At 71.5% G+C, this 114,192-nt stretch carries 96 protein-coding genes and 7 pseudogenes (1 of these 103 only partly in view); 63 read left to right on the top strand and 40 right to left on the bottom strand.

The genetic code is table 11. The annotated features are described in order from the left end of the window. Both ACIBAG_RS39155 and ACIBAG_RS39150 read left to right on the top strand, forming a co-directional pair. On the top strand, positions 1-1,159 hold the 3' portion of the coding sequence (locus ACIBAG_RS39155; RefSeq protein ID WP_399112081.1) for a carboxylesterase/lipase family protein. Its footprint begins 386 nt before the window's first position; only the last 1,159 of its 1,545 coding nucleotides appear in the window; its start codon lies beyond the left edge, outside the window; the stop codon is at positions 1,157-1,159. Between the two features lie 73 nt (positions 1,160-1,232). Continuing rightward, complete coding sequence (locus ACIBAG_RS39150; RefSeq protein ID WP_399112080.1) at positions 1,233-1,880, top strand: DedA family protein; 648 nt, start codon at positions 1,233-1,235, stop codon at positions 1,878-1,880. Between the two features lie 13 nt (positions 1,881-1,893). On the opposite strand, the gene ACIBAG_RS39145 is transcribed toward ACIBAG_RS39150, so the two are convergent. Beyond that, entirely contained in the window at positions 1,894-2,424 is a 531-nt protein-coding gene (locus tag ACIBAG_RS39145; protein WP_399112078.1) for a gamma carbonic anhydrase family protein, read from the bottom strand. A 110-nt stretch (positions 2,425-2,534) separates the two neighbouring features. Between ACIBAG_RS39145 and ACIBAG_RS39140 the strand changes: the two genes are divergently transcribed. After that, positions 2,535-3,332, top strand: a complete 798-nt coding sequence (locus ACIBAG_RS39140) for an acyltransferase (RefSeq protein WP_399112076.1) — start codon at positions 2,535-2,537, stop codon at positions 3,330-3,332. A 148-nt stretch (positions 3,333-3,480) separates the two neighbouring features. Here ACIBAG_RS39140 and ACIBAG_RS39135 read toward each other — a convergent pair whose 3' ends face one another. Beyond that, positions 3,481-4,338: a DMT family transporter gene (locus ACIBAG_RS39135; protein WP_399112075.1), complete on the bottom strand. Its 858-nt coding sequence runs from the start codon at positions 4,336-4,338 to the stop codon at positions 3,481-3,483. Positions 4,339-4,445: 107 nt separating this feature from the next. Here ACIBAG_RS39135 and ACIBAG_RS39130 point away from each other — a divergent pair, with 107 nt between their 5' ends. Beyond that, entirely contained in the window at positions 4,446-5,018 is a 573-nt protein-coding gene (locus ACIBAG_RS39130) for a helix-turn-helix domain-containing protein (protein WP_399112074.1), read from the top strand. 43 nt (positions 5,019-5,061) lie between these two features. Next, the gene (locus tag ACIBAG_RS39125) at positions 5,062-5,619 is read left to right on the top strand and encodes a YbaK/EbsC family protein (protein WP_399112072.1); all 558 of its coding nucleotides are present in this window, start codon (positions 5,062-5,064) and stop codon (positions 5,617-5,619) included. A gap of 10 nt (positions 5,620-5,629) precedes the next feature. On the opposite strand, the gene ACIBAG_RS39120 is transcribed toward ACIBAG_RS39125, so the two are convergent. Then, a complete protein-coding gene (locus ACIBAG_RS39120) occupies positions 5,630-6,733 on the bottom strand; it encodes a cation diffusion facilitator family transporter (protein ID WP_399112071.1) in 1,104 nt (367 codons plus the stop codon). Between the two features lie 59 nt (positions 6,734-6,792). On the opposite strand from ACIBAG_RS39120, the gene ACIBAG_RS39115 reads away from it, so the two are divergent. Beyond that, complete coding sequence (locus tag ACIBAG_RS39115) at positions 6,793-7,152, top strand: ArsR/SmtB family transcription factor (protein WP_399112069.1); 360 nt, start codon at positions 6,793-6,795, stop codon at positions 7,150-7,152. 25 nt (positions 7,153-7,177) lie between these two features. Here the strand turns inward: ACIBAG_RS39115 and ACIBAG_RS39110 are convergent, their stop codons facing one another. The 5 genes and pseudogenes from ACIBAG_RS39110 to ACIBAG_RS39090 all read right to left on the bottom strand — a co-directional run bounded on the left by ACIBAG_RS39110 (position 7,178) and on the right by ACIBAG_RS39090 (position 13,706). Then, positions 7,178-8,401 carry a 4-hydroxybenzoate 3-monooxygenase gene (locus ACIBAG_RS39110; protein WP_399112067.1) on the bottom strand — a complete coding sequence of 408 codons (1,224 nt, stop codon included), beginning with the start codon at positions 8,399-8,401 and terminating at the stop codon, positions 7,178-7,180. 90 nt (positions 8,402-8,491) lie between these two features. Next, a complete protein-coding gene (locus tag ACIBAG_RS39105) occupies positions 8,492-8,899 on the bottom strand; it encodes a CoA-binding protein (protein WP_399112225.1) in 408 nt (135 codons plus the stop codon). Between the two features lie 195 nt (positions 8,900-9,094). Further along, positions 9,095-9,497: pseudogene (locus ACIBAG_RS39100) on the bottom strand (nuclear transport factor 2 family protein); the annotation flags it as partial. A 196-nt stretch (positions 9,498-9,693) separates the two neighbouring features. Continuing rightward, positions 9,694-9,985 (bottom strand): annotated as a pseudogene (locus tag ACIBAG_RS39095) (MarR family winged helix-turn-helix transcriptional regulator); the annotation flags it as partial. 67 nt (positions 9,986-10,052) lie between these two features. Next, a complete protein-coding gene (locus ACIBAG_RS39090) occupies positions 10,053-13,706 on the bottom strand; it encodes a LamG-like jellyroll fold domain-containing protein (RefSeq protein ID WP_399112065.1) in 3,654 nt (1,217 codons plus the stop codon). A gap of 354 nt (positions 13,707-14,060) precedes the next feature. On the opposite strand from ACIBAG_RS39090, the gene ACIBAG_RS39085 reads away from it, so the two are divergent. The 14 genes and pseudogenes from ACIBAG_RS39085 to ACIBAG_RS39020 all read left to right on the top strand — a co-directional run bounded on the left by ACIBAG_RS39085 (position 14,061) and on the right by ACIBAG_RS39020 (position 32,081). Continuing rightward, positions 14,061-15,083, top strand: coding sequence for a LacI family DNA-binding transcriptional regulator (locus ACIBAG_RS39085; RefSeq protein ID WP_399112063.1), 1,023 nt, complete (start codon positions 14,061-14,063; stop codon positions 15,081-15,083). Positions 15,084-15,237: 154 nt separating this feature from the next. Then, a complete protein-coding gene (locus ACIBAG_RS39080) occupies positions 15,238-16,479 on the top strand; it encodes an extracellular solute-binding protein (RefSeq protein WP_399112061.1) in 1,242 nt (413 codons plus the stop codon). A gap of 21 nt (positions 16,480-16,500) precedes the next feature. After that, on the top strand, positions 16,501-17,472 hold the full coding sequence (locus tag ACIBAG_RS39075; protein ID WP_399112059.1) for a carbohydrate ABC transporter permease: 972 nt from the start codon (positions 16,501-16,503) through the stop codon (positions 17,470-17,472). Further along, positions 17,469-18,293, top strand: a complete 825-nt coding sequence (locus ACIBAG_RS39070) for a carbohydrate ABC transporter permease (RefSeq protein ID WP_399112057.1) — start codon at positions 17,469-17,471, stop codon at positions 18,291-18,293. Before ACIBAG_RS39075 ends, ACIBAG_RS39070 begins: the two co-directional genes overlap by 4 nt. Positions 18,294-18,382: 89 nt before the next feature. Then, positions 18,383-20,128, top strand: a complete 1,746-nt coding sequence (locus tag ACIBAG_RS39065) for an amylo-alpha-1,6-glucosidase (protein WP_399112056.1) — start codon at positions 18,383-18,385, stop codon at positions 20,126-20,128. 72 nt (positions 20,129-20,200) lie between these two features. Beyond that, positions 20,201-22,054 (top strand): RICIN domain-containing protein, encoded by a 1,854-nt coding sequence (locus tag ACIBAG_RS39060; protein ID WP_399112055.1) that lies wholly within the window; start codon positions 20,201-20,203, stop codon positions 22,052-22,054. Positions 22,055-22,244: 190 nt separating this feature from the next. Beyond that, a complete protein-coding gene (locus tag ACIBAG_RS39055; protein ID WP_399112053.1) occupies positions 22,245-24,548 on the top strand; it encodes an FdhF/YdeP family oxidoreductase in 2,304 nt (767 codons plus the stop codon). A 202-nt stretch (positions 24,549-24,750) separates the two neighbouring features. After that, positions 24,751-25,098 (top strand): annotated as a pseudogene (locus ACIBAG_RS39050) (chorismate-binding protein); the annotation flags it as partial. A gap of 230 nt (positions 25,099-25,328) precedes the next feature. Beyond that, the gene (locus ACIBAG_RS39045) at positions 25,329-27,113 is read left to right on the top strand and encodes a BCCT family transporter (RefSeq protein ID WP_399112051.1); all 1,785 of its coding nucleotides are present in this window, start codon (positions 25,329-25,331) and stop codon (positions 27,111-27,113) included. Positions 27,114-27,333: 220 nt separating this feature from the next. Continuing rightward, on the top strand, positions 27,334-28,419 hold the full coding sequence (locus ACIBAG_RS39040) for an S-(hydroxymethyl)mycothiol dehydrogenase (protein ID WP_399112049.1): 1,086 nt from the start codon (positions 27,334-27,336) through the stop codon (positions 28,417-28,419). Continuing rightward, the gene (locus ACIBAG_RS39035) at positions 28,419-29,048 is read left to right on the top strand and encodes an MBL fold metallo-hydrolase (RefSeq protein ID WP_399112047.1); all 630 of its coding nucleotides are present in this window, start codon (positions 28,419-28,421) and stop codon (positions 29,046-29,048) included. The genes ACIBAG_RS39040 and ACIBAG_RS39035 overlap by 1 nt, the downstream gene beginning before the upstream one ends. Positions 29,049-29,263: 215 nt before the next feature. Beyond that, positions 29,264-29,626 carry a bifunctional 3-phenylpropionate/cinnamic acid dioxygenase ferredoxin subunit gene (locus tag ACIBAG_RS39030; RefSeq protein ID WP_399112045.1) on the top strand — a complete coding sequence of 121 codons (363 nt, stop codon included), beginning with the start codon at positions 29,264-29,266 and terminating at the stop codon, positions 29,624-29,626. Continuing rightward, complete coding sequence (locus ACIBAG_RS39025; protein WP_399112043.1) at positions 29,623-30,786, top strand: NAD(P)/FAD-dependent oxidoreductase; 1,164 nt, start codon at positions 29,623-29,625, stop codon at positions 30,784-30,786. Before ACIBAG_RS39030 ends, ACIBAG_RS39025 begins: the two co-directional genes overlap by 4 nt. A gap of 164 nt (positions 30,787-30,950) precedes the next feature. Then, positions 30,951-32,081 (top strand): aromatic ring-hydroxylating dioxygenase subunit alpha, encoded by a 1,131-nt coding sequence (locus ACIBAG_RS39020; protein ID WP_399112042.1) that lies wholly within the window; start codon positions 30,951-30,953, stop codon positions 32,079-32,081. Between the two features lie 15 nt (positions 32,082-32,096). On the opposite strand, the gene ACIBAG_RS39015 is transcribed toward ACIBAG_RS39020, so the two are convergent. Continuing rightward, the gene (locus tag ACIBAG_RS39015; RefSeq protein WP_399112041.1) at positions 32,097-32,843 is read right to left on the bottom strand and encodes an IclR family transcriptional regulator; all 747 of its coding nucleotides are present in this window, start codon (positions 32,841-32,843) and stop codon (positions 32,097-32,099) included. Positions 32,844-33,045: 202 nt separating this feature from the next. Here ACIBAG_RS39015 and betA point away from each other — a divergent pair, with 202 nt between their 5' ends. From betA to ACIBAG_RS39000, 3 genes are read left to right on the top strand one after another with little or no spacing between them, the layout of a single operon-like run. Continuing rightward, positions 33,046-34,716 (top strand): choline dehydrogenase, encoded by a 1,671-nt coding sequence (gene betA / locus ACIBAG_RS39010; protein WP_399112040.1) that lies wholly within the window; start codon positions 33,046-33,048, stop codon positions 34,714-34,716. Positions 34,717-34,720: 4 nt separating this feature from the next. Then, positions 34,721-35,557, top strand: coding sequence for a 5,10-methylenetetrahydrofolate reductase (locus ACIBAG_RS39005; protein WP_399112038.1), 837 nt, complete (start codon positions 34,721-34,723; stop codon positions 35,555-35,557). Positions 35,558-35,569: 12 nt separating this feature from the next. Further along, positions 35,570-36,412 carry an alpha/beta fold hydrolase gene (locus ACIBAG_RS39000; RefSeq protein WP_399112037.1) on the top strand — a complete coding sequence of 281 codons (843 nt, stop codon included), beginning with the start codon at positions 35,570-35,572 and terminating at the stop codon, positions 36,410-36,412. A gap of 74 nt (positions 36,413-36,486) precedes the next feature. Here ACIBAG_RS39000 and purU read toward each other — a convergent pair whose 3' ends face one another. Next, complete coding sequence (gene purU, locus ACIBAG_RS38995; protein WP_399112035.1) at positions 36,487-37,359, bottom strand: formyltetrahydrofolate deformylase; 873 nt, start codon at positions 37,357-37,359, stop codon at positions 36,487-36,489. 218 nt (positions 37,360-37,577) lie between these two features. Between purU and ACIBAG_RS38990 the strand changes: the two genes are divergently transcribed. The 10 genes and pseudogenes from ACIBAG_RS38990 to ACIBAG_RS38945 all read left to right on the top strand — a co-directional run. Next, positions 37,578-39,047 (top strand): aldehyde dehydrogenase family protein, encoded by a 1,470-nt coding sequence (locus ACIBAG_RS38990; RefSeq protein ID WP_399112033.1) that lies wholly within the window; start codon positions 37,578-37,580, stop codon positions 39,045-39,047. A gap of 20 nt (positions 39,048-39,067) precedes the next feature. Further along, positions 39,068-40,153 carry a glycine betaine/L-proline ABC transporter ATP-binding protein gene (locus tag ACIBAG_RS38985; protein WP_399112031.1) on the top strand — a complete coding sequence of 362 codons (1,086 nt, stop codon included), beginning with the start codon at positions 39,068-39,070 and terminating at the stop codon, positions 40,151-40,153. Further along, the gene (locus tag ACIBAG_RS38980; protein WP_399112030.1) at positions 40,153-42,153 is read left to right on the top strand and encodes an ABC transporter permease; all 2,001 of its coding nucleotides are present in this window, start codon (positions 40,153-40,155) and stop codon (positions 42,151-42,153) included. Before ACIBAG_RS38985 ends, ACIBAG_RS38980 begins: the two co-directional genes overlap by 1 nt. Before the next feature lie 13 nt (positions 42,154-42,166). Next, positions 42,167-43,144, top strand: a complete 978-nt coding sequence (locus ACIBAG_RS38975; RefSeq protein WP_399112028.1) for an ABC transporter substrate-binding protein — start codon at positions 42,167-42,169, stop codon at positions 43,142-43,144. Between the two features lie 181 nt (positions 43,145-43,325). Continuing rightward, positions 43,326-45,764, top strand: a complete 2,439-nt coding sequence (locus tag ACIBAG_RS38970) for an FAD-dependent oxidoreductase (protein WP_399112026.1) — start codon at positions 43,326-43,328, stop codon at positions 45,762-45,764. A 13-nt stretch (positions 45,765-45,777) separates the two neighbouring features. Next, entirely contained in the window at positions 45,778-46,638 is an 861-nt protein-coding gene (locus tag ACIBAG_RS38965) for a bifunctional methylenetetrahydrofolate dehydrogenase/methenyltetrahydrofolate cyclohydrolase (RefSeq protein ID WP_399112025.1), read from the top strand. Positions 46,639-46,669: 31 nt separating this feature from the next. Continuing rightward, positions 46,670-47,902 (top strand): sarcosine oxidase subunit beta family protein, encoded by a 1,233-nt coding sequence (locus tag ACIBAG_RS38960; RefSeq protein ID WP_399112023.1) that lies wholly within the window; start codon positions 46,670-46,672, stop codon positions 47,900-47,902. A gap of 11 nt (positions 47,903-47,913) precedes the next feature. Next, positions 47,914-51,183: a sarcosine oxidase subunit alpha family protein gene (locus tag ACIBAG_RS38955; RefSeq protein ID WP_399112022.1), complete on the top strand. Its 3,270-nt coding sequence runs from the start codon at positions 47,914-47,916 to the stop codon at positions 51,181-51,183. After that, positions 51,176-51,778 (top strand): sarcosine oxidase subunit gamma, encoded by a 603-nt coding sequence (locus tag ACIBAG_RS38950; protein ID WP_399112021.1) that lies wholly within the window; start codon positions 51,176-51,178, stop codon positions 51,776-51,778. The genes ACIBAG_RS38955 and ACIBAG_RS38950 overlap by 8 nt, the downstream gene beginning before the upstream one ends. Positions 51,779-52,091: 313 nt before the next feature. Continuing rightward, positions 52,092-52,628 (top strand): annotated as a pseudogene (locus tag ACIBAG_RS38945) (SRPBCC family protein); the annotation flags it as partial. 16 nt (positions 52,629-52,644) lie between these two features. Here ACIBAG_RS38945 and ACIBAG_RS38940 read toward each other — a convergent pair. Continuing rightward, positions 52,645-52,758: pseudogene (locus ACIBAG_RS38940) on the bottom strand (SRPBCC family protein); the annotation flags it as partial. Positions 52,759-53,029: 271 nt separating this feature from the next. Here ACIBAG_RS38940 and ACIBAG_RS38935 point away from each other — a divergent pair. The 14 genes from ACIBAG_RS38935 (at position 53,030) to ACIBAG_RS38870 (ending at position 68,209) form a co-directional block, all read left to right on the top strand. Beyond that, a complete protein-coding gene (locus ACIBAG_RS38935; RefSeq protein ID WP_399112019.1) occupies positions 53,030-54,211 on the top strand; it encodes an NAD(P)/FAD-dependent oxidoreductase in 1,182 nt (393 codons plus the stop codon). After that, complete coding sequence (locus ACIBAG_RS38930; RefSeq protein ID WP_399112017.1) at positions 54,208-54,645, top strand: glycine cleavage system protein H; 438 nt, start codon at positions 54,208-54,210, stop codon at positions 54,643-54,645. The genes ACIBAG_RS38935 and ACIBAG_RS38930 overlap by 4 nt, the downstream gene beginning before the upstream one ends. Then, positions 54,642-55,898 (top strand): serine hydroxymethyltransferase, encoded by a 1,257-nt coding sequence (glyA, locus tag ACIBAG_RS38925; RefSeq protein ID WP_399112015.1) that lies wholly within the window; start codon positions 54,642-54,644, stop codon positions 55,896-55,898. Before ACIBAG_RS38930 ends, glyA begins: the two co-directional genes overlap by 4 nt. A gap of 69 nt (positions 55,899-55,967) precedes the next feature. Continuing rightward, a complete protein-coding gene (locus ACIBAG_RS38920) occupies positions 55,968-57,350 on the top strand; it encodes an L-serine ammonia-lyase (RefSeq protein WP_399112013.1) in 1,383 nt (460 codons plus the stop codon). A gap of 64 nt (positions 57,351-57,414) precedes the next feature. Then, positions 57,415-58,272 (top strand): formate dehydrogenase accessory sulfurtransferase FdhD, encoded by an 858-nt coding sequence (gene fdhD, locus ACIBAG_RS38915; RefSeq protein WP_399112012.1) that lies wholly within the window; start codon positions 57,415-57,417, stop codon positions 58,270-58,272. Beyond that, a complete protein-coding gene (mshA, locus tag ACIBAG_RS38910) occupies positions 58,269-59,654 on the top strand; it encodes a D-inositol-3-phosphate glycosyltransferase (RefSeq protein ID WP_399112011.1) in 1,386 nt (461 codons plus the stop codon). The genes fdhD and mshA overlap by 4 nt, the downstream gene beginning before the upstream one ends. A gap of 225 nt (positions 59,655-59,879) precedes the next feature. Then, positions 59,880-60,599, top strand: coding sequence for a hypothetical protein (locus tag ACIBAG_RS38905; RefSeq protein WP_399112010.1), 720 nt, complete (start codon positions 59,880-59,882; stop codon positions 60,597-60,599). Continuing rightward, a complete protein-coding gene (locus ACIBAG_RS38900; protein WP_399112008.1) occupies positions 60,596-61,138 on the top strand; it encodes a SixA phosphatase family protein in 543 nt (180 codons plus the stop codon). The genes ACIBAG_RS38905 and ACIBAG_RS38900 overlap by 4 nt, the downstream gene beginning before the upstream one ends. 70 nt (positions 61,139-61,208) lie before the next feature. Further along, positions 61,209-61,835: a YigZ family protein gene (locus tag ACIBAG_RS38895; protein ID WP_399112007.1), complete on the top strand. Its 627-nt coding sequence runs from the start codon at positions 61,209-61,211 to the stop codon at positions 61,833-61,835. A 117-nt stretch (positions 61,836-61,952) separates the two neighbouring features. Beyond that, positions 61,953-63,107, top strand: a complete 1,155-nt coding sequence (locus ACIBAG_RS38890; protein WP_399112005.1) for an aromatic acid exporter family protein — start codon at positions 61,953-61,955, stop codon at positions 63,105-63,107. 135 nt (positions 63,108-63,242) lie between these two features. Next, entirely contained in the window at positions 63,243-64,406 is a 1,164-nt protein-coding gene (locus ACIBAG_RS38885) for an exonuclease SbcCD subunit D (protein ID WP_399112003.1), read from the top strand. Then, positions 64,403-67,522 (top strand): AAA family ATPase, encoded by a 3,120-nt coding sequence (locus ACIBAG_RS38880; RefSeq protein WP_399112001.1) that lies wholly within the window; start codon positions 64,403-64,405, stop codon positions 67,520-67,522. Before ACIBAG_RS38885 ends, ACIBAG_RS38880 begins: the two co-directional genes overlap by 4 nt. Before the next feature lie 142 nt (positions 67,523-67,664). Further along, positions 67,665-67,868: a hypothetical protein gene (locus ACIBAG_RS38875; RefSeq protein WP_399111999.1), complete on the top strand. Its 204-nt coding sequence runs from the start codon at positions 67,665-67,667 to the stop codon at positions 67,866-67,868. Positions 67,869-68,080: 212 nt separating this feature from the next. Further along, the gene (locus tag ACIBAG_RS38870) at positions 68,081-68,209 is read left to right on the top strand and encodes a hypothetical protein (protein ID WP_399111998.1); all 129 of its coding nucleotides are present in this window, start codon (positions 68,081-68,083) and stop codon (positions 68,207-68,209) included. A 412-nt stretch (positions 68,210-68,621) separates the two neighbouring features. Here the strand turns inward: ACIBAG_RS38870 and ACIBAG_RS38865 are convergent. After that, positions 68,622-68,795, bottom strand: a pseudogene (locus ACIBAG_RS38865) (transposase family protein); the annotation flags it as partial. Between the two features lie 203 nt (positions 68,796-68,998). Next, a complete protein-coding gene (locus ACIBAG_RS38860) occupies positions 68,999-69,478 on the bottom strand; it encodes an Lrp/AsnC family transcriptional regulator (protein ID WP_399111996.1) in 480 nt (159 codons plus the stop codon). Between the two features lie 94 nt (positions 69,479-69,572). On the opposite strand from ACIBAG_RS38860, the gene ACIBAG_RS38855 reads away from it, so the two are divergent. The 3 genes from ACIBAG_RS38855 to ACIBAG_RS38845 all read left to right on the top strand — a co-directional run bounded on the left by ACIBAG_RS38855 (position 69,573) and on the right by ACIBAG_RS38845 (position 71,563). Then, complete coding sequence (locus ACIBAG_RS38855; protein ID WP_399111994.1) at positions 69,573-70,058, top strand: rhodanese-like domain-containing protein; 486 nt, start codon at positions 69,573-69,575, stop codon at positions 70,056-70,058. 57 nt (positions 70,059-70,115) lie between these two features. Then, on the top strand, positions 70,116-70,631 hold the full coding sequence (locus tag ACIBAG_RS38850; RefSeq protein ID WP_399111992.1) for an immunity 21 family protein: 516 nt from the start codon (positions 70,116-70,118) through the stop codon (positions 70,629-70,631). Between the two features lie 98 nt (positions 70,632-70,729). Next, positions 70,730-71,563, top strand: coding sequence for an SDR family oxidoreductase (locus tag ACIBAG_RS38845; protein ID WP_399111990.1), 834 nt, complete (start codon positions 70,730-70,732; stop codon positions 71,561-71,563). Positions 71,564-71,605: 42 nt separating this feature from the next. Here the strand turns inward: ACIBAG_RS38845 and ACIBAG_RS38840 are convergent, their stop codons facing one another. Next, positions 71,606-73,294, bottom strand: coding sequence for a DUF885 domain-containing protein (locus tag ACIBAG_RS38840; protein WP_399111988.1), 1,689 nt, complete (start codon positions 73,292-73,294; stop codon positions 71,606-71,608). A 64-nt stretch (positions 73,295-73,358) separates the two neighbouring features. Then, positions 73,359-73,865, bottom strand: coding sequence for an Lrp/AsnC family transcriptional regulator (locus ACIBAG_RS38835; protein ID WP_399111986.1), 507 nt, complete (start codon positions 73,863-73,865; stop codon positions 73,359-73,361). A gap of 59 nt (positions 73,866-73,924) precedes the next feature. Between ACIBAG_RS38835 and ACIBAG_RS38830 the strand changes: the two genes are divergently transcribed. Then, entirely contained in the window at positions 73,925-75,145 is a 1,221-nt protein-coding gene (locus tag ACIBAG_RS38830) for a trans-sulfuration enzyme family protein (RefSeq protein WP_399111984.1), read from the top strand. Here the strand turns inward: ACIBAG_RS38830 and ACIBAG_RS38825 are convergent. The 3 genes from ACIBAG_RS38825 to ACIBAG_RS38815 all read right to left on the bottom strand — a co-directional run bounded on the left by ACIBAG_RS38825 (position 75,105) and on the right by ACIBAG_RS38815 (position 79,965). Then, on the bottom strand, positions 75,105-76,535 hold the full coding sequence (locus tag ACIBAG_RS38825; RefSeq protein ID WP_399111982.1) for a GNAT family N-acetyltransferase: 1,431 nt from the start codon (positions 76,533-76,535) through the stop codon (positions 75,105-75,107). The two genes, ACIBAG_RS38830 and ACIBAG_RS38825, sit on opposite strands and share 41 nt — an antisense overlap. 190 nt (positions 76,536-76,725) lie before the next feature. Beyond that, a complete protein-coding gene (locus ACIBAG_RS38820; RefSeq protein ID WP_399111980.1) occupies positions 76,726-78,300 on the bottom strand; it encodes an alkaline phosphatase D family protein in 1,575 nt (524 codons plus the stop codon). A 219-nt stretch (positions 78,301-78,519) separates the two neighbouring features. Beyond that, a complete protein-coding gene (locus ACIBAG_RS38815; RefSeq protein WP_399111978.1) occupies positions 78,520-79,965 on the bottom strand; it encodes a PLP-dependent aminotransferase family protein in 1,446 nt (481 codons plus the stop codon). On the opposite strand from ACIBAG_RS38815, the pseudogene ACIBAG_RS38810 reads away from it, so the two are divergent. Then, positions 79,956-80,801 (top strand): annotated as a pseudogene (locus ACIBAG_RS38810) (DMT family transporter); the annotation flags it as partial. The gene ACIBAG_RS38815 and the pseudogene ACIBAG_RS38810 overlap by 10 nt on opposite strands. Before the next feature lie 93 nt (positions 80,802-80,894). Here ACIBAG_RS38810 and ACIBAG_RS38805 read toward each other — a convergent pair. Continuing rightward, entirely contained in the window at positions 80,895-81,725 is an 831-nt protein-coding gene (locus ACIBAG_RS38805; RefSeq protein ID WP_399111976.1) for an alpha/beta fold hydrolase, read from the bottom strand. 206 nt (positions 81,726-81,931) lie between these two features. Between ACIBAG_RS38805 and ACIBAG_RS38800 the strand changes: the two genes are divergently transcribed. Together ACIBAG_RS38800 and ACIBAG_RS38795 are read left to right on the top strand one after the other, a co-directional pair. Then, positions 81,932-82,816, top strand: a complete 885-nt coding sequence (locus ACIBAG_RS38800) for an RNA polymerase sigma-70 factor (RefSeq protein ID WP_399111975.1) — start codon at positions 81,932-81,934, stop codon at positions 82,814-82,816. 251 nt (positions 82,817-83,067) lie between these two features. Then, entirely contained in the window at positions 83,068-83,829 is a 762-nt protein-coding gene (locus ACIBAG_RS38795) for a GntR family transcriptional regulator (RefSeq protein ID WP_399111974.1), read from the top strand. 139 nt (positions 83,830-83,968) lie between these two features. Here the strand turns inward: ACIBAG_RS38795 and ACIBAG_RS38790 are convergent, their stop codons facing one another. From ACIBAG_RS38790 to ACIBAG_RS38780, 3 genes are all read right to left on the bottom strand, one after another. Continuing rightward, a complete protein-coding gene (locus ACIBAG_RS38790) occupies positions 83,969-85,126 on the bottom strand; it encodes an ROK family transcriptional regulator (protein ID WP_399111973.1) in 1,158 nt (385 codons plus the stop codon). 97 nt (positions 85,127-85,223) lie between these two features. Continuing rightward, positions 85,224-85,886 carry a response regulator gene (locus ACIBAG_RS38785; protein ID WP_399111972.1) on the bottom strand — a complete coding sequence of 221 codons (663 nt, stop codon included), beginning with the start codon at positions 85,884-85,886 and terminating at the stop codon, positions 85,224-85,226. Positions 85,887-85,900: 14 nt separating this feature from the next. Beyond that, positions 85,901-87,067 carry a sensor histidine kinase gene (locus tag ACIBAG_RS38780; RefSeq protein WP_399111970.1) on the bottom strand — a complete coding sequence of 389 codons (1,167 nt, stop codon included), beginning with the start codon at positions 87,065-87,067 and terminating at the stop codon, positions 85,901-85,903. Between the two features lie 108 nt (positions 87,068-87,175). Between ACIBAG_RS38780 and ACIBAG_RS38775 the strand changes: the two genes are divergently transcribed. Then, positions 87,176-88,096: an ABC transporter ATP-binding protein gene (locus tag ACIBAG_RS38775; protein ID WP_399111968.1), complete on the top strand. Its 921-nt coding sequence runs from the start codon at positions 87,176-87,178 to the stop codon at positions 88,094-88,096. 3 nt (positions 88,097-88,099) lie between these two features. Further along, positions 88,100-88,825 carry an ABC transporter permease gene (locus ACIBAG_RS38770; RefSeq protein WP_399111967.1) on the top strand — a complete coding sequence of 242 codons (726 nt, stop codon included), beginning with the start codon at positions 88,100-88,102 and terminating at the stop codon, positions 88,823-88,825. A gap of 18 nt (positions 88,826-88,843) precedes the next feature. On the opposite strand, the gene mug is transcribed toward ACIBAG_RS38770, so the two are convergent. Together mug and purB are read right to left on the bottom strand one after the other, a co-directional pair. Further along, positions 88,844-89,407 (bottom strand): G/U mismatch-specific DNA glycosylase, encoded by a 564-nt coding sequence (gene mug / locus ACIBAG_RS38765; RefSeq protein ID WP_399111966.1) that lies wholly within the window; start codon positions 89,405-89,407, stop codon positions 88,844-88,846. 28 nt (positions 89,408-89,435) lie between these two features. Beyond that, on the bottom strand, positions 89,436-90,878 hold the full coding sequence (purB, locus tag ACIBAG_RS38760; RefSeq protein ID WP_399111964.1) for an adenylosuccinate lyase: 1,443 nt from the start codon (positions 90,876-90,878) through the stop codon (positions 89,436-89,438). Positions 90,879-91,494: 616 nt separating this feature from the next. Between purB and ACIBAG_RS38755 the strand changes: the two genes are divergently transcribed. Beyond that, positions 91,495-92,127, top strand: a complete 633-nt coding sequence (locus ACIBAG_RS38755; protein ID WP_399111963.1) for a hypothetical protein — start codon at positions 91,495-91,497, stop codon at positions 92,125-92,127. A gap of 105 nt (positions 92,128-92,232) precedes the next feature. Here ACIBAG_RS38755 and ACIBAG_RS38750 read toward each other — a convergent pair whose 3' ends face one another. The 7 genes from ACIBAG_RS38750 to ACIBAG_RS38720 form a co-directional block, all read right to left on the bottom strand. Beyond that, positions 92,233-93,015 (bottom strand): SGNH/GDSL hydrolase family protein, encoded by a 783-nt coding sequence (locus ACIBAG_RS38750; RefSeq protein WP_399111962.1) that lies wholly within the window; start codon positions 93,013-93,015, stop codon positions 92,233-92,235. 94 nt (positions 93,016-93,109) lie between these two features. Then, positions 93,110-94,123 carry a hemolysin family protein gene (locus ACIBAG_RS38745; RefSeq protein WP_399111961.1) on the bottom strand — a complete coding sequence of 338 codons (1,014 nt, stop codon included), beginning with the start codon at positions 94,121-94,123 and terminating at the stop codon, positions 93,110-93,112. Continuing rightward, positions 94,120-95,463: a hemolysin family protein gene (locus ACIBAG_RS38740; protein WP_399111960.1), complete on the bottom strand. Its 1,344-nt coding sequence runs from the start codon at positions 95,461-95,463 to the stop codon at positions 94,120-94,122. The genes ACIBAG_RS38745 and ACIBAG_RS38740 overlap by 4 nt, the downstream gene beginning before the upstream one ends. Positions 95,464-95,618: 155 nt before the next feature. Continuing rightward, entirely contained in the window at positions 95,619-96,044 is a 426-nt protein-coding gene (locus tag ACIBAG_RS38735) for a GNAT family N-acetyltransferase (protein WP_399111959.1), read from the bottom strand. Positions 96,045-96,101: 57 nt separating this feature from the next. Further along, positions 96,102-97,007 carry an LLM class F420-dependent oxidoreductase gene (locus tag ACIBAG_RS38730; protein ID WP_399111958.1) on the bottom strand — a complete coding sequence of 302 codons (906 nt, stop codon included), beginning with the start codon at positions 97,005-97,007 and terminating at the stop codon, positions 96,102-96,104. 46 nt (positions 97,008-97,053) lie between these two features. Continuing rightward, entirely contained in the window at positions 97,054-99,621 is a 2,568-nt protein-coding gene (locus ACIBAG_RS38725) for an ABC transporter permease (protein ID WP_399111956.1), read from the bottom strand. Positions 99,622-99,625: 4 nt separating this feature from the next. Further along, positions 99,626-100,486, bottom strand: coding sequence for an ABC transporter ATP-binding protein (locus tag ACIBAG_RS38720; RefSeq protein WP_399111955.1), 861 nt, complete (start codon positions 100,484-100,486; stop codon positions 99,626-99,628). Between the two features lie 194 nt (positions 100,487-100,680). Here ACIBAG_RS38720 and ACIBAG_RS38715 point away from each other — a divergent pair, with 194 nt between their 5' ends. Continuing rightward, complete coding sequence (locus ACIBAG_RS38715) at positions 100,681-100,920, top strand: toxin-antitoxin system HicB family antitoxin (RefSeq protein WP_399111953.1); 240 nt, start codon at positions 100,681-100,683, stop codon at positions 100,918-100,920. A gap of 46 nt (positions 100,921-100,966) precedes the next feature. Further along, positions 100,967-101,305, top strand: a complete 339-nt coding sequence (locus ACIBAG_RS38710; protein ID WP_399112223.1) for a fic family toxin-antitoxin system, toxin component — start codon at positions 100,967-100,969, stop codon at positions 101,303-101,305. A 21-nt stretch (positions 101,306-101,326) separates the two neighbouring features. Here ACIBAG_RS38710 and ACIBAG_RS38705 read toward each other — a convergent pair whose 3' ends face one another. After that, the gene (locus ACIBAG_RS38705) at positions 101,327-102,013 is read right to left on the bottom strand and encodes a class I SAM-dependent methyltransferase (RefSeq protein ID WP_399111952.1); all 687 of its coding nucleotides are present in this window, start codon (positions 102,011-102,013) and stop codon (positions 101,327-101,329) included. Between the two features lie 98 nt (positions 102,014-102,111). Then, on the bottom strand, positions 102,112-102,798 hold the full coding sequence (locus ACIBAG_RS38700; protein WP_399111950.1) for an esterase/lipase family protein: 687 nt from the start codon (positions 102,796-102,798) through the stop codon (positions 102,112-102,114). A gap of 115 nt (positions 102,799-102,913) precedes the next feature. Here ACIBAG_RS38700 and ACIBAG_RS38695 point away from each other — a divergent pair, with 115 nt between their 5' ends. Next, positions 102,914-105,112, top strand: coding sequence for a LuxR C-terminal-related transcriptional regulator (locus tag ACIBAG_RS38695; RefSeq protein WP_399111948.1), 2,199 nt, complete (start codon positions 102,914-102,916; stop codon positions 105,110-105,112). 60 nt (positions 105,113-105,172) lie between these two features. Here ACIBAG_RS38695 and ACIBAG_RS38690 read toward each other — a convergent pair whose 3' ends face one another. Genes ACIBAG_RS38690 through bioB form a run of 4 tightly spaced genes read right to left on the bottom strand, consistent with a single transcriptional unit; the run spans position 105,173 to position 108,978 of the window. Next, entirely contained in the window at positions 105,173-105,682 is a 510-nt protein-coding gene (locus ACIBAG_RS38690) for a hypothetical protein (RefSeq protein ID WP_399111946.1), read from the bottom strand. Between the two features lie 36 nt (positions 105,683-105,718). Next, complete coding sequence (gene bioD, locus ACIBAG_RS38685) at positions 105,719-106,435, bottom strand: dethiobiotin synthase (protein ID WP_399111945.1); 717 nt, start codon at positions 106,433-106,435, stop codon at positions 105,719-105,721. Position 106,436: 1 nt separating this feature from the next. After that, entirely contained in the window at positions 106,437-107,762 is a 1,326-nt protein-coding gene (locus ACIBAG_RS38680; RefSeq protein WP_399111943.1) for an adenosylmethionine--8-amino-7-oxononanoate transaminase, read from the bottom strand. Further along, a complete protein-coding gene (gene bioB / locus ACIBAG_RS38675) occupies positions 107,755-108,978 on the bottom strand; it encodes a biotin synthase BioB (RefSeq protein WP_399111941.1) in 1,224 nt (407 codons plus the stop codon). Before bioB ends, ACIBAG_RS38680 begins: the two co-directional genes overlap by 8 nt. Before the next feature lie 146 nt (positions 108,979-109,124). Here bioB and ACIBAG_RS38670 point away from each other — a divergent pair, with 146 nt between their 5' ends. Then, positions 109,125-110,252 carry an 8-amino-7-oxononanoate synthase gene (locus ACIBAG_RS38670; protein WP_399111940.1) on the top strand — a complete coding sequence of 376 codons (1,128 nt, stop codon included), beginning with the start codon at positions 109,125-109,127 and terminating at the stop codon, positions 110,250-110,252. A gap of 156 nt (positions 110,253-110,408) precedes the next feature. Here the strand turns inward: ACIBAG_RS38670 and ACIBAG_RS38665 are convergent, their stop codons facing one another. Continuing rightward, positions 110,409-110,636, bottom strand: coding sequence for a DUF397 domain-containing protein (locus tag ACIBAG_RS38665; protein ID WP_399111938.1), 228 nt, complete (start codon positions 110,634-110,636; stop codon positions 110,409-110,411). A 9-nt stretch (positions 110,637-110,645) separates the two neighbouring features. Beyond that, positions 110,646-111,524, bottom strand: coding sequence for a helix-turn-helix domain-containing protein (locus tag ACIBAG_RS38660; protein WP_399111936.1), 879 nt, complete (start codon positions 111,522-111,524; stop codon positions 110,646-110,648). A 213-nt stretch (positions 111,525-111,737) separates the two neighbouring features. Between ACIBAG_RS38660 and ACIBAG_RS38655 the strand changes: the two genes are divergently transcribed. Continuing rightward, a complete protein-coding gene (locus tag ACIBAG_RS38655; protein ID WP_399111934.1) occupies positions 111,738-112,187 on the top strand; it encodes an ATP-binding protein in 450 nt (149 codons plus the stop codon). A 163-nt stretch (positions 112,188-112,350) separates the two neighbouring features. Here ACIBAG_RS38655 and ACIBAG_RS38650 read toward each other — a convergent pair whose 3' ends face one another. Further along, complete coding sequence (locus ACIBAG_RS38650; protein ID WP_399111932.1) at positions 112,351-113,268, bottom strand: LysR family transcriptional regulator; 918 nt, start codon at positions 113,266-113,268, stop codon at positions 112,351-112,353. Positions 113,269-113,359: 91 nt separating this feature from the next. On the opposite strand from ACIBAG_RS38650, the gene ACIBAG_RS38645 reads away from it, so the two are divergent. Further along, entirely contained in the window at positions 113,360-113,977 is a 618-nt protein-coding gene (locus tag ACIBAG_RS38645; RefSeq protein WP_399111931.1) for a LysE family translocator, read from the top strand. Positions 113,978-114,192 lie beyond the last annotated feature (215 nt).

The following is a 114,192-nucleotide window of genomic DNA, read 5'->3' as shown; positions in this document are numbered from 1 at the left end:
CGGTCAGGACATCGTCCCCGATACGTTCGCCCGCCGGACCGGCACGGTCGTCGTGACCGTCAACTACCGCCTCGGGGCGATGGGCTTCCTCGCCACGGCCGGCTTGGACGGCGAGGCCCGCGACGGGGTTTCCGGCAACTTCGGCATGCTCGACCAGCAGGCCGCGCTGCGCTGGGTGCGCGCCAACATCGGCCGCTTCGGCGGCGACCCGGGCCGTGTGACCATCGCGGGCGAGTCGGCGGGCGGCCGCTCGGTCTGCACCCAGCTGGCCTCGCCGACGGCGAAGGGGCTGTTCCGGGCCGGGATCATCCAGAGCGGGGCGTACGGCGACTGCGGTGCGCGTACGCACGAGACCGCCGTGGCCCAGGGCGCCGAATTCGCGCGGAAGCTCGGCTGCACCGACCTGGCCTGCCTGCGCGCCAAGCCGGCCGCCGACATCCTGGCCGCGCAGAGCGGCTTCGACTGGGCGCCCGTGACCGGCGGTGCCTTCCTGCCCCGGCAACCGAGGGAGGCGTTCGCTCAGGGAGCCGCGGCCGGCGTACCGGTCATGAACGGTGCGAACCAGGACGAAGGCCGCCTCTTTGCCTTCGGCCGCTTCGACCTGAACGGCACCCCGCTCACCGCCGAGCAGTACCCGACCGTGATGAGGACGGACTACGGCGACGACGCGCTCGCGCGCTACCCCCTGTCGTCGTACCCCTCCCCGACCATCGCGTACGCCACGGCCCAGGGCGACCAGCTGTTCGCCTGCCCGGCCCTGCGCCTCGACGGCACGCTCGCCGGACGCGGCAAGGTCTACGCGTACGAGTTCGCCGACCGCACCTCCCCGCCCTTCGCCTCCCTGCGCGACCTCGGCACGGACTTCGACTTCGGCGCGACCCACGTCAACGAGGTGCAGTACCTCTTCAAGCACTTCGGCCTTCCGTCACCGCTGAACGCCGAGCAGCGGACGCTGGCGCGGCAGATGGTCCAGTACTGGGGCTCCTTCGTCCGGGACGGTGTGCCACGCGCGGCGGGCCAGCCCGCCATGCCCGCCCGCCCCGGCACCGTACTGACGCTCCGCACCCTGTCCTCCGGCGGGAACGAGTTGAGCACCACCGTGCACCGTGAGCACAAATGCAACCTGTGGGACACCGAGACCGTCTCACAGAGCAGGTAGGCTGCCCCGGCGCACGCTCTCAGCCGAGCGTGCGCCGGGAACAACAAGGTCCAGGAACCGAGAGGAAGCGGCGTTGCACGTCCAGGAATGGCTCGAAACGGTGCCCCCGCTCGCCATCTATCTGCTGGTCGGCGTGGTCATCGGCCTGGAGAGCCTGGGCATCCCGCTGCCCGGCGAGATCATCCTGGTCTCCTCGGCGCTGCTCGCCTCACAGCACGGTGAGATCGACCCGTTCGTGCTCGGCGCCTGTGCGACCGCGGGCGCGATCATCGGTGACTCCATCGGCTACGCCATCGGCCGCAAGGGCGGCCGCCCCCTCCTGACCTGGCTGGGCACGAAATTCCCGAAGCACTTCAGCGAGGGCCATATCGCCACCGCCGAGCGCTCCTTCCAGAAGTGGGGCATGTGGGCCGTCTTCTTCGGCCGCTTCGTCGCCCTCCTGCGCATCTTCGCCGGCCCCCTCGCGGGCGTCCTGCGGATGCCGTACTGGAAGTTCCTGATCGCCAACGTCTTCGGCGGCATCCTCTGGGCGGGCGGCACGACCGCGGTCATCTACTACGTCGGTGTGGTCGCCGAGTCCTGGCTGAAGCGCTTCTCGTGGCTGGGTCTGGTGGCGGCGGTCCTGATCGGCCTGACGTCGATGCTGATCATCAAGCGCAAGGCGAAGAAGGCGCAGGTGGCTGCGCAGCCGGAGCCCGAGCCTGTGGGCGCCGGGGACTGAAACGCCGCCTTCCTCAGCCCCCGTGCTCTGCCCGGTGTGCCTTCGCCAACTCCGCATACATGGTCCCGTTGAGCGTGACACCCTGACGCTCTTCCTCGGTGAGCTCCCGCTTCACCTTGGCCGGCACCCCCGCGACAAGCGACCCGGGCGGCACCCGCATCCCCTGCGGCACCAACGCCTGCGCGGCAACCAGGGACCCCGCACCGATGACCGCCCCGTTCAACACGGTCGCCCCCATGCCGATCAAGCAGTCGTCCTCAACGGTCGCCCCATGCACCACGGCGTTGTGACCGACCGACACCCGCTCCCCGATGCTCACCGGGAACCCGGGATCGGCATGCAGCGTGCAGTTGTCCTGGATGTTGCTCTGCGCGCCGACGGAGATCCGCTCGACGTCACCCCGCACCACGGCGCCGTACCAAACGCTCGCCCCCGCCGCCAAGGTCACGTCCCCGATCACCGACGAGGTCGGCGCCACGAAGGCGGTGTCCTCGATCTTCGGTGCCCGGCCCCCGATACCCATGACCAGCGCCCTCTGCGTCATCGCTCTCTCCTCCTCGCCGACCTCGTAGACGCACCGTACGCCACCCGCTGGGGTGAAGATCACACGCCCTCGACCTCATACGGACACCGAAGCCTCAGTACGGTGAGCCCGTGCCGAAGCGTAAGAACACGTTCTCATCCTGGCGGCGCGGCCTCACGCAGCGCGCCGTCCACGCGGCCTGGGCCTGGGCGCAGCGCGCGGGTTCGGTGACCGCCGAGAATCCCGGCCGCCTCCGCTTCGGCTCGATCGGCGAAGCCACCCGCCTCGCCTTCCCGCTCGGCACTGTCTTCGGCGAGCCTTGGATCCACCTCGGCTCCCACTGCATCGTCGGCGAGCAGGTGACGCTGACCGCCGGTCTGATGCCCGACCTCGACCTGGGCCCGGAGCCGATCCTGCGCATAGGGGACGGCGTCGTGCTGGGCCGCGGCAGCCATGTCATCGCCGACACGACGGTCACCATCGGCAGCGACTGCTACTTCGGGCCGTACGTCTACGTCACGTCCACCAACCACTCGTACGACGATCCGCACGAGCCCATCGGCAAGCAGTGGCCCCGCATGGAGCCGGTCTCGATCGGCCCGGGATGCTGGATCGGTACCGGTGCGGTGATCCTGCCGGGCGCGCGGATCGGGCGGAACGTCGTGGTCGCGGCCGGTGCGGTGGTGCGGGGCACGGTGCCCGACCACGCCGTAGTGGCGGGGGCGCCCGCCCGTGTCGTACGGCGCTGGACACCCGGTGAGGGCTGGCAGCCGCCGCTGCGGACCCCGGCGCCGGTCCCGATACCGGACGGGATCACGCCCGAGCAGCTCCAGGCGCTGTCCGAGCTGGACGAGGAGACGGCGGCGAAGCTGGCGGAGCTGGACGAGAAGGCCGCCGCCGAACTCGCCGAACCGGCCGCGGAGGCCTGAGCCGGTCGGTCGGGGTGTGCCCGCGGAGGCCTGAGCCGGTCGGTCGGGGTGTGCCTGCGGAGGCCTGAGCCGGTCGGTCGGGGAGTGCCCGCGGAGGCCTGAGTCCGCCCGGTAGCGGGCCTGAACCCGCCGGTCCCGGAGTGCTGGGTCAGCCGGCCGCCAGCAGCACCGTGCCCATCAGCGCGAGCCCCGCACCCGCCGCCTGCACCGCCAGTAGCCTCTCCCGCAGGAATCCGCGCGCGGCGAGCGCGGTCACTACCGGATAGAGCGAGGCGAGCAAAGCCGCCACGGTGACCGGGCCATGGTGTGCGGCGACCACATATGTGCCGTTCGCCGCGACGTCGGCGAGGCCCACGAAGGCGAACGCGGGCAGCGAGCGCCAAGGGATGCCGCCGTCCGGGAGGGCGGCCGCGCCCCGCCGTACCGACACGTACAACGCGAGGCCGCCGGCCGCCACGTTGACCACGCGCTGGACGAAGAGCGCGAGGAACAGGCCCGTGATGGTGGTCGACGCCTCCGCGATCAGCGCGAACACCGCGCCGAAACCGAAGGCCGCGATCAGCGTGAGCAGGATGGCCTGCCGCTGTACGGGCGCACCCCGCAACTGCGGTCCGCCCGCGAGTGCGACACCGAGCACGGCGACCGCGATCCCCGCGATCTGCACCAGTCCGGGGCGCTCGCCGAGGAACAGGCCCACACCGACCGGGACCGCCACACCCACCGTGCCCAGCGGGGAGACCACGCCCATCGGGCCGAGCGCGAGCGCCTTGTAGAAGCAGAGCAGGGCGACCGGGCCCACCACGCCGGCGGCGACCGCGAACCACAGCCGGGAGTCGGCCTCACGCCAGCCGCCCGTGGCGACCACGATCACGCCGAGCACGGCGGCGGCGATCGCCTGCGAGACGACCACCACCGTGAGCGCGGGGGTGCGCCGGGTCAGCAGTCCGCCGCCGAAGTCGGCCAGCCCCCACAACAGGCTGGTGGCCAGGGCGAAGAGTGCTGTCACGGGTGGCCTCGCAGTACAGTTCGATGCACGATCGGGTGCATCCCACGGTAGTGCATCAGATTGGACCCTGTCATCCAGAATAATGAACTCCGGAACTTGGACGGAATGTGTCGGACCTCGAACTGCTGACCCAGTCCCTGGCGCGCAATGTCAAGCATTGGCGCGCGGTGCGCGGCTTCACGCTGGACGTGCTCGCCGCCCGGGCAGGCGTCAGTCGCGGCATGCTCATCCAGATCGAGCAGGCGCGCACCAACCCCAGCCTCGGCACGGTCATCAAGATCGGGGACGCGCTCGGGGTCAGCATCACCACGCTCCTCGACTACGAGCAGGGACCGAAGGTGCGGGTCGTCCCGGCCGACCAGGTCGTGCGGCTGTGGCACACCGACGCGGGCAGCCACAGCCGGCTCCTCGCCGGCACCGAGGCGCCCGGCCCGCTGGAGATGTGGCACTGGCGGGTGATGCCGGGCGAGAGCAGCACCTCGGACCCGCACCCCGTCGGCACCGTCGAGATCGTCCATGTCACGGCGGGCGAACTGACCCTCACCGTCGACGGCACCGACTACCTCGTCCCGGCCGGCGCGAGCGCCACCTTCGAGGCCGACGCCCCGCACACGTACGGCAATCGGGGCGACGTCCCCGTGGAGTGGATGCTGGCCGTCTCGGTCCCGCCCGCCCGCTGAGATCTCGCCCCGACGGCGTCGGCGGTCCTGTTAGCGTGCGCTCATGGACGCACCCATCGGACACTTCGACAACGCCGCCCCCGCCCCCGCCTGCCTCGACGAGCTCACCCGCCCGGTCGCCGACGCCGTACGCCACTGGCACGGCAGCGTCCCCGCCGACCAGATCGTCTACGTCGAGACCGATCCGCGGTGGGCCGACACCGCCGTGTTCGTCGAGCACTACGGGCGGGAACTGCTGGAGCAGTCCGCGAACTGCGTGGTCGTCGCCGGCAAGCGCGGCGGCGAGACCACGCTTGCCGCGTGCGTCGTACTCTCCACCACCCCAGTCGACGTGAACGGTGTCGTGCGGCGTCAACTGGGCGCCCGAAAGGCGTCGTTCGCCTCCATGGACACGGCGACCGGCGAGACCGGCATGGAGTACGGCGGCATCACGCCGATCGGACTGCCCGACGACTGGCCTGTGCTGGTGGACTCGGCCGTCGTCGACCTGCCGTACGTCCTGGTCGGCAGCGGGCGCCGGCGGGGCAAGCTGCTGGTGCCGGGGAAGGCCTTCGCGGAGCTGCCGGGGGCGGTCGTACTGGAGGGGCTCGGCGTCGCCTGAGCGGGCGGGCTCAGGCCTTGGCGTGGTGGGCCAGGGCCAGATGCGGATCCGCCTCGCCCGGCACCGGTTGCGGATCGGCGTGGACCAGGGCCGCGGTGAGCCGGGGTACGGCGTGCAGCAGGGCGTGTTCGGCATCGACGGCGATGGCGTGCGCCTGACGTACCGTCACCTCGCCGTCCACGACGACCGCCACCTCGGCGCGCAACCGGTGCCCGATCCAGCGCAGCCGCAGCTCGCCCACCTCACGCACGCCCGCGACCTCCCGAAGCGCCCGCTCGGCCCGGTCCACCAGGGCCGGGTCCACGGCGTCCATCACCCGGCGGAACACCTCGCGCGCCGCGTCCCGCAGCACCAGCGTGATCGCGGCCGTGATCGCCAGCCCCACGATCGGGTCCGCGAGTTGCCAGCCCAGTGCGGCACCGCCCGCGCTCAACAGGACGGCCAGTGAGGTGAATCCGTCGGTACGGGCGTGCAACCCGTCCGCGACCAGCGCGGCCGAGCCGATCGCGCGGCCCACCCGGATCCGGTACCGGGCCACCCACTCGTTTCCCGCGAACCCGACGAGTGCCGCCACGGCCACGGCCGGGATGTGCTCCATGGGGCGCGGGTCGAGGAGGCGGTCGACGGCCGTCCACGCCGCGAAGGCCGCGGACGCGGCGATCGTCAGCACGATGACGATGCCCGCGAGATCCTCCGCCCGCCCGTAGCCGTAGGTGAAGCGACGGTTCGCCGCGCGCCGGCCGAGCACGAAGGCGATGCCGAGCGGTACGGCGGTCAGCGCGTCCGCCGTGTTGTGCACGGTGTCCCCGAGCAGCGCCACCGAACCGGAGACGACCACCACGACCGCCTGAACGAGCGCCGTCACGCCGAGCACGGCGAGCGAGACCCACAGGGCGCGCATGCCGCGGGCGGAGGACTCCAGCGCCGAGTCGAGCTTGTCGGCGGTTTCGTGGGAGTGGGGGCGCAGGAGGTGGGTGAGGCGGTGGCGGAGGCCGGCGGCGGAGTGGGGACGGGGGTGGTCGTGCTCGTGGCGGGGCTCGTGTGCGCTCCCGTGCGCATGGGCGTGCCCGTGCTCATGGTGGTGCTCGTGCTCGTGCTCGTGCCGGTCGCTCACGGCGTCCCCTTCCGGTGCGCGGGTGGACGCGAAGCCGCCCACCCCGCCATTATGTGCGTATGAGCGCACGCATGCACCTGTCACCTGCGAACGATGCGCACCCGCGCACCCCGGGCGAGGAGCAGTTCGCGCTCGCCGCCGAACTGCTGGCCCTGCTCGGCGACCGCACCCGCCTCACGCTGCTGCACGCCCTGACGGCGGGGGAGGCCGACGTCACCACGCTCACCGAGGCCTGTGGCGCGGCTCGGCCGGCCGTCAGCCAGCATCTGGCCCGGCTGCGCCTCGCCGGACTGGTGAACACACGCAAGGAGGGCCGCCGGGTGATCTACTCCCTGCGCGACGGCCATCTGCGCCGCCTCGTCGACGAGGCGCTGAACGTGGCGGACCACCGGCTGAGCGACCGGCCGCTGCACGACTGACGGAGCGCCGCCGCAATCCGGGGGCTCAGTAGCCGGTGTTCTTGCCCAGGTACTGCTCGGCGAACGCCATCGCCGCGGTCGGGGAGCCGAAGAGGCGGCGCAGTCGGGCGAGGGTGGTGCCCGCGCGGTAGGGGTCGCCCGAGGACGGGCCGTGGTAGACCTCGGAGAGCCAGTGGGAGAACTCCTGGTAGTCCCACACCCGGCGCAGGCAGGCCGCCGAGTAGCCGTCCAGGCCGGTGTCGTCGCCCTTCGTGAGGTGGGCGATGAGCGCGTCGCCGAGCAGGAACGCGTCGTGCAGGGCGAGGTTCATGCCCTTCGCGGCGATCGGGGCGGTCAGATGGGCGGCGTCGCCGGCCAGGAAGAGGCGGCCGAACACCATGGGCTCGACCACGTAGCTGTGCATGTCGAGGACGCGCTTCTCGATCAGCCGCCCCTCCGTCAGCGCGGGCGCGCCGTTCGCACCGAGCCGCTGCCGCAGCTCCGTCCAGACCCTGTCGTGCGACCAGTTCTCCGGGTCGTCGCCCGGCGGGCACTGGAGGTAGTAGCGCGTCACCTCGGCGCTGCGCTGCATGTGCCCGGCGAACCCGCGTGGATGCATGCCGAACACGACACAGTCGGCGGACGGCGGCGCCTCGGCGAGCAGCGCCAGCCAGCCGACGCCGTAGTCGCCGCGCGAGATGCGGGCACGGCCGGCCGGCACGGCGGTGCGCGACACTCCGCGCGCGCCGTCGCAGCCGGCCACGAAGTCGCAGTGCACGAGCTCGCGCCGACCCGTCTCCGGGTCGGTGTACGCCACCGAGGGGTGGTCGGTGTCGAGGTCGTGCAGTTCCACGTCCTGAACGCCGAAGCGTACGGCCCCGCCCCGCACGTCCGTGTACTCCCGCACCAGGTCCGTCACCAGCAACTGCTGGGGGTACACCCAGTGGTGAAGCCCCGTCAGCTGCCCGTACTCGAACCGGTAGCGCTCCCCGGCGAACCGGAACTCGCACTCGGTGTGCCGCTGCGCCCGCTCCAGCAGCGTGTCCGCGAGACCCCGCCGCTCGAGTCCGCGTACGGCCCACTCCTCGATGACCCCGGCCCGTGGCCGCCGCTCGATGAACGGGCGGGTCTCGGTCTCCAGGACCAGACAGTCGACGGACGCCGCCCGCAGGATGTTGCCGATGGTCAGGCCGGCCGGCCCGGCGCCCACGATGACGACCGGAAAGCGTTGCGGGGCACCGGAGTTGGGGTGGGGGGAGGTGGAGGTCACCCGAGCATTATGAGGCGGCCGACGTGCGGAAGGGAGGGCTCCGAGGCGGTGGGTGAGTGGCTCGGCGTTGCGGCGGCTGTCGCCGTCCGGTCAGCCCAGCCGCGGAATCTCGATGGCTGGGCAGCGGTCCATGACCATGTCGAGCCCGGCGGCGCGGGTGCGGTCGTAGGCGGCCTCGTCGATGACGCCGAGCTGGAACCAGACGGCCTTGGCGCCGATGGCCGCGGCTTCGTCGGCGACGGCCCCGGCGAGGTCGCTGTTGACGAACACGTCGACGACGTCGACTTCGAAGGGGATCGCCTCCAGGGAGGGATACCCCTGTTCCCCGTGGACCGTCTCCGCCTTCGGGTGCACGGGCACGATGCGCTTGCCGAAGCGCTGGAGGACGTCGGCGACCCCGTATGCCGCACGCCGCTGGTTCGTGGACAGGCCCACGACGGCCCAGGTGTCGCCGAGCTCGGTGAGGATCTTGCGGACTGCCGCCGGGTCGCCGTACACGCTCGGCCTCCTTGGGATCGGTGCGAGAGCTGTCGTCGTGGTCAACGGCGGGCCGGGTGCGGTGATTCCCGGGTGCGGGCCGACCCGGCCGGGTGCCGGGTCGCCCTTGACCTCGCCGAAGGCCCCGCGATCTCCGCGCGGCGACAACTTCTCCGCGCCGGTCGCGAGTTGAGTCAGTCGGCCATGGCCTCGCGCGACGAGGGCGGTCTCGACGAACTGCTCGAAGCGGACGATCAGTCCGCCCCGGACGGTGAAGTGGTGGGCGGTGCGGACATTGATCGGCTTGCCGGTCGCCTTGTTGGTCGCGGTGTACCGGGCGAGGACGACGACGTTCTCGCCCTCGGTGACAGAGGTGTCGTCGTGCGCGGTCCAGTCGTCCCAGTCCTGGGCGAGCTTCTCCATGACGTTGCCGGTGACGCCGTCAGGGGGTGCGATAGGTGCCGGCGAGGGGGAAGCCGGCCATCTCCGTCCACTCCACGTCGGGGGCGAGGGTGGCGCGCAGCGCTGCCGGGTCGCGGTTGGCCGAGGCCAGGTACCGGCGGCGTACGACGTCGGCGGGTGCGGTGGAGGTCGCGAAGCCGGTGCTGCCGTGGGGCATCTCGGTCAGCCCCACTTCATCTCACCCTTGGCGACCTGCGCGCCGATCTGGGCGGCGATCAGCATGCCGTCGTCCGGGTGGCGCTTGACGAGCGCGTCCGTCAGGGCGGCAGCGTCGGCGGCCCTGCCGGGCCCTTCCTCGAAGGCGGCGAGGTAGTCGCGGGTGGCGGTGATGGCGGAGGCGTCGGCGGGGGGCCGGGCAGGCGGTGGAGTTCGCCCCGGGCCGAGCGGCTGAGGATGCGGTTCTCGGCGAACCGCTCGCGGTCCTCGGGTGGCAGGGGGGCCAGGAAGTAGCGGCGGATGTTGTCCACATGCAGCCTCGACGCGCGCACGGTGGTCTCCTCGCCCAACGGGGTCAGGCGTACCAGCCGGCCGCGCCGGTCTCCGGGGTCCTCGGTGCGCTCGACCGCCCGCCGCCTCCATCCGGTCCACCAGGCGGGTCACCCCGCCCGTGGTCAGCACCTGCTCATGGGCGATGGCCCGGGCGGACGGCGCCCCCGGCGGGACGCCGTCCCCGTGCGTCACCGGCGGCCGGTCGCCGCCGGTGACGGTCACCTCATCGCACCTCCCGTGCATAGGGCGCGACCGTGATCCGGTCGATCAGCGGCGCGTGGCGGGAGCGGAGCAGCACGCCGGGGAAGGTGTCCGAGGCGTAGGTGGTGCCGTCGAAGTTCGGCAGCTCCTCGGAGCGGAAGGTGATCGCGTTCTGTCCCTTCTCGAGGTGGACGGGGACGGTCAGCTCCCAGAAGTTGTTCGCGTGGAAGCTGTGCGGGAAGCCGACGCGCCGCATGTCGCCGCCGTTGACGGTGATGTCGGCGTGGCGGGCGAGCGGGTCCGGGTTGTAGTGGGTGGCCTCGGACTGCTCGGGGTTGGAGTAGCGGATGCGCAGCGCGTGCAGGCCGGCCCGGTCGGCCTGCACGGTGAACGTCGCCGTGTTGCCGTTGCCCGGGTCGCCGCCGACGCCGGTGATCGCCGTGCCGGCCGTGGCCAGGGAGAGCGGGGTCAGCGTGGCCGAGCCGGCCAGCTTTGCGTCGCTCGCCTCGTAGGTACGCGCCGGGAGCGTGCCCTCGGTCGGCGTGACCCTGAGGCGGTCGACGAGCGTTGTGGCCGAACCTCCGGTCACCGTCACCTTGTTGACGCCGCCCGAGAGGGAGACGGCCACGCTGCTCGTGCCGTTGCCCAGGCGCCGGACGTCGTGCCCGTTGACCGAGAGACGGGCACCTGAGCCACCGAGGGTGTCGACCTTGAGGGTGGCCTCGCGGTCGGCGGGTGAGTAGACCCAGAACGTGGCGGTCTGGCCCTTCGCCAGCCGGGCCGCGCCCGAGCCGGTGGCCGGCTGCTTCGGCAGGTCGTAGGCGGGCCGCGCCCCGCCGCTCAGCCAGGCCAGCTCGCCCTCGTACACCTGGGTGTTCGCCGAAGCCTCCGGCAGGGACAGGGTGAGGCGGTCGACTATGGCGTCACCCTTGGTGGCGCGCTTGCCGTCGAGGCTCGTGGCGGCGAGCGTCAGGGTGTGCCTGCCCTTGGTGAGCCGGACCTTGGTGTCGGCGTGGTCCCACACCACCCACTTGTAGCCGAGCGGCAGATGCAGCTCCTGCTCGCTGTCCGCCCTGCCGTCCACCCGTAGGGAGACGTTGGTGGGGCCCTGTTCCTTCACCTTGTCGAAGGTGTTGAGGGAGTTGGCGAAGACGCTCAGATCGTAGGTGCCGTCCTCGGGCACGTCCACGGCGAAGTCGAGCGTGAGGTCCGAGCCGGTGCGCAGACCGCCCACGTCGTAGCCGCCGGAGGTGTAGAACTTCGACACGTCACGCGGCGAGCCCTCCGGGCCGTTCCTGGAGTAGCCGGACCCGGTGTGGGCGGCGTCCTCCGCCTCGTACGACGACTGCCAGCGAAGGGGCGGGGACTGCGTGCCCTTCGCCTTCCCGGCGGGGCTGAGGACGATCTCGTACGCCGAGGACTCCTTCAGCTTCGGCAGCGTGCCGTCGCCGAAGTCGACGACCACCGTGCCGTCGTCACCGACCTCCAGGTTCTGCTCGGCGAGCAGCTTCGGGCCGGAGTTGTCGCCCACCTGTCCGCTCCACTCGATCTCCTTCACCCAGGCGTGCACACGGTCCCCGAACACCTTCTTGGGGACGCCCGTGAACGCGATGTGGCCCTTGCCGGTGGAGCCGCCGAAGATCAGCCGGGACTGCTTCTTCTTCTCGTCGAGCGTGGCGACGCCCTGCATGGTGTAGTTCTCGCCGGGGAACGGCGGGGTCACCTTCACCGTGTGCCCGCTCATCGAGGCGTACGAGTGCAGCAGCCACCACTGGCCGTTGCCCCGGTTCGACTGCACCGCGGAGGCGGAGAGGTTGCCGTCGATGTTCCAGTACGCGATGTCGGCGTCGACCTTGGACTCCTCGATCGCGGACACCCACTGGATCATCTGGCCGGGGACCGAGGTGTGGTAGTTGAAGGCGTACTCGTTGATGTTGATCGGGAGCCGGGTGCCCTCCTTGGCAGTGCCCTTGAACAGGTCCTTCTCCCACGCCCGGTACTTGGCGACGCTCGCGCGGACCGCCTCCGGGTGACTCAGCTCGTGCCAGCTGATGACGTCCGGGAGGGTGCCGGCGGCCAGCGCGTGCGTGAGGAATCCCTTCACCTGCTCGTACAGGATGCTGGTGTTGGGTCCGGCGATGCGGGCGCCGGGCATCCTGCTCTTGATGAGCTGGTAGAAGTCGTCCCAGGCGGCGAAGTAGTCGTCCGGGTCGTCCAGCCAGCTGACCTTGTTGTAGCTCCACTCGCCGGTGCCGAACATGTTGCCCTCGGGCTCGTTGAACGGCACGAAGACGATGTTGTCCTGGTACTCCTTCGGCAGCTTCAGGACCTGGTCGACCTGCGTCGCGATCTTCTCCCGGTAGAGCTTCAGCTTCTCCTCGGGGGTGCTGCCCGGCCACTGGTACGGGAAGCCGCGGTGGATGTCGGTCATGTAGATGTACACGTCGCCGTCGGTGGAGTCGGCCAGCGGCTTGACCACTTCCAGGGCGTCCGCACCGGGGTGCTGCGGGCCGTCCTGGGCCTTGGTGGACACGGTGCGCAGGCCCATGCCCTCGATGAGATTGTTGGTGGGGACGTCCGGACCGTACACGCCGTAGAGGGTGCCGGAGGCGCCGCCGTGGAACGCGCCGGTGTCCGAGCCCAGGTCGACGGTCAGCTGTCCCTCACGGAGCACGGTGACCGTCGCCTTCACGGCGCGTCCGGCCGCTGTTCCCGCCACGGTGAACGTCCCTGGCTGCGCGTACTTCTCGGGCGGTACGGCGTCCCAGGTGGCCGGCATGTCGCGGTCGTAGCCGTCGGAGAAGGAGGAGCGGACGGCGGCAGGGAGGGACGGGGCGGTCCCGGTCGTGGTGCGGACCTCGAAGGATGTCCGCGAGAGCTGCTGGAAGGTGGGGATGTTCCCGACCAGGCCGGCCACCTGGTCGGAGCTGAGCGCCGCGTGCCACACGGTGAAGTCGTCGATCGCGCCCTGGAACAGCGGATCCGGCCAGAAGGACTTGCCGATGTAACCGGCCGACGTGGCCGAACCGCCCAGCAGATCCTTGGCGTTCATGGTCGTCCTGGCGGAGGAGACCGCCACGCCGTCGAGGTAGGTGGTGAGCCGGTCGGCGGAGGTGTCGAGGGTGACGGTGACGGTGCGCCACTCGTTCGCGGGAAGCGTCGCGTAGCCGTTGACCTGTGTCTCCGCGCCCCCCGCGCCGGTGGTCATGGCCGTGCGCAGTGCCCCGTCGCCGCTGTACGGGGTCGTCTGGAGATACGCGGTGGTGTCGGTGCCCAGATCGAAGATCCGCTGCCAGGGCGATGTGCCGCCGCTCCACTTCACGCGGGCGGAGACCGTCAAGTCGGTGGCATCGCCCAGCACTTCGCGGGGAAGGCGGACGTACGCGCCGTCGGAGGCACTCGACCCGCCGGGCAGGGCGAGTGCCTTGCCTCCGTCCGTGCCCTCGACGGACTCGGCGGTGGAGCTGTTGACCAGGCTCGCGGTGCGGCCGTTGCCGGAACTGTCGATGATCTTTCCGGAGGAGAGGTCGTCCTGGTCGAAGGTGTAGCGGACGGTGGGGGGAGGCGCCTCGGCAGCCTGCGCCGGGACGGCCGGTGCGGCCAGCAGGCCCGCGCCGAGAGCCACTGCCGCAGCGGTCGGGGCCAGGCGCCGGGCGGATCTGTCAACGGATGACATGGATCGCGTCCTCAATCCTTGAGTGTCGGCATTTCGTCGAACCGGTTCGATCTCATGCGCCACGCAGGTACGGGCACCCTACTGATCGGCGGAACGGCGGCCGCGCTCCGAAGAAAACGCGCCAAGGGCGTCCGAACGTGGGAAGGATCAGTTCATCGAACCGGTTCGCGAAGCTAGCACCGGCGAAGCTGGAGCATCAATCCCTCGGACGCGAGGTTTTTCCGGCCTCTGCCGAGATGCGACAAGTGCGGCCAAGGGTGTTGACACGCGTGCGGACAGTTCCTAACTTCGCTTCACGCGAACCGGTTCGACGGCCGGTCCGCAGTGTCGAACCGGTTCGAGCAAGGAGTCGCCGTGAACATCGGTGAGATCGCCCGGCGGGCCGGTGTATCGCGCAGCACCGTGTCCTACGCGCTGAGCGGCAAGCGACCGGTCTCGGACGACACCCGCCGGAAGATCCAGCAGGTCATCGACGAACTGGGCTACCGCCCGAACGCCAGCGCACGCGCCCTGGCCAACGGCCGGACCAGCACGATCGGCCTGGTCTTCCCGCCGGCCGGTAACCACTACACGGGGATGCAGCTGGATTTCATCGGCAGCGTGGTGGAGGCCGCCGCGGCCTACGACTACGACGTGCTGCTCTCTCCCAGCGGTGTCGACAGCGACCGTTCCTTCCAGCGGCTGCTGGGGGAGCGGCGGGTCGACGGCGCGATCCTGATGGAGATCAGACTGGAGGACGACCGGGTCGATCACCTGGCCGCCCTGGACTTCCCCTCCGTCGCCATCGGCCGCACCGCCCGTCCGGAGGGCAGCTGGTGGGTGGGCCTGGACCACACCGCCCTGGCGGCGGCGTGCGTCCACCACCTGGCGGATCTCGGCCACCGCCGGGTCTCCTTCGTCAACCGGCCCGAGCAGCTGCTGCGCGCCGGGTACGAGTCGGCGCACCGCGGCCTGGACGGCTTCACCAAGGCCGCGGCCGAGCGTGGGCTGACGGTGCGGACGTACTGCTGCGGTGACGACGCCGCCTCGGGCCAGGCCTGCGTGGAACGCATCCTGCACGACGATCCCGACACCACGGCCCTCGTCACGCTGAACGAGGCCGCTCTCGGAGGCCTCTACCGGGGACTGGCCCAGGCGGGCCGCCATGTGCCGCGCGACTTCTCAGTGACCGGGGTCGTGGCCAGCCGCTGGGCGGAGACGGTGACCCCGCAGCTCACCGCGGCGGACGTGCCGGCGGAGGAGATGGGCCGGCGCGCCGTCGAACTGCTGGTGGAGCGGCTCGACCAGCCCGACGGACCACCCCGGCACCACCTCCTCGCACCGCCGATCTCCCTGCGGGCCAGCACCGGGCCCGCGGGGACCGGTACCGCGCCCTGACCGCACCCGCGTAGTTCTCCTCAACTCACCCCACTGACTCACATCACCTCACCGGACGTTCGAGCCGCTCAGCAGTGCCGTTCGCCGTGCCCTTCTTCCTCCGCCACCCCGTGCCCTCGGCACCCGCATGCCCGAGACCAAAGGAACCTTCGCGATGAACAGCTCCTCCAGACACCGCCGTCTGACCACCGCAGCCCTCACCGCACTGGCCGTCGCCGCCATCGCCACGGCCTGCGGGTCCGGCGGCACCGGGTCGAACGCGGCGGACAGCGGCACGTACACCATCTGGGACCCGTACCCGCAGTTCGACAAAAGCTCGGCCTGGGCGAAGCTGCTGGACGACTGCGGCACCGAGGCCGGCGTCAAGATCAAGCGGACCGCCTTCGACACCAGCGACCTGTCCAACAAGGCGCTGCTGGCCGCGCAGCAGGACAACTCCGCGGACGTCCTCATTGTGGACAACCCGGTGGTGTCGACCCTCGCCGAGGCGGGCGTGCTCACCACGACCGACGACAACAAGCTGGACACCTCGAAGGTGGACCCCAACCTGCTCGCGGCCGGCCAGTCGGACGGGAAGACCTACGGCACGCCGATCGGCGCCAACACCCTCGCCCTCTACTACAACAAGGACGTGCTGAAGGAAGCCGGCGTGGACATAGCCTCCGTCAAGGAATGGCAGTCGCTGACGGCGGCGCTGGAGAAGGTGAAGAAGGCCGGCAAGAAGGGCATCACGTTCTCCGCCATCGGTACGGAAGAGGGCAGCTTCCAGTTCCTGCCGTGGCTTTGGGGGTCGGGCGCCCGGCTGACCGAGCTCGACTCCGCCGAGGCCGTCTCCGCGCTGTCCCTGTGGAAGGGCTGGCTGGACAAGGGGTACGCGCCGAACTCGGTCATCAACAACACCCAGACCACCAGCTGGCAGGAGTTCGCGAGCGGCGACTACGCCTTCGCCGAGAACGGGACCTGGCAGCTGGCCAACGCCGAGAAGGCAGGCTTCGACTACGGCGTCCTGCCCATCCCCGGCGCCGAAGGGGGCAACGCCGCCGCCCCGACCGGCGGCGAGTTCGTCACCATCCCGGTGCAGGGCGACACCGGCCGCTACGCCATCTCGCAGAAGCTCGTCGCCTGCCTGACCAGCACCGAGAACCTCTACGACACCGACACCACCCTGTCCTACGTCGCCCCCACCGGCGAGGTCCAGGACAAGCAGGTCGCGGCGAACGCCGAGTTGAAGCCGTGGGTCGACGCGGTCAAGGCGGCCAAGGGGCGGACCAGCGACGACCTCGGCACCGAATACCCCAAGATCTCCGAACAGATGTGGAAGGCCGTCCAGTCCGCCCTCAGCGGCTCGAACTCTCCGAAGGACGCGCTGACCGCTGCCCAGTCCGCCGTCAAGTGACCGCATCCCAGGGGCCCGTTGATGAGTCACACCACCAAAGTGCCGCACCGCAGGCCCACACCGGGCCACCGCGGTGCGGCCCCCACCGCACCGCCCCGGGCATGGCGCCGCTCCGGCTCCCAGCAGTGGGCCGCCTGGGCGTTCCTTGCCCCGGTGACCCTCTACCTCGTCCTCTTCTACGCCTATCCGCTCTATCGCAACGTCGACCTGAGCCTGCGCCACTACACGGTCCGCTCCTTCGTCCAGGGCGACGCACCGTTCACGGGCGCGGAGAACTACCGGACCGTCGTCGACGACCCGACCTTCGCCCCGGCCCTGCTGCACACCGTGGTGTTCACGGCCGTGTGCCTGGTCTTCCAGTACGTCATCGGGTTGGCCCTCGCGGTCTTCTTCAACCAGCACTTCCGGCTGTCGGTGACCCTGCGCGCGCTGTTCCTGGTGCCGTGGCTGCTGCCGCTGATCGTGTCGGCGTCCACTTGGTCGTGGATGTTCAACAGCGAGTCCGGTGTCGTCAACGCCCTGCTGGGCGCCATCGGCGTCGACCAGGTCAACTGGCTGACCTCGCCGTCCTGGTCGCTGACCTCGGTGATCATCGCGAACATCTGGATCGGCGTCCCGTTCAACCTGGTCGTGCTCTACAGCGGCCTCCAGTCCGTGCCCGCCGCGCTGTACGAGGCCGCCGCCCTCGACGGGGCGGGTGCCTGGCGGCGGTTCTGGAGTATCACCTTCCCGTTGCTGCGCCCGGTGTCCGCGATCACCCTGCTGCTGGGCCTCGTCTACACGCTCAAGGTCTTCGACATCATCTGGATCATGACCAAGGGCGGCCCGGCGGACTCGTCCACGACCTTCGCCACCTGGTCCTACCAGCTCGGCTTCGGCAACCTCGTGCCCGCCTTCGGCCCGGGTGCGGCCGTCGGCAACCTGCTCGTGGTCGCGGCCCTGGTCTTCGGCCTGGTGTACGTCCGAGTGCAGAGAAAGCAGGCGCTGTCATGAACCGAAGCGGCAAGCGTACGTGGGGGAAGACGGCCGTCGGCCTGCTGGTGACCGCGATCATGCTCTTCCCGGTCTACTGGATGCTGAACGTGTCCTTCACCCGCGACCAGGACATGCGCAAGAGCCCGCCGGATCTCTTTCCGGTCAACGGCACCCTCGCCGGCTACCGCACCGTCCTCGACGAGCAGCTGCCCTACCTCGGCACCAGCCTCGTCATCGGCCTGGGCACGGTCGCGCTGACCGTGGCCCTGTCCGCCCCCGCCGGCTACGCCCTGGCCAAGCTGCGCCCCCGCGGCGGCGGTGTGCTCAACTTCCTCCTCCTGGCCGCCCAGATGATCCCCGGCATCATCATGGCGATGGGCTTCTACGCCATCTACCTGCAGCTCGGCCTGCTCCAGTCCGTCCCCGGCCTGATCGTCGCCGACTCCACGCTGGCCGTGCCCTTCGCGGTCCTGATCTTCACCGCGTTCATGTCCGGCATCCCCGGCGAGCTGCTCCAGGCCGCGAAGACGGACGGCGCAGGACCGCTGCGCACCTTCTGGTCGATCGTCCTGCCGATGAGCCGGAACGCCGTCGTCACGGTGTCCCTGTTCGCGTTCCTGTGGTCCTGGTCCGACTTCGTCTTCGCCGGCACGCTCGTCAACGGCGGCGCCCACGAGCCGATCACCCTCGGCATCTACCACTACATCGGCAACAACAACCAGGAGTGGAACGCGATCATGGCCACCGCCGTCGTCGCCTCGCTGCCGGCCGCGGTCATCCTCGTCCTCGCCCAGCGCTACGTCGCCGCCGGTGTGACCGCCGGCGCGGTCAAGGACTGACCCCTCCCGTCTCCTCCCCCCCCACGGACCACCGTCCGTTCGCCCGCCGGACGGTCGGCCACACCTGCCCGAGAAACGAGTGACGCTTCATGACCGCCGACCGCCCCGGCCCGGCCTTCTCCGTCGACGACATCCCCTTCAGCACGTACGGATCCTGGTTCGGCATCTCCCCAGTGGTGGCGGAGAAGACCCGCGCCGATGACCTCCACCTGGTCTCGCACCAGAACGGCATGCATGCCGTCCTGCGCCTGATGCCGCTCGACGCCGCGACGGGCGAGCGGGCCGAGACCCGCGTGGAGGCGAGGCCGGGCCTGCTGACCTGGGTCGGCGCGACCGGCCGCGTCGATCTCGCCTACGAGTCGCCGGACACCGTACGCCTGCGCGGGACGGGCATGCCGCTGCGGGTCAGTGCGGCGGCCCGGACGCTGACCCCGTTCAGCGGCACCTACTTCTTCCGTGACGCGGCCGCCGACGCGTACGTCTTCACGTCGTACGAGAGCGGATGCCGCTACCGAGTCACCGTGCTCTCCGGCACGGTGGCGGACACCTTCGGCGCCCAAGCCCTGGGCGGTGCCGACCGCGGTCTCACCGTCGCCGCCGGCACGGACGCGGAGGAGGCCCCCTGGGAGGTCGCGGTCGAGGAAATCGACACCGCCCGCCCGCCGTACACGTCGACGGCGACCTTCGGCAAGATCGTCGAGGCCGCGCGGAACTCCTTCGCGGACTTCGTCGACACGGTGGCCCCCTGGCGCTCGGCCGCGACACCGGCCGCCGAACTGGCCGCGTACGTCCTGTGGTCCGCGACCGTGCGTCCGACGAGTCTGGTCACCCGGCCCGCCGTCCTCATGTCCAAGCACTGGATGGACAAGGTCTGGAGCTGGGACCACTGCTTCAACGCCCTGGCCCTGGCCCCCGGCTGCCCCGAACTGGCCTGGGACCAGTACCACCTGCCCTTCGACCACCAGGACGAGACCGGCGCGCTGCCCGACTCGGTCACCCACTCCGAGGTGCTGCGCAACTTCGTCAAACCACCCATCCACGGCTGGGCGTTCGGCCACTTGCGCCGCCGTATGGCCACGCCCCCCGGCCGGGCCGAACTGGCCGAGACGTACGACAGGCTGGAACGCTGGACCGACTTCTGGCTCACCGCCCGACGCGCCCCCGGCGCCGCGCTGCCCCACTACCAGCACGGCAACGACAGCGGGTGGGACAACGCCACCACCTTCGACCCCGAACGCGTCGTCGTCACCGCGGACCTGGCCGCCTTCCTCGTCCTCCAGCTCCGCGAACTCGCCGAGCTGGCAACGCGGTTGGACAGACCCGACGACGCCCGCCGGTGGACGCGGGCCGCCGAGACGACCCAGGCCGCGATGCTGGAGGAGCTCTGGAACGGTGACCGGTTCGTCGCCCGGGGCGTCGACAGCGGCGACACCTGGGACTGCTCCAGCCTCCTCGACCTGATGCCCGTCGTGCTGGGTGAGCGGCTGCCGGACGAGATCAGCGGCGCGCTGGCCGCCCGGATCGAGACCCACCTGACCCCGTACGGACTGGCCACCGAACTGACCACCTCCCCCCACTACCTGCCCGACGGCTACTGGCGCGGCCCCATCTGGGCCCCCGCCACCGTCCTCATCGAAGACGGCCTTCGCCGTGCCGGGCACGAGCGCCTGGCCGACGAGATCAGCGCCCGGTTCCGGGCCCTGTGCGAAACCCACGGCTTCGCCGAGAACTTCGACGCCCTCACCGGAACGGGCCTGCGCGACCGCGCCTACACCTGGACCGCGAGCAGCTACCTCCTGCTCGCCGAGGCACACGCACACCGAGACAGCCGCTGACCGGCCGTCTCCCCACAGACCCGGGGACGCTCCAACCCCGGTCATCCTCCCCGCTCACTCAGGAGCCGCAGCATGAGATCTCGCTGGACACTTCCCAGACACGCAACCCGCACCGGCCGCCGAGCGACCTCGTCCGTGGCCGTCCTCCTGGCCGCCCTGGCCACGACCCTGGTGCCCGCCGGGCCGTCGCAGGCCGCGGACACCAGCGTCGCCGTCGACTTCTCCGCCGCCGGGGGCGCCCCCACCTACCGCGCCTCGGGCATGATCTACGGGCTGACTGTCGACGGGTCGCAGCCGCCGGACCACTTCTTCAAAGACATCAAGTGGCGCTTCGAGCGGGCCGGCGGCGCGCAGCTCAACGGTGGCGGCTACGCCACCAGCCTCGCCGAATACCGGACCCGCTGGAACGCCACCCTCGCCCAGTACAAGCGCACCAAGGCGCTCGGCGGAACGTTCGTCATCCTGCCGCACGACCTGTGGGGCGCCGACGGCACCACCAACACGGGCTTTCCCGGCGACAACGGCAACTGGACGCAGTTCGACAACTTCGTCAACCAGCTCATCTCCGACGTCAAGGCCAACAACATGACGGTGGAGTGGGACCTGTGGAACGAGCCGGACCTCGGCGGCTTCTGGGGCCGGTCCCAGAGCCAGTACCTGCAGATGTGGTCCCGCTTCCACGCCGCCCTGCGGGCAGGCCTCCCGGGACAGCTCATCGTCGGCCCCAGCATCGCCAACCCGCCCAGCTCCTCCAACACCTGGTGGACCACCTTCCTGAACCACGTCAAGGCCAACAACGTCGCCCCCGACATCTACAGCTGGCATGCCATCCCGCACGACCCCGTCACGGCCGTCAGCAACGCCAACTCGACCCTCGCCGCCGCGGGCCTGACCAACACCCGGCCGTACCAGATCAACGAGTACGGCGGGCGCGAGCACCAGAACCCCGGTGGCGGCGGCTGGTTCATCAGCCGCCTGGAGCGGGCCGGCGCCGACGGCATGCGCTCCAACTGGGGAGGGGGCCCCAGCCTGCACGACTACGCGGCCGACCTGCTCACCAAGAACAGCTCCGGTCAGTACCTGCCGAAGGGTGAGTGGTTCCTCTACCGGTACTACGGCTCCCAGACCGGAAACATCGTGAACCTCATGCCCGGTACCAACACCGACGGGCTGGCGACCAAGGACAACACCGCTCGCAACGCGAAGATCCTGCTGGGCAGCAACGGCAACACCGGCAACGTCACCGTCAGCCTCAACCGTCTCGACACCACCTCGGTGGTGGAGAACAGCCGGGTCCGCGCGATCGTCCAGCGCATACCGAACAACGGCGGCGGCGCGGTGACGGGTCCGGTGACGGTCTCCGACCAGACCCTGACCGTCAGCGGCAACTCGGCCTCGGTGAGCGTGCCGTGGACGGACGCCGCGGACGGCTACACCGTCACGCTGCTGCCACCGTCGAACACGACCGTCTCCACGGTCGCGGTGGTACAGCACAGCGGTCAGTGCCTGGACGACACCAACCTCAGCACCGCCGACGGCACGCAGTACCAGCAGTACCACTGCGAGGGCGGCTACCAGCAGATGCTCGACTTCAAGCCGGTCGCCGGCCGGGCGAACACCTACACCATCGTGAACGAGCACAGCGGTAAGTGCCTGGACGTCTCGGGCGCTTCCACGGCCGACGGTGCCGCCGTCATCCAGTGGACCTGCAGCGGCAGCACGAACCAGATGTTCACCCTCAACCCGGTCACCGCGCTCGGCTACAGCAAGGACTACCAGCTGACCGCGGTGCACAGCGGCAAGTGCGTGGACGTCAGCGGGATCTCGACCACACCCGGCGCGGTGCTCCACCAGTGGACCTGCGACCCGGCGAGTGCGCTGGGCACCAAGAGGAACCAGATCTGGCGCCTCCTCGGGAAGAGCTGAGCACGGACACTCCTGTGAGCCGTCCCTGCGCCGCGTGGCCGTCCGGTGATCCCGCCGGTCGGCCACACGTCTTTACGCGGGCCTTGACAGGGGGGCGTCCGTCGAGCTTCCTTAGGTGCGTTGCGTATTGCAATACCGTTGCGTATTACGCAACTGAGCTTATTCTCTATCCCGCGGAGCAGCGCTACAGATGACTCGCAAGCCACCTGCTGAGGACCCCGGCGACACCCGTCTGCGAGTCGGCCTGCCGAAGGAGTACGCCGCCGGCCTCCCCGCGGTCACCTCCTCGCTGCGGCACGCCGGCGAACAGATGGGAGCCCGGCGCAGCCTGCTCACTCTGCTCCGGGTGAATCAGAAGGAAGGCTTCGACTGCCCGGGCTGCGCCTGGCCCGAACCGGAGCACCGGCACCGGGCGGAGTTCTGCGAGAACGGCGCCAAGGCGGTCGCCGAGGAGGCCACCGTGCGCCGGGTCACCCCGGACTTCTTCGCCGAGCACATCCTGGAGGACCTGCTCCCGCGCAGCGACTACTGGCTCGGGCAGCAAGGACGCCTCACCCACCCGATGTACCGCCCGGCCGGCGCGGACCGCTACCGGCCGATCTCCTGGGACGAAGCGTTCTGCGTGATCGCCCGCGAGCTCAACGCGCTCGACCACCCGGACCAGGCCGCCTTCTACACCTCCGGGCGGGCGAGCAACGAGGCCGCGTTCCTCTACCAGCTCTTCGTCCGGATGCTCGGCACCAACAACCTGCCGGACTGCTCCAACATGTGCCACGAGTCCAGCGGTTCGGCTCTGACGGAGACCATCGGCATCGGCAAGGGCAGCATCAGCCTGGACGACCTCTACGAGGCCGACCTCGTCCTCGTGGTCGGCCAGAACCCGGGCACCAACCACCCCCGCATGCTGTCCGCGCTGGAGGAGGCCAAGCGGCGGGGCGCCCGTGTCATCGCGGTCAACCCGCTGCCCGAGGCGGGACTGCTCCGGTTCAAGAACCCCCAGAAGCCCTCCGGCATCGTCGGCGGCGGCACCCGGCTGGCGGACCAGTTCCTGCAGATCAGGCTGGGCGGCGACCAGGCGCTGTTCCAGGCCTTCAACCGCATGCTGCTGGAGGCGGAGGACGAGGCGCCCGGCACCTGCCTCGACACCGCCTTCATCGAGCGGTACACCCACGGCTTCGATGAGTTCGCCGAGCACGCCCGCAAGGCCTCGTGGGACGACATCCTGGCGGCCACCGGCCTGCCCGAGGAAGAGATACGGGCGGCGTTCGGCCATGTGCTGGCCGCCGAGAAGATCGTCGTCTGCTGGGCGATGGGGCTCACCCAGCACAAGCACTCCGTGCCCACCATCCGGGACGTCGTCAACTTCCTTCTGCTGCGCGGCAACGTCGGTCGCCCGGGCGCCGGCCTCTGCCCGGTGCGCGGCCACTCCAACGTGCAGGGCGACCGCACGATGGGCATCTACGAGAAGCCGGACGCCGCCTTCCTCGACAGGCTCGGCGCCGAGTTCTCCTTCACGCCCCCGCGACACCACGGCCACGACGCGGTCGACAGCATCCGCGCCATGCGGGACGGTGACGTACGGGTCTTCGTCGCGCTGGGCGGCAACTTCGTCGCCGCCGCCCCCGACACCGACCTGACCGAGCAGGCGTTGCGCAGGTGCCGGCTCACCGTCCAGATCTCCACCAAGCTCAACCGCTCCCATGTCATCGCCGGGGAGCAGGCCCTCATCCTCCCGTGCCTCGGCCGGACCGAGGCGGACCTGCGGCCGGGCGGGCCACAGCTGGTCACGGTGGAGGACTCCATGGGCATGGTGCACCTATCGCGGGGACGGCTCGCCCCCGCGTCCGAACACCTGCTGAGCGAGGTCGCCATCATCTGCCGGATGGCACGGGCCACCCTCGGAGGCGAAGGCCCGCGGGTGCCGTGGGACGACTTCGAGTCGGACTACGACCGCATCCGGGACCGCATCGAGCGCGTGATCCCCGGCTTCGAGGACTTCAACGTACGGGTACGGCGGCCGGGCGGCTTCGCGCTTCCCCACCCGCCCCGCGACGAGCGCCGGTTCACCACCGCCACCGGCCTGGCCAACTTCACCGTCAACCGGCTGGAGCGCCCCCAGGTCCCGCCGGGCCGGCTGCTGCTGCAGACGCTGCGCTCCCACGACCAGTACAACACCACCATCTACGGCCTGGACGACCGCTACCGCGGCATCCACCAGGGCCGCCGGGTCCTCTTCGTGCACCCCGAGGACCTCACCGAGCGAGGCCTCGCCGACGGGGACCTCGTCGACATCGTCAGCGAGTACGCGGACGGGGTGGAGCGCAGGGCGCACGCGTTCCGGGCCGTGCCGTACCCGACACCCCGGGGCTGCTGCGCCGCCTACTTCCCCGAGACCAACGTGCTCGTCCCCCTGGACTCCACGGCGGCCATCAGCAACACCCCCACATCGAAGTCCATCGTCGTCCGGCTGGAACCGGTGTCCGCAGAGGCGTAGCCCAGGGGTCCGACCGGCGGGTGCGAACCGCCGTGCGCCGACCGCCGTTTCCAGTCCGCCTTCCCGTTACGAGGGGGAGCGCGGCCGGGACCGAACGGAAGGAGGCCGGGGCGAGGCGGCGGCGCCACAGCCGTTCGTCCGTTCCCGTCCGCGGAGGTGGGGACCGGTGAGTGGAAGCCCGTACGACCTCGCCCCGCCGGCCGCCGAAGCCGCCGGATCGCCGGAGCTGCTCGCCGGAACGTTCCCGCCCGGGTCCGTCACGGGCGCCCCCAAGTCCAGCGCACTGCGGATCACCGCGGCGCTGGAGACCGCGCCCCGAGGCCCGTACCGCGGCGGCGTCGGCCGGGTCGACGCCGACCGGGGCACGGGTCAACTCGTCGTCGGCATCGGTACGTTCTGGAGCGACCGCACCGCTCCCGGCGGCCCGTTACCGTGCTTCGGCACGGGGGCCGGGATCACCTGGGACTCCGACCCCGAGCGTGAGTGGGCCCGCCGGGGTTTCCCCGTGCGGCCGTCCGCCGGGCCGGGGCGATCGCGGTCGGGCAACTGAGCACCTCCGACCCCTTGACAGCCCTCCCCAGGGCCCAGAGGGTTGTTGCCCATAGTGAATGCCGATGCATCATTCGCAACGACGCGCGATGGCGGCCGCTCCGCCTCCCCTTCTCTCGTCGATCTCCCATCCGCTCCGGTGTCCCTGTCGGCCAGGCGGAATCACCGACGAGTCCCCCTGTCGTCGTCCGCGACAAAGACTCCACCGCCGTCTGTGGAAAGGGCGAGCCGATGAACAAAACCCCCGAAGGGAACGGGAGTCGAAGCCATCCCGTCGACGCGGAGCTGCCGGGAAGTCCGACGGCCTCCACCGGCCCGCGCACCGACCTGGTCGTCTTCGGCGTCGCCGCGGTTCTCACCCTCGCCTTCGTCGTCTGGGGAGCGACGGCGACCGACACCCTGGAGAGCGTGTCCGGGAAGCTGCTGGACGGGACCATCCGCAACGGCGGCTGGGCCTTCGTCCTCGCCGCTTCGGGATTCGTGGTCTTCGCCCTGTGGCTGGCGCTGAGCCGCTACGGGCGGATCACCCTGGGCAAGGAGGGTGAGCAGCCCGAGTTCCGCACGATCTCCTGGATCGCCATGATGTTCAGCGCGGGTATGGGCATCGGCCTGATGTTCTACGGCGTGAGCGAACCGCTGTCCCACTTCGTCACGCCACCGCCGGGCACCGACCCCGCCGATGCCAACCAGGCCATGGAGACCGCCATGGCCACCACCCTCTTCCACTGGACGCTGCACCCGTGGGCGATGTACGCGGTCGTGGGCCTGGCCATCGCCTACAGCACCTTCCGGCGTGGACGCCGGCAGCTGATCAGTGCCGTGTTCACCCCGCTGATCGGCGAGAAGCGGGCGAACGGCTGGGACGGCCGGGTCATCGACATCCTCGCCATCTTCGCCACCCTCTTCGGCTCCGCGGCCTCCCTGGGGCTCGGCGCCCTGCAGATCGGCAGCGGCTTCACCGGACTCGGCTGGCTGGGGTCGGTCGGCACCGGCCTGCTGGTCGCCGTGATCGCCGTGCTGACCGTGGCGTTCGTCGCCTCGGCGGTGTCCGGGATCGCCAAGGGCATCCAGTGGCTGTCCAACATCAACATGGTGCTGGCGGTGAGCCTGGCGGCCTTCGTCTTCCTCGTCGGGCCGACCATCTTCATCCTCGACCTGCTGCCCACCTCCATCGGCGCCTTCCTCGGCGACCTGACCCAGATGGCGGGACGTACCGAGGCGTCGAGCGGCGAGGGAGTCGCCGACTGGCTGGCCGGCTGGACGGTCTTCTACTGGGCCTGGTGGATCTCCTGGACGCCCTTCGTCGGCATGTTCATCGCGCGCATCAGCCGCGGCCGCACCATCCGGCAGTTCGTCGGCGGGGTCATCCTCGTGCCCAGCACCGTCAGCCTGCTGTGGTTCGCGATCTTCGGCGGCTCGGCGATGCACCTGCAGGACGAGAAGCGCCTCAGCGACGCCTCGACCGCCCAGGGCCAGCTCTTCGACGTGCTCCAGCAGTACCCGATCGCCACGGTGACCAGCGTCGTCGTGATGATCCTCGTCGGTATCTTCTTCGTCTCCGGCGCCGACGCCGCCTCGATCGTGATGGGAACGCTCTCGCAGCGCGGCTCCCTGGAGCCGACCCGGGGCATCGTCGTCTTCTGGGGCGTGCTGACCGGAGCGGTCGCCGCGATCATGCTGCTCATCGGCGGCGGCAAGGGCGACGCACTCACCGGACTGCAGAACCTCACCATCCTCGCCGCGGCACCCTTCACCCTGGTGATGATCGGTCTGTGTATCGCGCTCACCCGCGATCTGCGCCAGGACCCGCTCATCATCCGCAGGAGCAAGGGCAAGGAAGCCATCGAGACGGCCGTCATCGCCGGCCACGAGAAGTACGACGGCGACTTCGAACTGCGTATCGGGCCCTGCACGTCCACCGACGGCACGGAATCCGCGCAGCCCCAGCCGTCCGACCGGTCCACGCAAGCCACGCAGCCCACGCAGTCCACCGCCACCTCCTCCTCCGCCCTCTGAGAGCGGCGGCACCCGCGCCCGGCGGGGTCGTGGAACCGCCCTGTGCGGCCACGACCCCGCCGGGCGTTCCCGCTGCCCGCGGGGATCCGGCCGGCCGGGAGAACCCTCGTCGCGCTCCTTGACCCCGGGTCGGCGCTCAACGATGCTGTGTTGCGACACGTGAGATGTGTGCCGTAATGAGCAACATCTGATTCAAGTCTCGACCAGTCGAGGAGTGGCCATGACGCACCAGGTCCGTGCTGTCGTCGCGCGGGGCAAGGGCGCCCCCGTGAGCCTGGAAACGATCGTCGTGCCCGACCCGGGTCCGGGTGAGGCGCTGGTGAAGATCGAGGCCTGCGGGGTCTGCCACACCGATCTGCACTATCGCGAGGGCGGCATCAACGACGACTTCCCGTTCCTGCTGGGCCACGAGGCCGCGGGTGTCGTGGAGTCGGTGGGGGAGGGCGTCACCGATGTCGCGCCCGGCGATTTCGTCATCCTCAACTGGCGTGCGGTGTGCGGTCAGTGCCGGGCGTGTCTGCGCGGGCGGCCGTGGTACTGCTTCAACACGCACAACGCCAAGCAGAAGATGACGCTGCTGGACGGCACCGAGCTCGCACCTGCGCTGGGCATCGGCGCGTTCGCCGAGAAGACGCTGGTCGCGGCCGGGCAGTGCACCAAGGTCGACCCCACCGCCTCGGCAGCCGCCGCCGGTCTGCTGGGGTGCGGCGTGATGGCTGGCATCGGCGCGGCCATCAACACCGGCGGCGTCGGCCGAGGCGACTCGGTCGCCGTCATCGGCTGCGGCGGTGTCGGGGCGGCGGCGATCGCCGGGGCGAACCTGGCGGGCGCGGCCAAGGTCATCGCGGTCGACATCGACGACCGCAAGCTGGAAACGGCCCAGAAGCTCGGCGCGACCCACACCGTCAACTCCAGGAACGCCGACGCCGTCGAGGCGATCCGCGAGCTGACCGGCGGTCACGGTGCCGACGTGGTGATCGAGGCGGTGGGCCGCCCGGAGACGTACCAGCAGGCGTTCTACGCCCGCGACCTGGCCGGCACGGTCGTCCTGGTCGGAGTGCCGACCCCGGAGATGAAGCTGGAGCTGCCGCTGCTGGACGTCTTCGGCCGCGGCGGCGCGCTGAAGTCCTCGTGGTACGGCGACTGCCTCCCCTCGCGGGACTTCCCGATGCTCATCGACCTCTACCTCCAGGGCCGGCTGGACCTGGACGCCTTCGTCACCGAGACCATCGCCCTGGACGAGGTCGAGAAGGCCTTCGAGCGGATGCACCACGGCGACGTACTGCGTTCGGTGGTGGTCCTCTGATGGTCACCCGAATCGAGCACCTCGTCACCTCGGGCACGTTCTCGCTGGACGGCGGTACCTGGGACGTCGACAACAACGTGTGGATCGTCGGCGACGACCAAGAGGCGATCGTCATCGACGCCGCCCATGACGCCGAGGCCATCGCCCGGGCCGTGGGCGAAAGGCGCCTCACCGCGATCGTGTGCACCCACGCGCACAACGACCACATCGACGCCGCGCCCGAACTCGCGGGGCGCACGGGTGCCCCCGTCCTCCTCCACCCGGATGACCTGCCGCTGTGGGAGCAGACCCACCCCGACCGGGCGCCGGACGCCGAACTGACCGACGGTCAGAGCCTCACGGTGGCCGGCGTCGAGCTGACCGTGCTGCACACCCCCGGGCACGCCCCGGGCGCGGTCTGCCTGTACGCGCCGGCCCTGTCGGCGCTCTTCAGCGGCGACACGCTCTTCGCGGGCGGGCCGGGGGCGACCGGGCGGTCGTACAGCCACTTCCCGACCATCGTCGAGTCGATCCGGGACCGGCTGCTGACATTGCCGGGAGACACCGTCGTGCACACCGGACACGGGGACAGGACCACTGTCGCCGCCGAGGCCCCGCACCTCCAGGAGTGGATCGACCGCGGCTTCTGACGCCCACCGGCGAACCTCACACGCCCGCCCTCGGCTCGCGACCGTTCGCGAGTCGATGCGGCGGGCTGTTGTTGTTCTATGTGAGGCGAGTTTTATATCACGCAACGAAAGGAACGGTCCGGAGTGCCCTCTGAATGCCTTGACAAGGCTTCTGGGCGACCCCAGACTGATGTTGCGCTTACCGCAATCCGTTTCGTTATACGCACCGAGGTGTCATGATGATTCCCGCGTGCCGTCTCGAGGATCTCCCCCGAGGCGAGGCCCACCGGCTCGACATCGATCCGCCGGTCTCGGTGTTCCACACCGACGACGGCGAGCTCTTCGCCATCGACGACACGTGCACCCACCAGGACGCGTCGCTCGCCGACGGCTGGCTGGAGGGCTGCGAGGTGGAATGCCCGCTGCATGCTTCGAAGTTCGACCTGAGGACCGGTGCGGTGGACGCCCCGCCGGCCAAGCTTCCGGTCCGGACGCACGAGGTCGTCGTCGAGGACGGGATGATCTACGTCCAGCTGTCCACCGACGCCCCCAACCTGCCGCCCTGCATCTCGGCCCGGCTCGCCGGGGGTCCCGCGTGAGGATCGTCGCCGTGGTCGGCGCCTCACTGGCCGGCCTGTCGGCGGCGCGCTCACTGCGGGGGCAGGGCTACGACGGCCGCCTGGTCGTCATCGGGGACGAGCTTCACCGCCCCTACGACAGGCCCCCGCTGTCCAAGGAGTTCCTCGCCGGCACCCTCGGCGAGGCCGAACTCGCCCTGGAGACCGACGACGAGGACCTCGGGGCGGAATGGCTGCTCGGCGTCCGCGCCACCGGACTCGACCACGCGCGGCGCGTCGTCCGGCTCGGCGACGGACGGGAGGTGCAGGCCGACGGAGTCGTCATCGCGACCGGCGCCGCGGCGCGCGCCCTCCCCGGCTCCGAGGGGCTGGCCGGAGTGCACACCCTGCGCACCCTGGACGACGCCCGCGCCCTGCGCGACGAACTGGCCCGCGGTGGACGGCTGGTGGTGATCGGCGGAGGCTTCATCGGAGCCGAGGTCGCCTCCACCGCGTATGCCCTCGGGCTCGACGTGACCGTCGTCGAAGCGGCCCCGACACCTCTCGCCGGACCACTCGGCGAGACCATGGGCGCCATCGTCTCCGCCCTCCACGCCGACCACGGCGTACGACTGGAATGCGGTGTGGGCGTCAAGGGGCTGAGCGGGGAGACCCGTGTCGATGCCGTCCTGCTGGAGGACGGCCGCGGCATCCCCGCCGACATCGTCGTCGTCGGCGTGGGCGCACGCCCGAACGTCGAGTGGCTGGAAGATTCCGGCATCGCTCTCGACAACGGCGTCAAGTGCGGCGCCGACGGCCGCACCAGCCTGGCCGGTGTGGTCGCGGTCGGCGACTGCGCCAACTGGTACGACCCGCGCGCGGGCCACCATCGCCGCGTCGAGCACTGGACCGGCGCACGCGAGCGGCCCGAGGCCGCGATCGCCACGCTGCTGGCGGGCGGCGCGGTGGAACCGGGTGTGCCCCGGCCGCCGTACTTCTGGTCCGACCAGTACGGCGTGAAGATCCAGTTCGCCGGTCACGCGACCGGCGCGGACAGCGTCACCATCGAGGCCGGCGCCGTGGCCGACCGCGATGTCCTGGCCGTCTACCGGCGAGCCGGAAACCCGGTCGCCGTGCTCGGGATGAACCAGCCGCGGCTGTTCATGCGCTGGCGCAAGCAACTCGCGGCCACGGCATCCTGACACCACCGATTCCTGGTGCCGCCCGCATCTTGACACCGCCTCAGGGGCATCCCATGCTGCGGTTGCATATCGCACGCAGCGTTGCTCCATACACAACGCCGTCCGGAGTCGCTCTTCCCGGCGCGTGACTGACCCCTCCACGACGTTCTCCCGAGGAGTGCACCGTGACCTCGACCAGCCTGCCGGACAGCCTGATCGCCACTCTTCCCGGCTCCTCCTACACGGATCCGGGAACCTTCGCCCAGGAGCAGGAGCGCATATTCGAGACCATGTGGTTCTGCGTTGCGCGCGCCTCCGAGTTGGCGAAGCCCGGTGCCTTCCGCACCGTCGACGTGGGCCGCGAGAGCATCCTCGTCACCCGGGCACGGGACAACGGCATCCGCGCGTACTTCAACGTCTGCCGGCACCGGGGCGCGAAGCTCTGCACGGAGGAGACCGGCGAGGTGAAGCGGGCCTTCCAGTGCCCGTACCACGCCTGGACCTACGACCTGAACGGCAAGCTCGTCGCGGCACCCAACCTCACCAAGATGCCCGACGTGGGCCGCACCGAGTACGGCCTGGTGAGCGTGGCCGTGCGCGAGTGGCTGGGCTATGTGTGGGTCTGCCTCGCGGAGAACCCGCCCTCCTTCGAGGAGGACGTCATCGGTGAGGTCGTCGCCCGCCTCGGCGACGTCGAGTCGATCGAGCGCTACGGCATCGAGAACCTCTCCGTCGGCAAGCGCATCACGTACGACGTGAAGTCCAACTGGAAGCTCATCATCGAGAACTTCATGGAGTGCTACCACTGCGCCACGATCCACCCCGAACTCACGGAGGTGCTCCCGGAGTTCGCGGACGGATACGCCGCCCAGTACTACGTGGGCCACGGCGCGGAGTTCGGCGAGGACGTCCAGGGCTTCACCGTCGACGGCTCAGAGGGCCTGGACCGTATTCCCGGGGTGGCCGAGGACCAGGACCGCCGGTACTACGCGATCACCGTCAAGCCCCAGGTGTTCATCAACCTCGTGCCCGACCACGTCATCTTCCACCGGATGTACCCGGTCTCCGTGGACCGCACGATCGTCGAGTGCGACTGGCTGTATCTGCCGCATGTCGTCGAGACCGGCAAGGACGTCAGCCGGTCCGTGGAACTCTTCCACCGCGTCAACCAGCAGGACTTCGACGCCTGCGAGCGCACGCAGCCCGGAATGAGCTCCCGGATGTACGCCAAGGGTGGCGTGCTGGTGCCCAGCGAGCACCACATCGGCGCGTTCCACGACTGGGTCAACGAGCGCCTGGGCACCGCTCAGGGCTGACCCGTAGGGCGTGGCTCAGCCCAGGTAGCCCATCCGGTGGCTGATCTCCTCGGCGCCCTTGAGGAGCACCGGGGAGAGCTCGTGCAGACGCTCCTCGGTGAACCGGTACCCGGGCCCGGAGGCGCTGAGCGCGGCGATGACCTCACCGTCCCGGTTGCGGACCGGGGCAGCCATGGCGTGCAGGCCGATCTCCAGCTCCTCCAAGGTGAAGGCGTAACCCCGCTCCCGCGCCTCGGCGAGGTTCTTCTCCAGCTTCGTCTTCGCGGTGATGGTGTGCGGAGTGACCTTCTTCATACCGGCGGCGGACAGCAGCGCGGCGCGCTCCTTCGCGGGCATGTGGGCCAGCAGGATCTTGCCGCTCGACGTGGCGTGCAGCGGGGTCAGCTGCCCGACCCAGTTGTGCGCGGTGACCGCGCCCGGGCCGCGCACCTGGTACAGGTTGATCGCGTAGTGCTCCTGCATCACGGCGATGTTGACCGTCTCGCCGATCTCCTCGGCGAGGCGCTCGCAGACCGGACGGCCCTGCTGAGTGATGTCGATACGGCCCGTGACCGCGCCGGCCAGCCGGACGATGCCGAAGCCGAGCCGGTACTTGCCGCGCTCCCCGGCCTGCTCCACCAGGCCGCGCGCCTCCAGGGCGCCGAGCAGCCGGAAGGCGGTGGACTTGTGCACCTCGATCTCGCCCGCCACCTCACTGACGCCCGCCTCGCCACGCTGAGCGAGGATCTCCAGGACGCTGATGGCTCGGTCGACCGACTGCACGCCGCCGGTTTGCGAGTTTGACGTTTCCGTATCAGGGCTGTAGTTGCTCACAGTGAAACTATACGCGTAGTAAACAACGTAACGGCAAGTAACTGGCACGTAATGAAGCCGTCAGAAGTTGCGCGTTTCGCAACCTGGTGCGTATGGCGATACCGGCGCTAGCATGCCTCGCACATCTACGGCGCGAGCGAGACGAGGCACCATGGCTCCTGTGCAGTACGACTTCGTCATCGTCGGCGGCGGATCGGCCGGCAGCGCACTGGCGAACAGACTCTCCGCCGACCCGGTCAACCGGGTCCTGGTCCTGGAGGCGGGCCGCTCGGACTACCCGTGGGACGTCTTCATCCACATGCCCGCGGCGCTGACCTACCCGATCGGCAGCCGGTTCTACGACTGGAAGTACGAGTCCGAGCCCGAGCCCCACATGGGCGGCCGGCGCATCTACCACGCGCGCGGCAAGGTCCTGGGCGGCTCCAGCAGCATCAACGGCATGATCTTCCAGCGCGGCAACCCCATGGACTACGAGCGCTGGGCGGCCGATCCGGGCATGGAGACCTGGGACTACGCACACTGTCTGCCGTACTTCCGGCGGATGGAGAACTGTCTGGCGGCCGACCCGGACGACGAGTTCCGCGGTCACGACGGTCCCCTCGTCCTCGAGCGCGGCCCGGCGACCAACCCCCTCTTCGACGCCTTCCTCAAGGCCACCCAGGAAGCCGGCTACGCGCCCACGGACGACGTCAACGGCTACCGACAGGAAGGTTTCGCCAAGTTCGACCGGAATGTTCATCGCGGACGTCGGCTGTCGGCCTCGAAGGCGTACCTCAAGCCCGCGATGAAGCGGCCGAACCTCACCGTCAAGACCCGTGCTCTCGTCACACGCGTCCTCTTCGAGGGCAAGCGCGCCGTCGGCGTCGAGTTCCAGCGCGGCCGGGGCGCCCTCCAGCAGGTCCGCGCCGGGGAGGTCATCCTCTGCGGCGGCGCCATCAACTCCCCGCAGCTGCTCCAGCTCTCCGGCGTCGGCAACGCCGCCGAGCTGGCCGCCCTCGGCATCGAGGTGGTCCACGACCTCCCGGGCGTCGGCGAGAACATGCAGGACCACCTGGAGGTGTACATCCAGTACGCCTGCAAGCAACCCGTCTCCATGCAGCCGTACCTGGCGAAGTGGCGGGCACCCTTCATCGGTCTGCAGTGGCTGTTCAGGAAGGGCCCGGCCGCGACCAACCACTTCGAGGCCGGTGGCTTCGCCCGCAGCAACGAGGACGTGGACTACCCCAACCTGATGTTCCACTTCCTGCCGATCGCGGTCCGCTACGACGGCTCCGTGCCCGCCGGCGGCCATGGCTACCAGGTGCACGTCGGACCCATGTACTCCGACGCCATCGGCTCCGTGAAGATCAAGAGCAGGGACCCGCGCGAACACCCGGCACTGCGCTTCAACTACCTCTCCACCGAGCAGGACCGCCGCGAGTGGGTCGAGGCGATCAGGGTGGCCCGCAAGCTGCTCAACCAGCCCGCGCTCGCCCCCTACAACGACGGGGAGATCTCGCCCGGGCCGTCGGTGGAGACCGACGAGGAGATCCTCGCCTGGGTGGCCAAGGACGGCGAGACCGCCCTGCACCCGTCCTGCACCTGCAAGATGGGCACCGACGAGATGTCCGTGGTCGACCCCGCCAGCATGCGGGTGCACGGCGTCGAGGGCCTGCGCGTGGTGGACGCCTCCGTCATGCCGTACGTCACCAACGGCAACATCTACGCCCCGGTGATGATGGTCGCGGAGAAGGCCGCCGACCTGATCCTCGGCAAGGAGCCGCTCGCGCCGTCGAAGGCCGCGTACTACCGCCACCGTGACGTCCAGAAGCAGGCGGAGTAGGACATTGGGCACCGCAGGGCTCCGGGCGCTGCTGAACAGCGTCCGCTACGAGGTGCTGCCCGCGAAGGCGACCGAGGACAAGGTCCTCGCCCATGTCCCGCGCGACGTCGTCGTCACCGTGACGGCGTCGCCGGTCAAGGGCCTGGAACCGACCCTCGACCTCGCCGGCCGGCTCGCCGCGCACGGCTACCGGGTCGTCCCGCACGTGCCGGCGCGGCTGCTGCGGGACGACGCGCACCTGAAGGAGGTGGTCGACCGGCTGCGCGAGGCGGGCGTGGAGGACGTCTTCGTCCCGGCCGGCGACGCCGACCCGCCCGCCGGGGGCTACGACGGGGCACTGCCGGTGCTGCGCAGGCTGAGCGAGCTGGGCAGCCCCTTCGCCCGCGTCGGCGTCACCGGCTACCCCGAGAGCCATCCGCTCATCCACGACGACGTCACCATCCAGGCGATGTGGGACAAGCGCGAGCACGCCACGTACATCGTGAGCAACCTGTGCTTCGACCCACGGGTGCTGGGGGACTGGATCGCCCGTATACGACGCCGGGACGTCACGCTGCCGCTGTACGTGGGGGTCGCCGGGCCCGTGCAACGGGCGAAGCTGCTCGCCATGGCGACGAAGATCGGGGTGGGGGAGTCGACGCGCTTCCTGACGAAACACGCCTCGTGGTTCGTGCGTTTCGCGGCGCCCGGAGGGTATGCCCCCGAGCGACTGCTGACCCGCACGCAGGAGGCCCTTACGGCCCCCTCGGCGGGGGTGGCCGGTCTGCACCTGTTCACGTTCAACCAGATCGCCGAGACGGAGCGGTGGCGCCGCGCGCTGCTGGACCGGTTGGGCGGCTGACCCGGGAGAAGGATGGCAACGGACATCGACTGGAAGCTGACCCGAACCTTCAACAGCTCATCAGGTGACGTCCGTTGGGACCGGCTGGGGCAGCCCGGCCGGCCGCCGGTCGTCCTGCTGCACGGCACGCCCTTCTCGTCGTACGTCTGGCGCGCCGTCGCCCGCTCGCTCGCCCGCCACCACCAGGTGTTCGTGTGGGACATGCCCGGCTACGGCACCTCCGAGAAGACCGCCGGACAGGATGTCTCCCTGGCCGCCCAGGGCCGTGTCTTCACCGAACTCCTGAGCCACTGGGGCCTTGCGGAACCGCACGTGGTCGCCCACGACTTCGGCGGCGCCGTCGCCCTGCGGGCACAGTTGCTGCACGGGGCCCGGTATCGGTGCCTCGCCCTGGTGGACCCGGTCGCACTGGCACCGTGGGGCTCGCCGTTCTTCCGGCTGGTCCGCGAGCACGCCGATGTCTTCGAGCGGTTGCCGCCCGCGCTGCACGCGGCGCTGGTGCGTGAGTACGTCACGTCCGCCAGCAGCCCCGGCCTGCACCCCGCGGTCCTCGACCGGCTCGTCGACCCCTGGCTGGACGGGCCCGGCCAGGCCGCCTTCTACCGCCAGATCGCCCAGGCCGACCAGCGCTACACCGACGAGATCCAGGGCCGGTACGGCGAGATCGGCGTCCCCACCCTCGTCTGCTGGGGCGAGGACGACACCTGGATCCCGGTGGCGAAGGGCCGCGAGCTGGCCGCTCTCGTCCCCGGCGCGCGCTTCGAACCGATCGCAGGCGCGGGCCACCTCGTCCAGGAGGACGCCCCCGCGGAACTCACGGCGGCACTCATCGCCTTCCTTCAGCGGCCGCTGTGACCGGTGGCGGCGCGCTCGGGGTCGTATACGAAAAGGGCGGGACCGGAACCCGGTCCCGCCCCCTGTGGGTGCGCTCAGCGGAAGACCACCGTGCGGTTGCCGTCCACCATCACGCGGCTCTCGCTGTGCCACTTCACCGCGTGCGCGAGCACCTGTGCCTCCACGTCCCGCCCGACCGTGACCAACTCGCCCGGGTCGAGCGAGTGGTCCACCCGGACCACGTCCTGCTCGATGATCTGGCCCTCGTCCAGGTCCGGCGTCACATAGTGCGCCGTCGCGCCGACGAGCTTCACCCCGCGCTGGTAGGCCTGGTCGTAGGGGCGCGCGCCCTTGAAGCTGGGGAGGAAGGAGTGGTGGATGTTGATGGCGCGGCCCTCCAGCTGCTTGCACAGGTCGTCGGAGAGGATCTGCATGTAGCGGGCCAGTACCACCAGGTCGATGTTCAGGTCGCGCACCAGCTCCAGCAGGCGCGCCTCGGCCTCCGGCTTGGTGTCCTTGGTCACCGGGATGTGGTGGAAGGGGACGCCGTAGGTCTCCGCGAGCCCCTCGAAGTCCCGGTGGTTGGAGACGATCGCCGGGATCTCGATGTTGAGGGCGCCGGTGCGTCGGCGGAAGAGCAGGTCGTTCAGGCAGTGGCCGAACCTGGACACCATGATCAGCGTCCGGGTCGGCGTGGCCGCTTCGCTCAGGGTCCAGGAGATGCCGTAGGCCTGGGCCACCGGACCGAACCGGTAACGCAGACTTTCCAGTTCGACGTCCGGATCGGAGACGTCGAAGTGGACCCGCATGAAGAAACGACCTTGGAGTCGGTCGTCGAACTGCTGGCTTTCCAGGATGTTTCCGGAGTTCCTGACGAGAAAGCCGCTCACGGCGTGAACCAGTCCCGCGCTGTCGGGACAGGAGAGGGTCAGGACGTACTCACGGCCAGGGCGGGGTCGGGGGGACATGGGCGGCCTCCGTCGGTGCGTAATGCACAACATGGTGAGCGATACGCAACATGGTCGGCTCGGTGCGGCTTGCGGTCAAGGGCGGGCGGGTAAAGGGGCGCATGGCTAAATCGTCATCCGCCAACCCCTTGACGCCGGTCTGTCCATTCGACACTGTGTTCCACCACAAGCAATCGGGTGCACGATGCGCAACGAATTTCCATTGAAAGGCTCGTCGCGTGGCAGACCTGTATGTGGATGGCGAATGGCGGGATCCGGTCGCCGGTGGGCACCGGGAGATCCGCTGTCCCGCCGACGGCACGCTCGCGGCGACCGTAGCGGAGGCGACACGCCCCGACACCGAGGCCGCGATCGCCGCTGCCCGCCGCGCCTTCGACGCCGGGCACTGGCCCGACACTCCCGAGCGTGAGCGCGGCGCGCTGCTGCTGCGCACCGCCGACATCCTCGAGCGCGACGCCAAGACATTCGCCCGCGCCGAGTCCCTGGACACCGGCAAGCGGCTGGTGGAGAGCGAGTACGACATCGCCGACGTCGTCTCCTGCTTCCGCTACTACGGCGGCCTCGCGGGAACGGACGCCGGGCGCGCGATCGACACGGGCCGTGACGACGCCGTGAGTCGTGTCGTGTATGAGCCGGTCGGTGTGTGCGGGCTCATCACGCCCTGGAACTACCCCCTGCTGCAAGCCAGTTGGAAGGTCGCCCCGGCGCTGCTCGCCGGCAACACGATCGTCCTCAAGCCCAGCGAGCTCACCCCCTCCACCTCCATCCTGCTGATGAAGGCGCTGGAGGAGGCGGGGATCCCGGCGGGCGTGGCGAACCTCGTCCTGGGCACCGGGCCCGAGGTGGGCGCACCGCTGTCCGAGGACCCGGCCGTGGACATGGTCTCCTTCACCGGGGGCCTGGAGACCGGCAAGCGGATCATGGCCACCGCCGCCGCGACCGTGAAGAAGGTCGCGCTGGAGCTCGGCGGCAAGAACCCCAACGTCGTCTTCGCCGACGCCGACTTCGAGACGGCCGTGGACTTCGCCCTCACGGCCGTCTTCCTGCACTCGGGGCAGGTCTGCTCGGCCGGCGCCCGGCTGATCGTCGAGGACTCCCTGCACGACCGCTTCGTCGACGAGGTCGTCCGCCGGGCCCGGCAGATCCGGCTCGGCGGGCCCTTCGACGCCGACGCCGAGACGGGTGCGCTGATCTCCGCACAGCACCTGGAGAAGGTCGAGGCGTACGTCGCGGCCGGCCTCGCCGAGGGCGCCGTACTGCGCTGCGGGGGCGCCCGGCCCGACGACCCCGCGCTGGCGAACGGCCACTTCTACCCGCCCACCGTGCTCGACGAGTGCCGGCAGGACATGCGCGTGGTGCACGAGGAGTCCTTCGGGCCCGTGCTGACCGTGGAGCGCTTCACCGGCGAGGACGACGCCGTACGCATCGCCAACGACACCGAGTACGGACTCGCCGGCGCCGTGTGGACGCAGGACGCGGGGAAGGCCCAGCGGGTCGCCCGGCGGCTGCGGCACGGCACGGTCTGGATCAACGACTACCACCCCTATGTGCCGCAAGCGGAATGGGGTGGCTTCGGGCACTCGGGCGTGGGCCGGGAGCTGGGACCGACCGGCTTGAACGAGTACCGAGAGCCCAAGCACATCTGGCAGAACATCCAACCCCGGCCGCAGCACTGGTTCCGCGGCTGAACGCCGAAAGAAGGTCGAACGTGACCACACAGACCGAGGTGCCGCAGCGGCGCGGCACGCCCCAGGACTCGGGCTCCACCCCGGTCATCTCCGTGCGCAGGCTGTGGAAGGTGTTCGGGCCGAAGGCCGACCAGGTGCCGGACTCCGAGGAGCTGTGCGGCCTCACCCGCCGCGAGCTCATGGACCGCACCGGCTGCACCGCCGCCGTACGCGACGTCCACTTCGACGTCTCGCCGGGCGAGGTCTTCGTCGTCATGGGCCTGTCCGGCTCCGGGAAGTCCACGCTGGTGCGATGTCTGACCCGGCTGATCGAACCCACCGCCGGTGAGGTCGTCTTCGAGGGCGAGGACATCCGCCAGGCCGACGCGGGGCGCCTGCGCGACCTGCGCCGCCGCAAGTTCTCCATGGTCTTCCAGCACTTCGGTCTGCTGCCCCACCGCCGCGTCGTCGACAACGTGGCGTTCGGTCTGGAGATCCGGGGCATGGGCAGGGCCGAGCGCGTCAGGCGGGCCCAGGAGGTCGTCGAGCTGGTCGGCCTCGCGGGTTACGAGAACTCCTACCCCGACCAGTTGTCTGGCGGTATGCAGCAGCGTGTGGGCCTCGCCCGGGCGCTGGCGGGCGACCCGGACGTGCTCTTCTTCGACGAGCCGTTCTCGGCGCTCGACCCGTTGATCCGCCGTGACATGCAGAACGAGGTCATCCGCCTGCACCACGAGGTCGGCAAGACGATGGTGTTCATCACCCACGACCTCTCCGAGGCCCTCAAGCTGGGCGACCGCATCCTGATCATGCGGGACGGCAAGATGGTCCAGTGCGGCACCGGCGACGAGCTCGTCGGCGCCCCGGCGGACGACTACGTCCGCGAGTTCGTCAAGGACGTCCCGCGCGGCGACGTGCTCACGCTGCGCTGGATCATGCGCCCGGCGGAGGACGGCGACGCCCTGGACGGCCCCGAGCTGGGCCCGGACGTCGTCGTGAAGGAGGCCACCCGGGCGGTGCTCGCGGCCGACAAGCCGGTCAAGGTCGTCGAGGACGGCAAGCTGCTGGGCATCGTCGGCGACGAGGAGATCCTCGCGGTGGTCGCCGGGCAGGAAGGCGGCGCGTGATGACCGTCGCCGTGGAGAAACCCGAGAAGACATCCACAGCCGAGCCGCCCGCGCCGGTCGAAGAGGCACGCAAGATCAGCCGGCCCATGATGGTCGGCGCCGTCCTGGTCGTCTGGCTGGTGCTGTTCCTGGTGCTGCGCGGCAAGCAGACGCTCGCCCTGGCGGCGGCCGACCTGACCGATCTGCACCGGTGGTTCAACGACGTCAACGACTCGATCGGCGCGAACCACAGCTCCAACCCGCTCTTCCTCTACTTCTTCAACGAGATCCGCCTGGTCATCGACACTCTGGTGACCTTCGTCCAGGAGCTGATCTCCCAGCCGTCCGTCGACCGGCCCGTCCCGCAGATCGGCTGGCTCGGTGTCGTCGGCATCGCCGGCTATGTCTCCTGGGCCGTGGGCAACTGGCGGGTCGCGCTGCTCGCGGTGGCCGGCTTCACCTTCCTGGGCCTGCAGGGTCTGTGGCAGGAGAGCATGGACACCCTGGCGCTCACCGTCTCGGCCGTCTTCGTCGCGCTGCTGTTCGCGATCCCGCTGGGTGTGTGGGCGGGGCTGTCCGACCGGTTCAACCGGATCATCACGCCCTTCCTGGACTTCATGCAGACGATGCCGACCTTCGTCTACCTGGCCCCGCTGACCCTGTTCTTCCTGATCGGCCCGGCCTCCGCAACCATCGCCACCGTGATCTACGCGGCCCCGCCCGCGATCCGCATCACCGCGCACGCGATCCGTACCGTGCCGGCGACGACGGTGGAGGCGGCCGACTCACTGGGGGCGACACGACGGCAGGCCCTGCTGAAGGTCCTGCTGCCGATGTCCAAGCGGACCGTGGTGATGGGGGTCAACCAGACCATCATGGCCGCCCTGGCCATGGTGACCATCGCCGCCCTGATCGACGCGCCCGGACTCGGCAAGACCGTCATGCAGGCACTGGAGTCGCTCGATGTCGGCACGGCCTTCAACGCGGGCCTGGCCATCGTCGTCCTGGCCATCGTGCTGGACCGGGTCACCACCGCGGCGAGCGCACGCGAGGAGGCGGCCCGGCGTTCGAAGAACCGCTTCCTGACCTGGCGGCGCCCGCTGCTCGGCGCGGGGGCGGCGGTCACCGCCGTTCTGATCTACCTGTCGCACACCTACATCTGGGCGGCGGAGTTCCCCGGCGAGGGAGGCACCGGCAGTGCCATCTCCAAGGGCGCGGACACCGTGACCACCTGGGCGCAGGACAACCTGTCGGGCCTCACCAACGCCTTCCGGGACGCCATCACCAACGGCCTGCTCAACCCGTTCCAGACCCTGCTCACCGACTCCCCCTGGTGGCTCGTCGGCGCGGCTCTGATCGCGCTCGGCGTCGTCCTCGGCGGCGTGCGCGCCGGCATCACCACAACGGTGTGCGTGGGCCTGCTGGTCGCCACCGGCGTGTGGTCGGACAGCATGACGACGCTGGCGTCGACCGTCGTCGCCACGGTGCTGGTGATGCTGCTCGGCGTCGTCTTCGGCGTGTGGATGGGACGCAGCGCGCTGGTGGACCGGATGCTGCGGCCCAGCCTGGACGCGGCACAGGTCATGCCGCCGTTCGTCTATCTCGTGCCGTTCCTCGCGCTGTTCGGCGCGACCCGCTTCACGGCGATCGTCGCCGCCGTCGTCTACGCGGCCCCCGTCGCCATGAAGATCATCGCGGACGGGGTGCGGAACGTGCCCGCGACGACCGTGGAGGCGGCCACCTCCGCCGGGTGCAACACCTGGCAGATCATCACCAAGGTCCAACTGCCGATGGCACGCGGCGCCCTGACCCTCGCGACCAACCAGGGCCTGATCTACGTGCTGTCGATGGTTGTGGTGGGCGGCCTGGTTGGCGCGGGCGCCCTCGGCTACGACGTCGTGGCCGGCTTCTCGCAGGGGCAGTTGTTCGGGAAGGGGCTCGCCGCGGGGCTCGCCATCGTCCTTCTCGGAGTCATGTTCGACCGGATCACTCAGGCAGCGGCGCGGCGTACCAGCGCGTAAGGAGCAACTGACCATGGCAAGGCAAGCAAGACACTGGAGAGTCGGCGCGGCCGGCATAGCGGTCCTCGGCCTCACCCTCACCGCCTGCGGCGGTGCGAAGGTCGGTGACGACTCCTCGGACGCCGGCGGTTCGGGCAGCTCCGGCAAGTGCGGCACCTTCAACCTCGCGGTCAACCCGTGGGTGGGCTACGAGGCCAACGCGGCGGTCATCGCGTACGTCGCGGAGAAGGACCTCGGCTGCAAGGTCACCAAGAAGGACCTGAAGGAAGAGATCGCCTGGCAGGGCTTCGGGACGGGCGAGGTCGACGCCGTCGTCGAGAACTGGGGTCACGACGACCTGAAGAAGAAGTACATCACCGACCAGAAGACGGCCGTCGACGCCGGCCCGACCGGCAACGAAGGCCTCATCGGCTGGTACGTGCCGCCGTGGCTGGCCAAGGAGCACCCCGACATCCTCGACTGGAACAACCTCAACAAGTACGCGGCCGAGTTCAAGACCTCCGAGTCCGGCGGCAAGGGTCAACTCCTCGACGGCGACCCGTCGTTCGTGACGAACGACGAAGCCCTGGTGAAGAACCTCAAGCTGGACTACAAGGTCGTCTACGCGGGCAGTGAGACCGCCCTCATCCAGGCCTTCCGCAAGGCGGAGAAGGACAAGGAGTGGGTGATCGGCTACTTCTACGAGCCGCAGTGGTTCATGTCCGAGGTGCCGCTGGAGAAGGTCAAGCTGCCCGAGTACAAGACGGGCTGCGACGCCGATGCCGAGAAGGTCGCCTGCGACTATCCCGTGTACAAGCTGGACAAGATCGTCAGCAAGAAGTTCGCCGAGTCGGGCAGTCCGGCCTATGACCTGGTGAAGAACTTCACCTGGACCAACGACGACCAGAACGCCGTGGCGAAGTACATCGCGGTGGACAAGATGACCCCCGAGGCCGCGGCCGAGAAGTGGGTCGAGGCCAACCGCGACAAGGTGGATGCCTGGATCAAGTAGGCCCGTCACGGATGCCCGGTGGGTGGTGCGCACGGACGCGCGCCACCCACCGGGCATTGCCGTTTTCCGCGCCGTTCTCCGAGGTCACCGGACCTCTTGACACCCACCTGCACGGCAGGCACATTGAGTTGCGCAACCTGAATCACGTTGCGCAGAAAGCAACTCAACCGGAGGTGCGGCGATGGCGGGACCGCGTGTGGTCATCATCGGAGCGGGAGTCGTCGGCGCGGCGCTCGCGGACGAGATCTCGGCGCGGGGCTGGACCGAGGTGACCGTGGTCGACCAGGGGCCGCTCCCGGCCACCGGAGGCTCGTCCTCGCACGCCCCCGGCCTGGTCTTCCAGACCAACTCCTCGAAGACCATGACCGAGCTGGCCCGCTACACCGTCGAGAAGTTCTGCTCCCTCGACGTCGACGGCAAGCCCTGCTTCCTCCAGGTCGGCGGCCTCGAAGTGGCGACCACGCCGGAGCGCCTCGCGGAACTGCACCGCCGCCACGGCTGGATCACCGCCTGGGGCATCGAGTCCCGGATCCTGACCGCCGACGAGTGCGTCGAACAGCACCCGCTGGTCGACCGGGACAAGGTCCTCGGCGGCCTCCTCGTCCCGACCGACGGCCTCGCCAAGGCCGTCCTCGCCGTCGAGGCCCAGATCCGCCGGGCCACCGAGCGCGGGGTACGCTTCCTGGCCCGCCACGAGGTCCTCGACGTGCTCCAGGCCGACGGCGAGGTGACGGGCGTCCGCACCGACCAGGGCGATCTGGAAGCAGACATCGTCGTGTGCTGCGCCGGCATCTGGGGCCCGAAGATCGCCCGCATGGCCGGCATGAACCTCCCGCTGACCCCGCTGGCCCACCAGCTCGCCTGGACCGGCCCGATACCGGCGCTCGCCGGCCAGACCGAGGAAGCGGTCCGCCCGATCCTGCGCCACCAGGACGCCGACCTCTACTACCGCGACCGCTTCGACGGCATCGGCATCGGCTACTACGGCCACCGCCCGATGCCGATCTCCGCCGACGACATCCTCTCCGTGGACGAGGCCGACGAGATGCCCTCGGTCCTGAAGTTCACCGAGGAGGACTTCGAGGACGCCTGGACGGAGACCCGGTCCCTCCTCCCCGCGACCAAGGAGGCGAAGGTCGAGGAGGGCATCAACGGCCTGTTCTCCTTCACCACCGACAACTTCCCGCTGCTCGGCGAGTCCCCGGACGTCAAGGGCTTCTGGGTCGCCGAGGCCGTGTGGGTCACCCACTCCGCGGGCGTAGGCCGGGCCATGGCCGAATGGCTGGTCGACGGGCACTGCTCGTCCTTCGACCTGCACGAGTGCGACGTCAACCGCTTCGAGCCGCACCAGCTGTCCCCGGAGTACGTCCTGGCCCGCGACTGCCAGAACTTCGTCGAGGTCTACGACATCCTCCACCCCCTCCAGCCGTCCGGCGACCCGCGCCCGATCCGCACCAGCCCCTTCCACGCCCGCCAGCAGGAGCACGGCGCCTTCTTCCTGGAGGCGAACGGCTGGGAGCGCCCGCAGTGGTACGAGGCCAACGCGAAGCTCGTCGAGGGCCGTTCCATCCCCACCCCCAACGACTGGGCCGCCCAGTTCTGGTCGCCCATCGTCGGCGCCGAGGCCCAGGTCACCCGCGAGACGGTCGCGATGTACGACATGACGGCCCTCAAGCGCCTGGAGGTGAGCGGCCCCGGCTCCGCCGAGTTCCTGGAGCGGCTGTGCACCGGCAAGGTCGCCAAGTCCGTCGGCTCGGTCACCTACACCCTGCTCCTCGACCACGACGGCGGCATCCGCAGCGACATCACCGTCGCCCGGCTCGCCCGCGACCTCTTCCAGGTCGGCGCCAACGGCAACCTCGACCTCGACTGGTTCAGCCGCCACCTCCCCGCCGACGGCACGGTCCAGGTCCGCGACATCACGCCGGGTACCTGCTGCATCGGCCTGTGGGGCCCGCTGGCCCGCAAGGTCCTCCAGCCGCTGACGGACGAGGACTTCTCCAACGACGGCCTGAAGTACTTCCGCGCCAAGCGCGCCTACATCGGCAGCGTCCCCGTGACCGCGATGCGCCTGAGTTACGTCGGCGAACTCGGCTGGGAGCTGTACACCACCGCCGACCAGGGCCAGAAGCTGTGGGACATCCTGTGGCAGGCGGCGGGGCCCCTCGGCGGTGTCATCGCCGGCCGCGGCGCCTTCAACAGCCTCCGCCTGGAGAAGGGTTACCGCTCCTTCGGCACCGACATGACCTACGAGCACGACCCCTACGAGGCGGGCGTCGGCTTCGCCGTCAAGCTCGACAAGGGCGACTTCATCGGCAAGCAGGCGCTGGAACGCCGTAAGGCCGACGTCCGGCGCAAGCTGACCTGCCTCACCATCGACGACCCGCACTCGGTCGTCCTCGGCAAGGAGCCGGTGTACGACGGCGACCAGGCGGTCGGCTATGTCACCAGCGCCGCCTACGGCTACACCATCGGCAAGGGCATCGCCTACGCCTGGCTCCCGGCCGAGCTCACCACCCCCGGCACACCCGTGCGGATCGGCTACTTCGACCAGCGCGTCGAGGCGGTCGTCGCCGAGGAGCCCCTCTTCGACCCCACCATGTCCCGCCTCCGTGGCTGACCGAGGGAAGACGATGACTGCGCAGACACTCGACGGCAAGGCGACCGCCGCCGGCATCCGCCGCGAACTCGCCGAGCGCGTGGCCAAGTTGACGGCCACGAACGGCCGCCCGCCGGGCCTGGGCACCATCCTGGTCGGCGACGACCCGGGCAGCCACGCCTACGTCGCCGGCAAGCATCGCGACTGCGCCCAGGTCGGCATCGCCTCCATCCGCCGGGACCTGCCCGCCGACGCCTCGCAGCAGCAGGTCGAGGAGACGATCGACGAGCTCAACGCCGACCCGGCCTGCACCGGCTACATCGTCCAGCTCCCGCTGCCGCGCCACCTGGACGCCAACGCCGTACTGGAACGCGTGGACCCGGCCAAGGACGCCGACGGCCTGCACCCCGTCAACCTCGGCCGGCTCACCCTGGGTGTCGAGGCCCCGCTGCCGTGCACCCCGCGCGGCATCGTCGAACTGCTCCGCCGCCATGACGTACCCCTCGCCGGAGCGAGGGTCTGCGTGATCGGCCGCGGCATCACCGTCGGACGCCCGATCGGCCTTCTCCTCACCCGCCGCTCCGAGAACGCCACCGTGACCCTCTGCCACACCGGCACCAAGGGCCTCGCCTGGCACGTACGCGAGGCGGACATCGTCATCGCCGCCGCCGGCTCGCCCGGACTGGTCACCAAGGACATGCTGCGCCCCGGCGCGGCGGTCCTGGACGTCGGCATCACCCGCACCGACCAGGGCCTGGTCGGCGACGTCCACCCGGACGCCGCCCAGGTCGCCGGATGGATCGCGCCCATGCCCGGCGGTGTGGGCCCCATGACCCGGGCGATGTTGCTCGCCAACGTCGTCGAGGCCGCCGAGAGGAACGCGAACACCGTATGAACCTGTCCCTGCCCAACGACGGAGACGTCCGATGAGCCCCCGCACCCCCGGCGCCGACCTCCCCGACCACCCCGACTTCCTGTGGCGCAATCCCGAGCCCAGGAAGTCGTACGACGTGGTGATCGTCGGCGGCGGCGGACACGGCCTCGCCACCGCCCACTACCTCGCCAGGAACCACGGCATCACCAACGTCGCGGTGCTGGAGAAGGGCTGGCTCGCGGGCGGCAACATGGCCCGCAACACCACGATCATCCGCTCCAACTACCTGTGGGACGAGAGCGCCGGCATCTACGAGCACGCCCTCAAGCTCTGGGAGGGCCTGGCGGAGGAGCTCGACTACCCGATCCTCTTCTCCCAGCGCGGCGTGCTGAACCTCGCGCACAGCCTCCAGGACGTCCGCGACAGCGTGCGCCGCGTCGAGGCGAACCGCCTCAACGGCGTGGACGCGGAGTGGCTCGACGCCGACGGCGTCAAGGAAGTCTGCCCGATCGTCAACATCTCACCGGACGTGCGCTACCCGGTCCTGGGCGCCACGTACCAGCCGCGCGCGGGCATCGCCAAGCACGACTACGTCGCCTGGGGCCTGGCCCGCTCGGCGGACGCGGCAGGCATCGACATCATCCAGAACTGCGAGGTCACGGGCCTCGACGTGGTCGGCAACCGGGTGGTCGGCGTCCAGACGAACCTGGGCCCCATCGCGGCCGGAAAGGTGGCGCTCTGCTCGGCGGGCCACACCTCGGTCCTCGCCGCCATGGCGGGCATCGAACTCCCGGTCCAGAGCCACCCGTTGCAGGCGCTGGTCTCGGAACTCCTCGAGCCGATCCACCCCACGGTCGTCATGTCCAACGCCGTCCACGTGTACGTCAGCCAGGCCCACAAGGGCGAGCTGGTGATGGGCGCGGGCATCGACGCGTACAACTCCTACACCCAGCGCGGCGCCTTCCACATCATCGAAGAGCAGATGTCGGCGGCCCTGGAGCTGTTCCCGGTCTTCGCCCGCGCGCACGTGCTGCGCACCTGGGGCGGCATCGTCGACGTGAGCCCCGACGCCTCACCGATCATCGGGCTCAGCCCTGTCGACAACCTCTACCTCAACTGCGGCTGGGGAACGGGCGGTTTCAAGGCCACCCCGGGCGTCGGCTGGGTCTACGCCCACACCATCGCCAACGACACCCCGCACGCCCTCAACGCCCCCTTCTCGCTCGACCGTTTCACCACCGGCGCGCTCGTCGACGAGCACGGCGCGGCCGCGGTGGCCCACTAGGGAGCCGATCCATGCTGCTCATCCCCTGCCCGTGGTGCGGGCCCCGCGACGAGGCCGAGTTCCACTACGGCGGCCAGGCCCACGTCCCGTACCCGGAAGACCCGGCGTCCCTCTCCGACGAGGAGTGGGCCCGCTACCTGTTCTTCCGCGACAACCCGAAGGGGCCCTTCGCCGAACGCTGGAGCCACGCGGCGGGCTGCCGCCGCTGGTTCAACGCGGTGCGGGACACGTCGACGAACGAGGTTCTGGCGGTGTACAGGTCGGGAGAGGAACGCCCGTCGACGGTGGAGCCACGCCCGGTCACTTCTCAGCCCGGCTCGGCAGAATCAGCCCGTCCGGCGTTTGAGGACGAGGCCCTTTCAGGGCCGAGGGGGGTCCAGGGGGCGGAGCCCCCTGGCGGGGTCGAAGGGGCGGAGGCCCTTCATGACGGGACGGGTAGGGGCGGCGAGGGCGAGACAACCCAGCCGTTCCGCCACGCGACCCGCGGCCGAATCGACCGCGACACCCCCCTCACCTTCACCTTCGACGGCACCGAATACCGAGGCTTCCGCGGCGACACCCTCGCCTCCGCCCTCCTCGCCAACGGCGTCATCCGGGCCGGCACCAGCATCAAGCTCGGCCGCCCCCGGGGCATCTTCTCAGCCGGCGTCGAAGAGCCCAACGCGGTCATCCAGATCGAGGAGCCCTTCCCGGAGCCGATGCTCCCCGCGACGACCGTCGAGCTGTACGACGGCCTGGTCGCGAGCAGTCTCCCCGGCCAGGGCCGCCTCGCCACGGAACCCGACCCGGCCCGCTACGACGCCGTACACGCCCACTGCGACCTGTTGATCGTCGGCGCCGGCCCGGCCGGTCTCGCGGCAGCGGCGGCGGCAGCGAACAGCGGCGCCCGAGTCATCCTCGCCGACGACCAGCCGGAACTCGGCGGCAGCCTCCTGGGCACGGCCGAACACCTCGACTGGGTACGGGAGGTGACCGAGCAGCTCGACGCCGCCCCCGAGGTCCGCGTCCTGACCCGCACCACCGTCTTCGGCCACTACGACGACAACCACCTCCTCGCCGTCGAACGCCGCACCAACCACCTCGGCGCCGCCGCCCCCGAGAACGTCTCCCGCGAACGCGTCTGGCGCATCCGCGCCCGCCGGGTCGTCCTCGCCACCGGCGCCCACGAGCGCTCGCTGGCCTTCGCGGACAACGACCGCCCCGGCGTGATGCTGGCCTCCTCGGCCCGCACCCACGTCAACCGCCACGGCGTACTGCCGGGCCGCCACGCGGTCGTCTTCACGACCAACGACAGCGCGTACGCGGCGGCGCTGGACCTGGCCTCGGCGGGCCTCGCCCTCACGGCGATCGTCGACACCCGTCCCGAACCGGGGGAGTGGGCCGAGCGGGCGAGGGCGGCCGGCCTCGAAGTCCTGCCCGGCCACGCCGTCACCGGCACGGAAGGCGGCGACGCGCGCCTCACCGCCGTGACGGTCGCCCCCTACGGAGAATCCGCGGGGCAGCGGCAGTTCGCCGCCGACCTGCTGCTGGTCTCCGGCGGCTGGAACCCGGTGGCGCACCTGTTCAGCCAGTCCGGCGGCAAGCTGCGTTACGACGAGACACTGGGCTCCTTCGTCCCCGACACCTGCCGCCAGCAGATCGAGGTCGCGGGCAGCGCGAGCGGCGTCATGGACCCGGCCACGGTCCTGACGCAGGGCGCGGCAGCCGGTGCGCGCGCGGTCGAGGCCGAGGGCTACACGGCCGAGACGCCCCGCCTCCCGGAGGTGCCCGCGCAGCCGCGGCAGACGCCGCCGATGCACGTGTACGTCGTCCCGGGTGACACGGACGCCCCGCGCTTCGTCGACCTCCAGCGCGACGTCACCGTCGAGGACCTGGCCCGCGCGACCGGCGCCGGCCTGCGCTCGGTCGAGCACACCAAGCGCTACACCACGGCCGGCACCGCCAACGACCAGGGCAAGACCTCCGGCGTCCTGGCCGGCGGCGTCGTCGCCGAACTCCTCGGCGTGGACATCTCGGCCCTCGGCACGACCACGTTCCGCCCGCCGTACACCCCGGTCTCCTTCGCCGCCCTCGCGGGCCGCGACCGGGGCGCGCTGAGCGACCCGGTCCGCACGACCGCCATCCACGACTGGCATGTCGCGCACGGCGCCCTGTTCGAGAACGTGGGCCAGTGGAAGCGCCCCTGGTACTACCCGCAGGACGGCGAGGACATGGAGGCCGCCGTGCTGCGCGAGTGCGCCGCCACCCGCGAGAGCGTGGGCTTCATGGACGCCTCCACCCTCGGCAAGATCGACGTCCAGGGCCCGGACGCCGGCGTCTTCCTCGACCGGCTCTACACCAACATGATGAGCACCCTGAAGGTCGGCATGATCCGCTACGGCGTCATGTGCCGCCCGGACGGCATGGTCTTCGACGACGGCACGGTCATCCGCGTCGCCCCGGAGCGCTTCCTGGTCACCACGACGACGGGCAACGCCGCCGCCGTACTCGACTGGATGGAGGAGTGGCTCCAGACCGAGTGGCCCGAGCTGAAGGTCCACTGCACGTCCGTGACCGAGCAGTGGGCCACGGTGGCCCTGGTCGGCCCGAAGTCCCGTGCGGTCCTCGCCGCGCTCGCGCCCCAACTGGCCGTGGCCAACGACGACTTCCCGTTCATGGCCTGGCGTGAGACGACCGTCGCGGGCATCGCCGCCCGGGTCTGCCGGATCAGTTTCTCCGGCGAACTCGCCTACGAGATCAATGTGTCACCGTGGCAGGCGCTCGCGTTGTGGGAGGCCGTGTACGAGGCCGGTGCCCCGTACGACATCACCCCGTACGGCACGGAGACCATGCACGTCCTGCGGGCCGAGAAGGGCTACCCGATCATCGGCCAGGACACCGACGGCACCGTCACCCCGCAGGACCTCGGCATGAGCTGGGTGGTGTCGAAGAAGAAGCCGGACTTCATCGGCAAGCGGTCCTACGCCCGCGCCGACACCTCCCGGCCCGACCGCAAGCACCTGGTCGGCCTCCTCCCCGAGGACCCGGGCACCTTCCTCCCGGAGGGCACGCACCTGATCGCCGACGGTGTGCTGCCGACCCCGCCCGTGCCGATGCTCGGCCATGTCACGTCCAGCTATCGCAGCGCGGCCCTCGGCCGGACGTTCGCGCTCGCCCTGATCAAGGGCGGCCGGGACCGCATCGGCGAGCGGCTGTACGCCCCCGTCGGCGACCAGCTCGTGCCGGTGACCGTCGCCGCCCCCGTCCTCTACGACCCCGAGGGAGCCCGCCGCGATGGCTGAGACCGCCCTTACCGCCCCGCTCCGCAGCCCGCTGTCGCAGGTCGCGGACCGTCTGGCCGCCGCGACAAGCACGTCCGGGGGTGCGATCAGGCTGGCCGAACTCCCCTTCCTGGCCCAGCTCGACGTACGCCTCGACGCCAAGGGAGCGGCGGCGGAAGCCGTCGGGCTCGCCCTGGGCCTGCAGCTGCCCCTGCAGCCCAACACCGTCGTCCGCGCGGGGGAGTTGACCGCGCTGTGGCTCGGTCCGGACGAGTGGCTGCTGGTGGGGCCGCCGGGAAGTGAGCGGGACCTGGAGAGCCGCATCAGGGAGGCCGCGGGAGACGAGCCGGTCTCCGTCACCGACGTCTCCGCACAGCGCACGACGCTCCTCGTCACGGGCCCGCGCGCCCACGACCTGCTGGCCCACGGCTGCCCGCTGGACCTGCATCCACGGGCCTTCGGCTCCGGACGCTGCGCCCAGACGACCCTGGGCCGCACCCAGGTCGTCCTGGTCGCCCGGGACGAACCCAGGGCCGGCTTCTGGGTCCTGGTCCGCTCGTCGTTCGCCGGCTATCTGGCGGACTGGTTGCTCGACGCGGCGACGGAATACGTCTGAGTGACAACGGAGTAGGTCCGAGCGACACCGGACGGGGCTCCCCGTCACCCGTGTGGGAGCTCCGTCGAGGGGCTCCCACAGGGCTTTGCGCACGGGGATTCGCCATACCCATCGAAGGCTGACCCCTGTGACCGTCACGGCTGACACCACCACCCCCGCGCACCCGGGAACGCCCGGACTCCACCCGCACGGGCTGCCACGACCCGGCCGGACGCTGGTCATGGGCGTCGTGAACGTCACCCCCGACTCGTTCTCCGACGGCGGCCTGGCGTTCGCCGCGGACGCGGCCGTCGCGCAGGGGCTCGCGCTGCTCGGGCACCGCGGCGCCAAGCTGTGCACCGAGGAGTCCGGCGAGTCAAGCGGGCTTTCCAGTGCCCGTACCATGCCTGGGCCTACGGCCTGGACGGCAAGCTGGTCGCCGCGCCCAACCTGACCTCGATGGCGGACATCGACCGGACCGAGTACGGCCTGATCAACGGCCATGTGCGGGAGTGGCTCGGCTATGTGTGGGTGTGCCTCGCCGACGAGCCGCCGTCCTTCGGGGCCGACGTGCAGGGCGCGGTCGTCGAGCGGCTCGGCGACCTGGAGTCGATCGAGCGCTACGGCATCGACGACCTGCTGGTGGGCCGCCGTATCACCTACGACGTCAAGGCCAACTGGAAGCTCATCATCGAGAACTTGATGGAGTGCTACCACTGCGCCACGATCCACCCCGAACTCACCGAGGTGCTCCCGGAGTTCGCGGACGGCTACGCGGCCCAGTACTACGTCGGCCACGGCGCGGAGTTCGGCGAGGAGGTCCAGGACTTCCCCGTCGACGGCCTCCCAGGGCCTGGACCGCATCCCGGGTTCGCCGGCTGGGTGCGCTCGACGATCGTGCGGTCGGGGGCCAGCGGGTACATCCGGTGGAAGATCACGTGGTCGGGCACGAGGTTGATGAAGACCTGCGGCCGGACGGTGATCGCGTAGTAGCGGCGGTCCGCAGAACAAGCTCGAGGTCGGCCCCACACACTGACCGGCCCCACCCCCCCCGTACCGCCCGTCCACCTGCTGTTGCGGCCCCTCCGGCAGGTGGACGGGCCATCGGGCTTTCTGTACAGGCGGCTCTGTTGCGAAGTGCGCAACCCTGAGCGTCATTGGGAATCGATAGGCGGCTCCGCCCCCTTGACAACGCCCGCACCGCGCGGAAAGCATGTTGCGTATAGCGAAGGTCGTTGTGTTATGCGAGACACCTCCCCGTCTGGAGCCGGCATGAGGAGCATTACGGTCGTCGGAGCGTCGCTGGCAGGTCTGAGCACGGTCCGCGCGCTGCGCGCGGAGGGCTACGACGGCGAGATCGTCGTCGTGGGGGAGGAGCGCCACACTCCCTACGACCGCCCCCCGCTGTCCAAGGACTTCCTCAAGGGGGACATCGACGCCGCAGGGCTGGCGCTCGGCGACGCGGACGAGTACGAGATCCTGGACGTGCACTGGCTGCTCGGCGAGCGTGCCGTGCGGCTCGACCCCGTGGCCCGGACCGTCACCCTGACCGGGGGACGGCACGTGCGCACCGACGGTGTCGTCGTCGCGACCGGGGCCAGCGCCCGCACTCTCCCCGGCGCGGAAGGGCTGGCTGGCGTCCACACCTTGCGCACCCTGGACGACGCCCAGGCACTGCGCACCGAACTGCTCGACGGCCTGCCCCGGGTCGTCGTCATCGGCGCCGGGTTCATCGGCGCCGAGGTGGCGTCCACCGCGCACCGGCTCGGGCTCCACGTCACCGTCGTCGAGGCGCTCCCGGTACCGCTGGAACGCCAACTCGGACGCGAGATGGGGCTCGTGGGCTCCTCGCTCCACGGCGATCACGGGGTGCGGCTGCTGTGCGGAACCGGCGTGGCGGAACTCGTCGGCGAGGGCCGCGTCACGGGCGTACGGCTGGCGGACGGACGGCTGCTGCCCGCCGACGTCGTCGTGGTCGGCGTGGGCGTCCGCCCCAACACCGACTGGCTCGCCGGCTCCGGTGTGCGGGTGGACGACGGCGTGGTGTGCGACGCCGGCTGCTCGACCGGTGTTCCGGGCGTGGTCGCCGTCGGCGACGTCGCCCGCTGCCCCAACCCGTTCACCGGACGGCACGCCCGCATCGAGCACTGGAGCAACGCCACCGAGCAGGCGAGGACCGCCGCCCGCACACTCCTGAGCGGCGTCTCCGCCCAAGCCCCGCTCATCGCGCCGTACTTCTGGTCCGACCAGTACCAGGTGCGCATCCAGGTCGCCGGACACGTCGCCCCCGGCGCCGAGCCCGAGGTCGTCGAGGGAGACATCGACAGCCGCACCTTCACCGCCGTCTACCGGCGCGAGGGCACCCCCGTCGCCGTGCTCTCCCTCAACCAGCCGAAGTTCTTCAACCGCCTCCGCCGCACCCTGGTCCCCGCCGCCGCGGCCGTCGTGTCATGAGCTCCGCACCCCGACTCCCCCCGGAATCCGCAGGGGAGGCCGCCACGAGCATTCCGCGGCACCTGCGTTACACCTGGGACCACGAGTGGCTCGTCGTGGACGAGGGCAACGCCACCGTCGGCATCACCGCGTTCGCGGCGAAGGCCCTCGGTGACGTGGTCGACCTCCGGCTGCCCGCGGTCGGCTCCTGGGTGGAGGCCGGGGAGAGCTGCGGGCAGATCCAGTCACGGACCGCCGTCAGCGGCCTGTACGCCCCCGCCTCGGGCCGCGTCCTGGAAGTCAACCCCGCCCTGGCCGACGACCCGGGCGTCGTCAAGGCCGCTCCCTACACCGGCGGCTGGCTGTTCCGGCTGCGGGTCGAGAACATCGCCGGCGCGCTGTCCGCCGATGCCTACGCCGCCCACTGCGCCCACACTCGAGGAGACCGCCGATGACCCTGTTCAACCAGCCCCTGCACGAGCTCGACCCGGCCGTCGCCGCCGCGGTCGACGCCGAGCTGGAGCGTCAGCAGTCCACCCTGGAGATGATCGCCTCCGAGAACTTCGCGCCGGTCGCGGTCATGGAGGCGCAGGGCTCGGTCCTGACCAACAAGTACGCCGAGGGCTACCCGGGCCGCCGCTACTACGGCGGCTGTGAGCACGTCGACGTCGCCGAGCAGATCGCCATCGACCGGGTCAAGGAGCTGTTCGGCGCCGAGTACGCCAACGTCCAGCCGCACTCCGGCGCCTCGGCCAACCAGGCCGCCCTGTTCGCCCTCGCCCAGCCCGGGGACACCATCCTCGGCCTGGACCTCGCGCACGGCGGCCATCTCACCCACGGGATGCGGCTGAACTTCTCGGGCAAGCAGTTCAACGTGGTCCCGTACCACGTGGACGACTCCGGTCTGGTCGACATGGCCGAGGTCGAGCGCCTGGCCAAGGAGCACCGGCCGAAGGTGATCATCGCGGGGTGGTCGGCGTACCCGCGGCAGCTGGACTTCGCGGAGTTCCGGCGGATCGCCGACGAGGTCGAGGCCTATCTGTGGGTGGACATGGCGCACTTCGCCGGGCTGGTCGCGGCCGGGCTGCACCCCAACCCGGTCGAGTACGCCGATGTCGTCACCTCCACCACGCACAAGACCCTCGGCGGCCCGCGCGGCGGCATCATCCTCGCGAAGAAGGACTTCGCGAAGAAGCTGAACTCCTCGGTCTTCCCGGGCTTCCAGGGCGGCCCGCTGGAGCATGTGATCGCGGCCAAGGCGGTCTCCTTCAAGGTCGCCGCGTCGGAGGAGTTCAAGGAGCGCCAGCGCCGTACGGTGGAGGGCGCGAAGATCCTCGCCGAGCGGCTGACCGCGGCCGACGCCCGTGAGGCGGGGGTGAACGTGCTGTCCGGCGGTACGGAGGTGCACCTGATCCTGGTCGACCTGCGCGAGTCCGAGCTGGACGGGCAGCAGGCCGAGGACCGTCTCCACGAGGTCGGCATCACGGTGAACCGCAACGCCGTCCCCAACGACCCGCGTCCGCCGATGGTGACGTCCGGTCTGCGCATCGGCACCCCGGCGCTGGCCACGCGCGGCTTCACCGCCGAGGACTTCACCGAGGTCGCGGACGTCATCGCCGAGACGCTCAAGCCGTCGTACGACGCGCAGGCACTGAAGGCCCGGGTCAAGGCCCTCGCCGACAAGCACCCGCTGTACCCCGGCCTGTAACCGACACCTCCCCCGCAGGGGCGTGCCCGTGACCGTTCGGCACGCCCCGCCAATCCCACGGAGTATGGCGTGGCAATCAGCGTCTTCGACCTGTTCTCCATAGGCATCGGCCCGTCCAGTTCCCACACGGTCGGCCCGATGCGCGCCGCCGGGATGTTCGTCGCCCGGCTGAAGCGGGACGGCGTGCTCGCCCAGACCGTCGCGGTACGGGCGGAGCTGTTCGGCTCCCTCGGGGCCACCGGCCACGGCCACGGCACCCCGAAGGCGGTGCTGCTCGGCCTGGAGGGCTGTGAGCCGCACACGGTCGACGTCGCCCAGGCCGACCTGGACGTCGAGCGGATCCGCAGCACCGGGCGCATCCGCCTGCTCGGCGCCGAGATCGGCCCGGCCCACGAGATCGACTTCGACGCCTCGACCCAGCTGGTGCTGCACCGCCGGCGCTCGCTGCCGTACCACGCCAACGGCATGATCCTCTTCGCGTACGACGCCGACGGCGTGCCGCTGCTGGAGAAGACGTACTACTCCGTGGGCGGCGGCTTCGTGGTCGACGAGGACGCGGTCGGCGCGGACCGGATCAAGCCCGACGACACAGTGCTCGCCCACCCGTTCGGCACCGGCGACGAACTGCTGCGCCTGACGAAGGAGACGGGCCTGTCGATCTCCGCGCTGATGCTGGAGAACGAGAAGGCCTGGCGCACCGAGGCGGAGATCCGCGCCGGCCTGCTGGAGATCTGGCGGGTCATGGAGGCCTGTGTCGGGCGGGGCCTGGGCCGTGAGGGCATCCTTCCCGGCGGTCTGAAGGTCCGTCGGCGGGCCGCGGCGGCGGCTCGGGCGCTGCGCAGCGAGGGCGATCCGGCGGGCCGCGCCATGGAGTGGGTGACGCTCTACGCGATGGCCGTGAACGAGGAGAACGCCGCGGGCGGCCGGGTCGTCACCGCCCCGACGAACGGCGCGGCCGGCATCATCCCCGCCGTCCTGCGGTACTTCCTCGACTTCGTGCCGGGCGCCGACGAGGACGGCATCGTGCGCTTCCTGCTCGCGGCGGGCGCCATCGGTCTGCTCTTCAAGGAGAACGCCTCCATCTCCGGCGCCGAGGTCGGCTGCCAGGGCGAGGTCGGCTCGGCCTGCTCGATGGCCGCCGGAGGTCTCGCCGAGGTGCTCGGCGGCAGCCCCGAACAGGTCGAGAACGCCGCCGAGATCGGCATGGAACACAACCTCGGCCTCACCTGCGACCCGGTCGGCGGCCTCGTCCAGATCCCCTGCATCGAACGCAACGGCATGGCCGCGGTCAAGGCCGTCACCGCCGCCCGCATGGCGCTGCGCGGCGACGGCCGCCACCACGTCTCCCTCGACAAGGTCATCAAGACCATGAAGGAGACCGGCGCCGACATGAAGGTCAAGTACAAGGAGACCGCCCGCGGCGGCCTCGCCGTCAACGTCATCGAGTGCTGAGGAGACGGACGGAGGAAGGGACGGACGAAGCGTCACGTCCACGTACGAAACCGGGGGTGAGGCCATGGGACGGGTCACCGACCGACGGCGCGTGCTGCGGATCCGGGACGGTGCGCCGAGCACGCGCCCGGACACCCTGGTGGCGGAGGAGCCACTGGAGATCCGGCTCGGCGGCAAGCCGCTGGCGATCACCATGCGCACGCCCGGCGACGATTTCGCGCTCGCCGCCGGATTCCTGGTGAGTGAGGGCGTGGTGGGCCGGGCCGAAGACGTGGCGAACATCGTGTACTGCGCGGGCGCGACACAGGACGGCTCGAACACATACAACGTCGTCGACGTGCGGCTCGCCCCCGGCGTACCGCTGCCCGACATCACACTCGAACGGAACGTGTACACCACGTCGTCCTGCGGTCTGTGCGGCAAAGCCAGTCTGGACGCCGTACGGACCACGGCACGCTGGCCGATCGACGACGCACCGCCGGTCCGTGTCACCCCCGAGCTGCTGGCCGGCCTGCCCGACCGACTCCGGGCCGCGCAGCGGGTGTTCGACCGCACGGGCGGACTGCACGCGGCCGGGCTGTTCTCACCCGAGGGCGAGCTGCTGGACCTGCGGGAGGACGTCGGCCGGCACAACGCCGTCGACAAGCTGATCGGCCGCGCGCTGCGCGGCGGCCGACTGCCGCTGTCCCGCGCCGTCCTGCTGGTGTCCGGGCGGGCATCCTTCGAACTGGCGCAGAAGGCGGTCATGGCGGGCATCCCCGTGCTGGCGGCGGTCTCGGCGCCGTCCTCCCTCGCCGTGGACCTGGCGGCCGAGACGGGGCTCACGCTGGTCGGCTTCCTGCGCGGCGGCTCCATGAACGTGTACGCGGGCGAGCAGCGCATCGACCTGCGAGCCGGGGCCACGGCGGGAGCCGGTGAGTGACCCGCCTCGAAGGCTTCCAGGGCGGCCGGAGCCACGGCGACACCCTCGTCGGCCAGCCCCGGCCGCGGCCACCCTTCACCCACGGCCGCCCCCGCCGCGTGGCGATGCTCAGCGTGCACACCTCACCGCTGCACCAGCCCGGTACCGGTGACGCGGGCGGCATGAACGTCTACATCGTCGAGCTCGCCAAGCGCCTGGCCGCCATCGACATCGAGGTGGAGATCTTCACCCGGGCCACCTCCGCCCACCTCCCGCCCAGCGTCGAACTCGCGCCCGGCGTCCTGGTACGGCACGTGGCCGCCGGACCCTACGAGGGCCTGGCCAAGGAGGACCTCCCCGCCCAGCTCCGCGCCTTCACGCACGGCGTGACGCGGACCTGGGCCGACCACCGCCCCGGCCACTACGACCTGGTCCACTCCCACTACTGGCTCTCCGGCCACGTCGGCCGGCTCGCCGCCGAGCGCTGGAGCGTGCCGCTCGTCCACGCCATGCACACCATGGCCAAGGTCAAGAACGCCTCGCCGGCCGAGGGCGACACCCCCGAGCCCGCGCTGCGCGTGCTCGGCGAGAGCGAAGTCGTACGCGCCGCGGACCGGTTGATAGCGAACACCGAGAAGGAAGCGCGGGAACTGCTCCGCCACTACGACGCCGACGCCTCCCGGGTCGCTGTCGTCCATCCCGGTGTCGACCCGGAGCGCTTCCGCCCCGACGCCCGGGGTATCGAGGCCGGCCGGGCCGCCGCCCGGTCCCGTCTCGGCCTGCCGCAGGACGCGCTGATTCCGCTGTTCGTGGGCCGCATACAGCCGTTGAAGGCACCGGACGTACTGCTGCGCGCGGTCGCGCGGTTGCTGGACGAGCGACCGTGGCTGCGCGAGCGGATCGTGGTGCCCGTCGTGGGCGGGCCGAGCGGCAGCGGCCTCGCCAGGCCGGAAGGACTGCAGAAACTGGCGGCCCGTCTCGGCGTCTGTGACGTCGTGCAGTTCCGGCCGCCGGTCGGCCAGGACCGGCTCGCCGACTGGTACCGGGCGGCGTCCGTGCTGGTCATGCCGTCCCACAGCGAGTCCTTCGGTCTGGTGGCCGTCGAGGCACAGGCCTGCGGCACCCCGGTGATCGCCGCGCGGGTCGGCGGCCTGCCGGTGGCCGTACGGGACGGGGTGAGCGGTGTTCTCGTACCCGGGCACGACCCGGCGGACTACGCGCGGGCGCTGTACGGCTTCGCCGACGACCCGGCCCGCTCCGCCCGCATGAGCGAGGCAGCGGTCCGCCACGCCCGGTCCTTCGGCTGGGCCAACGCCGCAGCGGCGACGGCGGACGTGTACACCGCGGCCCTGCACGCCCGAAGCCGCGCGTTTCGCACAGTCGGCCGCAGACAACTCCGGTAGCCCCGGCCCGAACTCCTGTCCGAGCGGGCCGGTGCGCAGTACCGTGCGGGCAGTCCGCACGGCAGGGGGTGGCGATGCCCGGGTACGACATGCGTGCCGCGCGCCTGGGTGGGCCGTACAACCATGGATGACCAGCGAACTCCCGGCAGCCGGGACGCCCGCCACGATGACCGGAAAGCGGGCAGGATGGCTGCGGAGCACGGTCCGTCGGCCTACGCTCGCTCCGTGCTGCGCATCACCGACGCCCGAACCGGCGCACCCGTCGACGCCGCCCCCGCCCGCCGGGGCCTGACCCGGATCGAGGCACATACCGGGGGCTTCGACGTCACCGCCCTGCGGGTCCTGCTGGCCGCCGACCTCCTCGTCCGCGCCCTGGAGCTCGCCGGCACACCGGTGTGGGCGCTGCTCGACGAGGAGCGGCAGCAGGCGGAGCTGCGGGCCGGCGCCGCGGCGCTGGGCATCCGGCCCTTCGAGGACGGCCGGGACGCCGCCTCGGGACTGGGGGAGGCACAGGTCATCCACGTCGTACGTCAAGGAGGCGCGGAACCCGACGGAGTGCGGGTCGCCGTCGCGCCCGTGCACTCGGAGGCGCCCCCCGAGGAGGCCGACCCCGCAGCCCTGCGCCTCGCGCTGCTCTCCCGGCACACGAGCGTGCCCGTACGGCTCGACACGGCCGCCCTCGCCGACGCCCACGACACGCTCGCACGCTGGCGCGCTGCCGTCGCCGCCTGGGCGCAACGGCCGTCACGTCCCATCCCCGACGAGGTGCGGGCGGAACTGCGCACCGCATGGGAGGACGACCTGGACGTGCCCGGAGTCCTCGGAGTGCTGCGCTGGGTGGAGACCGCCGCGGACCTGCCCGACGGCGCCCGCTTCGAGACGTACGCCTACGCCGACCGACTCCTCGGCCTCGACCTCACCCACGACCTGGGAACCCCCTCATGACCGCCCGCATCGGAGCCGGACCGCTGCGCCGTCTGGTCGTCCTCCGGCACGCCAAGTCCGCCTGGCCGGACGGCGTCGCCGACCACGAGCGCCCGCTCGCCCCGCGCGGCCACCGGGACGCCCCGGTCGCGGGCCGCATGCTCGCCGGCGCCGACTGCCTGCCGGACCTCGCGCTGTGCTCGACGGCGGCACGCGCGCGTGCCACCTGGGAACTGGCGTCCGCCGAGTGGGGCACCCCACCGCCCGTGCGCCACGACCGGCGGCTGTACGCGGCGGACGCGGCCGACCTCCTGGCGGTCGTGCACGAGGCGCCCCCCGAGGTCAAGACACTGCTGCTGGTCGGGCACAACCCCGGCCTGGAGGACCTCGTCCTCGAACTCGCCGGGGACGGCCTCGACGACACGCTGGACCAGGTCGGCACGAAGTTCCCGACTTCGGCGATCGCCGTACTGGCCTGGCACGGGCCCGCCTGGCGGGACCTCGCGCCCGGCACGGCGCTGCTGACGGACGTGATGGTGGCGCGGGGCAGGAAGCGGTGAACGGCAGGAAGACGTGAGCCGGGCACCGGCCGGAGGCCCTGGTCCCGGGCCGGCGGCATAGGCTGTCCCGATGCAGGACGAGTACCGCACAGTCGCCCACGCGGGCGTGCACGAGACCGAGGTCAACCGCTCACGCTTCATCTGTGCGCTCGCCCCGGCCGCCACCGAACAGGAGGCCCAGGAGTTCGTCGCCGCCGTCCGCAAGGAGCACGCGGACGCCACCCACAACTGCTGGGCCTACGTCATCGGCGCCGACGCCGCGGTCCAGAAGGCCAGTGACGACGGCGAACCGGGCGGCACGGCCGGCGTCCCCATGCTGCAGATGCTGCTGCGCCGCGACATGCGCTACGTCGTCGCCGTCGTCACCCGCTACTACGGCGGCGTCAAGCTCGGCGCGGGCGGCCTCATCCGGGCGTACGGCGGAGCCGTGGGCGAGGCACTGGACACCCTCGGCACGCTCACCCGGCGCCGCTTCCGGCTGGTCACGGTCACCGTCGACCACCAGCGCGCCGGCAAGGTGCAGAACGACCTGCGGTCGACCGGGCGCGAGGTACGCGACGTGCGCTACGGGGAAGCGGTCACCATCGAGGTCGGCCTGCCGGACGCCGAGGTGGAGACGTTGCGCGCGTGGCTCGCGGACGCGACGGCGGGGACGGCCGGGTTCGAGCTCGGCGGAGAGGCGTACGGGGACGCGTGAGCGGACGGGCGTAGGCGAGGCGTGACCGGACAGGCGCACGGCGAGGTGTGACCTATTCCGCCCCAGCCCCCGAAGATGGGCGGCATTCATCGGGGCAGGCGTGGCACCTGGGTCGTCATGCAGGGGACGCGTGCGACGGTGCAGGGTGCTCGGCGCCATGCCGGAGCGGCCGTACGGGCGGCTCGGCGGGCATGGGCGCAGCCGGGCCGGGAACGGGATCTGGCCGTACAGGCCGCCAAGGCGGCGCTGGCGGCCTGTGTGGCCTGGGCGGTGGCGGGCTGGTGGCTGCGGATGCCGATGGCCTTCGTCGCACCGTGGGTCGCGGTCGTGCTGGTGGAGTCGACGGTGTTCCGGTCCATCGCGCACGGGCTGCAGCAACTGGCGGCGATCGCCACGGGGACGGTGGTGGCCACCGGTGTGGCGCTGATGCTGGACTCCCCGATGGCGGCGATGGGCCTGGTGCTGCCGGCCGTGGTACTGCTGGGCAACTGGCGGCGCCTGGGCAGCCAGGGCGTCTACGCCGCCACGGGTGCCTTGTTCGTGCTGACCGGCGGACCGGTCACCGTCGCCGGGTCGGCGGCCCGGATCGCGGAGGCGGTCTTCGGCGCGGTGGTGGGCATCGCCGTCAACGCGCTGATCCGGCCTCCGGTGTATCTGCGCAGCACCCGTGCCGCGCTGGAGGAGGCGGCGCGCGAGGCGCAGGAGATCCTGGACGCGGTGGCCGACCGGCTGGCCGCCGACGAGTGGGACGCCCGGACGGCCGGTTCCCTGCACGAGCGGGCACTGCGGCTCCATCGCCTGGTGGAGCAGGCCCGTGCCGCGGTGGGCTGGAGCCGCGAGAGCCTGCGCGTCAATCCACGGCGCCGCAGCCGCGCCGTCTCGCCGCCCGGACAGGACTACGACGACACGGTCACGGTGCTCGACTACCTGGCCGTGCACACGGCGGGCGTCACCCGGGCGGTGCTGGAGGCGTGCGACGACGAACGCGGGCAGCCACGCCCGGGACCGCCGGTCACCGAGCCGTACGCGCAGTTCCTGCGTGGCAGTGCCCGAGCCATCCAGCTCTACACCCGGAGCCGGTTCGCGCCGGGCGGTTGCGACCAGCACGCCGACCGGGAACTGCGCGAGGTGGTCGAAGACATGGTCAGCGCTCTGGACGATCTGCGCCGGCGCCTCCATGACGCGGTGCCCGACGACCCCGACGCGCTGGCGAGCTACGGCACACTGCTCACCCAGGCGCGCAGGCTGGCCGACCAGTTGGCCAGGCACTGACCTCTCTCATATCAGGCATGCAAGTCATAGCGGGATGATCCGACCCGTGAACGTGCGGGTGCCGGAACGTTCATGACGGGGCGATACGGGAGTAACCGCCCGTGCTGTCAGACCCGGCCGTTAGTCTCGGGGATCATGAGGCTGCTGCACACTTCCGACTGGCATCTCGGCCGGGCGTTCCACCGGGTGAACATGCTCGACGCCCAGAACGAGTTCATCTGCCATCTCGTCGCCACGGTGCGTGAGCGGGATGTCGACGCAGTGGTCGTGTCGGGGGACGTGTACGACCGGGCGGTGCCGCCGCTCGCCGCGGTCGAGCTGTTCGACCATGCCCTGCACAGCCTCGCCGAGCTGGGCGTGCCGACGGTGATGATCTCCGGGAACCACGACTCCGCGCGCAGACTGGGCGTCGGCGCCGGGCTCATGGAGCGCGCGGGCATCCACCTGTGCACCGACGCCTCGGCGGCGGGCATGCCGGTGATGCTGGCCGACGCCCACGGTGACGTCGCCTTCTACGGGTTGCCCTATCTCGAACCCGCCTTGGTCAAAGAGGAGTTCGGCGTGGAGAAGCCCGGCCACGAGGCCGTTCTCGCCGCCGCCATGCGCCGGGTGCGCTCGGACCTGGCGACGCGCCCGCCGGGCACCCGGTCCGTCGTCCTCGCGCACGCCTTCGTCACCGGAGGCGAGGCCAGCGACAGCGAGCGGGACATCACCGTCGGCGGGGTGGCGGCGGTACCCGCCGGGGTCTTCGACGGCGTCGACTACGCGGCACTGGGCCATCTGCACGGCTGCCAGACCATCACCGACCGGGTCCGCTACTCGGGCTCGCCGCTGCCGTACTCCTTCTCGGAGGCCGACCACCGCAAGACCATGTGGCTCGTCGACCTGGACGGCGACGGCACGGTCACCGCCGAGCGCGTGGACTGCCCGGTGCCGCGTGCGCTGGCCCGGATCCGGGGAACGCTGGAGGAACTGCTCGCCGATCCCGGGCTGGCGAGGCACGAGGAGTCCTGGGTCGAGGCGACGCTCACGGACGTGGTGCGCCCCTCGGACCCCATGGCCCGACTCGCCGAGCGCTTCCCGCACACCCTCAGCCTCGTGTTCGCCCCCGAGCGGGCGCCGGACGACCCCGACGTGTCCTACGCGCGGCGGCTCGCGGGCCGGAGCGACCAGGAGATCGCGGAGGACTTCGTCGCGCATGTGCGCGGGGCCGGGCCCGACGAGCGTGAACAGGGCGTACTGCGGGACGCGTTCGACGCGGTGCGCGCCGGCGAGGCCGTGCGGGAGGTGGCGCGGTGAGGCTGCACCGCCTCGACGTGACAGCGTTCGGGCCGTTCGGCGGTTCCCAGACCGTCGACTTCGACGCGCTGTCGACCGCCGGGCTGTTCCTGCTGCACGGCCCCACCGGCGCCGGCAAGACCTCCGTCCTGGACGCCGTCTGCTACGCGCTCTACGGCTCCGTGCCGGGTGCCCGGCACAGCGGCCAGGGCATCACCCTGCGCAGCGACCATGCCGCGGCCGGCACCCGCACCGAGGTCCGCCTCGAACTCACCGTCGCCGGACGCCGGTTGGAGATCACCCGGCAACCGCCCTGGGAGCGCCCCAAGAAGCGCGGCTCGGGTACGACGCTCGACAAGGCGCAGAGCTGGCTGCGCGAGTACGACGCCCAGGCCGGGGCCTGGAAGGACCTCAGCCGCTCGCACCAGGAGATCGGCGAGGAGATCACCCAGCTGCTCGGCATGAGCCGTGAGCAGTTCTGCCAGGTCGTGCTGCTGCCTCAGGGCGACTTCGCCCGCTTCCTGCGCGCCGACGCCGAGGCCCGTGGCAAGCTGCTGGGCCGGCTCTTCGACACCCACCGTTTCGCCGAGGTCGAGAAGCGCCTCGCCGAGCGGCGACGGGCGGCCGAGGCCCAGGTCCGGGACGGCGACGCGGCGCTGCTGGCCGACGCGCACCGGATGCAGCAGGCCGCGGGCAGTGCCATGGAGCTGCCGGAGCTGGCACCGGGGGAGCCGGGTCTGGCCGAGGCCGTCCTCGGCGCCGCCGCCGTCGCCCGCAGCACTGCCCGCGAACAGCTGACCGTCGCCCACTGCCGCCTCCTGGCCGCCGAGTCCGCCCAGGCCGCCGCCGACCGCACCCTGGCCGACGTACGTGAGGTGGACCGGCTGCAGCGGCGGTTCGCCGAGGCGCAGGGACGGGCCCGGCTGCTGGAGGAGCGGGCCGACGCCCACCGCGAGGCGCAGGCACGTATGGAGCGGGCCCGCAAAGCGGAGGCGGTGGCACCGGCACTGGAGCTGCGGGAGGCCGCCGAAGCCGAGCACCGTCGGGCGTCCGAGGCACAGGCACGCGCGCGTGCGGTGCTGCGGGATGCCTTCGGGGGTGCGGGGACGGGAGTCGGGCCGGGCGGCGGTGCGGGGGCCGGTACCGCCGGGGCGCACGCTTCTTCCCGGGCACCGGAGACCTTTCCCGAAGGGCACGTGTCGGCTCGGGACGCCCACCCCTTCGCCGACGCCGGTGCCGCCGGGCTGGCCGCCGCCGCGCGCCGGTTCGCCGAGGAACTGGGCGGTCTCGAGTCGGCCCGGCGCGGTGAGCGACGGCTGGGCGAACTCGTCGCGGAGCGTGCCCGGTTGGACCGCCAGGAGCGGGCGGACGACGAGGTCCGTCTGGAGGCCGAGACCTGGCTCGACGGGTGGGAGGCGACCCGGGCCGCACTGCAGACCCGGATCGCCTCCGCGCAGGAGGCCGCGCACCGCGCCGACCAACTCGCCGCGCAGCGCGAGCCCGCGCGGCAGCGACTCGCCGCGGCCCGGCTGCGCGACCAGCTGGCCGGCGACACGGACACGGCCGCCGAACAGGCCGCCCACGCCCAGCAGCAGGCACTCGAGGCCAAGGCGCACTGGCTGGACGTGAAGGAACAGCGCCTGAACGGCATCGCCGCCGAACTCGCCGCGCAGCTCCAGGACGGCGCGCCTTGCGCGGTCTGCGGTGCCACCGAGCACCCCGCCCCGGCCCGCAAGGACGCCGGACACGTCGACCGGGAGGCGGAGGACCGTGCGCTGGCCGCCTACCAGCAGGCGGAGGAACGGCACACGGAGAGCGAACGGCGCCTGGGCGTCGTACGGGAAGCGCTGGCCGCCGCCACCGCCGAGGCCGGCGATCTGCCGACGAGCCACCTCGCGGAGGCCGCCGACCAGTTGGAGCGGCTGTACGCGCAGGCGCGCAGGGACGCCTCGGCACTGCACTCCGCGCAGGAGGAGTTGCGCCGGGCCGAGGCGGAACACGAGCAGCGCACCGCCGCCCATCAGCAGGCGGCGGTCCGGGCCGCGGCCCGGGTGGGCCACCGCGAGCGTCTGGACCGCGAGAAGGCGGCCCTGGAGGCCGAGTTGGCCCAGGCACGCGGCACCGCCGACAGCGTCGCCGCGCGGGCCGCGCAGCTGGAGCGGCAGGTCGCGCTGCTCACCGAGGCCGCCGACACCGCGCGTGCCGCCGACGACACCGCCCAGCGACTCAAGGACGCCGACGCCCGCCTGGCCGACGCCGCCTTCCGCGCGGGCTTCGACACCCCGCAGGCCGCGGCCGCCGCCCTCCTCGACGACACCGCCCACCGCGAGCTGCAACGACGCCTGGACGCCTGGCAGTCCGAGGAGGCGGCGGTACGCGCGGTCCTCGCCGAGGCCGACACCGCGGCCGCCGCCCAGCGGCCGACCGCCGACGTGGAGTTGGCGGAACGCACCGCTTCCGCTGCCGCGCAGCGGTCCCGCGACGCCGCCTCCGTGCGCGACGCGGCGGCCCGGCGGTGCACCGAACTCGACCGGCTGTCCGCCCGAGCGGCCACCGCCGTACGTCAACTCGCCCCGCTGCGCGAGGAATACGACCGCGTGGCCCGACTCGCAGCGCTCACCGCGGGCACCTCGGCGGACAACGAACGCAGGATGCGCCTGGAGTCCTACGTGCTCGCGGCCCGCCTCGAACAGGTCGCCGCCGCCGCGACCGTACGGCTGCGGCGCATGTCGTCCGGCCGCTACACCCTGGTCCACTCCGACGACCGCGCCGGCCGTGGCCGCAGCGGCCTCGGGCTGCACGTGGTCGACGCCTGGACCGGTCGCGAGCGGGACACGGCGACCCTGTCCGGCGGTGAGACGTTCTTCGCCTCGCTCGCCCTCGCCCTCGGCCTCGCGGACGTCGTCACCGACGAGGCCGGCGGGGTCCGCCTCGACACCCTCTTCATCGACGAGGGCTTCGGCTCTCTCGACGACCAGACCCTCGACGAGGTCCTCGACGTCCTGGACTCACTGCGGGAGCGCGATCGCAGCGTCGGGATCGTCAGCCATGTCGCCGATCTGCGGCGGCGGATCCACGCGCAGTTGGAGGTGGTGAAGGGGAGGTCGGGGTCGGTGTTGCGGCAGCGGGGGCACTGACCGAGGGGGCGCTGAAGCCTCGCGACGACGTGGACTCCCAAGCCGTTATGTGATGGGTAGGGGGGAGCGATCAGCGCCGCGGTGTGCCGGGCGCGGACCCGGCCGCCGAGTTCGCCGTCGCGGGCGCGGAGCAGCTGCCCGCGTGGCTGCGCATTCCAGACCGCAGGCGGAGACGCAAATCGGCTTCCGGACCGAACCGTTGGCGGTGCCGCCGGATGCGGGCCCGGTGCGCCTGGTGGTCCGCGAAACCGAGCGGACCCCACCCGCGACGGCACCAGAGCCGGACGGTTCGCCCGCCGCCCGGCTCCTGGAGCGCACGGTCTTCGCGGACATCGTCCCCCTGTAGCCGTGACCGCGGGCCGCGCGGCCGCACCCGGCCGGGAACCAGAGGCCAGTGGAAGGGGAACCGGTGGAACCACCAGAGGAGGCCGCCCACCATGCGGCTGTGCAGCGTTCACCGCCATGCCCACGAGCAGCTGGTCTTGGGCATACGGGAGGTTGCCGCCCGTCCACTGGCGGTGGGCGTGGCGGGCGATGTTCAGGGTTACGGGGATCGCGATGACGGTGAAGATGGAGACGGTCGCTACGGCGGTGGCGTGGAAGACGGGGCGGTACCAGGTCACCGTCAGCGACAGCCGAGGCGTCACCATCGGCGACAACAACCAGATCACCCAGCACTTCACCTGACCCCGCACCGTTGGCCGGCCACCTTCCAGCGCGATGCTGTGGGCTGGCAGTCGCCCTTGAGCCCGTGGCCGATGCGCATGCGTTCCCAGGCGTCCTCGGGAACGTGCCCAGGTTGCCGGGGCGTAGTCGAAGCCCAGACGGCAGACGACCAGGCGCAGTCGGCGTCCGCCGTACACCTCGTCGCCGGCAGTCCCGCGGGCGTGGCTACGGACTGCTCTGCATGGCCGTCCAGGGGTACCTGCCTCGTCATTCGACGATTACCGGCCCTTGTTCGAACCTGATGGAGGACCTCCTTGCATGGGCACAGGGCCGCGTGCTTCGACCTCAGTGCCCCGCGCCGCGAGGTGCCGTGCGCTGGATGCGGGATGGTCGGCGACCAGATGCCGGGCCAGGGCGACGCGGTGCACCTTCATCTGCGGAAGATGCGCCAGCACTTCAGTCGTGCCACCCCGCGCTCGACCGGTGCCCGCGCTGCGGACAGCGCACCGTTGACGGTTTGCTCGGGCGGGGTGAGCCCTCGGCCCGGCGGGGGTCTGAGGGATGTCGTCACCCACGGGCCGGCGCCCATGCAGGCCCTGTCGGCGAGGGATCGGGTCGCCTTGGCGCCGGGATCGTCCTTCAGCAGCGCCACCCAAGCCCCCTTGCATACGCCGTTCGCCCGAAACAGCGAGTGAACGTAGAGCCACCGCGCGGCGGTCGGGGGCGTGTTGCGCGGATCAACCCGGCATGCACATGCCTGCATGGCCCTTCTCGCCCCGTACTGGCCGGGAGTTGCTCGACGTCCTCGGCTCACTGCGGGAGCGGGACCGCAGCGTGGGGATCGGGAGCGCCAAGCGCCCGGCGGGGCAGTGGTGACGAGTAGACGACACTCGTCGTCACCGAACCCAGTGTGCCGATCTTGCCGGACACGGCCTCCAGGTGCCGCATCGAGCGCGCCGCGACCTTGATGACGAAGCAGTCGTCGCCGGTGACGTGGTGCGCCTCCAGGATCTCCGGCGTGGCAGCGACCAGGTCGTGGAAGGGCTTGTAGTTGCCGTGGGGGTACCGGAGGCGAACGAAGGCCAGGATCGGCAGCCCCAGCCGCTCGGGGTCGACCACTGCCGCGTACCCCTGGATGACGCCCGCTTCCTCGAGCCGCCGTACCCGTTCCGTGACCGCGCTCGCGGACATGGAGACGGCACGCGCCAGCTCGGCGAAGCTGGCGCGGCCCTCACGCTGGAGGACGTCGAGGATTCGCCAGTCGGTGGCGTCCGGGGAAAACGCGGTCATGGGGGAGAAGTAGCAGGTGATTCCCCGGCGGATCAAGCGGAGTGCCGGGGATCGTCCCTTCAGCGGCTGGAGCAGCGGCCGTAGATTTCTGATCATGACGACTACCGCAGCCACCCCCGCCAACCCCGTCCTCCGCGTCGCCCCGGCCGCCCCGGCCGAGGCCGCCGCCTACTTCCGGGCCGGCCTCGCCTTCCACGCGGACGTCTCGGACGTCGCCTCCGCCCTCGCCACCGGCGGCGACCCCGGGTTCGTCGTCGTGGACTCCCGTTCCACCGAGTCCTGGGACCAGGGCCACATCCCGGGCGCGATCCACCTCCCCACGGCCCTCATCCCCGAGCAGGCCGAGCAACTGCTCGACAAGTCCGTGCCCGTCGTGACGTACTGCTGGGGACCGGGCTGCAACGGCGCGACCCGTGCCGCACTCGCCCTCGCCGAACTCGGCTACCAGGTCAAGGAGATGCTCGGCGGCTTCGAGTACTGGGCGCGCGAGGGCTTCGAGTACGAGACCTGGCAGGGCCGTGAGAGTGTTCCCGTCGACCCGCTGACCGCGCCCGTGGCCTCGGACAACTGCGGTTGCTGAGAGCGGAGTTGGCCTTGGTGAACCTGTGAGGTCCGTGTGCGTGTAGGTTCTGCTGCCATGGTGCGATACGCGGAACCGGGCGCGGTGGAGTGGGTGGAGTCGGGCGGCGGCCCCCTGATAGCGGTGCCGGAGACGGTGCTGCCGTTCTGGGCGGGCGCCGACGGCGACGAGACGGCGTCCGACTACGACCGGGCCTGCGAGGTCGACGGTTTCGTGGGGTTGCTGCCCGTCGGGGACAGCGCGGCGCTCGTGTTCGGTGACGAGCCCGCGTCCACCTCGTACCTGCCCGACCACGGCATCTTCGTCCGGTGGTGCGCGGCCGACTCCGAGGAGGAGGTGCTGACCCGGCTTCCGGCCGCCCTCGCCACGGCGGACTGGGGCCAGGAGGTGCGCTGGAAGGTGCCGGGAACCGTGGTCCTCTTCGACTCCGCCTGGCCGGGACGGGAGACGGAACGGACCGAGCATCTGCGGGTGGACCTGGAGCCGGGGGCGTACGCCGTCCGCGCCGCCCAGGTGCAGCCCGGCCCGGAGACCTGGCTGGGGCTCGTGCAGCTTCGACGGCTGCCGCACTGACCCACCGGGTTCGCCGGGGGTCGGCAGTGCCCCGCGCGTCGGCGGTGCCGTAATAACCGGGTGCGCCCGGGCCCGGCCGTTCGCCATCATGATCTGCCATGCCCCGACTCCCGCACCCCGCCCCCGAAGACCTCCGCCGCGACCCCCTGCCCCTGCGCGGGCGGACCGCACTGGTGACCGGGGCCAGCAGACGTGCCGGCATCGGTCATGCCGTGGCCCGGCGGCTCGCCGCGTACGGGGCGAGCGTCTATCTGCATCACCATGTGCCGCATGACGCCGCCATGCCGTGGGGCGCAGACCGCCCGGAGGACGTCGTCGCCTCCGTGCGGGAGGCGCTCGGCGACCCCGATGGCCAGGTCCTCGCGGGTCCCGGTGACCTCTCCGACCCGGCCGCACCCGCCGAACTGGTCGCCACGGCCGCCTCGGCCCTGGGCGGACGGCTGGACATCCTGATCGCCAACCACGCGGTCAGCGGCTCCGACGGCACCCTCGACCAGATCGACGCCGCCATGCTCGACGCCCACTGGGCGGTCGACACCCGCGCGGTGCTGCTGCTCGTCCAGGCCCACGCCCGGCTGAGGCCGGCCGGCCCCGGCGGCCGCGTCGTGATGATGACCTCCGGCCAGGACCTCGCGGGCGGCATGCCCGGCGAGATCGCCTACGCCCTCCAGAAGGGCGCCCTCGCCTCGATCACCCGCTCCCTGTCCACCACGCTCGCCGAGCAGGGGATCACGGTGAACACCGTCAACCCCGGCCCCGTGGACACGGACTACCTGACCGGCGAGGCGTACGAGGCCGTGGCGGCCCGCTTCCCCGCCGGCCGGTGGGGCATGCCCGACGACCCGGCCCGCCTCATCGCCTGGCTGGCGACGGACGAGGCGGGCTGGATCACCGGTGAGGTCATCAACTCCGAGGGCGGATTCCGGCGTTGAGGCGGCGCGCCCGGGTCGGTGCGCCCTGGTCAGCGCGCCGCGTCAGAGGCGGGCCAGCTCGTCCACTAGGTCGTCCAGGCCCAGCGAACCCTGGGACAGGGCCGCCATGTGCCACGCCTTGAGGTCGAAGGCGTCGCCGCGCCGCTCGCGCGCCTTCTCGCGGCCGAGCAGCCACGCCCGCTCGCCGAGCTTGTAGCCGATGGCCTGACCCGGAATCGTCAGATACCGGGTCAGCTCGCTCTCCACGAAGTCCGCCGGACGGCTGCTGTGCGCGCCGAAGAACTCCTGCGCCAGCTCGGGAGTCCAGCGCTCGCCCGGGTGGAACGGGGAGTCTGCCGGGATCTCCAGCTCCAGGTGCATGCCGATGTCGACGATGACCCGGGCGGCCCGCATCATCTGCGCGTCGAGGTAACCGAGCCGGTGCTCCGGGTCGGTGAGGAAACCGAGCTCGTCCATGAGCCGCTCCGCGTACAGGGCCCAGCCCTCGGCGTTGGCGCTCACCATGCCGACGGTGGCCTGGTAGCGGGAGAGGTTCCCGGCGATGTACGTCCACTGCGCGAGCTGGAGGTGATGGCCCGGCACGCCCTCGTGGTACCAGGTCGAGACCAGGTCGTAGGCCGGGAAGCGGGTCTGGCCCATCGTCGGCAGCCAGGTACGGCCCGGACGCGAGAAGTCCTCCGACGGAGACGTGTAGTAGGGCGCCGCGGCACCACCGGGCGGGGCGATGCGCGACTCCACCTTCCGCACCGGCTCGGCGAGTTCGAAGTGCGTGCCGTCCAGCTTCTCGATCGCCTCGTCCATCAGGCCCTGGAGCCACTCGCGGACCTCGTCGACGCCCTCGATGTGCTTGCCGTGCTCGTCGAGGTGCGCCAGCGCCACCCACGGCGTCGCGGCGCCCGGCAGGATCTTCTCGGCCTCCTTCTTCATCTCGCCGAGCAGCCGGTGGTACTCGGACCAGCCGTAGGCGTACGCCTCGTCGAGGTCGAGGTCGATGCCGTTGAAGTAGCGGGCCCAGCGGGCGTAGCGCTCGCGGCCCACCGTGTTGGGCGCGCCCTCGATCGCCGGCGCGTACACGTCGCGCAGCCAGTCCCGCAGTTCCACCACGGCGGCCGTCGCACCACGTGCGGCCTCGTCCAGCTCCGCGCGCAGCGACTCGGGGCCGTCGGCCGCGAAGTCCTCGAACCAGCCGCGGCCCTCACCGGTGTCCGCCCACTCGGTGAGCTGCTCGACGAAGGTGGCCGTCGGGCGCGGGGCCGCGTACAGCTTGCGCTCCAGACCCAGCGTGAGCGACGCGCGGTAGCCCGCGTACGCGGCCGGCACCGCGCGCAGCCGCTCGGCGATCGCCGCCCAGTCCTCGTCGGTCTCGTTCGGCGTGACGGTGAAGATCTCGCGTACCGAGTGCGCGGGCGTGGCCATGTTGCCGACCGCCCGCAGACCCTCGTCGGCGTCGTGCACGGCGAGTTCCGCGGTCAGCCGCTCCCGCAGCAGGCGCGCGCACCGGCGCTCGATGTCACTGTCCGCGCCGGGCAGGCGTTCGGCCTCGTCGAGCCGGGCGAGGGTGGCCCGCTGGAGCTGCGCGAGCGCCTCCTGGCCCGCGGGCGAGAGGTCGGGGAGCCTGCCCGAACTCTCCTTCACACCGAGATACGTACCGGTGAACGGGTCGAGGGCGATGAGCTCGTCGACATACGCGTCGGCGACCTCGCGGGGCAGCGGGCTCTTGGTCTCTGACATGCGGTCCATCCTCATACGGCGACCGCTACCGCGTCAGCCCGGTTCGACCGGGCCTTGTCCCGAGTCAGCCTGATTTCGCTGAGGGCGTGCTTCCCGGGGCGTCGCGTGGCAGCAGCGGCCCGCAGTCCCACTGCTGGAAGATCAACCGGGTCTCCACCCGTGCCACTTCGCGCTGGGACGTGAACTCGTCCAGCACCAGCCGCTGCAGATCCGCCATGTCCGCCACCGCGACATGCACGAGGTAGTCGTCGGGCCCGGTCAGATGGAAGACGGTCAGCGACTCCGGCAACGCCCGGATCCGCTCCACGAACGGCCCCACCAGCTCCCGCCGATGCGGCCTGACCTGCACGGACAGCAGCGCCTGCAGCCCTCGGCCCAGCTTGGCCGGATCCAGCCGGAGCTGATGGCCGAGGATCACGCCCGAGCGGCGCAGCCGGGTCACCCGGTCCAGACACGTCGACGGCGCCACGCCGACCTGCGCGGCGAGGTCGCGGTAGGTGGCCCGGGCGTCGTTCTGCAGAAGCCGCAGCAGATGCAGATCGACCGGGTCCAGTACGACGGATTCGGCCATTGGCCGAACGTAGCACGGTATGTGCCCGCACACCCCCGGTCGATGTTCACTCTTCGCTCATGGATCCAGCGAGCAGAGAGGCATACGACGGCATGCACGGCTATGACGACATGCTTACCGCCCCCAGAGCACTCGCCACCGAGGCCGTGCACGCCGGCCGCGACGACCTGGCCCGGCAAGGGCTGCACGCCCCGCCGATAGACCTGTCCACCACCTATCCCTCCTACGACAGCCGCGGAGAGGCCGCCCGCATCGACGCGTTCGCCGCGACCGGCGCGGAGCCGGACGGCCCACCCGTGTACGGGCGCCTCGGCAACCCGACCGTCGCCCGCTTCGAGACGGCCCTGGCCCGGCTGGAGGGCACCGAGGCGGCGGTCGCCTTCGCCAGCGGGATGGCGGCGCTGAGCGCGGTTCTCCTGGTACGGGCCTCGATGGGCCTGCGCCACGTCGTCGCCGTACGCCCCCTGTACGGCTGCAGCGACCATCTGCTGACCGCCGGACTTCTCGGCTCGGAGGTGACCTGGACGGACCCGGCCGGCATCGCGGAGGCACTGCGTCCGGACACCGGCCTGGTCATGGTCGAGTCCCCGGCCAATCCCACGCTCGCCGAGGTGGACCTGCGGGCCGTGGCCCACGCCTGCGGCTCGGTCCCGCTGCTCGCGGACAACACCTTCGCGACGCCAGTGCTCCAGCGCCCGGCCGAACAGGGCGCACGGCTGGTGCTGCACAGTGCGACCAAGTACCTCGGCGGGCACGGGGACGTCATGGCCGGCGTCGTCGCCTGCGACGAGGAGCTCGCCGGACAGCTGCGGCAGATCAGGTTCGCCACGGGCGGCGTACTGCACCCGCTGGCCGGATACCTGCTGCTGCGCGGCCTGTCCACCCTGCCGGTACGGGTCCGCGCCGCCTCCGCGACCGCCGCCGAACTGGCCGGCCGCCTCGCCGCCGACCCGCGCGTCGCCCGCGTCCACTACCCGCGCATCGGCGGCGCGATGATCGCCTTCGAGGTCCACGGCGACCCGCACGAGGTCATCGCCGGCGTCCGCCTGATCACCCCCGCCGTCAGCCTCGGCAGCGTCGACACCCTCATCCAGCACCCGGCGTCCATCAGCCACCGCATCGTGGAGGAGGACGACCGCCGGGGTGCCGGGGTGAGCGACCGGTTGCTCCGGATGTCGGTGGGGCTGGAGGACGTGGAGGACCTGTGGGCGGATCTGGACCAGGCGCTGGCGCGCCCCGTCAGGGGCGCGGGGCTGTATCGCTCGACAGTCGCCCCGTAACCCCCAGGGCGCCCTCCGGCTCAACCGGCGGAGCCAACCGCGCCGTGATGACCAAGGTTCCCTCCTCGATCTGATAGTCGAGGGGGAGCCCCAGTCCACGCATCGCCGCCACCATCCCGGTGTTGGAGGCCTGAGTCACGGCGTACACACTCTCGCAGCCCGCCTGTACCGCCATCCCCACCAGCCTGCGCAGCAACTCCGCACCGATCCCGCGCCGCTGCCACGCGTCCTCGACCAGCAGTGCGACCTCCGTCTCGTCACCGTCCCACAGCAGGTGTCCGAGGCCGACGACGCGCCCCGACGCGGTCTGCACGGCGAGCGTGCGGCCGAACCGGGGGCTGAGCAGGTGGTTGAGATACCGGTCCGCGTCGCCGATCGGCCCGTGGTAGCGCATGCCCAGCGTCCGCGCCGAGCACCGCTCGTGCATCTCCTTCGCGGCCGCCAGATCACCGGTGTCCGCCCGGCGCACGGTGATGTGGTTGCCCTCGGGCAGCGTCAGCACGTCCTGGCTGCGCGGCACGCGCGGGCCCAGCCGGGCGTCCAGCTCCACCAGTGCCCGTGCCCGCGCGAACTCGGTCGGCGTGAACGGCAGATACGGCCGCTCCACAGTGATCACTCCACCTTCCGGCGCACGCAACCGCATCACGGTGTCCTCCAGAGCCCCTTCCATGGGCACCGGCTCGGGCCCCCGGCCGCCTCCGGCCGGTACGGCGGGCAGCGAACGGATGGTGCACCGGCCCAGCAACTGCCGCAGCGCCAGCGGCAGTTCCGCCGCGTCCAGGGCGGTACGCGTGGCGAGGCCCAGCACCCGGGTCGGCGCGTCCACCAGGTCGTGGGCGTCGGCCCGCTCGATCCAGGTGCCCGCACCGCCGGCCATCGACACCGCTCGGGTGATCTCCGCCGCCGTCAGCCGGCCGGGCGCCCGCAGCAGGAACTCGTCCACCGTGCCCTCGGCCAGCGGATGCGTCTGCAGGCTCAGGATGTCGACCCGCTGGTCGGCGAGTGCCGTGCACAGCGCGGCCAGTGACCCCGGTTCGTCCTTCACCGTCGTCCGCATCCGCCACAGGGCACCGTCCTCGGACACCGGCGCGGTCGACTCCCGCGACTGGTCCGACGGCCCGGCCTGCTCCGCGGAGCGGGGCCGGGCACCGGTATCGCCCGTCGGGGGTGCGTGACCGTGGCGGCGTGCCCACCATGTGTGGAAGCCCACCGTGGCGACGAGCACGGCCGCCGAGACCAGCAGCAGCGCCGGTCCGTCGGGCCCGTGCCCGATCATGTTGGCCACGGCGTCGGCCACCGCCACCGCCGTGAACAGGGCGGCGAGCTCGATGACGTCGCGCCGCCAGTGGTGTACCGGACGTCCGTGCCTCGCACGCGTCACATCAGACATGTCTCGACTCATGCACCCACTGTGAAGGAAGGGTGTTGCGTGATCACGAACGCTTTGTGACCGACCGGTAAAAAGCCCTTATGTCTGGTTTGTGATCTCCGCTGTCGCTCTCCGGTGGGCCTCGGTGGCCGCCGCAGCCCGCGCACCGGGGGATGACACCGGTGCGCGGCACGGCTCCAGGCTACGGGAGTTACTGACCGACCCGGCCCGGCTGCAGGACCTGTGTGAACAGCACGGTGCCGTCGGACTCGCGCAGTCGCACCGTCAGTTCGCCGCTGTCGCCGTCGATGTCGACCTCGCCGAAGAACTGGTAGCCGCCGGCGGGCGAGACGTTGGCCGTCGTCGGCGCCTTGATGAACACCCGCTCCGGGCCGAAGGTGCTGTCCAGGGTGTTCGCCGGGAAGGCGCCCGCGTTGAGCGGGCCGGAGACGAACTCCCAGAACGGCTCGAAGTCGGTGAAGGCCGCCCGCGACGGCTGGTAGTGCTGGGCCGAGGTGTAGTGCACGTCGGCGGTCAGCCAGACCGTGCCGGTGATCCTGCGGTGCTTGATGAACCGCAGCAGCTCGGCGATCTGCAGCTCGCGTCCCAGCGGAGCACCGGGGTCGCCCTGCGCGACGGCCTCGATGTTCGGCTTGCCGTCGCCGGTGTCCGGCACCACCAGGCCGAGGGGCATGTCGGAGGCGATCACCTTCCACACCGCCCGGGAGCGTGCCAGCTCGCGCTTGAGCCAGTTCAGCTGCTCGGCGCCCAGGATGCCCTGCGCGTCGGTGGGCTGGTTGTCCGGCGAGTTGGCGTTGCGGTAGGTGCGCATGTCCAGCACGAACACGTCCAGCAGCGGACCGTGGTTGACCACGCGGTAGACCCGCCCGTCCGGGCGGCGCAGGGTCGAGATCGGGTAGTACTCCGAGAACGCCTGCCGGGCGCGTGCGGCCAGGACGTCGACGTTCTTCTCGGTGTAGCGGGTGTCGCCGAGGATCTCGCCGGGGTACCAGTTGTTGGTCACCTCGTGGTCGTCCCACTGGATGATCGAGGGGACCTGGGCGTTGAACCGCTTGAGGTTGTCGTCCAGCAGGTTGTAGCGGAAGTTGCCGCGGAACTCGGCCAGAGTCTCGGCGACCTTGGACTTCTCCTCGGTCGTGATGTTCCGCCAGGTGCTGCCGTCGGGCAGGGTGACCGATGGTGAGATCGGGCCGTCGGCGTAGATGTTGTCGCCGCTGCAGATGAAGAAGTCCGGGTCGAGCGCGGCCATCGCGTTGTAGATGCGGTAGCCGCCGAAGTCCGGGTTGATGCCCCAGCCCTGTCCGGCGAGGTCACCCGACCACACGAAACGCACCCCGTCGCGCCGCCGCGCGGAGGCCGTACGGAACGTGCCGGTGACCGGCTCGCCGGTGCGGCGAGGGTCGTCGGGGTCGGCGAGCAGCACGCGGTAGTGGATCTGCTCGCCGGACGGCAGGCCCCGCAGCCGGGTCGTGCCGGTGAAGTCGGTGTCCGCGCCCAGCAGCGGGCCCTGCCATCTGCGCGCGCCCCGGAACGACTCGGTGGCGGACGTCTCGACGATCATCCGGGCCGGACGGTCGGAGCGCACCCACACCAGACCCGAGTCGCAGGTCACGTCTCCCGTCTGCACGCCCCAGCCCGCCCTGGGACGCCCCGACAGGGCGAAGGCGGGCGCGGAGCCGAGGGCGGTGGGCAGGGTCAGGGCCGCCGAGGCGGCGAGCGAGCCGCGCAGGACGCTGCGGCGACCCGGGAGCGGACGGTGTGACATGGAGGCCTCCAGGGGCGGGATCCGGCCAGTGTGCAGTGCCACAACTACTGGTGCGCCGCAGCGCACACGCAAACCACAAGTGAACAACTGACCGCATCCGCATGGGAACTGGCGAGTCACGCGGGAGACATTCAGGCGTACGGTTCTCGTCATCTTCCTGGGCTTCCGGACACCTCCCGGCAGTTCTGCAACTCGTCGCACAGCCAAGGGGCGCTCGCCTCACGGTGCTGCCGCGACCGCCTGGGCCATCAGCCGTACGCCGGCCCGGATCCGCGAGGGCGGCAGATGCGCGTATCCCAGGACCAGCCGTACGCCCGGCTGCCCGCTGTCACCGGCACGCGCGTGTGTGTAGTCCGTCAGAGGGCGCACCGCCACCCCGGCCGCGGCCACGCGCGTGAGGAACCGTTCCTGAGGGCCGTACCGCTGCGGCAGTGCGGCGATGACGTGCAGTCCCGCGGCGATCCCGGTCACCTCGGCTCCCGGAAAGTCCTCCTCCAGGGCTCCGACCAGGGCGTCGCGACGCTCCCGGTACGCGCGCTGGCAGCGGCGCAGCTGGCGGTCGTAGTCGCCGCGCTCCAGGAACCGGGCGAACAGCGCCTGGTCCAGCGTCGGATGCCCGAGATCCATGGTCCGCTTGCGCTCGACGACCTCCTCGGTCAAGGGCTCCGGTACGAGCAGCCAGCCGAGCCGCAGTCCCGGGGCGAGGGACTTGCTGACCGACCCCGCGTAGGCGACCCGCTCCGGGTCGAGGCCCTGGAGGGCGCCCACGGGGGCGCGGTCGTACCGGAAGTCGCCGTCGTAGTCGTCCTCCAGGACGAACCCGTCGACGGACCGCGCCCAGTCGAGCAGTTCGGCACGGCGACGGGCGGAGTAGGCGATACCGGTGGGGAACTGGTGGGCGGGTGTCGTGACGACGGACCGTACGCCCGACTCCCGCAGCGGGGCGATGGCGAGCCCCTCGTCGTCCATGGGCAGCGGCACGGGGGAGACCCCGGCGGCGGCGTAGAGGGCGTCGTGCTGAGGGCTTCCGGGGTCCTCGACTCCGACTTCGCGCATCCCGCGCGCGCGGAGCACGAAGCCGAGCACGGTCGTCGCCTGCGACACCCCCGAGACGACCACGATGCGCTCGGGGTCAGCGACCACACCCCGGCGCCGGGCGAGCAACTCGGCGAGCGCCGTACGCAGCCGGGGGAGTCCGCGCGGGTCCGGATAGCCGAGCTCGTGGTGCGGCAGCTCGGCCAGCACCCCGCGCTGCGCGGCCGCCCACGCGGCGCGCGGGAACAGCGACACGTCCGGCGTGCCCGGTACGAAGTCGGCCCGGGCGTCGGCGGCGCGCGGAGCGAGGTCATGCGTGCGTGGCCGGGCGGCCCGTACGGCTCCGCCCACCCAGGTCCCGGCGCCCCGGCCGCTGCGCAGATAGCCCTCCGCCGTCAGCTGCTCGTACGCCTCGGTGATCAGCCCTCGCGACACCCCGAGGTCGGCCGCGAGATCCCGGCTCGACGGCAGCCGCGTGCCCGGCGCGAGCCGGCCCGACCGCACGGCCTCACGCAGCGCCGCCTGCAGCGAGCGACCACGCGCGCGTGCGGGCGCGGCCACGGCCGGCAGCAGCAACTCCCAGGCGGGGGAGCCGGCGTGCGGGCCCGGATTGGTCTCCGATGACGTCATGGAACTGGACCTTAAACCGGACCGCCGGGCTTCCTAGCGTCGCTGCCATGAACGCCACCACCACGCGCGGTGCCCTCCTCGCCGCCCTCGCCTGTGTCCTCGTCGGAGGTTCCTTCACCGCCAACAGCCTGCTCGGCGAGTACCCGTACGCCGGCGGCCAGTTCCTGCGCTACGGCCTCGCCTGTCTCCTGCTCGTCCCGCTGGCCGGGCGGGACGCCCCGGCCCGGCTGCGGGCGCTCGCCGTCCGTCAGTGGGCCCGCCTCGCGGTGCTGGCGGCCGTGGGCATGGTCGGCTTCAACCTGGCCGTCATCGCGGCCGAGCGCACCGCCGAACCGGCGGTTCCCGGTGTCTTCGTCGGCTGCGCGCCCGTGGTCGTGGCCGTCGTCGTCCCGCTGCTGGACGGGCGGCGGCCTCAACGCGGCGTCCTGTACGGCGCCTTGCTCGTCGCCGTCGGGGCGTTCACGGTCCAGGGCTGGGGCCGCACGGACACCGCCGGCCTCGCGTTCTCCGTGTGCGCACTGGTCGGCGAGGTCGGATTCGCGGTCCTCGCCGTGCCCGTGCTGCGGCCCCTGGGCCCGCGGCTGCTGTCCGCGACGGTGTGCGGGATCGCCGCCGTCGAGTCCGCCGCGGCCGGGCTGCTCCTGGACGGAGCCGCGTGGCTGCGGCGGCCGGACCCCACGGAGACCGCCGCACTCGTGTGGCAGGCGGTGATCGTGACCGTCGTCGGGTTCGTGTGCTGGTACATGGGCATGCAGCGGATCGGCGCCGAGCGCGCCACGCTCTTCTCCGGCCTCATCCCGGTCGCCGCCGCCTGCACCGCCCCGCTCGTCGGAACCGGCTCCTACGGCGCCGTCCAGGCCCTGGGCAGCGCCCTCGTCGGCGCCGGAGTCGCCCTGGGCTCCGGCGCGCTGACGCGCGCCCCGCGTGGATCAGCGGCTGCCGTCGAGGATGACGCGCGCGACGAGGGCCGGGTCGTCGTTCATCGGGCAGTGGCCGCAGCCGGGCAGCCGGACGAGGCGCGCCCGGGGAATGACCTGCTTGGCACGCACCCCCTGGCGGCGCACCAGCAGCCGGTCGCGGGTGCCCCAGGCCACGGTGACCGGGATCTCGGGGATGTCGTCGGTGAACCGCACGGTCCGGCCGGCCCGGAGGGTCTGGTCGAATCCCGTGGCCCGGGCAAGCGCGAGCGTCTCGGCGACCACGGCCTCGGGTGACCGCCGGCCGGGGCGGGCGTAGATCGTGCTCGTCAGGACCGTACGTCCGGCCGCCGACCTGGACAGCTGCTCGACCAGCGGCAACGGCAGCCGCTGGGAGATCTGCCGCATCGCCAGCAGCACGCCGAACGCGTAGCGCCGCTCGGCCTCGGACCAGAACCCGGCGGGGGAGAGGGCGGTGACAGTGCGCACGAGTTTCTCGCGGCCCAGCTCCAGGGCGACGAGACCGCCCAGCGAGTTGCCGACGACGTGCGGCCGGTCCAGCTCCATGGCCTCGCAGAAGGCACCGAACACGGCCGTCGTCGTGGCCAGGTCGTAGGAGAGCTCGTCCGGCAGGCCCGGGGACGCCCCGAACCCGGGCAGATCCACGGAGATCACGTCGCGCTCGGTCGCGAGGATGTCCACCACCGGGTCCCAGACCTGCCGGTGGTGACCGATGCCGTGCAGCAGGAGCAGCGGTTCACCGCTCCCCACGCGCGCGTAGTCGACGCTCACACTCTGCGGGCCGCGCGCAGAGGGGACCTGGAAGGAGACGGTGGCGGACATGAGGTGCTCCTCGTCTGGGACACGCTGACGGACGGCGCTGGACAGCTTGTCAGCAATTGCTACCGACGGGTAGACCTTGCTGGTCGCCGATCACGGCGGAAGCGTGGAACCCAACGCTCCCCGCACACCTCGGTGTTGAACGCCACCGGCCCGGGGCCGGCCGATTTCGCCTGGACACCGCCGGACGCGTCGGCTGGGATGGTGCAGTGACCACCGAAACCGAGACCGACGTCTTCGAAGAGCACCGCCCCGTCCTCCTGGGAGTCGCCTACCGCATGCTCGGCCGCGTGGCGGACGCGGAGGACGTGGTGCAGGAGGCCTGGCTGCGCTGGTCCGGCGCCGACCGGTCGGAGGTGCGCGAACCGCGCGCGTACCTGGTGCGCATCACCACCCGCCTCGCCATCGACCGGCTGCGCCAGGTCAAGGCGCGGGGCGAGACCTACGTCGGCCCCTGGCTGCCGGAGCCGTACGTCACAGACTTCGGGGACACCGTCCCGGACACCGCCGAGCGGGTCGTCCTCGCCGACTCCATCTCCCTCGCCGTCCTCGTCGTCCTGGAGTCGCTCTCGCCCCTGGAGCGCGCGGTGTTCGTGCTGAGGGAGGCGTTCGGCTACCCGTACGCGGACATCGCCGTCATGCTCGACCGGGGCGAGGCGGCCGTGCGCCAGCTCGCCGGGCGGGCCCGCAAGCACGTCGAAGAGCGACGGCCCCGCTACGAGGTCGACCCCACCCAGCGCCGCGACCTCACCGAGCGGTTCCTGGCCGCGGCCGCCGAGGGCGACCTCGAGGGGCTCATGTCGATGCTCGCCCCGGACGTCCGTCTCGTCGGCGACAGCGGCGGCAAGGCCAAGGCGCCGCTGCGGGTCCTGGAGACGGCCGACAAGGTGGGCCGCTTCATCGTCGGCGTCGCCCGGAAGGGTGTCGCGGACCTGTCCTGGCGGTTCCTGGAGATCAACGGCGGGCCGGCGGTGCTGGCCCTGTCCGGAGGCAAGCCCGACGCGGTCTTCCAGCTCGACGTCGTGGACGGGCGCGTCCAGGCCGTTTACATCATCCGCAACCCCGACAAGCTGCGGTCCCTGGACGCCGACTAGATCCCAGCAGCGAGCCCCGCCCGTGAAGCCCCCGTCGTGTGACGGGGGCTTTGCCCGTACGTCAAAAAGTCGGTCCTGCGCCAACACGCCGTGAACGTTCCCGAGCGAGGTGCGCATACGGGTCGCAAGGGATGGAGGATTGGTATTGACCAAGGTTGAGGGCCGTCCTATGGTCGCAGAGAAAGTGCAACAACCTTTAATAAACAAGGGCGCTAAAACGCCGCTGGGCCACGGCGATTGCGGAGGACAGGGTGGGGACCACGCAGCTGGAATCGGTGCCGGAACCGAAGTACTGGCACCTGAGGACCGTGCTCAGTGAAGCACTGGACTCCGAATTCACCGTGGGCGAGATCCTGCCCAACGAGCGCGACCTGGCCGCCCGCTTCGGCGTCGCCCGGGCCACGCTCCGCCAGGCCCTGGAGCAACTCGAGCTGGAGGGCCGGCTGCAGCGCCGCCGCGGTGTCGGTACGACCGTGGCGCCGCCGCGCGTGGGCGTGGCCGTCGGAACCGAGCAGCACACCTGGCCGGGCGCGGCCGACGACGTCTGGCAGCCCACGGACTGCACGCAGGCGGCGCCGCCCGCGTCCGTCGCCGACGCCCTGGAGACCGGGCGCGACGAGCCCGTGCACACGGTGCGCCGCTCCCGCGTGACGCACGGCCAGCCCGTCGCCGCCGAGCTGCTGTACATCCCGCAGTCGTCGGTGCCCGACCTCTCCGCCATAGACGCCCCGTCCGGAGCGGCACGCGCGCGTGCCGTGCTGCGCGAGCTGCAGCGCCTGGAACTGGAGGGTCAGGAGAGCGCCGTCGAGCTGGGCTCGGCCCGCGCGGACGACGCCAAGGAGCTGGACCGGCTCCCGGGGGCGCCCGTTCTCGTCGTGACCACCCGCTACCTCGCCGAGGGCCGTACCGCCGCGCTGTCCGTCGCCACCTACCGCGCGGACACCTGCCGGCTGACCTTCGGCGACTTTGGCAGCGTGGAGATCCACCAGGACCCGGAGCGCCGGGCGTCCTGACCGCCGTACCGACACGCGTCCGGGCGCCCTGACGTCCGAACGGACATCTGCCTCGCGCCCCGGATCGGCTCCGGGGCGCGACGCGTTCGCCGGCACGCAGCCCGTTGCCCCGTGGTCGCCGATGAACGGCCGGCGACCGTCAGCGCCGCCCCGTAACCGTCCCCTCCACCGCGAACAGCTGCTCCTCGACGTGGTCGAGCGCGAGCCGGAGCGCGCCCGTCGCCACCGCAGCCTCGCCGAGCAGGGAGAGGGCGACCTTCGGCGGGCGCAGGCAGTAGCGGGCCAGCTCGCGGCGCAGCGGCTCCAGGACGCCGTCCAGGCCGGACGCCCAGCCGCCGACGACGACCAGCTCGGGGTCGAGGGCGAGGACCAGCGCCGCCACGTCGTGGACGAGGCGCTGGATGAAGCGGTCGACGGCCGCGCGGGCACTCTCGTCGCCCTCACGGGCCTGCGCGAAGACCTTGGCGACGGCGCGCTCGTCGAGCGGGCGAAGGGGCTCGTCCGTGGTGGACAGCAACGTCTCCGGGGTCGCCTCACGGCCCAGCAGATGCAGCGCGCCGATCTCTCCGGCCGCCCCGCCGAACCCCCGGTGCAACTGCCCGCCGATCAGCGAACCGGCGCCCGGGCTCAGCCCGGCCAGCACGAACACGACGTCGTCGGACTCGGTGGCCGAGCCCTTCCAGTGCTCGGCGACCGCTGCCGCGTTGGCGTCGTTCTCCACCAGGACCGGGCACTTGAAGGACCGGCTCAGCCGCTCGCCCAGCCGCAGCCCCGTCCACTCGGGCAGCGCCGCGCCGAGCCGTACGGTGCCGTCCGCCTCGACGATGCCCGGCGTCGCGACCCCCACGGCCCGCAGCGAGCCGCGTGCGACACCGGCCCGGCGCAGCAGCTCGGCCACCGCCGTACGCACCTTTTCGAGCCGCTCGTCGGCCGGAGCCGTCTCGTCCACGTCCTTGACGGTCGCGCCGAGCACCCGGCCGTCCAGGTCGGCGAGGAGCGCGGCGACCCGATGCGCCCCTATGTCCAGGCCCAGCAGATGACCCGCCTCGGCCCGGAACCGGAACCGCCGGGCGGGCCGCCCCTGACGCCGTACGACACTCTCGTCGGCCGCCTTCTCGACGACGTATCCCGCCTCGATGAGCCCCTCGACCACGCCCTCCACGGTGGGCCGGGAGAGTCCGGTCACCCGGGTGATCTCCGTCAGAGTCGCGGCGTCCGTGGCACGCAGCGCGTGCAGCACCACCGCGGAGTTGATCCTTCGCAGCAGCGAGGGATCCCCGCCGGTCAGCCGCGCCAACGTCCGTCCTCCCAGCTCGTGCGCATGTTGGCCGGATGGTACTCGCCATGGCGGAACCCGGCGAGTGGGGATCACACACCGACCGACAGCGGGCGGCTCACCCCGGCGCCACGAACCCCGACTCGTACGCCGTGATCACCGCCTGCGTGCGGTCCCGCGCCCCCAACTTCGCCAGGACGGCACTCACATGCGACTTGACCGTCTCGGTCCCGACCACGAGCCGGGCGGCGATCTCCGCGTTCGACAGACCCCGCGCCATCAGCCGCAGCACCTCGGCCTCCCGCTCGGTCAGCCGGGCCCGCTCCAGCAGGGCTCGGGCCGCCCGGTTCCCGTCGTCGTCGCCGTACTGCGCCGCGAGCCGGCGTACGGAGGCCGGGAACAGCAGGGACTCGCCCTCGGCGACGAGCCGCACCGCGTGCACGATCTCCGCCGGCCTGGCCCGCTTGAGCAGGAAGCCGTCGGCGCCGGCCCGCAGGGCCTCGTACACGTACTCGTCGTTCTCGAAGGTCGTCACGACGACAACCTTCGGCGGCTCGTCGAACGTCCGCAGCACCGCGCGCGTGGCCTCGATCCCGTCCAGCAACGGCATCCGCACATCCATCGCGACCACGTCCGGCCGCAGCTGCCGTACCAGCGGAATCACCGCCGCGCCGTCGGCCGCCTCCCCGACGACCTCGATGTCGGGCTGCGCCTCCAGCACGGCCCGCAGACCGGCGCGTACGAGCGGTTCGTCGTCGACGAGGAGAACGGTGACCGGCATCCGGCCAGCCTAGATCAACTCAGCGGCAGCTCTACGTGCACCTGCCAGTCACCGTCGTCGGGGCCGGTCCGCGCGTGGCCGCCCAGCAGAGCGGCGCGCTCGCGTATGCCGCGCAGACCGCTGCCTCTGCCGGGCCCGGGTATGTCGGCGGTGAGCGGATTGCGGATCTCCAGGGTGAGCGTGCCGCCCGTGACGGCGATACGGACCCGGGCCGGAACGGAACCCGCGTGCCGCAGCACGTTCGTCAGGGACTCCTGGAGGATGCGGTAGCCCTCCCGGGAGACCGGGCCGGGAACGGTGTCCAAGGGCCCGCTCATCTCGGCGTCGACCTTCGCGCCGGAGGCCCGCGCGGACTCCAGCAGGCGGTCGGCGTCCGTGAGCGTGGGCCGGCTGCTGACCGGCCGCTCCGACTCGCGCAGGATGCCGAGGACACGCTCCAGGTCCTCCAGGGCGGCCCGGCCCGTCTCCTCGATGGCGTCCAGGGCCCGGTCGGTGAACGCGGGATCACCGGCCGCGCGGGCCGCACCCGCCTGAACGACCGCCACGGTAAGGGCATGGCCGATGGAGTCGTGCAGTTCGCGGGCGATACGGGTGCGTTCCAGGAGCTGCTCGGTGCGCGCCTCGAGGGCGGCGAGGCGCTCCGCCGGTGAGGGGCCCAGGAGCCGTAGGGCGAGCGCGGTGATGAGGTGGCCCGAGGCGACCACGGTCACCGCCAGTGCGACCAGCGTCAGGGGCACGAGCAGCAAGTGCCACCACGGGTGACCACGGAGGAACAGCCCACCGTCCCCGAAGTCACGGCCGAACGGCGCCGACAGCAAGTCCACCGTGGCGAAGAGCAGTTGAGCGGTGACGATCGAGGTGGTGCAGCCGACGAGCAGCCGCGCCTCCAGCCACACGACGAGCCGTCCCCGGTCGCTCCAGGAGGCGGACGGCGCGACGACGATGTCGGCGCTGCCGCTGTCGGGACGGTGACCGATCAACAGCAGCCTCGCCTGCAGCCCCTCCACGGTGCGCATCGCGGGCACCAGACCGGCGGGGGCGAGCGCCGCGGCCGCCGCCACCCAGATCCACCACGCTTCCTCGACGAACAGCCACATGCTCGGCCACACGATGGCGACGAGCAGATGCAGCCAGCGTGTGTACGTCACCGCCCGTCCGAACGGGCGCAGCAAGCGGGTCATTCCGTCATCGTGCCAGCCGCCACTGACAACGGACCTCCCCCGCACGGGGGAGACGATCTCCACCCGCGGGGGAGGACCCGCCCCGGCCCCGGCGGCCAGGCTGCTGCCATGACCAGCATCGAAGTCCAGGCCCTCACCAAGGAGTTCGGCACCCGGCGCGCCGTGGACGACCTCACCTTCACCGTCCTCCCCGGTCGCGTCACCGGCTTCCTCGGCCCCAACGGCGCCGGAAAGTCCACCACCATGCGACTCGTGCTCGGCCTCGACCGGCCGACCTCCGGCACCGCCACCATCGGCGGCCGCCCCTATCCGACCCTGCGCGAACCCCTGCGCCACGTCGGCGCCCTGCTCGACGCCGGAGCCGCGCACGGCTCCCGCACCGCCCGGGACCATCTGCGCGTCCTCGCGGCGAGCAACCGCATCCCGAGCACGCGCGTCGACGAGGTGCTGGAGGAGACGGGCCTCGCGTCGGTGGCGCGGCGCCGGGTGAAGACGTACTCGCTGGGCATGCGCCAACGGCTCGGCATCGCCGCCGCACTCCTCGGTGACCCCGAGGTGGTCATGCTCGACGAGCCGTCCAACGGCCTCGACCCCGAAGGCATCGTCTGGATCCGGGAACTGATGCGGCGCCTGGCGGGCCAGGGCCGGACGGTCCTCGTCTCCAGCCACCTCATGAACGAGACCGCCTCCTTCGCCGACCACCTCGTGGTCCTCGGCCGGGGGCGCCTGCTGGCCGACACCCCGATGCGGGAGTTCATCCACGCGCGCGTGCTGCCGAGCGTGCGGATCCGCACCACGGACGACACCGCGCTCACAGCCGCCCTCGCCCGGCACGGTCACGAAGCCGTCCGCCACGACGACGGGCACTGGAGCGTGCACCACGCGCGCGTGGACGACATCGGCCGCATCGCCTCGGAAGCCAACGTTCCGCTCCTCGAACTCGCCGCCGAGGAAGGCACGTTGGAGCAGGCCTACTTCGATCTCACCGCGGCCGAGGCCGAGTTCACCGCCCAGTCCCAGGAGGCCTGAACCATGACATTCGCATCCGTGCTCCACGCCGAGTGGCTCAAGATCCGCACCCTTCGTTCACTTCCGGGAGCGCTGCTGGCCCTGTTCGCCGTGACCACGGCGTTCTCGGCGGTGGCCGGCGCAGACGGGAGCTCCGACCCGGAGTTCGACCCGCTGTTCACGGCCCTGTCCGGGATCCTGCCCGGCCAGATCGCGGCCATCTCGTTCGGCGCGATGGCCGTGTCGTCGGAGTACCACGGGGGTGCGCTCCGGCTGACGCTCGCGGCGGTCCCGCAACGCGGCCGCTGGTTCGCCGCCAAGGTGACGGCCATCGCCGTACCGTCCCTGCTGACGGGACTGGTCACCGCCGTCGCCGCGCTCGCCGTCGCACGCGCGGGACTCGGCTCCGCGGCGGACGCGCTCACCGGGGCCGAGCAACTGCGCGGCGTCCTGGGCTGCGGGATCTACCTCATGCTGATCGCCCTGTTCGCCGCCGGGCTCACCGCCGTGCTGCGCAGCGGAGTGGCCACGCTGTCCATCCTGATCCCGTTCATCCTCGTGGTGTCGTTCGTCATCGGCGACGCCGCGGGCACCGTCGCGGACTTCCTCCCCGACAAGGCCGGGCAGATCGCCCTGCACCACACGTACGACGGTACGCTCGGGCCATGGTCGGGACTGGCGGTGACGGCCCTGTGGACGGGGGCCGCGCTGCTGGCGGGGGCCTGGAGCGTGCGGCGACGGGACGCCTGATCCGCCGGCCGACGGACGTCAACCCTCCGTGTTCTCCTGAGCCCCGGCCGCCACCCGCAACCTGGCGAACTCCTCCGCCATCGTCGCCGCCGTCCAGTGCGCGTTGAGCCCGCTCGGATTCGGGAGCACCCACACGCGCGTGCTCCCGATCACCCGCTCCTGCGGACCCACCTGGGCCTTGCGGTCGTCGAAGGCCGCCCGATACGCGGTGACCCCCACGACCGCCAGCCAACGCGGCCGCAACCGTGCCACCTTGGCCGCCAGCAGTCGCCCGCCCGCGCGGTACTCCTCGGCACTCAGTTCGTCGGCCCGCGCGGTCGCCCGTGCGACGACGTTCGTGATGCCGAGCCCGTAGGAGAGCAACTCGCCCTGCTCCGACGGCTTCATCAGCCTCGGCGTGAACCCGGACAGGTGCAGGACCGGCCAGAAGCGGTTGCCGGGGCGGGCGAAGTGATGGCCGGTCGCGGCCGTCATCAGACCGGGGTTGATGCCGCAGAACAGCACATGGAGGCCGTCCGCGACGACGTCCGGGACGAGTCGGTCGCGGGCGGCCTCCAGCTCCGCCGGGGTGAAGCGCGTCATTCCGTGAGGAGTGTCGGCGACAGGGGCGTCAGAGGATCGCCCCGGGGGTGTACCCCGCCGCCTCCGGTCGCTGCTTCACGATCTCCTCGATCCGTCCCACGACGACGCCGACCTGGTCGGCCGCGGCCCCCGTGAACGACAGCTTGTCCGCCATCAGCGCGTCCAGCCCGTCGCGGTCGAGCGGGATGCGCTCGTCGGCGGCGAGCTTGTCGAGCAGCTCGTTGCGTTCGGCGCCCTGCTCACGCATCGCCAGCGCGGAGGCGACGGCGTTCTCCTTGATCGCCTCGTGCGCCAGCTCACGGCCGACGCCCGCGCGCACCGCGCCCATCAGCACCTTCGTGGTGGCGAGGAACGGCAGGTAGCGGTCCAGCTCGCGCGCCACGACCGCCGGGAAGGCACCGAACTCGTCGAGCACCGTCAGGAACGTCTCCAGCAGGCCGTCCAGCGCGAAGAAGGCGTCCGGCAGCGCGACCCGGCGCACCACCGAGCAGGACACGTCGCCCTCGTTCCACTGGTCGCCCGCCAGCTCGCCGGTCATGGAGGCGTAGCCGCGCAGGATGACCATCAGGCCGTTGACGCGCTCGCACGACCGCGTGTTCATCTTGTGCGGCATCGCGGAGGAGCCGACCTGGCCCGGCTTGAAGCCCTCGGTCACCAGCTCGTGCCCGGCCATCAGCCGGATCGTCTTGGCCAGCGACGACGGCGCCGCCGCCAGCTGCACCAGGGCGGTCACGACCTCGTAGTCGAGCGAGCGCGGGTAGACCTGGCCGACCGAGGTGAAGGCCTGCGAGAAGCCCAGGTGCTGGGCGATCCGGTGCTCCAGGTCGGCCAGTTTGCCCGCGTCCCCGCCGAGCAGGTCGAGCATGTCCTGCGCCGTGCCCACCGGGCCCTTGATGCCGCGCAGCGGGTAGCGCCCGAGCAGCTCCTCGACCCGGCCGTACGCCACGAGCAGCTCGTCGGCGGCGGTCGCGAACCGCTTGCCCAGCGTCGTCGCCTGGGCGGCCACGTTGTGCGAGCGGCCCGCCATGACCAGCTCGCCGTACTCGCCGGCCAGCTTGCCCAGGCGGGCCAGCACGGCCACCGTGCGGTCGCGCATCAGCTCCAGGGAGAGCCGGATCTGCAGCTGCTCGACGTTCTCCGTGAGGTCGCGGGACGTCATGCCCTTGTGCACGTGCTCGTGCCCGGCGAGGTCGTTGAACTCCTCGATCCGCGCCTTCACGTCGTGCCGCGTGACCTTCTCGCGCTCGGCGATCGAGGCCAGGTCGACGGTGTCCAGGACACGCTCGTAGTCGGCGATCGCCTCGTCCGGCACCTCGATGCCGAGGTCCTTCTGGGCGCGCAGCACGGCGAGCCAGAGCTGCCGCTCAAGCTTCACCTTCTGCTCGGGGGACCAGAGCGTGGCGAGCTCGGCGGAGGCGTAGCGTCCGGCGAGGACGTTCGGGATGCGGGGCTTGGCGGGCGCAGAAGTCACGTGCACGGAGTCTACCCGGCGTCCGGATGGGCCCGGATCGTCCCCGCGGCGCACAGCACCCCAGGTCAGGGGTGTTCTGGACGCGATCCTTCCGCCGGTCCGCGAGACGGATGCGAGGACGGACGCCGCAGGGTTCCACACGTCGCCGATTTCGGCCGTACCGAGCATGGCCATTCGAGTGAAACCGACTGCCGCACACGGGCGATCGGGTGAATTCCCGCTGGGTCAACGCGTCGTGGTTTCCCGGGGCCTCCTTGTCTCGTTCATAGTCTGCAGGTCGTGGCGAGTGTGAGCGTGTGGCATCACGGCTCCTGCGATGACCTTGCGAATCCCGCCAATCCGCAAGATCGCGTCAATGATCGACGTCGGCTTCCCCATTCCGCCTGAGAGAAAGACAACGAGAATGCGACAGGCCTTGAGCAAGGGATTGATCGTGGCCGCCGCCGCGACAAGCGCCCTGTCTCTATACGGCACATGCGCGTCCGCAGCCCCACGCATGCACGGGACCGTGGTGAACTCCGCTTCTGCACTGTCGGGTCATGCGGATCCATGGGACTCGGACGGCCTGGACGACCTGGACGGAAAATTCGCCGAGATGCAGGAAAAAGTCGGCGAGATGCAGGACAGATTCTATGACCTGAATGACAAACTCGGCAGTTTCCACGAGGCGGAGTCCGATTCCGGACACGACAGCTCGGGACACGACACCTCCGGACACGACACCTCTGGCTACGGCAACTCCGGATACGGCAACTCCGGGTATGGCCACGAGAAGCCCAAGGACCATGGCTATGGCCATGAAAAGCCCAAGGACCACGGTTACGGCCACGAGAAGCCGAAGGACGACGGCTACGGCCACGAAAAGCCGAAGGACGACGGCTACGGTTCCGAGAAGTCGAAGGACGACGGCTACGGCTACGGCTACGGTTCGGAGGAGCCGAAGGACGACGGCTACGGCTACGGTTCCGAGGAGCCCAAGGACGAGGGCTACGGCTACGGCGACGAGGAACCGAAGGGCTACGGCGACGACGGCTACGGCCACGAGGAACCCGAACCCACACCCGAGCCCAGCGAGCCACCCCACGAGCCCGAGCCGACGCCTCCTCCGGCCGAGCCCGAGAAGCCGGACCACCCCAAGATGCCCGAGACCGGCGCCGAGAGCGTCATCGCGGGTGTGGCCGCCAGCGGGGCGTTGCTGATCGCCGGCACCGTCCTGTACCGGCGAAGCCGGGCCGCGTCCCGCCAGTAGCCCCCAGTAGCGCACGGATGCCGGGGGACGGTCCCGCACCGCGCTGCCCATGGCACGTGCGGTGACGGCGGGCCGCCCCTGGCCGCCGGTCCTGGCCCCGCGGGTCTACGCCGCGGGGCCTTCGTACGGCAGCAGCTCGGGCCGCTTCGCCGGCAGGCCGTCCCCCGACGACCGTCCCGTCAGCCGCCGTCCGATCCACGGCAGCAGATGCTGCCGGGCGAACCGCACGTCCGCCGCCCGCCGCATGGCCCACCCGGGCGGCGCCGTGGCCGGCATCGGGGTACGCCACTCGGTGTCCTCGGGTTCGTAGCCGAGCGTCTGCCACACCGCCTCCGCGACCCGCCGATGCCCCTCGGGCGTCAGATGCAGCCGGTCCACGTCCCACAGGCGGGGGTCGGCGAGCGACGGGGCACCGTACAGGTCGACGACGACCGCGCCGTGCCGCTCGGCCAGCTCGTCGACGCAGGCGAACAGCTCCTCCATGCGTGGCCGGAACCGCTCCAGGACCGGACCCTGGCGGCCGGGGCTGCGCATCAGCACGAGCTGCTTGCAGGACGGGGCGAGCGTCTCCACGGCCTGCTCCAGGAGCCCGCGCACCCGCCCCATGTCGCACTTGGGCCGAAGTGTGTCGTTGAGACCGCCGACCAGCGTGATCACATCGGCCTCCATCGCGGCCGCCACGCCGACCTGCTCCTCGACGATCTGCCCGATCAGCTTCCCGCGCACCGCGAGGTTGGCGTACCGGAAACCGGGCGTGCGGGCGGCCATCCGCCCGGCGAGGAGGTCGGCCCAGCCCCGGTAGGAGCCGTCCGGGAGCAGGTCCGACATGCCCTCGGTGAAGGAGTCGCCGACCGCGACGAGGCTGGTGTGTGCGGGGTTCGTGTGCATGGCGACACAGATGGTATCCCGGGCTCCATACCCGCCGGTCGGTCGGTCCGGTTTCACCCGGGCCGGGCCCCCGGGCACCGCCTGAATCCGGCCGTCAGGCCCGCTGCCCGAACAGCTCCCGCAGCACGTCCTCCATGGTCACCACTCCCGCCAGCCGGCCGTCGCCGCCCAGCACGGCCGCCAGGTGCGTACGGGTGCCCCGCATCGCCGTGAGCACGTCGTCCAGCCTCGTGCTCTCCCGCACGCGCGCGATGGGCCGCATGTCCCGCACCTGGAACGGCACGTCCCGCGGGGCGGCGTCCAGCGCGTCCTTCACATGCAGATAGCCGACGATGCGCCGGCCCCCGTCGACGACCGGGAACCGGGAGAACCCCGACTCGGCCGAGAGCCGCTCCAGCTCCTCCGGCGTGACGCCCACGCGCGCGTAGACGACGCGTTCCAGCGGGAGCACCACGTCGCGCACCGGTCGGCGGCCCAGCTCCAGGGCGTCGTGCAGCCGCTCCCGCGCGCGCTCGTCGATCAGGCCGGCCTCGCCGGAGTCCCGCACCAGCCGGGCCAGTTCGGCGTCCGAGAAGGTCGCCGTCACCTCGTCCTTGGTCTCGACGCGCAGCAGCTTCAGCAGCCCGTTGGCGAAGGCGTTGATCGTGAAGATCACCGGCCGCACCGCCCGCGCCAGCGTGACCAGCGGCGGACCGAGCAGCAGGGCGCTGCGCACCGGCTCGGCCAGCGCGATGTTCTTGGGCACCATCTCGCCGAGCAGCATGTGCAGATACGTCGCCAGTGTCAGGGCGATCACGAAGGACACCGCGTGCCCGGCGCTCTCCGGCACGCCCACCGCGTGGAACACCGGCTCCAGCAGGTGCTCGATGGCGGGTTCCGCCACCACACCCAGCACCAGGGTGCACAGCGTGATGCCGAGCTGTGCCGCCGCCATCAGCGCGGACACGTGCCGCAGACCCCACAGCACGCTCTTGGCGCGCCGGTCGCCCTGATCGGCGTACGGCTCGATCTGCGAGCGCCGCACCGAGATCAGCGCGAACTCCGCGCCCACGAAGAAGGCGTTGACGACCAGCGTCAGGAAACCGATGAAGAGCTGTACGGCGGTCATCGCCCGTCCTCCTCCTTCTCGTGCTCGGCCAGGTCGGCCGGCGGCGCGTGCAGCAGCACCCGTGCGGCCCGGCGGCCCGTGGCGTCCACCACGTCGAGGAGCCAGCCGGCGACCTCGACACGGTCACCGACGGCGGGGATGCGGCCGAGTTCGGTGGCGACCAGACCGGCCAGCGTCTCGTACGGCCCCTCGGGCGCCCGCAGACCCACGCGGGCGAGCTGGTCCGACCGCGCCGAACCGTCGGCCGAGAACAGTGCCCGGCCCTCGTCGTCGCGCCCGGCGTGGGCCAGATCGGGCGTCTCGTGCGGGTCGTGCTCGTCGCGCACCTCGCCGACGACCTCCTCGACGATGTCCTCCAGCGTGGCCACGCCCGCCGTGCCGCCGTACTCGTCGATGATCACTGCCATGGTGCGCTTGCCCGACAGGCGGTCGAGGAGCCGGTCGACGGTGAGCGTCTCGGGCACGAGGAGCGGCTCGCGCATCAGCTCGGAGACGGGGACACGGGGCCGGCGTTCCGCGGGCACCGTCAGGATGTCCTTGATGTGCGCGGTGCCCACGACCGAGTCGAGGCTGCCGCGATAGACCGGGAACCGGGACAGCCCGGTCGCCCGCGTCGCGTTCGCCACGTCCTCGCAGGTCGCCTGTGCATCGAGGGCGACCACCTGGACGCGCGGGGTCATGACGTTCTCCGCGGTCAGATCGGCGAGGTTCAGGGTTCGTACGAAGAGCTCGGCGGTGTCGGCCTCCAGGGCCCCCTCGCGGGCGGAGTGCCGGGCGAGGGCGGCCAGTTCCTGGGGTCCGCGCGCGGCCGCCAGTTCCTCGGTCGGTTCCACGCCGAAGCGGCGCACTATGCGGTTCGCCGTGTTGTTGAGATGGGTGATGAAGGGGCGGAAGACCGCGCTGAACACGCGCTGCGCGTTGCCGACCCGCTTGGCCATGGTCAGGGGCGAGGAGATCGCCCAGTTCTTGGGCACCAGTTCGCCGACGACCATCAGGACGACGGTTGACAGGGCGGTACCGATCACCAGCGCGATCGAGCTCGCCGTCGAAGGGGAGACGCCCAGCGACTCCAGCGGACCCGCGAGCAGCGCCGCGATCGACGGCTCGGCGAGCATGCCGACGACCAGGTTGGTGACGGTGATGCCGAGCTGCGCGCCGGAGAGCTGGAAGGTCAGATTCCGTACGGCCCTCAGCGCACCGACGGCGCCGCGCTCGCCGCGCTCCGCGGCCCGCTCCAGCTCGCTGCGCTCGACCGTGGTCAGCGAGAACTCGGCGGCGACGAAGGCACCACAGGCGAGCGACAGCAGGATCGCCACCAGAAGGAGGAGCACTTCGGTCATCGGGTCACCTCTGTCCCATGGTCGGACAGGGTGGGGAGGATCGCGCGATGTCGTCTACTGGGAGGCTCGCCCATGGGCGGACGCTCACACCTTTCATTGGAGAACCGAAGTGGTCCTCCAATCGTAAAGGATGGGCAAAGCATGTCGGGCGGTGATCAGTAGGTGAGGTGCTTCACCCATCGCCGCCACTGCTCCTCGGGCGCGTACCCCGCCGCGCGCCAGGTATGGTGCGCGATCTCGTTGCGCTGCAGCACCATCGCGTCGCCCCGGCGCCCGCCCAGCCGTACGAACCTCTGTTCCGCGGCGGTCAGCAGAGCCGAGCCGATGCCCCTGCGGCGCCGGTCCGGGTGGACGGCCAGCCGGTACAGGTGACAGCGCCAGCCGTCGAAGCCCGCGATCACCGTGCCGACCAGCTCGCCGTCCAGCTCCGCCAGGATCAGCGCCTCGGGATCGCGGGCGATCAGCCGCTCCACGCCGTCCCGGTCGTCGCTGATGCTGGTGCCTTCGGCGGCCGTCTTCCAGAAGGCCAGCACGGTGTCGAGGTCGTCGGCCGTGGCGGCCCGTGTCCCTGGATCAGTCATGGTGCGATCCCATCACCGTCGATGAAACGGGACGCCTGAATTCCACTATGCGGACGGCTACTTGCCGCGCAGCCGCTCGATCACCGGCGCGAACGCCTCCATGTACGGCTCCAGAACGGTCAGGTAGGAGAACCCGTACCGCTCGCGCTGGGCCAGCACCTGTTGGGTGATCTCCGCCAGGGTGCCGACGAGGCCGATGGGCAGCGCCAGGATCTCGTCCAGGGTCAGGTCGGGGATGCGCTCCAGGAAGGGCTGCACCGCGGCCTCGCGGTCCTCGGTGACGATGACCATCTGGAGAAGAAGGTTGAGCTCGGCCGGTTCCTCGCGGCCGGCCGCCAGCTCGCCGTAGCGCGCGACGCGCTCGTCGAGCTCCTCGGCCGTGATCGGCGCCAGCTGTCCCGTCGCACTCCCCGGGACCGTGCGGGCACCCGTGAACGCCGCGATGTCCGCGTGCTCGGCGGTCAGCCGCAGCATGCGGTCGCCGTTGGCGCCGACGAGCAGCGGCACGCCGGGCTTCTGCACCGGCTGGGGCTGGTGTTCCCCGGAGGCGAGCAGCCGCTCCAGCTCCTGGAGCGTGTGGCGAAGATGGTCCACGCGCTCGCCCGGCGACCCCCACGGCAGACCGGCCGTGTCGTGCTCCGCCCGTACGTAGCCGGTGCCCAGCCCGAGTTCGAGGCGGCCGCCCGTCAGAGCGTCGGTCGTGGCCACCTCCCGGGCGAGCAGGGCCGGGTTCCAGAACCCCGCGTTGAGGACGAAGGTGCCCAGCCTGGGCCGCTCGGTCGCCTCGGCCGCCGCGACCAGGGCCGGGAACGGCGCGGGCATGCCCAGATGGTCGGGGACCAGGATCACGTCGTAGCCGAGCTCCTCGGCCCGGCGGCACTTGGCCCGCCACTCGTCGGCCGGGGCGGGTGTCATCAGGTTGACGCCGAAGCGGAACGGACGCGGACTCACCGGTTGCGACATGAACTCTCCTCACCTGCACGGGACTTGAGTGCCTGCCGCGATTCCATCACTCGTGTGCGATGGCCGCCAGCACATTCATGCGCGATGCACGCAACGCCGGCAGCAGCGCCGCCACGACGCCCACCACGGCCGAACCGATCACCACGGCGACGATCGTGCCCCAGGGGATCGCCAGCGCCGTCATGCCCTGCAGTGCCAGCACCTGCTGGGTGCACACGCCCCACACCAGCCCCAGCGCAAGTCCCAGGACGGCGCCGAACACGGCGATCACCACCGACTCCAGCCGGATCATCCGCCGCAGCTGCCGCCGGGCCAGCCCGATGGCCCTGAGCAGCCCGATCTCCCGGGTGCGCTCGACGACCGACAGGGCGAGGGTGTTGACCACGCCCAGCACCGCGATGATGATCGCGAGCCCGAGGAGGGCGTAGACGAGGTACAGCAGTACGGCGATCTGGTCGTGCACCAGGTCCTTGTAGTCGGCGATGTCCCGGACCTGTACCTGCGGATACGGGTCGAGCGTCTTCTCGAGGCCGGCGCGCAGGTCGTCGTCGCCGGTCCCGGAGGCGGCGTTGACGTACACGGCCGCGTCCTGCCCGCCCGGCGCGTACTTCTCCAGCGTGGCCAGGCCGAAGTAGATCCCGCCCTGGCTGCCGAACCCGTCCGCGGACTCCTGGTCGGTGAGTGCGCCCACCGTCAGCTCGGCCCGCCGGTCGCCCCGGAACTCGACGGGGAGCGTGTCGCCGACGCGTACGCCGTGGTCCTCGGCGAAGTCCTTGTCCATGGCGAGGTGCCCGTCCGCGAGCGCGGCCGCGGAATCGCCCTGGGCGTAGGTGATGTTCGCGACCTGGTCGAGCTCCGGTTCATAGGCGGCGGCGGTCGTCTTCACGCGGTCGCCGTCCGGGAGGCGTACCGCGATCGTCGTGAACTGCGAGCGCACGACCAGCCCCACGCCCTCGGTACCGGCGATCCGGTCGGTGACCTCCCGGGGGAAGGGCACGAAGTTGCCGTTCTGCACCACGAAGTCGGCGCCGAGCGTTTTGTCGATCTGCTCGTCGAACGACCTGGTCATCGAGGCGCTCGCCACCGACATCCCGCCGACCAGCGCGAGGCCCACCATGAGCGCGGCCGCCGTGGCCCCGGTCCGGCGCGGGTTGCGCAGGGCGTTGCGCTGGCTCATCCGGCCGATGGAGCCGAACAGCGCGGGGAAGGCCCCGCCGAGCACCCGGATCACGGGCCGTACCAGCAGCGGTCCCGCGATCACGGTCGCGATGAGGGTCAGCAGGACGCCGAGACCGAGCAGGGAAGCCGCCGACGACGTCTGCGACGACACGGCACAGCCCACCAGCGCCGCCACGCCGGCCGCCCCGACCACCGAGCCCGCGACCGCGCGCATCCGCAGCGGCCGTCCGATGTCGGCGATCTCCGCGTCGGCGAGTGCGGCCATCGGTGACACACCGGCCGCGCGCCGGGCGGGCAGGTAGGCCGCGACGAAGGTGACGCCGAGGCCGACGACGTACGCGGTGAACGGGGTCACCCACCCGACGACCATCTCGTCGGCCCGGATGTTCATGCCCATCAGGCCCATCAGCTCGATGAGGCCGACGGCCAGCCCGATGCCGGCGGCGAGACCCAGCGTCGAGCCGACCAGTCCCAGCAGCAGAGCCTCGGTGAGGACCGAGCGCCGCACCTGGCGCCGGTCGGCGCCGAGCGCCCGCAGCAGGCCCAGCTCGCGGGTGCGCTGGGCGATCAGCATGGAGAACGTGTTGACGATCAGGAAGACGCCCACCAGCACGGCGACGCCGGCGAATCCCAGCATCACGTACTTGATGATGTCGAGGAAGCCGCCCAGCTGCTCGACGTCCGACTCGGCCTGCTCCTCGGCGGTGCGCAGCTCGTAGGCGTCCGTGTTCAGCTCGGCCGCCACACGCCGTTTGAGCTCCGCGTCACTGACGCCCTCGGCCGCGTCCACCGAGATGCCGGTGGCGCCCCGCGGGTCGCCCAGCAGCTTCGTCCGCGCGGTCTCGGTGTCGAAGAAGACCAGGGCGGCACCGGGGTTGGTGGTGGTGAAGGTGACGATCCCGACGACCTCGACCGGGAAGGAGCCCTCCTGTCCGATGACCGTGAGCCGGTCGCCGATCCGCACGTCCTTGCCGTCGGCGGTGTCCGCGTCGATCAGCACCTGCCCGTCGCCCTCCGGGGCGTGGCCGGAGGTGAGCTCGACGGGGCTGCGCTCGGTGGGGTTCCAGGCGGTGCCGATCGTCGGGGCGCCGGTGGTCGGGCCCACCGACTCACGGTCCTCGTCGGCGACCGTGATGCCGTCCACGTCCACGTCCGCGCGGGCCGCCGAGACGCCGTCGACCCGGGCGATGCGGTCGGCGAGTGCGGCCGGCAGGGTCAGGGTCTGTCCCGACGGGATCGTCTCGTCGAGGGTCTCCCTCGGGGTGACGGTGACGTCGGCGGCCGTGGAGGCGAAGAGCCGGTCGAAGGTACGGCTGACGGTGTCGGAGAAGATCAGGCTGCCCGCGACGAACGCCACGGACAGAATCACCGCGAGGGCGGAGAGCAGCAGCCGCCCCTTGTGGGCGAGGAAGCTCCGGAGCGTCGCCTTCAGCACGGGGTCAGCCCTTCTCGGGTGACTCGGGCGCGGGTGGCGAAGCGTCGGCGGGTATCGCTCCCGGCGCGGGCCCGGCGTCCTCGAACCGGCTGCGGATCACATCGAACCGCTTCATGCGCTCGAGTACGGCCTCCGCCGTCGGCCGCTCCATCTCGTCCACGATCCGCCCGTCACCCAGGAAGATCACCAGGTCGGAGTGGGCGGCGGCGCCCGGGTCGTGGGTGACCATGACGACGGTCTGGCCGAGCTGGTCCACGGCATCCCGAAGGAAGCCGAGCACCTCCAGGCCGGCCCGCGAGTCGAGGTTGCCGGTGGGCTCGTCGGCGAAGATCAGCTCGGGCCGGGAGGCCAGCGCCCGGGCGCAGGCGACGCGCTGCTGCTGGCCGCCGGAGAGCTGGGAGGGCCGGTGCCGCAGCCGGTCGCGCAGGCCCAGCGTGTCGATGACCTGGTCGAGCCACTTCTCGTCGGGCTTCTTGCCGGCGATGTCCATCGGGAGGGTGATGTTCTCGGCCGCGTTCAGGGTCGGGATGAGGTTGAACGACTGGAACATGAACCCGATCCGGTCCCGGCGCAGCCGGGTCAGCTCGCGATCCCGCAGCCCGGTGATCTCGGTGTCGCCGAGCCACACCTGGCCCGCCGAGACGTTGTCGAGGCCGGCGAGACAGTGCATCAGCGTGGACTTCCCGGAACCCGACGGCCCCATGACCGCCGTGAACCGGCCGCGCGCGATGTCCACGTCCACCGCGTCGAGGGCGAGTACGGTCGTCTCGCCCGAGCCGTACGCCTTGGTCAGACCGCGGGCGCGGGCCGCGATCCCGTCGGCCGACGCGGGGTTCGGGGCGTGCTCCGCAGCTGCTGTGGGCAAGACCGCCTCCTCGCGGACGTAACGGACACCTCGTCCCCGCCGAGCGTAATGTGATCCACCGCACACCCGGTATCCGCCGAAGGTCCCGGTCGGTCTCCGTCCCAGGTCGGGCCCCTGATATCGATGTAAGGGGCACGCTCTGTCCGTGCGGTCGCACCCTTGCTGTGCTAGCACCATCGCGCTAGCTTCGAGGTATGGCGAAGACCCAGTTGAACGTGAGAGTGGACGAGGGCACCGCCCGCGCCGCCCGTGAACGCGCCCTGTCCCGAGGCATGAGCGTCAACCGGTACATCGAGGAACTGGTCAGACAGGACACCGGTGAGGTCGGCCAGACGTTCGTGGAGGCCGCCGCGGATTTCATGAAGCAGTACGAGTCGGTGTTCGCGGAGGAGTTCGGTGCCGACCGCGAGGGTACGCGCGAAGGTCGCCACTGATCCGTTGAGCAACAGCGACCTGCACATCGACCTTGCCTGGCTCCTGATGCTCGCCGAGAAGAGGACACCGGGAGATCCCCAGGTCACCGACTGGGGAGCTCTCGTCGCCGCCGTCGCACGCCATCAGGCCGAGATCTTCGACGTCCCCGTCTACGACAGCCCGCACGCCCGAGCCGCCTCCCTGCTCCAACTGCTCATCCACATCCCCGCGCTGGAGCGCTCCAACGCCCTGTTCGCGTCCGCCGTCGCCTACGCCTATCTCGTCGCCAGCGGCATCAGGGTCGTCACCTCGCCCGAGCGGGTGCGTGACCTGGCCCTGCTGGTGCGCAGCGGTGAGGCCTCGGTGCACGACATCGCGCGGGAACTGCGGCAGTGGAGCCTGTGAGCACCACTGACCACACTCTGATCACTCGCTGATCCGGGGCCGCCAGGCCGTGCCCAGCACGCAGTACGACGACGGGAGCGCCGGCCCCTTCTCCGGCATCATCACCCGCCGGTAGGGGCCGAGCTCGAACCCGGCCGCCCGCAGCGCGGCGACCGGCTCGCGGGAGAGATGGCAGCCGCCGCTGACCAACGGCCACACGGTCCGGTCCAGCGCGCGCTGCGTGAAGTGCATCGCGGGCCCGCCGCCCCGGCCGTGCTCGAAGAACCGCACGACACCGCCCGGCCGCAGCACCCGCCGTACCTCACCGAGCGCCCGCGGCACGTCCCGCACGCTGCACAGCACCAGCGAGAGCACCACGGCGTCGAAGGCCTCGCTCTTGACCGGCAGCGCCTCCGCCGCGCCCGGCACGACGTCCACGGGCACCCCGGCCCGCAGCGCGGACTCCACCGCCAACTGCCGCAGCAGGCGCTCCGGTTCGATGGCGACGACCTCCGAGACCGCGCTCGGATAGTGGGCGAAGTTCAGTCCGTTGCCCGCGCCGATCTCGATCACCCGGCCGGACAGCCCGGCCAGCAGCCGGTCACGTACACCGCCCATCCCCGCCTTCGTCTCGGCGTTGACACTGATCCGGGCGTAGAAACGGGCGAACAGCGGGTGGTGCACGGCATCCCGTGACACCTTGCCGGAGCCGGCGGACCGCAGGGCCATGGGGACCTCCCGGGCGGGATGGGACTCACTCCCGATTGTCCCCCGTAAGGCGCCGACGCACCCCCCCGCTGTCGCGTTGCCTCTCCTGCCGCCCCGACTCAGCCGATGAAGTCCCGGACCTGCTCGTACACGCCGTGGTCGTTGTTCATGTCGGTGTGCGAGACGCAGCCGACCTCGACGTTCGTCGCGCCGCTGAGGATCGCGGTGGTGTCAGGGGTGAGCGCGTCGTCGCAGTTCGACCAGTAACTGGCGTACGACACGCTGCCCGGGGTCTCGTCTCCCGAGTTCAGGGCGGTCAGGAACGAGCTGCCGGTGTTCATCTCCGCGCAGGAGGTGTACAGCCACGCGCACCACGAGGCGGTGGACGTGCCGTGGTTCACGCCGGCCGTCGAGACGAAGTCGTCCACGTACGACGTCCCGCCGAGGTTCTTGAGGTAGTAGCGGGAGCTGAGGGCGCCCATGGAGTGGACGACCACGTCGACCTTCGAGGCGCCGGTCCGGGCGAGGACGTTCCTGATCTCGGTCGAGAGCTGCTGGGCCGTCGTCGCGTTCGACTGGGTCCAGTCGTACGAGAAGGCGTCCAGTTCGGAGGAACTGTAGCCGTCGGCCTGGAAGTAGCCGATCCAGTCGTCCCAGCTGCTCGCCGAACTGCTGAGTCCGTGCACGAAGACGACGGGGTCGTGAGTGGCGGCGTGCGCGGGTGTGGGGGAGAGGGACAGTGACAGAAGGAGCGAGGTGGCCAGGGCCGAGACGGCCGTGGCGATGCGACGCGTGGTGCGCTGCATGATGCCTCCTGAAACGTGTGGGGTTGTCAGGAGTGTCGAGCCGGGTCTACGCGCGCCGCATCGGCGAAATCGCCGGTCTTTACGGTTCAATTAACTCGCCAGTAACGTCATTTGTGTGGTGACTCCGGTGAACCCCCAGCCCCTCGACCGCACTTCGCCACCGCGGCTCACGGGCGACTGGCGACAGCAGGCCGCCGCCCTTCCGGAAGGCGTCCGGGTACGGGTGCTGCGTGCCGTGCACGGCGATCCGCGCGCCGCCGCCGAACTGGCCGCGCGCCTGACCGACCGCCAGGCGACCGGCGTCCAGCCGCTGCCCACCGACCCGGCCGAACTGGCCCCGTCGCTGCTGCGGGAACGCCGGGCGGAGATCAGGGCGTTGCCGGACGACACCCGCCTCCTGCTGCTCCTCGCCGCGGCCGACCAGTACCCCGTCCCCACCGACGCCTTCCCGCGCGCCGTCATGGCCGCCCGCCTCGACACCCGGCTCCTGGACGCCGCCGAGGCGGCCGGGATCGCGCACGCGGGAGCGGGCGGGGTGGTGTTCCGCGACGCGTGGACGCGGATCGCGGCCTACGAGACGGGCTCCCCGGCCGACCGCCGCGATGTGCACCGCCTGCTGGCGCGTGTACTGCGCGGCGAGGACGAGATGCCTGGGCGTTCCTGGCACCGGGGTGCGGGGGCAGTCGGCCCCAGCGCACGGCTGGCGGCGGAACTCGGCGCCGCCGCGGGCAGGGCGGGGGACGCGGGGCGGCTGCCGGTGGCGCGGGCGCTCGCCGAACGGGCCGCGGCGCTGAACCCCGACCCGTCCGGGCGGAGCCGCCTGCTGGCCCGGGCCGCCGGGTACGCGTGGCGGTCGGGCGACGGGGACCGCGCCCGCAGGCTGGCGGCCACCGTCTCCGACGACGCGTTGAGCGGGGTGCTGGCCCTTCGGGCGGGGAACGCGACGGAGGCGTTCGACGCACTGCTGATGGGGGTGGTGCCGGCGGGGGCGAGGGGCGTGGATCCGCCGGGGGCGGCCCACCTCCTCGCCCGGGCCACCGAAGCCGCCATCTACACGGGGGACATACGCCGACTGCGTGAGGCGGCGCGGGTCGCCGATCGGCACGGTGTGGTGGCGCCCGGGACGTTGACCGGGCTCGTGGCGGCTTTCGACGGGCGCTACGAGGACGCGCGGGACCTGCTGAAGGCGGCTGCCGGTCGGTGCGGTCCGGGGGGTGACCCGACCGTCCTGATCCACGCCGGGATCGCCGCGCTGCTCCTCGGCGACCACACCCGCGCGGCCACCGCGACCGTCCGCGCGGCCGCCGCCGCAAGGGCGCAGGGCACACCCGTGACCGTGCCGCAGGCCATGGAGTTCCGCGCGTACGCCGACTTCTGGACCGGGCGCCCCCGGGCCGGCGAGGCCGCCGCGGCCGACGCGCTCTGGCAGGCTCAGGCCACCGGTCAGGACAACGGCGCCTGTCATCTGCAAGCCGCCCTCGCCATGTTCGCGGCGCTCACCGCAGACGCCGAGGTCTGCCGCGAACGCGCCGCGACCGCACGGTCGTACGCCCTCGCCCACGGCCTGGGCCTGCCTGCCGCCCTGGCCCAGTGGGCGCTCGCCTTCCTCGACCTGGGCAGTGGCCGCTTCGCCGCCGCGGCCGCCCGGCTGCGCGCCCTCGCCGGGTTCGGCCCCGGTCACGGCCACCGGGCCATCCGCCATCTGGCCACCCCGCACTACGTGGAGGCCGCCGTCCGGACCGGCGACACCCGCGTCGCCCGTGTCGCGCACGCCGACTACCACCGGTGGGCGAGCACCGTACGCAGCCCCGACGACCTGGCCCTGAGCGCCCGCTGCCGCGCCCTGCTCGCGCCCGGCGCGGAGGCGGTGGACCACTACCGCACGGCCCTCGATCTGCACTCCCACGGCACGCGCGACTTCGAACGAGCCCGCACCGAGCTGCTGTTCGGCAGCGCACTGCGCCGACTGCGCCGCCGTACGGAGGCCCGCGACCGCCTGCACAGCGCCCTGGAGGCCTTCGACTCCTTCGGCGCCCCGCACTGCGCGGCCCAGGCCCGCACCGAACTCCGTGCCCTGGGCACCCCGGCCGCCCCCGCACAGCCCGGCCCCGAGACCCTCACCGCCCGCCTCACGGCCCAGCAACTCCTGGTCGCCCGCATGGCAGCCGAGGGCGCCACCAACCGCGAGATCGCCGCCCGCCTCGCCCTCAGCCCGCGCACGATCGACCACCATCTGCGAGGCGTCTTCACCCGCCTGGGAATCCGCTCCCGCATCGAACTGGTGCGCCTCATCGCCGAGAGCGAGGCCGGCTAGGCCGTGTCCGCAAAGTCCCGCCCGCCCTCCGGGCGGACGACGGGACTTTGCGGACACGACCTAGGAGCCCGACGGTGCCCATTCGTCGAAAAAGACGCGGGCCAGTCCGGCGAGATTCCGCGGACAGGCCCAGATCTCCGCCTCCTGGGGGTCGCCCCGCTCCGGGAAGACCAGCGCCTCCAGCGCGAGTCGAAGGTCGGCCGGCTCGTCATCGAGCGGCAGGTCCTCATACGGATGCTCCTCGTGGGCACAAGGCGTCCGGCCCAGAGCACGCTCGACCGCGCCCAACGCCTGCAGCAGGCGCGCCTCGGCCGCCGCGTCCGGACGCCCGTAGATCACGTGGGGCCCGGTCAGTACAAGACCGAGGGTCCACGCAGCGGTGTCCGGAGCGTCGGCCGCCACACTCGCCTCGACCTTCCTCGCGCATTCCAGTACCGCGCGCGTCGCGTCGCCGAGGTGGTAACCCTCCCGGATCTCGTCCCAATCGGCGATCAGGTCGTCCCACTCGGCGGGGGTGGGAGGCCCCTCGCGATCGTCATGCCGGTCGTCGACCGTGTCAGCGTTGGCCATGATCAGAGGATGGCACGAGGGTCTGACAAGCACCCCTCAGGGCGTCTCCCGCCCCCGGAACGCCTCCGCGTCCCACGTCCCGAAAAGTCGCGGCGCCAGCCAACCCGGCGCCGCCGCACGGAAGTCGGCGGGCGCCAGCGCCCCGGATCCCGCCGGCACCGCCCCCAGCAGCGGTGCCTCCGCCACCTCCGGCAGATCCGCCACATTGCAACGCGACGCCAGATCCGGTGACTCGGGCCAGCTGCCGATCACCACGCCCAGCAGATCCAGCCCCCGGCCGCGCAGTTCACGCGCCGTCAGCTCCGTGGTGTTCAGGGTGCCCAGCCCCGCCGACGCCACCACCAGGACCGGCGCGGCCATCAGCTCGGCCGCGTCCGCGAGTGTGCCGCCGGCCTCGTCGAAGCGGACGAGCAGACCGCCCGCCCCCTCCACCAGCACCAGATCGTGCCCGGTGGCCAGCTTGGCGGCCGTCTCCGCGATCTCGTGCGGCCGGACCGCCTGCCGGCCGGCCCGGCGCGCGGCGGTCGCCGGGGCCAACGGGTCCGGATAGCGGGCCAGTTCGGCCGTCGTCACCGCGCCCGCGAGCCGCGCCACCTCGTCCGCGTCCCCGCGCTCGTCCGGCCGTACGCCCGTCTGCGCGGCCTTCAGCACCGCCACCGAGCGCCCCGCCGCCACCGCCGCCGCGGCGACCGCGGCGGTCGTGACCGTCTTGCCGACCTCCGTGCCCGTGCCCGTGATCACCAGTACCGGCATGTCAGCCCTCCCGCGCCGCCGCGCACACCGCGCGGGCGATCCGTGCGATGTCCGCGGCGCCCGTGACGTACGGCGGCATCGTGTAGACGAGGTCGCGGAACGGCCGCAGCCACACGCCCTCGCGTACGGCGGCCGCCGTCGCCGCCCGCATGTCCACCGGGTGGTCCAACTGCACCACCCCGATGGCCCCGAGGACCCGTACGTCCTTCACACCCGGAATGTCCACCGCGGGCGCCAGCCCCTCCCGCAGCCCGGCCTCGACCCGCTTGACCTCGGCGAGCCAGTCCTGCCCGAGCAGCAGCTCGATCGAGGCGCAGGCGACCGCGGCCGCCAGCGGATTGCCCATGAAGGTCGGGCCGTGAGCGAGCACCGGCACCTCGCCCCGCGAGATGCCGTCGGCCACGCGGGACGTGCACAAGGTCGCGGCCATCGTCATATAGCCGCCGGTCAGCGCCTTGCCCAGGCACATCACATCGGGCGTCACCGCCGCGTGCTCCGCCGCGAACAGCGCGCCCGTGCGCCCGAATCCGGTCGCGATCTCGTCGAACACGAGCAGCACGTCGTGCGCGTCGCACGCTTCCCGCAGCACCCTCAGATACGCGGGGGAGTGGAACCGCATCCCGCCCGCGCCCTGCACGACCGGCTCGACGATCACCGCCGCCAGTTCGTGCGCGTGCCGCCCGATCAGCGACCGCAGACGGTCGGCGTACGACTCCTCGTACTCGGCGGGCGGCGGGTCCGCGAACACCTGGCGCTGGAGGACGCCGGTCCACAGCTCGTGCATCCCGCCCTCGGGATCGCACACCGACATCGGCTGCCAGGTGTCGCCGTGGTAGCCGCCCCGCCAGGTCAGCAGCCGCTGCTTGCCGGGGCGGCCCAGCGAACGCCAGTACTGCAGGCACATCTTGACCGCGACCTCGACCGACACCGACCCGGAGTCGGCGAGGAAGACGTGCTCCAAGCCATCGGGCGACATGTCGACAAGGAGCTTCGCCAGCCGTACGGCGGGCTCGTGCGTGAGCCCGCCGAACATGACGTGGCTCATGCGCGACAGCTGCCCGCGCGCGGCCTCGTTGAGCACCGGGTGGTTGTAGCCGTGGATGGCCGACCACCAGGACGACATGCCGTCGACCAACTCGCCCGAGCCGTCCGCCATCCGCAGCCGCACCCCGCTCGCCGACTCCACGACGAGCGGCTCGACGCGGCCCGGCATGGGGCCGTACGGATGCCAGACGTGCCGCCGGTCGAGCTCCAGCAGCTCGGGCACGCTCAGATCGGACGGGCCGGGCGCGGCAGGCGTAGGGTTCGGGCCGTGCGCGTCAGGCATTGGGCGCGAGGTCCGTTCCGGCGCCCCGGCGGCGTACGGCGACCAGGTCGGTGCGCGGCTCGTTGGCCGGCGTGCCGGCAGCGGCCGTACCGCAGACACCGCCCTCCGTGTGCGACCCGCACCCGGCACTCTCGTGCGATCCGCAGCCCGCGCCCTCGTGGGACCCGCAACCCGCGCTCTCGTGCGAGCCGCACCCGCCCCCAGTCGTCGCCGCCCGGTGCTCCGGGAGCGTCACCTGGTCGGTGCCCTCCACCTCGAACCCGGCGTCCGCGATCATCTCCAGGTCGGCCTTGCCCGCCTGGCCCTCGCTGGTGAGGTAGTCGCCGAGGAAGATCGAGTTGGCCAGGTGCAGGGCGAGCGGCTGCATCGTGCGCAGATGGACCTCGCGGCCGCCCGCGATGCGCACCTCGACATCGGGGCACACGAAGCGGACCATCGCCAGGATGCGCAGACAGCGCTGCGGGGTGAGGTTCCACTCCTTGGCCAGCGGCGTGCCCTCGAACGGGATCAGGAAGTTGACCGGCACCGAGTCCGGGTCCAGCTCGCGCAGCGAGTAGACGACGTCGACCAGGTCCTCGTCGCTCTCGCCCATGCCCGCGATGAGGCCGGAGCAGGCGGACAGACCGGCCGCGTGGGCCTTCTGCACGGTGTCGACGCGGTCGGCGTAGGTGTGCGTGGTCGTGATCTCCGCGTAGGTGCCCTCGGAGGTGTTGAGGTTGTGGTTGTACGCGTCCGCGCCCGCCTCGCGCAGCCGCTCGGCCTGGCCGTCGGAGAGCAGACCGAGGCAGGCGCACACCTCGACGCCCTCGTTCTGGTCCTTGATCGCCTTGATGGTGTCGGAGACACGGTCGACGTCACGGTCGGTCGGGCCGCGCCCGGACGCCACCAGACACACCCGCTTGGCGCCACCCGCCAACCCGGCGGCCGCCGCCTTGGAGGCCTCGTCCGGCTTGAGCCAGGTGTACTTCAGGATGCCGGCCTCGGAACCCAGCCGCTGGGAACAGTAGGAGCAGTCCTCGGGGCACAGGCCCGACTTCAGGTTGACGAGGTAGTTGAGTTTCACCCGTCGGCCGAACCAGTGCCGGCGCACCTTGCCGGCCGCGGCCACCACATCGAGCAGGTCGTCGTCGGAAGTGGCGAGGACGGCCAGTGCTTCCTCGCGGGTCGGCAGCTCGCGCCGAAGCCCCTTGTCCACCAGCGTGTTCAGCAGGTCCATGGGAGCTGATCCTGACGTACGGAGTGGTCCCCAGCCAAGGAGACTTTGCACAACCCTGTCGATTCGATGTGTGGGTATTGCCACACCGTACGCCGTCGATCGTGCGGCTAGTGTCTGTGCACTGCCTACAAAAGCCCGGAGGAGTCATGGCGTTCGGCTGGATCGACGAACAGGCGGAACTGCGCCGCCGCGCCGGACTCGTACGGACCCTGCGCCCCCGCCCCGCCGACTCGCCGCTCCTGGACCTCGCGAGCAACGACTACCTGGGCCTGGCCCGCCACCCCGAGGTCACCGAGGGCGCGGCGCGGGCCGCGCGGACGTGGGGCGGCGGCGCCACCGGTTCCCGGCTCGTCACGGGCACGACCGAACTGCACACCGAGCTGGAACGAGAGCTGGCCGACTTCTGCGGCTTCGAGGCGGCGCTGGTCTTCTCCTCCGGCTACGCGGCCAACCTCGCGGCGGTCACCGCGCTGGCGCCGCACGGTTCGCTGATCGTGTCGGACGCGGGCAACCACGCCTCGCTGATCGACGGCTGCCGGCTGGCCCGGGGCACGACCCAGGTCGTCGCGCACGCCGAGCCGGACGCGGTGCGCAAGGCGCTCCGGACGCACGACGGCTGCGCGGTCGTCGTGTCCGACACCGTCTTCTCGGTCGACGGCGACGCGGCCCCGCTGGCCGGGCTCGCCGAGGCGTGCCGGGAACACGGAGCCGGGCTGGTCGTCGACGACGCGCACGGGCTGGGCGTCCTGGGCGACGGCGGTCGCGGCGCCCCGCACGCGGCGGGGCTCGCGGGCGCGGGCGACGTCGTCGTGACCGTCACGCTGTCGAAGTCGCTGAGCAGTCAGGGCGGCGCCGTCCTGGGGCCCGCCCGGGTGATCGAGCACCTGGTCAACGCGGCCCGGACGTTCATCTTCGACACGGGCCTCGCCCCGGCGTCTGCGGGCGCGGCCCTGGCGGCACTGAGACTGCTGCGGCGGGAGCCGGAGCGGGCGGCGCGGGCGCGCACGGTGGCACGCGAACTCCACGCACGCCTGACCGACGCGGGTCTGGAGGCGGTACGTCCGGACGCCGCGGTCGTCTCCGTGCGCGCGCCGTCCCCGGAGGGGGCCGTGGCCTGGGCGGCCGAGTGCCGGGCGGCGGGCCTCGCCGTGGGCTGCTTCCGTCCTCCTTCCGTCCCCGACGGCATCTCACGGCTGAGGCTGACCGCCCGCGCGGACCTCTCCGAGGGGCAGATCGAACGCGCTGTACGAGTGATCCGCGAGACACGACCATGAGTCGGCGTGACACGGCCGTGCCAACACAACAAACGGAACCGATCGGATCCGATCGATCCTGATCAGAATTCGGATCTGCTGGGACTCTCGGGACCGCCGGGGCAGTCAACCGCCAGGGCAGTCAACCGCCGGAACAGTCCAGGAGTGTCTGGGCTGTCAGGACTGGAACGCGGCAGTGAAACCCGCCCAGCTCTCGGGGGAGAAGAGCAGCGCGGGTCCGGCCGGGTCCTTGGAGTCGCGCACGGCGAGCAGTCCGGTCCAGGGACCGGAGTGCGTCCGTGCCGTCTCGACGCAGTTGTTCGCTCCGGTGCTGTAGCTGCTGCGCAGCCATCGCGCACCGATCAGTTCGGTACTTGGGGTGACGTTCCGAGGCAGTGCGGTCATGGTGCCTCCTTACGCGCCGCCGGCTAGCGCGGCGATGTAATCCAGCGATTCCTCGGGCGAAAGGGCGTGGATCCGAAGGGCGTTGAAGGCCTCCGTGTAGGCCTGGAGGTCTTCTTTCCGTTCGAGGTAGAGGCTACTCGTCAAGTGGTCGAGAACAACCACATCCAGATCAGAAGTGCTCGAAAATGAGAAGATAACGAAAGGCCCGGTGATGCCGATATGCTCCCCGGCCTTGAACGGCAGGATCTGCAACCGGACTTGGGGCAACCGCGCCGCCTCCACCAGCCGCCCCAGCTGCCGTGCCATCACCTCCGGCCCGCCGATCTCCCGGCGCAGCACCGCCTCGTCGAGCACCGCGCTCAGTTTCAGCGGCGGATCGGCGTGCAGCACGTCCTGCCTGGCCAGCCGGACCGCGACCAGCGCGTCGAGCCGTTCGTCGGCGGAGTCGGCCTCGTCGGCGAGTCCGCTCACCGCGGCCCGGGTCACCGCCCGGGCGTACTCCGGCGTCTGCAGCAGCCCGGGCACCACGGAGGTCTCCAGCGTGCGCATCGCGCTCGCCTGGGACTCCAGGCTGATGAAATCCCGGTACGTCGGCGGCAGCACTCCGCGGTAGGCGTGCCACCAGTGATGCCGGCCGCCCCCCTCGTCGGAGCCCGCCAACACCAGCAGCAGCTCCCGTAGTTGGGCGTCCCGTACGCCGTACGCGTCGAGCAGTAACCGCACATCGGCCGGCTTCACCCCGCTGGCGCCGGTTTCGATCCGGCTCACCTTGGACTGGTGCCAGCCCACCAGCCGGGCCGCCTCACCACTGGTGAGCCCCGCTCCGGTGCGCAACGCGCGCAGTTCCGCGCCCAGTTTCCGGCGGCGCACCGCGGGACCGTGCTGCATGGAGAACTCCTTACTCCAACCGAGCCGCCCAAATACGGTCTGCCGTCGCAGAGTTCACCGCTTCGAGCGACAGATATATGCATATCTTGGTGGATCGCCACCCCTGACGGGCGCGGTAATGGCAGTCTGGCGACGAAGCACCAGTCCGGGACCGTACTCGAACCATCCGCTCCGTGTCGGACTGCGGTCCCGTGGGAAAGGGACGACGTCGCCATGGCAGATCACCTGGAAGCATCCGTCACTCTGCCGAGCGATCCCGCCTCGGTCTCCGCGGCCCGGGCCTACGTGGTCTCCACCCTCGCGGAGTGGGGCCTTCCGCCGGACACCGAGGAAGCCGAGACCGTCCGGCTGATCGTGTCCGAACTCACCACCAACGCCGTACAGCACACCCTGGGGCAGTCACCCACCTTCCGGGTGGACATCGAGCTCGACCGTGACGAGACACTGCGCATCGGGGTGACCGACAGTCACCCGCGGCTGCCCCGGCGGCTGCCGGCCGCCGTCCAGCAGGACAACGGGCGCGGCCTGGTGATCATCCGCTGGCTGACCGCGGAGTACGGCGGCAGGCTGAGGGTGCGGCCGACGCGGGACGGCGGCAAGACCGTGTCCATCGAGTTGCCGTGGACCGTTCCGGCGGCGAGCGCTCCGCGGGAAGCGCCGTGATGGGTCGTCTTTCGTCTGCGGCGCCGTCGTGGCTGGTCGCTCCCCCAAGTTTCTCGACTTCGCTCGAACAGGGGGGACCCCCATCGCGGCGGAGCCGCATATCGATACAGCCCCGCGCCTCTTGAGGGCGTTGCCGAACCGGAGTGGACTTGGCCGGCCGCGCTCAGGCCTGCTGCTGGGCCCGGCTGAAAGTGCCCCGTAGCAGCGCTCGGAAGGCGTCCGCCGCGGGGGCCGTCTCGTCGGAGCGGAAGGCGACCGAGATCGTACGGCGCAGCTCTCCACCTTCCAGCGCCCGCACCCCCACCGGCGTCACCGACGTCCGCGCCACCATCTCCGGTACCACCGCGACCCCGAGTCCCGCACTGGCCAGCGCGCACACCAGGAGGTAGCCGGGGGTAGGGACCAGGACCGAGGGTGTGGCCCCTGACCGGGCCAGGGCTGCCTCGACGTCGCGTCGGGCCGGGGCGTCCGGCGCCATGCTGATCAGGGGCTGGCCGGCGAGTTCGGTCAGTGGCAGCCGGGCGGTGCCGCTGGTGAGGGCGTGGCCCGGGGCGGACACCAGGACCAGCTCCTCGACGAGGATCGGCTCGATACCGACGGAGGACGGGAGCGGGGCCGGGGCACCGCGCTGGTACGCGTGGGTCAGCGCCAGATCGACCTCTCCGGCCGCAACGGCGGCGACACCGGCCGACGGTTCGTAGTCGGCGACGGTCAGCTCCACGTCCGGATGCGCCCGGCGGAAAGCGCTGAGGACCGGTGGCAGCAGATGGATGCCGGCGGTCTGGAACGTGCCGAGCCGGAGCGTGCCACCCGAGAGACCGGTCAGCCGGGCCAGTTCGTGCCGGGCCCGCTCCAGTTCGTCGAGCACCCGCCGCGCCCGGGCCACCAGCAGTTCGCCGGCCCCCGTCAGCCGTGCCCCGCGGTGGTGCCGTACCAGAAGGGCGGTGCCCGCCTCGCGCTCCAGCTTGGCCAGTTGCTGGGAGAGCGCCGGAGTGGTGTAGCCGAGCCGCTCGGCCGCCCGGGTGATCGAACCCGCCTCCGCGACCGCCACCAGGGCGGCGAGGCGGGTCGGGTCGTACATGCGATTCTCCAGAGAGCCTTAAGGGATGCTTTAGGGTCTCCCAGAATATTCGACATACCTGCTGAAGGCCTTCGCGCGGCACTCTGGCCGCATGGACGCATCGCTCATCGCCTTCACCGGGGTCTCCGCCGGCCTGGTCGCCATGCCCGGGGCCGACTTCACCGTCGTCGTACGCAACGCCCTCGTCTCCCGCCGGGCGGGCATCGCCTGCGCGCTGGGGATCGGGGCGGGGCTGCTGGTCCATGTGACGCTTGCGGTGGTCGGGGTCGCGGCGGTGCTGGCCGCCGTACCGGCGCTGTTCCGGGCGCTCCAGGTGGTGGGCGGCGCCTATGTGCTGTACCTGGGCGTGCAGACGCTGCGGCAGCGGCACACCGACGTGGCCGACACGCGGGAGGACCCCACCGCGCGACCGCTGCGGCAGGGCTTCGTCACCAACGCCCTCAACCCGAAGGCGTCCCTGACCTTCCTCAGCGTGCTGCCGCAGTTCGTGCCCGCGGGCGCTCCCGTGCTGCCCAGGACGCTGTTGCTCGCCCTGATCGTGCTCGCGATCGCGCTGGTGTGGTTCCAGGTGGTCGCCCTGCTCGTGGACCGCCTCGGCAGGTGGCTGCGCAGGCCGCGGGCCGTTCGGGCGGTCACGCTCGGCACGGGCGCCGCGCTGACGGCCTTCGGCGGGGCGCTCCTGGCCGGGCCGGTGCTGGCCGTCGTCTGAGGGCGTACCAGGCGCCGCCGGGCCGACGGGGGATTGCCTTGCATGCCCTTGAGGGCCCCGGGGGGGGGGGGGGGGGGGGGGGGGGGGGGGGGGGGGGGGGCGCCCCGGGGGGGGGGGGGGGGGGGCCGGGGGGGGGGGGGGGGGGGGGTGGGGGGGGGCGGGGGTCTTGGGAGGGTGCTGCCTGATGTCGGGCTTGAGGGCGACGAACTTGCTGG

It is taken from the genome of Streptomyces sp. NPDC051243, assembly GCF_044455405.1.
In the GTDB taxonomy this organism is placed as follows: domain Bacteria; phylum Actinomycetota; class Actinomycetes; order Streptomycetales; family Streptomycetaceae; genus Streptomyces.
Note: the sequence above shows the minus strand (reverse complement) of the source record. Positions and strands in the feature narration are given on the sequence as shown.

Coding starts and splice junctions, on each gene's coding strand:
- ACIBAG_RS39145 (WP_399112078.1), bottom strand. CDS start 2,424: ATGACGCAGAGGGCGCTGGTCATGGGTATCGGGGGCCGGGCACCGAAG.
- ACIBAG_RS39125 (WP_399112072.1), top strand. CDS start 5,062: ATGGACGCACCCATCGGACACTTCGACAACGCCGCCCCCGCCCCCGCC.
- ACIBAG_RS39115 (WP_399112069.1), top strand. CDS start 6,793: ATGAGCGCACGCATGCACCTGTCACCTGCGAACGATGCGCACCCGCGC.
- ACIBAG_RS39090 (WP_399112065.1), bottom strand. CDS start 13,706: ATGTCATCCGTTGACAGATCCGCCCGGCGCCTGGCCCCGACCGCTGCG.
- ACIBAG_RS39080 (WP_399112061.1), top strand. CDS start 15,238: ATGAACAGCTCCTCCAGACACCGCCGTCTGACCACCGCAGCCCTCACC.
- ACIBAG_RS39075 (WP_399112059.1), top strand. CDS start 16,501: ATGAGTCACACCACCAAAGTGCCGCACCGCAGGCCCACACCGGGCCAC.
- ACIBAG_RS39070 (WP_399112057.1), top strand. CDS start 17,469: ATGAACCGAAGCGGCAAGCGTACGTGGGGGAAGACGGCCGTCGGCCTG.
- ACIBAG_RS39065 (WP_399112056.1), top strand. CDS start 18,383: ATGACCGCCGACCGCCCCGGCCCGGCCTTCTCCGTCGACGACATCCCC.
- ACIBAG_RS39060 (WP_399112055.1), top strand. CDS start 20,201: ATGAGATCTCGCTGGACACTTCCCAGACACGCAACCCGCACCGGCCGC.
- ACIBAG_RS39055 (WP_399112053.1), top strand. CDS start 22,245: ATGACTCGCAAGCCACCTGCTGAGGACCCCGGCGACACCCGTCTGCGA.
- ACIBAG_RS39045 (WP_399112051.1), top strand. CDS start 25,329: ATGAACAAAACCCCCGAAGGGAACGGGAGTCGAAGCCATCCCGTCGAC.
- ACIBAG_RS39040 (WP_399112049.1), top strand. CDS start 27,334: ATGACGCACCAGGTCCGTGCTGTCGTCGCGCGGGGCAAGGGCGCCCCC.
- ACIBAG_RS39035 (WP_399112047.1), top strand. CDS start 28,419: ATGGTCACCCGAATCGAGCACCTCGTCACCTCGGGCACGTTCTCGCTG.
- ACIBAG_RS39030 (WP_399112045.1), top strand. CDS start 29,264: ATGATGATTCCCGCGTGCCGTCTCGAGGATCTCCCCCGAGGCGAGGCC.
- betA (WP_399112040.1), top strand. CDS start 33,046: ATGGCTCCTGTGCAGTACGACTTCGTCATCGTCGGCGGCGGATCGGCC.
- ACIBAG_RS39000 (WP_399112037.1), top strand. CDS start 35,570: ATGGCAACGGACATCGACTGGAAGCTGACCCGAACCTTCAACAGCTCA.
- purU (WP_399112035.1), bottom strand. CDS start 37,359: ATGTCCCCCCGACCCCGCCCTGGCCGTGAGTACGTCCTGACCCTCTCC.
- ACIBAG_RS38980 (WP_399112030.1), top strand. CDS start 40,153: ATGACCGTCGCCGTGGAGAAACCCGAGAAGACATCCACAGCCGAGCCG.
- ACIBAG_RS38975 (WP_399112028.1), top strand. CDS start 42,167: ATGGCAAGGCAAGCAAGACACTGGAGAGTCGGCGCGGCCGGCATAGCG.
- ACIBAG_RS38970 (WP_399112026.1), top strand. CDS start 43,326: ATGGCGGGACCGCGTGTGGTCATCATCGGAGCGGGAGTCGTCGGCGCG.
- ACIBAG_RS38965 (WP_399112025.1), top strand. CDS start 45,778: ATGACTGCGCAGACACTCGACGGCAAGGCGACCGCCGCCGGCATCCGC.
- ACIBAG_RS38960 (WP_399112023.1), top strand. CDS start 46,670: ATGAGCCCCCGCACCCCCGGCGCCGACCTCCCCGACCACCCCGACTTC.
- ACIBAG_RS38955 (WP_399112022.1), top strand. CDS start 47,914: ATGCTGCTCATCCCCTGCCCGTGGTGCGGGCCCCGCGACGAGGCCGAG.
- ACIBAG_RS38950 (WP_399112021.1), top strand. CDS start 51,176: ATGGCTGAGACCGCCCTTACCGCCCCGCTCCGCAGCCCGCTGTCGCAG.
- ACIBAG_RS38935 (WP_399112019.1), top strand. CDS start 53,030: ATGAGGAGCATTACGGTCGTCGGAGCGTCGCTGGCAGGTCTGAGCACG.
- ACIBAG_RS38930 (WP_399112017.1), top strand. CDS start 54,208: ATGAGCTCCGCACCCCGACTCCCCCCGGAATCCGCAGGGGAGGCCGCC.
- glyA (WP_399112015.1), top strand. CDS start 54,642: ATGACCCTGTTCAACCAGCCCCTGCACGAGCTCGACCCGGCCGTCGCC.
- fdhD (WP_399112012.1), top strand. CDS start 57,415: ATGGGACGGGTCACCGACCGACGGCGCGTGCTGCGGATCCGGGACGGT.
- ACIBAG_RS38900 (WP_399112008.1), top strand. CDS start 60,596: ATGACCGCCCGCATCGGAGCCGGACCGCTGCGCCGTCTGGTCGTCCTC.
- ACIBAG_RS38895 (WP_399112007.1), top strand. CDS start 61,209: ATGCAGGACGAGTACCGCACAGTCGCCCACGCGGGCGTGCACGAGACC.
- ACIBAG_RS38890 (WP_399112005.1), top strand. CDS start 61,953: ATGCAGGGGACGCGTGCGACGGTGCAGGGTGCTCGGCGCCATGCCGGA.
- ACIBAG_RS38885 (WP_399112003.1), top strand. CDS start 63,243: ATGAGGCTGCTGCACACTTCCGACTGGCATCTCGGCCGGGCGTTCCAC.
- ACIBAG_RS38870 (WP_399111998.1), top strand. CDS start 68,081: ATGACGGTGAAGATGGAGACGGTCGCTACGGCGGTGGCGTGGAAGACG.
- ACIBAG_RS38860 (WP_399111996.1), bottom strand. CDS start 69,478: ATGACCGCGTTTTCCCCGGACGCCACCGACTGGCGAATCCTCGACGTC.
- ACIBAG_RS38855 (WP_399111994.1), top strand. CDS start 69,573: ATGACGACTACCGCAGCCACCCCCGCCAACCCCGTCCTCCGCGTCGCC.
- ACIBAG_RS38850 (WP_399111992.1), top strand. CDS start 70,116: ATGGTGCGATACGCGGAACCGGGCGCGGTGGAGTGGGTGGAGTCGGGC.
- ACIBAG_RS38845 (WP_399111990.1), top strand. CDS start 70,730: ATGCCCCGACTCCCGCACCCCGCCCCCGAAGACCTCCGCCGCGACCCC.
- ACIBAG_RS38840 (WP_399111988.1), bottom strand. CDS start 73,294: ATGTCAGAGACCAAGAGCCCGCTGCCCCGCGAGGTCGCCGACGCGTAT.
- ACIBAG_RS38835 (WP_399111986.1), bottom strand. CDS start 73,865: ATGGCCGAATCCGTCGTACTGGACCCGGTCGATCTGCATCTGCTGCGG.
- ACIBAG_RS38830 (WP_399111984.1), top strand. CDS start 73,925: ATGGATCCAGCGAGCAGAGAGGCATACGACGGCATGCACGGCTATGAC.
- ACIBAG_RS38825 (WP_399111982.1), bottom strand. CDS start 76,535: ATGTCTGATGTGACGCGTGCGAGGCACGGACGTCCGGTACACCACTGG.
- ACIBAG_RS38820 (WP_399111980.1), bottom strand. CDS start 78,300: ATGTCACACCGTCCGCTCCCGGGTCGCCGCAGCGTCCTGCGCGGCTCG.
- ACIBAG_RS38815 (WP_399111978.1), bottom strand. CDS start 79,965: ATGACGTCATCGGAGACCAATCCGGGCCCGCACGCCGGCTCCCCCGCC.
- ACIBAG_RS38805 (WP_399111976.1), bottom strand. CDS start 81,725: ATGTCCGCCACCGTCTCCTTCCAGGTCCCCTCTGCGCGCGGCCCGCAG.
- ACIBAG_RS38785 (WP_399111972.1), bottom strand. CDS start 85,886: ATGCCGGTCACCGTTCTCCTCGTCGACGACGAACCGCTCGTACGCGCC.
- ACIBAG_RS38780 (WP_399111970.1), bottom strand. CDS start 87,067: ATGACCCGCTTGCTGCGCCCGTTCGGACGGGCGGTGACGTACACACGC.
- ACIBAG_RS38775 (WP_399111968.1), top strand. CDS start 87,176: ATGACCAGCATCGAAGTCCAGGCCCTCACCAAGGAGTTCGGCACCCGG.
- ACIBAG_RS38770 (WP_399111967.1), top strand. CDS start 88,100: ATGACATTCGCATCCGTGCTCCACGCCGAGTGGCTCAAGATCCGCACC.
- mug (WP_399111966.1), bottom strand. CDS start 89,407: ATGACGCGCTTCACCCCGGCGGAGCTGGAGGCCGCCCGCGACCGACTC.
- ACIBAG_RS38755 (WP_399111963.1), top strand. CDS start 91,495: ATGCAGGACAGATTCTATGACCTGAATGACAAACTCGGCAGTTTCCAC.
- ACIBAG_RS38750 (WP_399111962.1), bottom strand. CDS start 93,015: ATGCACACGAACCCCGCACACACCAGCCTCGTCGCGGTCGGCGACTCC.
- ACIBAG_RS38745 (WP_399111961.1), bottom strand. CDS start 94,123: ATGACCGCCGTACAGCTCTTCATCGGTTTCCTGACGCTGGTCGTCAAC.
- ACIBAG_RS38740 (WP_399111960.1), bottom strand. CDS start 95,463: ATGACCGAAGTGCTCCTCCTTCTGGTGGCGATCCTGCTGTCGCTCGCC.
- ACIBAG_RS38735 (WP_399111959.1), bottom strand. CDS start 96,044: ATGACTGATCCAGGGACACGGGCCGCCACGGCCGACGACCTCGACACC.
- ACIBAG_RS38730 (WP_399111958.1), bottom strand. CDS start 97,007: ATGTCGCAACCGGTGAGTCCGCGTCCGTTCCGCTTCGGCGTCAACCTG.
- ACIBAG_RS38715 (WP_399111953.1), top strand. CDS start 100,681: ATGGCGAAGACCCAGTTGAACGTGAGAGTGGACGAGGGCACCGCCCGC.
- ACIBAG_RS38710 (WP_399112223.1), top strand. CDS start 100,967: ATGCTCGCCGAGAAGAGGACACCGGGAGATCCCCAGGTCACCGACTGG.
- ACIBAG_RS38705 (WP_399111952.1), bottom strand. CDS start 102,013: ATGGCCCTGCGGTCCGCCGGCTCCGGCAAGGTGTCACGGGATGCCGTG.
- ACIBAG_RS38700 (WP_399111950.1), bottom strand. CDS start 102,798: ATGCAGCGCACCACGCGTCGCATCGCCACGGCCGTCTCGGCCCTGGCC.
- ACIBAG_RS38690 (WP_399111946.1), bottom strand. CDS start 105,682: ATGGCCAACGCTGACACGGTCGACGACCGGCATGACGATCGCGAGGGG.
- bioD (WP_399111945.1), bottom strand. CDS start 106,435: ATGCCGGTACTGGTGATCACGGGCACGGGCACGGAGGTCGGCAAGACG.
- ACIBAG_RS38680 (WP_399111943.1), bottom strand. CDS start 107,762: ATGCCTGACGCGCACGGCCCGAACCCTACGCCTGCCGCGCCCGGCCCG.
- bioB (WP_399111941.1), bottom strand. CDS start 108,978: ATGGACCTGCTGAACACGCTGGTGGACAAGGGGCTTCGGCGCGAGCTG.
- ACIBAG_RS38670 (WP_399111940.1), top strand. CDS start 109,125: ATGGCGTTCGGCTGGATCGACGAACAGGCGGAACTGCGCCGCCGCGCC.
- ACIBAG_RS38665 (WP_399111938.1), bottom strand. CDS start 110,636: ATGACCGCACTGCCTCGGAACGTCACCCCAAGTACCGAACTGATCGGT.
- ACIBAG_RS38660 (WP_399111936.1), bottom strand. CDS start 111,524: ATGCAGCACGGTCCCGCGGTGCGCCGCCGGAAACTGGGCGCGGAACTG.
- ACIBAG_RS38655 (WP_399111934.1), top strand. CDS start 111,738: ATGGCAGATCACCTGGAAGCATCCGTCACTCTGCCGAGCGATCCCGCC.
- ACIBAG_RS38650 (WP_399111932.1), bottom strand. CDS start 113,268: ATGTACGACCCGACCCGCCTCGCCGCCCTGGTGGCGGTCGCGGAGGCG.
- ACIBAG_RS38645 (WP_399111931.1), top strand. CDS start 113,360: ATGGACGCATCGCTCATCGCCTTCACCGGGGTCTCCGCCGGCCTGGTC.